This is a genomic window from Streptomyces sp. NPDC059989 (assembly GCF_042736975.1).
GTDB lineage: Bacteria > Actinomycetota > Actinomycetes > Streptomycetales > Streptomycetaceae > Streptomyces.
Genome location: NZ_JBHWUO010000018.1, coordinates 1 through 113,112 on the forward strand (window position 1 = coordinate 1; position 113,112 = coordinate 113,112).

At 70.8% G+C, this 113,112-nt stretch carries 102 protein-coding genes and 1 pseudogene (1 of these 103 only partly in view); 53 read left to right on the forward strand and 50 right to left on the reverse strand.

The features are described from left to right. Positions 1 to 64 precede the first annotated feature (64 nt). Complete coding sequence (locus tag ACFWBN_RS17880) at positions 65 to 574, reverse strand: DUF4245 domain-containing protein (protein WP_385177899.1); 510 nt, start codon at positions 572 to 574, stop codon at positions 65 to 67. Positions 575 to 810: 236 nt separating this feature from the next. On the opposite strand from ACFWBN_RS17880, the gene glpX reads away from it, so the two are divergent. Next, the gene (glpX, locus tag ACFWBN_RS17885; RefSeq protein WP_385177618.1) at positions 811 to 1,842 is read left to right on the forward strand and encodes a class II fructose-bisphosphatase; all 1,032 of its coding nucleotides are present in this window, start codon (positions 811 to 813) and stop codon (positions 1,840 to 1,842) included. A gap of 237 nt (positions 1,843 to 2,079) precedes the next feature. On the opposite strand, the gene ACFWBN_RS17890 is transcribed toward glpX, so the two are convergent. The 3 genes from ACFWBN_RS17890 to ACFWBN_RS17900 all read right to left on the reverse strand — a co-directional run bounded on the left by ACFWBN_RS17890 (position 2,080) and on the right by ACFWBN_RS17900 (position 3,950). Further along, complete coding sequence (locus ACFWBN_RS17890) at positions 2,080 to 2,478, reverse strand: WhiB family transcriptional regulator (protein ID WP_385177620.1); 399 nt, start codon at positions 2,476 to 2,478, stop codon at positions 2,080 to 2,082. A gap of 132 nt (positions 2,479 to 2,610) precedes the next feature. Beyond that, complete coding sequence (locus ACFWBN_RS17895; protein WP_385177622.1) at positions 2,611 to 3,210, reverse strand: TIGR03086 family metal-binding protein; 600 nt, start codon at positions 3,208 to 3,210, stop codon at positions 2,611 to 2,613. 62 nt (positions 3,211 to 3,272) lie between these two features. Next, entirely contained in the window at positions 3,273 to 3,950 is a 678-nt protein-coding gene (locus tag ACFWBN_RS17900) for a DUF1707 domain-containing protein (protein WP_385177625.1), read from the reverse strand. 168 nt (positions 3,951 to 4,118) lie between these two features. Between ACFWBN_RS17900 and ACFWBN_RS17905 the strand changes: the two genes are divergently transcribed. The 3 genes from ACFWBN_RS17905 (at position 4,119) to ACFWBN_RS17915 (ending at position 7,490) form a co-directional block, all read left to right on the forward strand. Beyond that, entirely contained in the window at positions 4,119 to 5,807 is a 1,689-nt protein-coding gene (locus ACFWBN_RS17905; protein ID WP_385177627.1) for a fumarate hydratase, read from the forward strand. A gap of 160 nt (positions 5,808 to 5,967) precedes the next feature. After that, positions 5,968 to 6,591 carry a hypothetical protein gene (locus ACFWBN_RS17910; protein WP_385177629.1) on the forward strand — a complete coding sequence of 208 codons (624 nt, stop codon included), beginning with the start codon at positions 5,968 to 5,970 and terminating at the stop codon, positions 6,589 to 6,591. Between the two features lie 128 nt (positions 6,592 to 6,719). Next, a complete protein-coding gene (locus ACFWBN_RS17915) occupies positions 6,720 to 7,490 on the forward strand; it encodes a glycerophosphodiester phosphodiesterase (RefSeq protein WP_385177631.1) in 771 nt (256 codons plus the stop codon). Between the two features lie 51 nt (positions 7,491 to 7,541). On the opposite strand, the gene ACFWBN_RS17920 is transcribed toward ACFWBN_RS17915, so the two are convergent. Next, the gene (locus ACFWBN_RS17920) at positions 7,542 to 9,080 is read right to left on the reverse strand and encodes a ricin-type beta-trefoil lectin domain protein (protein WP_385177633.1); all 1,539 of its coding nucleotides are present in this window, start codon (positions 9,078 to 9,080) and stop codon (positions 7,542 to 7,544) included. A 108-nt stretch (positions 9,081 to 9,188) separates the two neighbouring features. On the opposite strand from ACFWBN_RS17920, the gene ACFWBN_RS17925 reads away from it, so the two are divergent. The 4 genes and pseudogenes from ACFWBN_RS17925 to ACFWBN_RS17940 all read left to right on the forward strand — a co-directional run bounded on the left by ACFWBN_RS17925 (position 9,189) and on the right by ACFWBN_RS17940 (position 15,775). After that, the gene (locus tag ACFWBN_RS17925) at positions 9,189 to 10,592 is read left to right on the forward strand and encodes a class II fumarate hydratase (protein WP_385177636.1); all 1,404 of its coding nucleotides are present in this window, start codon (positions 9,189 to 9,191) and stop codon (positions 10,590 to 10,592) included. Positions 10,593 to 10,705: 113 nt separating this feature from the next. Next, positions 10,706 to 11,413, forward strand: coding sequence for a DUF402 domain-containing protein (locus tag ACFWBN_RS17930; RefSeq protein WP_385177638.1), 708 nt, complete (start codon positions 10,706 to 10,708; stop codon positions 11,411 to 11,413). A gap of 826 nt (positions 11,414 to 12,239) precedes the next feature. Then, positions 12,240 to 14,273, forward strand: a complete 2,034-nt coding sequence (locus tag ACFWBN_RS17935) for a SpoIIE family protein phosphatase (protein WP_385177901.1) — start codon at positions 12,240 to 12,242, stop codon at positions 14,271 to 14,273. A gap of 50 nt (positions 14,274 to 14,323) precedes the next feature. After that, positions 14,324 to 15,775: pseudogene (locus ACFWBN_RS17940) on the forward strand (catalase). Positions 15,776 to 15,879: 104 nt separating this feature from the next. Here ACFWBN_RS17940 and ACFWBN_RS17945 read toward each other — a convergent pair. Next, positions 15,880 to 18,159: a transglycosylase domain-containing protein gene (locus tag ACFWBN_RS17945; RefSeq protein ID WP_385177640.1), complete on the reverse strand. Its 2,280-nt coding sequence runs from the start codon at positions 18,157 to 18,159 to the stop codon at positions 15,880 to 15,882. Between the two features lie 242 nt (positions 18,160 to 18,401). On the opposite strand from ACFWBN_RS17945, the gene ACFWBN_RS17950 reads away from it, so the two are divergent. Then, complete coding sequence (locus ACFWBN_RS17950; RefSeq protein ID WP_385177642.1) at positions 18,402 to 19,310, forward strand: SPFH domain-containing protein; 909 nt, start codon at positions 18,402 to 18,404, stop codon at positions 19,308 to 19,310. Next, a complete protein-coding gene (locus ACFWBN_RS17955) occupies positions 19,307 to 19,657 on the forward strand; it encodes an AT hook motif protein (protein WP_385177644.1) in 351 nt (116 codons plus the stop codon). Before ACFWBN_RS17950 ends, ACFWBN_RS17955 begins: the two co-directional genes overlap by 4 nt. Positions 19,658 to 20,048: 391 nt before the next feature. Here the strand turns inward: ACFWBN_RS17955 and ACFWBN_RS17960 are convergent, their stop codons facing one another. Continuing rightward, entirely contained in the window at positions 20,049 to 20,996 is a 948-nt protein-coding gene (locus ACFWBN_RS17960) for a hydrogen peroxide-inducible genes activator (RefSeq protein ID WP_385177646.1), read from the reverse strand. A 136-nt stretch (positions 20,997 to 21,132) separates the two neighbouring features. On the opposite strand from ACFWBN_RS17960, the gene ACFWBN_RS17965 reads away from it, so the two are divergent. Beyond that, complete coding sequence (locus ACFWBN_RS17965; RefSeq protein WP_215013368.1) at positions 21,133 to 21,687, forward strand: peroxiredoxin; 555 nt, start codon at positions 21,133 to 21,135, stop codon at positions 21,685 to 21,687. Between the two features lie 3 nt (positions 21,688 to 21,690). After that, complete coding sequence (locus tag ACFWBN_RS17970) at positions 21,691 to 22,230, forward strand: alkyl hydroperoxide reductase (RefSeq protein WP_385177649.1); 540 nt, start codon at positions 21,691 to 21,693, stop codon at positions 22,228 to 22,230. A gap of 108 nt (positions 22,231 to 22,338) precedes the next feature. Here ACFWBN_RS17970 and ACFWBN_RS17975 read toward each other — a convergent pair whose 3' ends face one another. The 5 genes from ACFWBN_RS17975 to ACFWBN_RS17995 form a co-directional block, all read right to left on the reverse strand. Next, positions 22,339 to 23,019 (reverse strand): hypothetical protein, encoded by a 681-nt coding sequence (locus ACFWBN_RS17975; protein WP_385177651.1) that lies wholly within the window; start codon positions 23,017 to 23,019, stop codon positions 22,339 to 22,341. After that, positions 23,009 to 24,400 carry an AI-2E family transporter gene (locus ACFWBN_RS17980; protein WP_385177653.1) on the reverse strand — a complete coding sequence of 464 codons (1,392 nt, stop codon included), beginning with the start codon at positions 24,398 to 24,400 and terminating at the stop codon, positions 23,009 to 23,011. The genes ACFWBN_RS17975 and ACFWBN_RS17980 overlap by 11 nt, the downstream gene beginning before the upstream one ends. Positions 24,401 to 24,516: 116 nt before the next feature. Then, the gene (locus ACFWBN_RS17985; protein WP_385177655.1) at positions 24,517 to 25,224 is read right to left on the reverse strand and encodes a transglycosylase SLT domain-containing protein; all 708 of its coding nucleotides are present in this window, start codon (positions 25,222 to 25,224) and stop codon (positions 24,517 to 24,519) included. Between the two features lie 413 nt (positions 25,225 to 25,637). Next, the gene (locus ACFWBN_RS17990; protein WP_385177657.1) at positions 25,638 to 26,954 is read right to left on the reverse strand and encodes a PhoH family protein; all 1,317 of its coding nucleotides are present in this window, start codon (positions 26,952 to 26,954) and stop codon (positions 25,638 to 25,640) included. Positions 26,955 to 27,278: 324 nt separating this feature from the next. Then, the gene (locus ACFWBN_RS17995) at positions 27,279 to 28,040 is read right to left on the reverse strand and encodes an isoprenyl transferase (RefSeq protein WP_385177659.1); all 762 of its coding nucleotides are present in this window, start codon (positions 28,038 to 28,040) and stop codon (positions 27,279 to 27,281) included. A gap of 128 nt (positions 28,041 to 28,168) precedes the next feature. On the opposite strand from ACFWBN_RS17995, the gene mgrA reads away from it, so the two are divergent. After that, positions 28,169 to 29,206, forward strand: coding sequence for an L-glyceraldehyde 3-phosphate reductase (gene mgrA / locus ACFWBN_RS18000; RefSeq protein WP_385177661.1), 1,038 nt, complete (start codon positions 28,169 to 28,171; stop codon positions 29,204 to 29,206). Positions 29,207 to 29,337: 131 nt separating this feature from the next. On the opposite strand, the gene ACFWBN_RS18005 is transcribed toward mgrA, so the two are convergent. Continuing rightward, complete coding sequence (locus ACFWBN_RS18005) at positions 29,338 to 30,060, reverse strand: prepilin peptidase (protein ID WP_385177663.1); 723 nt, start codon at positions 30,058 to 30,060, stop codon at positions 29,338 to 29,340. A 318-nt stretch (positions 30,061 to 30,378) separates the two neighbouring features. Here ACFWBN_RS18005 and ACFWBN_RS18010 point away from each other — a divergent pair, with 318 nt between their 5' ends. The 3 genes from ACFWBN_RS18010 (at position 30,379) to ACFWBN_RS18020 (ending at position 32,989) form a co-directional block, all read left to right on the forward strand. Continuing rightward, complete coding sequence (locus tag ACFWBN_RS18010; protein WP_385177665.1) at positions 30,379 to 30,750, forward strand: DUF192 domain-containing protein; 372 nt, start codon at positions 30,379 to 30,381, stop codon at positions 30,748 to 30,750. Between the two features lie 59 nt (positions 30,751 to 30,809). Continuing rightward, positions 30,810 to 31,433, forward strand: coding sequence for an SMI1/KNR4 family protein (locus ACFWBN_RS18015; RefSeq protein ID WP_385177667.1), 624 nt, complete (start codon positions 30,810 to 30,812; stop codon positions 31,431 to 31,433). Positions 31,434 to 31,702: 269 nt separating this feature from the next. Then, complete coding sequence (locus tag ACFWBN_RS18020) at positions 31,703 to 32,989, forward strand: extracellular solute-binding protein (RefSeq protein ID WP_385177669.1); 1,287 nt, start codon at positions 31,703 to 31,705, stop codon at positions 32,987 to 32,989. 150 nt (positions 32,990 to 33,139) lie between these two features. Here ACFWBN_RS18020 and ACFWBN_RS18025 read toward each other — a convergent pair whose 3' ends face one another. The 4 genes from ACFWBN_RS18025 to ACFWBN_RS18040 form a co-directional block, all read right to left on the reverse strand. Then, positions 33,140 to 33,763, reverse strand: a complete 624-nt coding sequence (locus ACFWBN_RS18025) for a hypothetical protein (protein WP_385177672.1) — start codon at positions 33,761 to 33,763, stop codon at positions 33,140 to 33,142. A gap of 112 nt (positions 33,764 to 33,875) precedes the next feature. After that, entirely contained in the window at positions 33,876 to 34,205 is a 330-nt protein-coding gene (locus tag ACFWBN_RS18030; RefSeq protein WP_385177674.1) for a nuclear transport factor 2 family protein, read from the reverse strand. Between the two features lie 110 nt (positions 34,206 to 34,315). Next, positions 34,316 to 35,128 (reverse strand): polysaccharide deacetylase family protein, encoded by an 813-nt coding sequence (locus ACFWBN_RS18035; protein ID WP_385177903.1) that lies wholly within the window; start codon positions 35,126 to 35,128, stop codon positions 34,316 to 34,318. 255 nt (positions 35,129 to 35,383) lie between these two features. Further along, positions 35,384 to 37,000, reverse strand: coding sequence for an MDR family MFS transporter (locus tag ACFWBN_RS18040; RefSeq protein ID WP_385177676.1), 1,617 nt, complete (start codon positions 36,998 to 37,000; stop codon positions 35,384 to 35,386). 120 nt (positions 37,001 to 37,120) lie between these two features. On the opposite strand from ACFWBN_RS18040, the gene ACFWBN_RS18045 reads away from it, so the two are divergent. Both ACFWBN_RS18045 and ACFWBN_RS18050 read left to right on the forward strand, forming a co-directional pair. Further along, entirely contained in the window at positions 37,121 to 37,702 is a 582-nt protein-coding gene (locus tag ACFWBN_RS18045; RefSeq protein WP_385177679.1) for a TetR/AcrR family transcriptional regulator, read from the forward strand. Between the two features lie 286 nt (positions 37,703 to 37,988). Beyond that, a complete protein-coding gene (locus tag ACFWBN_RS18050; protein WP_385177681.1) occupies positions 37,989 to 38,504 on the forward strand; it encodes an RDD family protein in 516 nt (171 codons plus the stop codon). Here ACFWBN_RS18050 and ACFWBN_RS18055 read toward each other — a convergent pair. Then, on the reverse strand, positions 38,501 to 38,890 hold the full coding sequence (locus ACFWBN_RS18055; RefSeq protein ID WP_385177683.1) for a hypothetical protein: 390 nt from the start codon (positions 38,888 to 38,890) through the stop codon (positions 38,501 to 38,503). The genes ACFWBN_RS18050 and ACFWBN_RS18055 overlap by 4 nt on opposite strands. Before the next feature lie 282 nt (positions 38,891 to 39,172). On the opposite strand from ACFWBN_RS18055, the gene ACFWBN_RS18060 reads away from it, so the two are divergent. The 5 genes from ACFWBN_RS18060 (at position 39,173) to ACFWBN_RS18080 (ending at position 46,186) form a co-directional block, all read left to right on the forward strand. Beyond that, on the forward strand, positions 39,173 to 39,958 hold the full coding sequence (locus tag ACFWBN_RS18060) for an SMI1/KNR4 family protein (protein ID WP_385177685.1): 786 nt from the start codon (positions 39,173 to 39,175) through the stop codon (positions 39,956 to 39,958). A gap of 190 nt (positions 39,959 to 40,148) precedes the next feature. Continuing rightward, a complete protein-coding gene (locus tag ACFWBN_RS18065; protein ID WP_385177905.1) occupies positions 40,149 to 40,526 on the forward strand; it encodes an SseB family protein in 378 nt (125 codons plus the stop codon). Beyond that, positions 40,523 to 41,170, forward strand: a complete 648-nt coding sequence (locus tag ACFWBN_RS18070) for a hypothetical protein (RefSeq protein WP_385177687.1) — start codon at positions 40,523 to 40,525, stop codon at positions 41,168 to 41,170. Before ACFWBN_RS18065 ends, ACFWBN_RS18070 begins: the two co-directional genes overlap by 4 nt. Then, positions 41,170 to 45,762, forward strand: coding sequence for a putative T7SS-secreted protein (locus ACFWBN_RS18075; protein WP_385177689.1), 4,593 nt, complete (start codon positions 41,170 to 41,172; stop codon positions 45,760 to 45,762). The genes ACFWBN_RS18070 and ACFWBN_RS18075 overlap by 1 nt, the downstream gene beginning before the upstream one ends. Next, entirely contained in the window at positions 45,749 to 46,186 is a 438-nt protein-coding gene (locus tag ACFWBN_RS18080; protein ID WP_385177691.1) for a hypothetical protein, read from the forward strand. Before ACFWBN_RS18075 ends, ACFWBN_RS18080 begins: the two co-directional genes overlap by 14 nt. Here the strand turns inward: ACFWBN_RS18080 and ACFWBN_RS18085 are convergent. Then, positions 46,176 to 46,592, reverse strand: coding sequence for a DUF1348 family protein (locus ACFWBN_RS18085; RefSeq protein WP_385177693.1), 417 nt, complete (start codon positions 46,590 to 46,592; stop codon positions 46,176 to 46,178). The two genes, ACFWBN_RS18080 and ACFWBN_RS18085, sit on opposite strands and share 11 nt — an antisense overlap. A gap of 101 nt (positions 46,593 to 46,693) precedes the next feature. Between ACFWBN_RS18085 and ACFWBN_RS18090 the strand changes: the two genes are divergently transcribed. The 4 genes from ACFWBN_RS18090 (at position 46,694) to ACFWBN_RS18105 (ending at position 49,015) form a co-directional block, all read left to right on the forward strand. Beyond that, complete coding sequence (locus ACFWBN_RS18090; protein WP_385177695.1) at positions 46,694 to 47,242, forward strand: TetR/AcrR family transcriptional regulator; 549 nt, start codon at positions 46,694 to 46,696, stop codon at positions 47,240 to 47,242. A gap of 120 nt (positions 47,243 to 47,362) precedes the next feature. Next, positions 47,363 to 48,025 (forward strand): hypothetical protein, encoded by a 663-nt coding sequence (locus tag ACFWBN_RS18095; protein ID WP_385177697.1) that lies wholly within the window; start codon positions 47,363 to 47,365, stop codon positions 48,023 to 48,025. Positions 48,026 to 48,141: 116 nt separating this feature from the next. Next, entirely contained in the window at positions 48,142 to 48,615 is a 474-nt protein-coding gene (locus tag ACFWBN_RS18100; RefSeq protein WP_385177699.1) for a carboxymuconolactone decarboxylase family protein, read from the forward strand. Positions 48,616 to 48,733: 118 nt separating this feature from the next. Further along, on the forward strand, positions 48,734 to 49,015 hold the full coding sequence (locus tag ACFWBN_RS18105; protein ID WP_385177701.1) for a hypothetical protein: 282 nt from the start codon (positions 48,734 to 48,736) through the stop codon (positions 49,013 to 49,015). 13 nt (positions 49,016 to 49,028) lie between these two features. On the opposite strand, the gene ACFWBN_RS18110 is transcribed toward ACFWBN_RS18105, so the two are convergent. After that, positions 49,029 to 49,526, reverse strand: coding sequence for an ATP-binding protein (locus tag ACFWBN_RS18110; RefSeq protein WP_385177703.1), 498 nt, complete (start codon positions 49,524 to 49,526; stop codon positions 49,029 to 49,031). Between the two features lie 258 nt (positions 49,527 to 49,784). On the opposite strand from ACFWBN_RS18110, the gene ACFWBN_RS18115 reads away from it, so the two are divergent. The 3 genes from ACFWBN_RS18115 to ACFWBN_RS18125 are packed head-to-tail and all read left to right on the forward strand — an operon-like array spanning position 49,785 to position 51,435. Further along, positions 49,785 to 50,636 carry a helix-turn-helix domain-containing protein gene (locus ACFWBN_RS18115; protein ID WP_385177705.1) on the forward strand — a complete coding sequence of 284 codons (852 nt, stop codon included), beginning with the start codon at positions 49,785 to 49,787 and terminating at the stop codon, positions 50,634 to 50,636. Positions 50,637 to 50,646: 10 nt separating this feature from the next. After that, complete coding sequence (locus ACFWBN_RS18120; protein WP_385177707.1) at positions 50,647 to 50,844, forward strand: hypothetical protein; 198 nt, start codon at positions 50,647 to 50,649, stop codon at positions 50,842 to 50,844. Positions 50,845 to 50,886: 42 nt separating this feature from the next. Beyond that, positions 50,887 to 51,435 carry a GNAT family N-acetyltransferase gene (locus tag ACFWBN_RS18125; protein ID WP_385177709.1) on the forward strand — a complete coding sequence of 183 codons (549 nt, stop codon included), beginning with the start codon at positions 50,887 to 50,889 and terminating at the stop codon, positions 51,433 to 51,435. On the opposite strand, the gene ACFWBN_RS18130 is transcribed toward ACFWBN_RS18125, so the two are convergent. The 14 genes from ACFWBN_RS18130 to ACFWBN_RS18195 all read right to left on the reverse strand — a co-directional run bounded on the left by ACFWBN_RS18130 (position 51,436) and on the right by ACFWBN_RS18195 (position 62,786). Further along, a complete protein-coding gene (locus ACFWBN_RS18130; protein WP_385177711.1) occupies positions 51,436 to 52,068 on the reverse strand; it encodes an OmpA family protein in 633 nt (210 codons plus the stop codon). Between the two features lie 4 nt (positions 52,069 to 52,072). Further along, a complete protein-coding gene (locus ACFWBN_RS18135) occupies positions 52,073 to 52,657 on the reverse strand; it encodes a hypothetical protein (RefSeq protein WP_385177713.1) in 585 nt (194 codons plus the stop codon). 30 nt (positions 52,658 to 52,687) lie between these two features. Beyond that, positions 52,688 to 53,344, reverse strand: a complete 657-nt coding sequence (locus tag ACFWBN_RS18140) for a pilus assembly protein TadG-related protein (RefSeq protein ID WP_385177715.1) — start codon at positions 53,342 to 53,344, stop codon at positions 52,688 to 52,690. Beyond that, entirely contained in the window at positions 53,344 to 53,541 is a 198-nt protein-coding gene (locus ACFWBN_RS18145; protein WP_385177717.1) for a hypothetical protein, read from the reverse strand. Before ACFWBN_RS18145 ends, ACFWBN_RS18140 begins: the two co-directional genes overlap by 1 nt. 110 nt (positions 53,542 to 53,651) lie before the next feature. Next, positions 53,652 to 54,344, reverse strand: coding sequence for a response regulator (locus tag ACFWBN_RS18150; RefSeq protein WP_385177719.1), 693 nt, complete (start codon positions 54,342 to 54,344; stop codon positions 53,652 to 53,654). After that, positions 54,344 to 55,465 (reverse strand): sensor histidine kinase, encoded by a 1,122-nt coding sequence (locus ACFWBN_RS18155; RefSeq protein WP_385177721.1) that lies wholly within the window; start codon positions 55,463 to 55,465, stop codon positions 54,344 to 54,346. The genes ACFWBN_RS18150 and ACFWBN_RS18155 overlap by 1 nt, the downstream gene beginning before the upstream one ends. Before the next feature lie 388 nt (positions 55,466 to 55,853). Beyond that, a complete protein-coding gene (locus tag ACFWBN_RS18160) occupies positions 55,854 to 56,744 on the reverse strand; it encodes a DUF5936 domain-containing protein (protein WP_385177907.1) in 891 nt (296 codons plus the stop codon). A 13-nt stretch (positions 56,745 to 56,757) separates the two neighbouring features. Continuing rightward, positions 56,758 to 57,696 carry a type II secretion system F family protein gene (locus ACFWBN_RS18165; protein WP_385177723.1) on the reverse strand — a complete coding sequence of 313 codons (939 nt, stop codon included), beginning with the start codon at positions 57,694 to 57,696 and terminating at the stop codon, positions 56,758 to 56,760. Continuing rightward, positions 57,693 to 59,108 (reverse strand): CpaF family protein, encoded by a 1,416-nt coding sequence (locus tag ACFWBN_RS18170; RefSeq protein ID WP_385177726.1) that lies wholly within the window; start codon positions 59,106 to 59,108, stop codon positions 57,693 to 57,695. Before ACFWBN_RS18170 ends, ACFWBN_RS18165 begins: the two co-directional genes overlap by 4 nt. A 2-nt stretch (positions 59,109 to 59,110) precedes the next feature. After that, a complete protein-coding gene (locus ACFWBN_RS18175; RefSeq protein WP_385177728.1) occupies positions 59,111 to 59,479 on the reverse strand; it encodes a TadE/TadG family type IV pilus assembly protein in 369 nt (122 codons plus the stop codon). A gap of 1 nt (position 59,480) precedes the next feature. Then, complete coding sequence (locus ACFWBN_RS18180) at positions 59,481 to 59,807, reverse strand: TadE family protein (protein WP_385177730.1); 327 nt, start codon at positions 59,805 to 59,807, stop codon at positions 59,481 to 59,483. Between the two features lie 51 nt (positions 59,808 to 59,858). Then, positions 59,859 to 61,127 carry a CpaE family protein gene (locus tag ACFWBN_RS18185; RefSeq protein WP_385177732.1) on the reverse strand — a complete coding sequence of 423 codons (1,269 nt, stop codon included), beginning with the start codon at positions 61,125 to 61,127 and terminating at the stop codon, positions 59,859 to 59,861. Between the two features lie 10 nt (positions 61,128 to 61,137). Continuing rightward, positions 61,138 to 61,839: a Flp pilus assembly protein CpaB gene (gene cpaB / locus ACFWBN_RS18190; protein ID WP_385177735.1), complete on the reverse strand. Its 702-nt coding sequence runs from the start codon at positions 61,837 to 61,839 to the stop codon at positions 61,138 to 61,140. Positions 61,840 to 61,847: 8 nt separating this feature from the next. Continuing rightward, complete coding sequence (locus tag ACFWBN_RS18195) at positions 61,848 to 62,786, reverse strand: hypothetical protein (RefSeq protein WP_385177737.1); 939 nt, start codon at positions 62,784 to 62,786, stop codon at positions 61,848 to 61,850. A gap of 339 nt (positions 62,787 to 63,125) precedes the next feature. On the opposite strand from ACFWBN_RS18195, the gene ACFWBN_RS18200 reads away from it, so the two are divergent. Then, the gene (locus ACFWBN_RS18200) at positions 63,126 to 64,820 is read left to right on the forward strand and encodes a chitinase (RefSeq protein WP_385177739.1); all 1,695 of its coding nucleotides are present in this window, start codon (positions 63,126 to 63,128) and stop codon (positions 64,818 to 64,820) included. 138 nt (positions 64,821 to 64,958) lie between these two features. Beyond that, positions 64,959 to 66,290, forward strand: a complete 1,332-nt coding sequence (locus ACFWBN_RS18205; protein ID WP_385177741.1) for a M14 family metallopeptidase — start codon at positions 64,959 to 64,961, stop codon at positions 66,288 to 66,290. 54 nt (positions 66,291 to 66,344) lie between these two features. Here ACFWBN_RS18205 and ACFWBN_RS18210 read toward each other — a convergent pair whose 3' ends face one another. Both ACFWBN_RS18210 and ACFWBN_RS18215 read right to left on the reverse strand, forming a co-directional pair. Continuing rightward, a complete protein-coding gene (locus ACFWBN_RS18210) occupies positions 66,345 to 66,755 on the reverse strand; it encodes a RidA family protein (RefSeq protein WP_385177744.1) in 411 nt (136 codons plus the stop codon). Further along, positions 66,752 to 67,522, reverse strand: coding sequence for an IclR family transcriptional regulator (locus tag ACFWBN_RS18215; RefSeq protein ID WP_385177746.1), 771 nt, complete (start codon positions 67,520 to 67,522; stop codon positions 66,752 to 66,754). The genes ACFWBN_RS18210 and ACFWBN_RS18215 overlap by 4 nt, the downstream gene beginning before the upstream one ends. Positions 67,523 to 68,131: 609 nt before the next feature. On the opposite strand from ACFWBN_RS18215, the gene ACFWBN_RS18220 reads away from it, so the two are divergent. The 4 genes from ACFWBN_RS18220 (at position 68,132) to ACFWBN_RS18235 (ending at position 71,898) form a co-directional block, all read left to right on the forward strand. After that, positions 68,132 to 69,412 (forward strand): alanine racemase, encoded by a 1,281-nt coding sequence (locus ACFWBN_RS18220; RefSeq protein ID WP_385177748.1) that lies wholly within the window; start codon positions 68,132 to 68,134, stop codon positions 69,410 to 69,412. Beyond that, positions 69,412 to 70,971 (forward strand): amidohydrolase family protein, encoded by a 1,560-nt coding sequence (locus ACFWBN_RS18225; RefSeq protein WP_385177750.1) that lies wholly within the window; start codon positions 69,412 to 69,414, stop codon positions 70,969 to 70,971. The genes ACFWBN_RS18220 and ACFWBN_RS18225 overlap by 1 nt, the downstream gene beginning before the upstream one ends. An 82-nt stretch (positions 70,972 to 71,053) precedes the next feature. Beyond that, the gene (locus tag ACFWBN_RS18230; RefSeq protein ID WP_215013267.1) at positions 71,054 to 71,239 is read left to right on the forward strand and encodes a hypothetical protein; all 186 of its coding nucleotides are present in this window, start codon (positions 71,054 to 71,056) and stop codon (positions 71,237 to 71,239) included. 206 nt (positions 71,240 to 71,445) lie between these two features. Next, on the forward strand, positions 71,446 to 71,898 hold the full coding sequence (locus tag ACFWBN_RS18235) for a nitroreductase family deazaflavin-dependent oxidoreductase (RefSeq protein ID WP_385177753.1): 453 nt from the start codon (positions 71,446 to 71,448) through the stop codon (positions 71,896 to 71,898). On the opposite strand, the gene ACFWBN_RS18240 is transcribed toward ACFWBN_RS18235, so the two are convergent. After that, complete coding sequence (locus ACFWBN_RS18240) at positions 71,895 to 72,317, reverse strand: hypothetical protein (protein WP_385177755.1); 423 nt, start codon at positions 72,315 to 72,317, stop codon at positions 71,895 to 71,897. The genes ACFWBN_RS18235 and ACFWBN_RS18240 overlap by 4 nt on opposite strands. A 206-nt stretch (positions 72,318 to 72,523) precedes the next feature. Between ACFWBN_RS18240 and ACFWBN_RS18245 the strand changes: the two genes are divergently transcribed. Then, positions 72,524 to 73,399, forward strand: coding sequence for an NAD(P)-dependent oxidoreductase (locus ACFWBN_RS18245; RefSeq protein WP_385177757.1), 876 nt, complete (start codon positions 72,524 to 72,526; stop codon positions 73,397 to 73,399). A gap of 227 nt (positions 73,400 to 73,626) precedes the next feature. On the opposite strand, the gene ACFWBN_RS18250 is transcribed toward ACFWBN_RS18245, so the two are convergent. The 3 genes from ACFWBN_RS18250 to ACFWBN_RS18260 are packed head-to-tail and all read right to left on the reverse strand — an operon-like array spanning position 73,627 to position 76,259. Beyond that, positions 73,627 to 73,863 carry a ferredoxin gene (locus ACFWBN_RS18250; RefSeq protein WP_385177759.1) on the reverse strand — a complete coding sequence of 79 codons (237 nt, stop codon included), beginning with the start codon at positions 73,861 to 73,863 and terminating at the stop codon, positions 73,627 to 73,629. A 28-nt stretch (positions 73,864 to 73,891) separates the two neighbouring features. Further along, on the reverse strand, positions 73,892 to 75,109 hold the full coding sequence (locus ACFWBN_RS18255) for a cytochrome P450 (RefSeq protein WP_385177761.1): 1,218 nt from the start codon (positions 75,107 to 75,109) through the stop codon (positions 73,892 to 73,894). A gap of 37 nt (positions 75,110 to 75,146) precedes the next feature. Beyond that, positions 75,147 to 76,259 (reverse strand): acyl-CoA dehydrogenase family protein, encoded by a 1,113-nt coding sequence (locus ACFWBN_RS18260; RefSeq protein ID WP_385177763.1) that lies wholly within the window; start codon positions 76,257 to 76,259, stop codon positions 75,147 to 75,149. Between the two features lie 426 nt (positions 76,260 to 76,685). On the opposite strand from ACFWBN_RS18260, the gene ACFWBN_RS18265 reads away from it, so the two are divergent. Next, positions 76,686 to 78,125, forward strand: coding sequence for a flavin monoamine oxidase family protein (locus ACFWBN_RS18265; RefSeq protein WP_385177765.1), 1,440 nt, complete (start codon positions 76,686 to 76,688; stop codon positions 78,123 to 78,125). A 139-nt stretch (positions 78,126 to 78,264) separates the two neighbouring features. Beyond that, positions 78,265 to 79,605: an NADP-specific glutamate dehydrogenase gene (gene gdhA / locus ACFWBN_RS18270; RefSeq protein ID WP_385177909.1), complete on the forward strand. Its 1,341-nt coding sequence runs from the start codon at positions 78,265 to 78,267 to the stop codon at positions 79,603 to 79,605. Between the two features lie 41 nt (positions 79,606 to 79,646). Here the strand turns inward: gdhA and ACFWBN_RS18275 are convergent, their stop codons facing one another. Next, entirely contained in the window at positions 79,647 to 81,134 is a 1,488-nt protein-coding gene (locus ACFWBN_RS18275) for an MFS transporter (protein ID WP_385177767.1), read from the reverse strand. 303 nt (positions 81,135 to 81,437) lie between these two features. Between ACFWBN_RS18275 and ACFWBN_RS18280 the strand changes: the two genes are divergently transcribed. From ACFWBN_RS18280 to ACFWBN_RS18295, 4 genes are all read left to right on the forward strand, one after another. Beyond that, the gene (locus ACFWBN_RS18280) at positions 81,438 to 84,821 is read left to right on the forward strand and encodes a BTAD domain-containing putative transcriptional regulator (RefSeq protein WP_385177769.1); all 3,384 of its coding nucleotides are present in this window, start codon (positions 81,438 to 81,440) and stop codon (positions 84,819 to 84,821) included. A gap of 93 nt (positions 84,822 to 84,914) precedes the next feature. Beyond that, positions 84,915 to 85,535, forward strand: a complete 621-nt coding sequence (locus ACFWBN_RS18285; RefSeq protein ID WP_385177771.1) for a TetR/AcrR family transcriptional regulator — start codon at positions 84,915 to 84,917, stop codon at positions 85,533 to 85,535. A gap of 222 nt (positions 85,536 to 85,757) precedes the next feature. After that, positions 85,758 to 86,969 (forward strand): pyridoxal phosphate-dependent aminotransferase, encoded by a 1,212-nt coding sequence (locus tag ACFWBN_RS18290; RefSeq protein WP_385177773.1) that lies wholly within the window; start codon positions 85,758 to 85,760, stop codon positions 86,967 to 86,969. A 90-nt stretch (positions 86,970 to 87,059) separates the two neighbouring features. Next, complete coding sequence (locus ACFWBN_RS18295; protein ID WP_385177775.1) at positions 87,060 to 87,488, forward strand: hypothetical protein; 429 nt, start codon at positions 87,060 to 87,062, stop codon at positions 87,486 to 87,488. A gap of 416 nt (positions 87,489 to 87,904) precedes the next feature. Here the strand turns inward: ACFWBN_RS18295 and ACFWBN_RS18300 are convergent, their stop codons facing one another. Further along, positions 87,905 to 88,354, reverse strand: coding sequence for a hypothetical protein (locus ACFWBN_RS18300; RefSeq protein WP_385177777.1), 450 nt, complete (start codon positions 88,352 to 88,354; stop codon positions 87,905 to 87,907). 137 nt (positions 88,355 to 88,491) lie between these two features. Between ACFWBN_RS18300 and ACFWBN_RS18305 the strand changes: the two genes are divergently transcribed. From ACFWBN_RS18305 to ACFWBN_RS18320, 4 genes are all read left to right on the forward strand, one after another. After that, positions 88,492 to 89,586, forward strand: coding sequence for a hypothetical protein (locus ACFWBN_RS18305; RefSeq protein ID WP_385177779.1), 1,095 nt, complete (start codon positions 88,492 to 88,494; stop codon positions 89,584 to 89,586). After that, complete coding sequence (locus tag ACFWBN_RS18310; RefSeq protein WP_385177781.1) at positions 89,583 to 90,770, forward strand: toxic anion resistance protein; 1,188 nt, start codon at positions 89,583 to 89,585, stop codon at positions 90,768 to 90,770. Before ACFWBN_RS18305 ends, ACFWBN_RS18310 begins: the two co-directional genes overlap by 4 nt. Positions 90,771 to 90,859: 89 nt before the next feature. Beyond that, positions 90,860 to 92,440: a substrate-binding domain-containing protein gene (locus tag ACFWBN_RS18315; RefSeq protein WP_385177783.1), complete on the forward strand. Its 1,581-nt coding sequence runs from the start codon at positions 90,860 to 90,862 to the stop codon at positions 92,438 to 92,440. Next, positions 92,427 to 93,050 carry a hypothetical protein gene (locus ACFWBN_RS18320; protein ID WP_385177785.1) on the forward strand — a complete coding sequence of 208 codons (624 nt, stop codon included), beginning with the start codon at positions 92,427 to 92,429 and terminating at the stop codon, positions 93,048 to 93,050. The genes ACFWBN_RS18315 and ACFWBN_RS18320 overlap by 14 nt, the downstream gene beginning before the upstream one ends. 167 nt (positions 93,051 to 93,217) lie before the next feature. Here the strand turns inward: ACFWBN_RS18320 and ACFWBN_RS18325 are convergent, their stop codons facing one another. After that, on the reverse strand, positions 93,218 to 95,044 hold the full coding sequence (locus ACFWBN_RS18325) for a phosphoenolpyruvate carboxykinase (GTP) (RefSeq protein WP_385177787.1): 1,827 nt from the start codon (positions 95,042 to 95,044) through the stop codon (positions 93,218 to 93,220). Between the two features lie 211 nt (positions 95,045 to 95,255). On the opposite strand from ACFWBN_RS18325, the gene ACFWBN_RS18330 reads away from it, so the two are divergent. Then, a complete protein-coding gene (locus ACFWBN_RS18330; RefSeq protein ID WP_385177789.1) occupies positions 95,256 to 95,933 on the forward strand; it encodes a hemolysin III family protein in 678 nt (225 codons plus the stop codon). A 103-nt stretch (positions 95,934 to 96,036) separates the two neighbouring features. Here ACFWBN_RS18330 and ACFWBN_RS18335 read toward each other — a convergent pair whose 3' ends face one another. From ACFWBN_RS18335 to ACFWBN_RS18355, 5 genes are all read right to left on the reverse strand, one after another. Next, entirely contained in the window at positions 96,037 to 98,397 is a 2,361-nt protein-coding gene (locus tag ACFWBN_RS18335) for a galactose oxidase-like domain-containing protein (RefSeq protein ID WP_385177911.1), read from the reverse strand. A gap of 50 nt (positions 98,398 to 98,447) precedes the next feature. Further along, entirely contained in the window at positions 98,448 to 99,617 is a 1,170-nt protein-coding gene (locus ACFWBN_RS18340) for a glycosyltransferase (RefSeq protein ID WP_385177791.1), read from the reverse strand. 6 nt (positions 99,618 to 99,623) lie between these two features. Further along, the gene (locus ACFWBN_RS18345; RefSeq protein WP_385177793.1) at positions 99,624 to 101,372 is read right to left on the reverse strand and encodes an ArnT family glycosyltransferase; all 1,749 of its coding nucleotides are present in this window, start codon (positions 101,370 to 101,372) and stop codon (positions 99,624 to 99,626) included. Further along, positions 101,369 to 102,679 (reverse strand): glycosyltransferase, encoded by a 1,311-nt coding sequence (locus ACFWBN_RS18350; protein ID WP_385177795.1) that lies wholly within the window; start codon positions 102,677 to 102,679, stop codon positions 101,369 to 101,371. The genes ACFWBN_RS18345 and ACFWBN_RS18350 overlap by 4 nt, the downstream gene beginning before the upstream one ends. Before the next feature lie 244 nt (positions 102,680 to 102,923). Next, positions 102,924 to 104,978 carry a thioredoxin domain-containing protein gene (locus ACFWBN_RS18355; protein ID WP_385177913.1) on the reverse strand — a complete coding sequence of 685 codons (2,055 nt, stop codon included), beginning with the start codon at positions 104,976 to 104,978 and terminating at the stop codon, positions 102,924 to 102,926. Positions 104,979 to 105,186: 208 nt separating this feature from the next. On the opposite strand from ACFWBN_RS18355, the gene ACFWBN_RS18360 reads away from it, so the two are divergent. From ACFWBN_RS18360 to ACFWBN_RS18375, 4 genes are read left to right on the forward strand one after another with little or no spacing between them, the layout of a single operon-like run. Beyond that, positions 105,187 to 105,930: an NUDIX domain-containing protein gene (locus tag ACFWBN_RS18360; RefSeq protein WP_385177797.1), complete on the forward strand. Its 744-nt coding sequence runs from the start codon at positions 105,187 to 105,189 to the stop codon at positions 105,928 to 105,930. Continuing rightward, positions 105,931 to 107,094, forward strand: coding sequence for a purine phosphorylase (locus tag ACFWBN_RS18365; RefSeq protein ID WP_385177799.1), 1,164 nt, complete (start codon positions 105,931 to 105,933; stop codon positions 107,092 to 107,094). After that, positions 107,091 to 109,073 carry a hypothetical protein gene (locus ACFWBN_RS18370; RefSeq protein ID WP_385177801.1) on the forward strand — a complete coding sequence of 661 codons (1,983 nt, stop codon included), beginning with the start codon at positions 107,091 to 107,093 and terminating at the stop codon, positions 109,071 to 109,073. Before ACFWBN_RS18365 ends, ACFWBN_RS18370 begins: the two co-directional genes overlap by 4 nt. A 24-nt stretch (positions 109,074 to 109,097) precedes the next feature. Then, positions 109,098 to 109,637, forward strand: a complete 540-nt coding sequence (locus tag ACFWBN_RS18375; RefSeq protein ID WP_385177803.1) for a hypothetical protein — start codon at positions 109,098 to 109,100, stop codon at positions 109,635 to 109,637. A 70-nt stretch (positions 109,638 to 109,707) separates the two neighbouring features. Here ACFWBN_RS18375 and ACFWBN_RS18380 read toward each other — a convergent pair whose 3' ends face one another. After that, positions 109,708 to 110,544, reverse strand: coding sequence for a helix-turn-helix transcriptional regulator (locus ACFWBN_RS18380; RefSeq protein WP_385177805.1), 837 nt, complete (start codon positions 110,542 to 110,544; stop codon positions 109,708 to 109,710). Positions 110,545 to 110,666: 122 nt separating this feature from the next. On the opposite strand from ACFWBN_RS18380, the gene ACFWBN_RS18385 reads away from it, so the two are divergent. Then, positions 110,667 to 111,905, forward strand: coding sequence for an MFS transporter (locus ACFWBN_RS18385; protein WP_385177915.1), 1,239 nt, complete (start codon positions 110,667 to 110,669; stop codon positions 111,903 to 111,905). Between the two features lie 260 nt (positions 111,906 to 112,165). Here ACFWBN_RS18385 and trpD read toward each other — a convergent pair whose 3' ends face one another. Next, positions 112,166 to 113,112, reverse strand: the 3' portion of a protein-coding gene (gene trpD, locus ACFWBN_RS18390) for an anthranilate phosphoribosyltransferase (protein ID WP_385177807.1). 142 nt of this gene lie beyond the right edge of the window; 947 of the gene's 1,089 nt are visible here — the last part of the coding sequence; the start codon falls outside the window, past its right edge; its stop codon occupies positions 112,166 to 112,168.

A 113,112-nucleotide genomic window follows, 5' to 3' on the forward strand; every position in this document is an offset into this window, starting at 1 on the left:
CCCCTTGGGGGTGCGCGGCCTCTCCGCGTTGCCGTACATGCCGGCCCTACCGGCTCTACTTGCCCTACTTGAACTCCAGCGCCGCCGCCATCGTGCCGAGCTGCTCGAAGGAGGCCGTCCCGGTGACCACCGTGACGTGGCCCTGCTCCTGCCGGACGAGGGCGTCGTACTTCTCCCCGTCCCAGCGCTCCCACGCCACGTCGCCGACCTGTTGGGTCTGCCCGGTGGGCTGCGCCTGCTGGGTGACCTTGCCGACGTACTTGGCGGAGGCGTCCGTGGACTGCTCCACCGCCACGTACTGCTTGCCCGGGTCGAGGAAGCCCAGGTGCCAGGAGTTGGCGTTCTTGCGCTCGTACGTCACCGAGGTCGCCCGCCACTCCTCCGGGAGCCCCACGGGGGCCGCCACCGGGTACGGGGCCGCGCGCCGGGCCGTGATCGTCTCCACCCGGTAGTCGACCGTGTGCGTCGGATCGGCCTGGTCGTCATGCGGGATGAAGAGGTAGATCCCCGCGACGACGATGCCGATCACTCCCAGCGACCGGACCATGTCCCAGATCGTCTGCTTGCCTTTCATACCTGCCACGGGACCATCGTCCCGCATCGCCGGGAGCGATCACCGCCGGGGTCACCCCGGGAGTCGGCGCGGCGTGCACGGGATGGGCACGGAAGGGCCGCAAGATGTCCGCTCAGGACATTCGCATGACCGATATACCGCTCATACGTGACCCGCCCTGCTCAATATGTCGACGTACCGATAGAGTTCCAGCACCCTCACTTCCCGGCCGTCGCCGTACAGAAAGGTGCGCTCCGATGACCGAGCACAACCTGCCGCCCCAGCTCGAAGTCTCTCCGGAGGCCCCCGACCGCAACCTCGCCCTGGAACTCGTCCGGGTCACCGAGGCTGCCGCCATGGCCGCGGGCCGGTGGGTCGGCCGCGGTGACAAGCTCGGCGCGGACGGCGCCGCGGTCAACGCGATGCGGACGCTGATCTCCACCGTCTCGATGAACGGCGTCGTCGTCATCGGCGAGGGGGAGAAGGACGAAGCCCCCATGCTCTTCAACGGCGAGCGGGTCGGCGACGGCACCGGTGCCGAGGTCGACATCGCCGTGGACCCGATCGACGGCACCACCCTGAACGCCAAGGGCATGCCGAACGCCATCGCCGTCCTGGCCGCCGCCGACCGCGGCACCATGTTCGACCCGTCCGCGGTGTTCTACATGGAGAAGCTGGTCACGGGCCCTGAGGCCGCCGACTTCGTCGACATCAACGCCCCCGTCTCGGTGAACATCCGCCGCGTCGCCAAGGCCAAGGGGATGGCCCCCGAGGACGTCACCGTGGTCATCCTGGACCGCCCCCGCCACGAGGGCATCGTCAAGGAGATCCGCGAGACCGGCGCCCGGATCAAGTTCATCTCGGACGGCGACGTCGCGGGCTCGGTCATGGCGGTGCGCGAGGGCACCGGCGTGGACCTGCTCCTCGGCATCGGCGGCACCCCCGAGGGCATCATCTCGGCCTGCGCCATAAAGTGCCTCGGCGGCACGATCCAGGGCAAGCTGTGGCCCAAGGACGAGGCCGAGCGCCAGAAGGCCATCGACGCGGGCCACGACCTGGACCGCGTCCTGCACACGAACGACCTGGTATCCGGCGAGAACGTCTTCTTCGTCGCCACCGGCATCACGGACGGCGAGCTGCTGCGCGGCGTCCACTACCGCGCGGCGACCGCGACGACGTCCTCGCTGGTCATGCGCTCGAAGTCCGGCACGATCCGGCAGATCGACTCGACGCACCGGCTGTCGAAGCTGCGGGCTTACAGCGCGATCGACTTCGACCGAGCGCTGTAGCCTGCGGCTCGCTCGGCAGGGAGGGGCGGTTCCCGTGTGCGGCGGGACCGCCCCTCCGGCATGTCCGCGTACGTCGCGCGCCGCGGCAGTGCTACGGGGCTTCGCGCAAGCCGGTGCGTGCGGCCCGTCGCGCCCGCGCGGCTCAAAGACCTGGGGCTCCGCCCCAGACCCCGCGCCTCAAACTCCCCCAGCTACCGCTGGGAGGGGCCCCCAGGCGGGGCTGGATATCCCGACCCGTCAGCCCGCGGCCGCGATGGGGCCGGGCCCCGGGGTCTGGCGCAGTTCGGCGGACCTGCGTCGCATCCTGGCCAGTACCACCCGCCGCTCGGCGGCGGTGAGGCCGCCCCAGACCCCGTACGGCTCGGGCTGGAGCAGTGCGTGCTCCCGGCAGGCGACCATCACCGGGCAGCGGGCGCAGACGCGCTTGGCGGCCTCCTCGCGGGAGAGGCGGGCCGCGGTGGGCTCCTTGGAGGGGGCGAAGAAGAGCCCCGCCTCGTCGCGGCGGCAGACCGCCTCCGCGTGCCATGGGCCGTCCTCTTCCCTCGCCGGCACCCGCGGCCTCGGCACGGCGGCCGGACGCGCCTGAAGACTCTTTACGGCGGCAACCTGCAGGGACTGATGCGGCGGATGCGGCACGGTCTACTCCTGACGACGGATACGCGAGCGAGAGACGATGCACCTGTCCCTACCCGCTGTGCGTGGCCCTATGCACTGTGTGCCACCGGCCCGCAAGGGTTCGTCCGAAACGTGCCCCTCCCCCGCACCCCGTCAGACCGCGGGCGGCGCCCACTGGGAATCCCGGCCCAGGAAGGCCAGCAGGGCGTCCGCCGGACCGCTCGCCTCGCCCGCCGGGGGCGCGAGTTCCGGGCCGTAGGCGAAGCCGCGCAGCGGCTCTACGAGGGCGTCGGCGGCCGGGCGCAGGGCGGAGGCCAGGGCGTCCGTCAGCGGCGATGCCTGACCGGTGGCGACGGAGATGTCCCAGGCGTGCACGGCGGCGTCGAGGGCGGCCGCGCCGACGGCCGTCTCGACGGACACGGTGAACGGGGGCAGCGGGACCTCGACCTCGGCGGTCCCGGGCGCGAGTCCGGCGAAGGCCTCGGCCGCGGCGGCGAGCGCCGGCTCCAGCAGCTGCGCCGGGGGGCCCGCCAGGGTGCCGGACGGCTCGAAGGGATCCTCGGCGGGACCGGAGCCGCCGGTGAGGCGGGCGGCGTAGGCGAGCTGGTCGCCGGCCGCGTGCTGGAACACCTGGGTGACGTTCCACTTCTCGGACGGCGTCGGGCGGTCCCAGGCGTCGGCGGGTACGCCGATGACGGCGATGCGCAGGGCTTCGTGTGCGCGGTCGAGCAGGTCCCACTTGGATGCGGTCATGATCCGGATCCTAGAAGCACTTCGGCCAAATACCGCCGGAGCGGGGCCGTTTGGTACGGCGGTCAGCCGTCCAGGCGCTTGCGCAGCTTGAGGGCCAGATCGACCAGGCGGGCTCCGAGCTTGGGCCGGGCCTCGATGTTGCCGAGCAGCGCGAAGCCGCGGACGATCACCACCGGGGCCTGCGGGTCGGTCTCGCCCCGGCCCTCGCCGCGCACCTCGAAGTTGCCGAGGACTCCGCTGCCGTAGCCGCGTAGCGTGACGTTCTCCGGGACCAGGACCTCGACGTTCCCGAGGACGCAGGTCACGTTGATCTCGGTGACCTGCTGCTCGAAGACCGCCTCGGTGAGGTCGATGGTGATGTCGCCCATGACCGAGACCGCGCGGGTCTGCGCGCCGGGGCGCCAGCGGCCCTTGCGGGCGGAGCTGCTGCACACGGCGACGACGCTCTCGACGGGGCCGCCGGGGCCGGGCGTCGCGTACGCGGGCGGGGTGCGGCCGCTGCCCGGCGCGGGCAGGTCCCGTACGAGGACTTCCAGCTCGCCCACCGTCTTGAGGGCGTACAGCGAGTCCAGGCGCTCGGAGTGCTCCTCGGCGGTCAGCCGGCCCTCGGCGACGGCGTCGGCCAGGATCTGGGCGATCCGGTCCCGGTCGGCGTCGGAGGCGCGCAGCTCGGCGGGGGCCGGGGCGGAGGCCGGCGTCGGGGCCGGCGCGGGGGCGGCGGGGTGCTTTTCCAGGTCCACGGCACTCAGCATAGCGAGACACGATAGATCGCGATACTGCCGAGTGGAGTGGAGCGCGCGCCGAGTGAGCCTTACCTCACAACCACGGGCACGGCAGGACGTTCTACGCTGGATGACTGCGCTGCCAATTGGTCGTCAGCGCCGTCTGTCGAGTGAGGAATGCCCCCAATGTCCCTTAGCTCCCGCCCCCCCGGCCCAGCGTTCGCGTACACCGACCTGCTGCCCCTGGGCGAGGACACCACCCCCTACCGGCTGGTGACCGCCGAGGGCGTGTCCACCTTCGAGGCGGACGGCCGTACGTTCCTCAAGGTCGAGCCGGAGGCGCTGCGCAAGCTCGCCGAAGAGGCCATCCACGACATCCAGCACTTCCTGCGCCCCGCGCACCTCGCGCAGCTGCGCCGCATCATCGACGACCCCGAGGCCTCCTCGAACGACAAGTTCGTCGCGCTCGACCTCCTCAAGAACGCGAACATCGCGGCGGCCGGCGTCCTGCCGATGTGCCAGGACACGGGCACGGCGATCGTGATGGGCAAGCGCGGCCAGAACGTCCTCACCGAGGGCGGCGACGAGGCGGCCCTCTCGCGCGGCATCTACGACGCCTACACGCGCCTGAACCTGCGCTACTCGCAGATGGCCCCGATCACCATGTGGGAGGAGAAGAACACCGGCTCGAACCTGCCCGCGCAGATCGAGCTGTACGCGACCGACGGCGGCGCGTACAAGTTCCTCTTCATGGCCAAGGGCGGCGGCTCCGCCAACAAGTCCTTCCTCTACCAGGAGACCAAGGCGGTCCTCAACGAGGCCTCCATGATGAAGTTCCTGGAGGAGAAGATCCGCTCGCTCGGTACGGCGGCCTGCCCGCCCTACCACCTGGCGATCGTGGTCGGCGGCACCTCGGCCGAGCACGCGCTGAAGACCGCGAAGTACGCCTCCGCGCACTACCTGGACGAGCTGCCGCGCGAGGGTTCCGCCCTGGGCCACGGCTTCCGCGACGAAGCCCTGGAACAGCAGGTCTTCGAACTCACCCAGAAGATCGGCATCGGCGCGCAGTTCGGCGGCAAGTACTTCTGCCACGACGTCCGCGTGGTGCGCCTGCCGCGCCACGGCGCGTCCCTGCCGGTCGCGATCGCCGTGTCCTGCTCGGCGGACCGCCAGGCCACCGCGAAGATCACCGCCGAGGGCGTCTTCCTGGAGCAGCTGGAGACGGACCCGGCGCGCTTCCTGCCGGAGACGACGGAGTCGCACCTGGACGAGTCCTCGGACGTCGTGTCCATCGACCTGAACCAGCCGATGGACGAGATCCTGGCGACCCTGACCAAGCACCCGGTCAAGACCCGGCTCTCGCTGACCGGCCCGCTGGTCGTGGCGCGCGACATCGCGCACGCCAAGATCAAGGAGCTGCTGGACTCGGGCGCGGAGATGCCGCAGTACCTGAAGGACCACCCGGTCTACTACGCCGGCCCCGCGAAGACCCCCGAGGGCTACGCGTCGGGCTCCTTCGGCCCGACCACGGCCGGCCGCATGGACTCGTACGTGGAGCAGTTCCAGGCGGCGGGCGGCTCCAAGGTCATGCTGGCCAAGGGCAACCGTTCCCAGCAGGTGACGGACGCGTGCGGCACGCACGGCGGCTTCTACCTGGGCTCGATCGGCGGCCCGGCGGCGCGGCTGGCCCAGGACTGCATCAAGAAGGTCGAGGTCCTGGAGTACGAGGAGCTCGGCATGGAGGCGGTCTGGAAGATCGAGGTCGAGGACTTCCCGGCCTTCATCGTGGTCGACGACAAGGGCAACGACTTCTTCCAGAACCCGGCCCCGGAGCCGACGTTCACCCACATCCCGGTGCGCGGTCCGGGCCTGTAACGCGACCCCCGAGGGGCCCTCTGCCGACCGGCGGAGGGCCCCTCCCCCGTTCGGGGGAGAGGCCCTCGGACATGTCCGCCGATCGGCAGATGAATCACCGGCGGGCTCCCGGCGAAGCTGTTCCCGTACCCAAACGGGCCACTCGCAACGGGAGTTCACGATGAAGAACCGCACGCGCACCCTCGCCCTCACCGGATCCGCCGCCCTGGTGGCGACCCTGATCGGGGCGGCTCCGGCGCCGGCCGCGCCGGCTGCACCTGCCGCACCTGCCGCGCCGAAGCTCGCCGCGGTGCACGGCGGCGGGACGGTGGTCTTCCCCTACGCGCCCAAGGCGGACGACATCCGCTTCACCGTCGATGCCGACGCGAAGCCGTGGAGCAGGCCCTTCCCGGGTGCCGAGCAGGGGCTGCCGACCGATGCCCGCGGCCGGGTGACCGTCTACCACCACTTCTCCGAGACGGGCTTCACCGGCGTCGCCGAAGCGGAGGTGGACTGCCTGGTCACCGGAGGCCGAACGGCCACGGTGACAGCGGTGGTCACGTCCTCGAACGTCGGGTGGGAGGGCCGCCGGATCGGCATCAGCGTCCAGGACGGCGAACGCGGCGGACCCGACCGCCTGGGCTTCTCGTGGGCCATCGTCAACGTCGATGTGAAGCCGGACGGTTCGGTGGCCGAGCCCACGGTGGGCACCTGCATGGCCCCGGCCCCCTTCACGGAGGTCACGAAGGGCGGCTTCAAGGTCACCCCGGCGCCGCTGCCCCCTCAGCCCGCGGCCAAGCCCTAGCGGGTGTCCTGCCCGGCCCCGGCCGGGGAAACCACCGAGCCCCCGGCCGGGGAAGGGGAGGGATCCGGTTAACGTCTGCGACACAGGCCCGCACCTGGCCGTTCACCCCGGTTTGCAAGGATTTCCGAATGACTGCGACGTCTCCCCTCCGTCCCGCCCGCGCCGTCCGGGTGGTCGCCCACCGCGGGGCGTCCCACGCGCACCCCGAGCACACTCTCGCCGCCTACCGGCAGGCCATCGCCGACGGCGCGGACGCGCTGGAGTGCGATGTGCGGCTCACCGCCGACCGGCGGCTGGTCTGTGTGCACGACCGGCGCGTCGACCGGACCTCCGACGGGCGGGGGGTCGTCTCCGAGATGACCTACGAGGAGCTGTCCGCCCTCGACTTCGGCGGGTGGAAGGGCGAGGCGCACCGCGGAGCGCAGGTGCTGCTCTTCGAGGACCTGCTCAAGGAGGCGCTGTCCGCCGGCCGCCCCGTCGGGCTCGCCGTCGAGACCAAGCACCCGACGCGTGCGGGCGGCCGCCTGGAGGCCGAGCTGGTGCGGACGCTCGCGGACCACGGGCTCGCCGACGGCTCCTCGGGCCTCGTCGAGGTGATGAGCTTCTCCCGCAACGCGCTGACCCGGATGCACCGGCTCGCGCCCGGGCTGCCCACCGTGTTCCTCATCGAGCGCAAGGTCCGCCCGGTGCGGCCCCCGTACACGACCCACGCGGGCCCTGGCATCGACCTCGTACGGAAGGATCCGGGGCTGGTGGGCCGGCTGAAGGCCAAGGGGCTGGCCGTACGGGTGTGGACCGTCGACGAGCCCGAGGACGTGGAGCTGTGCCTGCGGCTCGGGGTGGACACGATCATCACCAACCGGCCGCGCGAGGTGCGGGAGCACCTGGAGGGACGGTGACACCCGGCCGGGGTGCGCCGGCCGGGTGTGGGGGGAATCAGGGAGCGGCGGTCAGACGAAGCGCTGGCTCGCCGAGCCGTTGCAGGCCTGGAGGCGGGCCGGCTCGTGGGCGGCGGACACCGTCAGGCACATGCCCGGGGCGGCCGCGGGGCGCAGGGTGGCGCCGTCGCGGACGAACTGCTGGTTCGCGCCGCCGTGGCAGTTCCAGATGATCAGGCCTGTGCCCGCGCCGTAGTTGGCGCCGGGGGCGTCGAGGCAGCGGTCGTGGGTGAGCTCGACGTGGACCGACTTGCGCGCCGCGTCGTACCACCAGCCCTGGTTGCGGCCGCCGTGGCAGTCCCAGCCCAGGACCGCCGTCTCATTGGCGCTGGAGCCGCCCTTCGCGTCGAGGCAGTTGCCGGTCGCCTCGTTCTTGAGGGGTGCGTAGAGGGAGTCCCAGGCTCCGGCCTGGAGGACCGGGGTGCCCGTGCCGGCCGGGTCGGCGCAGGAGGCCTCGCGCAGCCCCGAGTTGTACAGCTGGGTCAGGCAGGACGCGAACGCGCCGTGGCCCCGGTAGTTGGGGTGGAAGGACTGGCGGGCGGTGTTCTCGTCCCACGGGAAGTGGTCCCCGAGGTCCAGGTAGAGGCCCCGGGCCCAGGTGTCCTCCATGCAGACCTCGTGGCCGTGGAAGAGCCGGGAGTTGTCGAGGTAGACGGCGCCGGAGTTGCGCGCGGCCTCCCGCATGCCCTTCTCGAAGGTGGGCACCGCGTAGTTGCGGCCCCAGGTGGCGTCGGAGTCGTAGCCCGCGCAGCCGCCGGGCAGCTTGCCGGGGAAGCCGGGGTTGTCGTTGAAGTCGGGGCCGATGGGGCTGGGGTAGCCCATCACGACCAGCTTGTAGTCGGAGTCGGCGTAGCCGGCGTCCCGCATGACGGTCTTGAGGTCCGCGACCGTCGCCTCGACCTTCGGCTTGAGGCCGTCGACGCGCCCCTGCCAGCCGGGCCCGTACTTGGGCTCGCAGGTGCCCTGGCTGAGCACCCAGCGGGTCACGCAGTCGGTCATGACCGGGCCGAACTGGAGGTCGTCGTTGGCCCCGGCGACCAGCAGCACCATCTTGATCTTCGTGTTGCGTGCTTTGATGGCGAGGTTGTCGCTCTGCACCAGCTCGTCGGCGTACTGCTTGCTGCCGCCGATCCTGATGTTGCCGGTGTAGCCGCCGGAGCAGGAGACGTTGAAGGTGAGGTCGGCCGGGATGCCGGTGCGGTGGATCGCCGAGTCGGGCGACCGGTGGCACTGGTTGGACGGCGTGTTGGTCGCGGGGTCGTAGTTGCCGACGCCCTCGCCCGATATCTCGCTGTCGCCCAGCGAGATCAGGCCGGTCTTGCGCTCGTTCAGCGGGCGGACGGCCGCGTCGCCGTAGATCTTGACGGCCTCCGCGGCGCGGATCGCCTCCAGCTCGGGCGAGAGGGGGGTCACCGCCCCGGCGGTGGTGGCCGCGGGGGTCGCCGCCTGGGCCATGGGGGTGATGGCGGTGACGCCCCCGAGGGCGGCCGCGATCGCCGCGACTGCGGCGAAGGTAGATCTGAGCCTGGGTTTCGTACGAGCACGTGCCATGAACGCCTCCCCGGATGTCAGTGTTACCCACGGTATTTACTGGCCGGTAGGGGAGTTGGGAACACTTCGAACAAGACAATTGCTCAACTTTTTGAGGAGGCCACGAAAATGACACAGGATCAGCAGGCCGATGCGTTCCGGATCGAGCACGACTCCATGGGCGACGTACGGGTGCCCGCACACGCCAAGTGGCGCGCCCAGACCCAGCGCGCGGTGGAGAACTTCCCCATCTCCGGACAGCGGTTGGAGCGCGCCCACATCGAGGCGCTCGCCCGCATCAAGGCCGCCGCGGCCGCGGTGAACGCCAAACTGGGGGTGGTGGACGAGGACATCGCCGGGGCGATCCGCTCCGCCGCCGCCGAGGTCGCGGACGGCCGCTGGGACGAGCACTTCCCGGTGGACGTCTTCCAGACCGGCTCGGGGACCTCGTCCAACATGAACGCCAACGAGGTGATCGCCACCCTGGCCACCGAGCGGCTCGGCCGGGAGGTCCACCCCAACGACCACGTCAACGCCTCGCAGAGCTCCAACGACGTCTTCCCGTCCTCCATCCACATCGCCGCGACGGCCGCCGTCACCCGCGACCTGATCCCGGCCCTGGAGCACCTCGCCGCCACGCTGGAGTTCAAGGCGGAGGAGTTCTCGCAGGTCGTCAAGGCCGGCCGGACGCACCTGATGGACGCCACCCCGGTCACCCTGGGCCAGGAGTTCGGCGGCTACGCGGTCCAGCTCCGCTACGGCGTCGAACGGCTGCGCGCGGCGCTGCCCCGGCTCGCCGAGCTGCCGCTGGGCGGCACCGCCGTGGGCACCGGGATCAACACCCCTCCCGGGTTCTCCGCCGCCGTGATCGACGAGGTGGCCTCGGCCACCGGGCTGCCGCTGACCGAGGCCCGCAACCACTTCGAGGCCCAGGGCGCCCGGGACGCGCTGGTGGAGACCTCCGGCATGCTCCGTACGATCGCCGTCTCGCTCACCAAGATCTCCAACGACCTGCGCTGGATGGCTTCCGGGCCGCGCACGGGATTGGCCGAAATCAATCTCCCGGATCTCCAGCCGGGGTCCTCGATCATGCCCGGAAAGGTCAATCCGGTCGTCCCGGAGGCCGTCCTCATGGTCGCCGCGCAGGTGATGGGGAACGACACCGCCGTCGCCGTGGCGGGCGCGGCCGGCAACTTCGAGCTCAATGTGATGCTCCCGGTGATGGCCAGGAACCTCCTCGAATCCATCCGGCTGCTGGGCAATTCGAGCCGGCTGCTGGCCGACCGCACGGTCGCCGGGATCACCGCCAACACGGCCCGGGCCAGGGAGTACGCCGAGTCCTCGCCCTCCGTCGTCACCCCGCTCAACCGGTACATCGGCTACGAGGAGGCGGCCAAGGTCGCCAAGAAGTCCCTCGCCGAGCGGAAGACGATCAGGGAGGTCGTGCTGGAGTCCGGCTACGTCGAGCGCGGCGCCCTCACCCTGGAGCAGCTGGACGAGGCCCTGGACGTCCTGCGCATGACACACCCCTGACGGGCCCCGCCGGGGCCCCCGGGCGGGGGCCGGATTCGGTCGTTTCCCTTCCCTTCACACCTCCGTGACCTGCACCGCAGCGGGCGTACGGGCCCCCGCCCTAAGATCTGCGCATGACAGGTACCTTCCGGCCCGGGGGCAGCGCGGCACAGAGCGGCGCGCAGGGCATGCGCTGGGCGCCCGGGGAGCAGATCCTCTGGCGCTACCGCGACCACGCCCCGGGGCTGAAGGGCCCGGTCCACATCTGCCGCCCGGTGACCGTGGTGCAGGACACCGACGAGCTGCTGGCCGTCTGGATGGCCCCCGGCACCGAATGCGTCAAGCCGGTCCTCGCCGACGGCACCCCCGTCCACGAGGAGCCGCTCGCCACCCGCTACACCGCGCCGCGCACCACCGTTCGGGCGCGCTGGTTCGGTGCGGGGGTGCTCAAGCTGGCCCGGCCGGGGGACCCGTGGTCGGTGTGGCTGTTCTGGGAGCACGGCTGGCGGTTCAAGAGCTGGTACGTGAACCTCGAGGAGCCGCGGTCGCGGTGGTCGGGCGGGGTCGACTCCGTGGACCACTTCCTCGACATCTCCGTCTACCCCGACCGCAGCTGGAAGTGGCGGGACGAGGACGAGTTCGCGCAGGCCCAGCGGTCCGGGCTGATGGACCGCGACCAGGCGCGGCAGGTGCAGGCCGCGGGGCGTGCGGCGGTCGACCTGATCAAGGCGTGGGGTACGCCGTTCTCCGACGACTGGCAGGACTGGCGGCCCGATCCGACATGGCCGGTTCCGGTTCTGCCGAAGGACTGGGACCGCACTCCGGCGCATATGACCTCATGAGACCCTTGATGCGCCCCGGGGGTTCAAACGTAGGATCGTCCTCCGCAAGGTCGCGCGCGCGGGGCCGTGCACACGGGCCGTCCCTCCGCAAGTATCGCGCCGTACGCGGGACTTGACCGGAGGCCGCACAGAGCGAGAGGTAACGAGGGGGACGCGGAAACCCGGGGTGATGGTGCCCGGGCCGCTGAGCGGGTATACCGCGACTGACCGAGTTGAGTGCAGCGCACATCGAGCGCAAACGGACGGAATTGCACGCGTGACGGAGTACCCCACCTCTCAGGAGGGCCCGCAGCCCGTCGCCTCCGGCGGAGGTACGGACGAGGCCGGCCACGGCAAGGCGCCCATCGCCGCCGCCGAGGCCGTACGCACGCATGCCGTGGAGCCTGGCGGCGGCCCCGCGGACGGCCCGGGCGGCGCGGCCCCGGCGGCCCCCGACACCCGCGCGGCCCGCTCCGCGGCGGGTGCGGCCGCCGGACTCCCGCGACCCCGCGGCAAGGCCGCGGCCGCCTCGGCCGACGTACCGGCCGCCGCCTCCGGCGCCGGCGAGGGCCGGACCACCGCCCGCACCCGGGACGGCGCGGCCGCACGCAACGCGGCAGGCGGCGCCGCCGGAGTCCCCCGGCGCCACGGCAAGGCGCCGGGGGACTCCGGCGATGTCCCGGCCCAGGCCGACACCGTCCAGGGCAGCGCCCGCTCGCGGGACGGCGGCCCCTCCGAGGAAGCGCCGCGCAACGCCGCGGCGGGCCCGGGCGCGGCCCGGCACGGCGGCGGCCCGGCCCGCGGCCGTCGCGGCGTCGGGACCCCGCGCGGCGGGGAGGCCGGCGCCGTGGACGCCGAGGCCGCGCACACCGCACAGGACACCCCGGGGCAGGGCTCCGCCCACCCCGCCACCGGCGAGCCCGCGCGCAGCGCGCAAGGCACCCCCGGACAAGGACCCGCCCACCCCACCACCGCCGGCGAGCCCGCGCGCAGCGCGCAGGACGCCGCCGGGCAGGACACCGCGTACCTCGCCGGAGGCGACCGGCACGGGGGCGGCGGCAGCGTGATACCGGCAGGTGCGGGAGAGGCGGGCGCGGCGCGCCGCGAGGGCGACCGGCTGCGCTTCGTAGGCGCCGCCACCCGGCGGATCGCCCGCGGCATCGACCTCGACGAGATCGTGCTGGGCCTGTGCCGCGCCACGGTGCCGACCTTCTCGGACGCGATCCTCGTCTACCTGCGCGACCCGCTCCCGGTCGGGGACGAGCGCCCCGTCGGCCCGGTCGTTTTAAGGCTCCGGCGCACCGACCGGCTCCGGCCGATCGACGACCTCACCGATGCCGGCTCGACCGGCACCATCGGCGCGGGGCTGGACCTCGCCGGGGCCGCGGGGGCCGCCGGCGAGCTCGACTTCAGCCAGCTGCCGCTGGTCGGCCCGCAGGGTGACCTGCCCGCGGCCGAGCTGTGCGAGATCCGGCCCGGCGGCGCGCTCGCCGAGGTGCTGCGCGGCGTACGGCCCGTCTTCGGGTCATCCGCCGCCGCCAAGGCCGCCCTGCCCGAGCTGCTCGGCGCGGACCATCCGCTGCCGCGCGGCAACCGGGCCGTCCTCGCGCCGCTGCGCGGGCGCCGCCGGGTGATCGGCGCCGCCGTCTTCCTGCGCAGCCCCGAGCGGCCCGCCTTCGAGCAGAACGACCTCCTGGTCGCCGCCCAGCTGGCCACCCACACCGCGCTCGGCATCGACAAGGCGGTCCTGTACGGCCGCGAGGCGTACATCGCCGACGAGCTCCAGCGCACCATGCTGCCCGACAGCCTGCCCCAGCCCACCGGGGTGCGGCTGGCCTCCCGCTACCTGCCCGCCGCCGAGACGGCGCGGGTCGGCGGCGACTGGTACGACGCCATACCGCTGCCCGGCAGCCGGGTCGCGCTCGTCGTCGGCGACGTCATGGGCCACTCCATGACCTCCGCCGCGATCATGGGCCAGCTCCGCACGACCGCGCAGACCCTCGCACAGCTGGACCTGCCGCCCGCCGAGGTCCTGCACCACCTGGACGAGCAGGCGCAGCGCCTGGGCTCCGACCGCATGGCGACCTGCCTGTACTGCGTCTACGACCCCGTCGCGCACCGGATCACCATCGCCAACGCCGGCCACCCGCCGCCGGTGCTGCTGCACCTGGGCGGCCGCGCCGAGGTGCTCCGCGTACCGCCCGGCGCCCCCATCGGCGTCGGCGGCGTGGACTTCGAGGCCGTGGAGCTGGACGCGCCCGCCGGGGCCACCCTGCTGCTGTACACCGATGGCTTGGTGGAGTCCCGGCTGCGGGACGTGTGGACCGGCATCGAGCAGCTCCGCGAGCGCCTGGCGACCACCGCCCAGCTGACGGGCCTGGACCACCCGCCGCCGCTGGAGGCCCTGTGCGACGACGTGCTGGACATGCTCGGCCCGGGCGACCGGGACGACGACATCGCGCTGCTCGCGGCCCGGTTCGACGGGATCGCGCCCAGTGACGTCGCGTACTGGTTCCTGGACCCGGAGGAGACCGCTCCGGGCCGAGCCCGCCGGTTCGCCCGCCGCGCGCTGACCCGCTGGGGCCTGGAGGAGCTGAGCGACTCGCTGGAACTGCTGGTCAGCGAGGTGGTCACCAATGCCGTCCGGTACGCGGAGCGGCCGGTGACCCTGCGCCTGCTGCGTACGGACGTCCTGCGCTGCGAGGTCGGCGACGACTCCCCGCAGCTGCCGCGCCAGCGCCGGGCCCGGGACACCGACGAGGGCGGCCGCGGCCTGTTCCTGGTGAACCGGATGGCCCGCCGCTGGGGCGCCACCCGGCTGAGCAGCGGAAAGGTGGTCTGGTTCGAGCTCCCGTTGCCGGGGGCGCACGAGCGGCGTTGACTGACAGGTGACCGTGGCGACCCCACCCCGACCCCCGCGGGAGGACGCTCGTGACCCAGGACGCGCAGAAGATCCCGTACACGACGACGAACGCCGGGATACCGGTGGAGAGCGACGAGCACTCGCTCACCGTCGGTCCCGACGGCCCGATCCTGCTCCAGGACCACTACCTCATCGAGAAGATGGCCCAGTTCAACCGAATGGGGTCTCCCCTGCTCGAACGTAGTTGAGAGCTTGGGGAAGGGTCCCGGAGCGGGTGGTTCACGCCAAGGGCGCGGGCGCGTACGGCGTCTTCCAGGTGACGAACGACGTCAGCCAGTTCACCAAGGCCGACCTCTTCCAGCCGGGGCGCAGGACGGAGATGCTGGCCCGCTTCTCGACGGTCGCGGGAGAGCAGGGCTCTCCCGACACCTGGCGGGACCCGCGCGGTTTCGCCCTGAAGTTCTACACCGAGCACGGCAATTACGACCTGGTCGGCAACAACACCCCGGTCTTCTTCGTGCGCGACCCGAGCAAGTTCCAGGACTTCATCCGCTCGCAGAAGCGCCGTCCCGACAACGGGCTGCGCGACCACGACATGCAGTGGGACTTCTGGACCCTGTCGCCCGAGTCCGCGCACATGGTGACGTGGCTGATGGGCGACCGGGGCATCCCCAAGACCTACCGGTTCATGAACGGCTACGGCTCGCACACCTACCTGTGGGTCAACGGCGGCGGCGAGCGGTTCTGGGTCAAGTACCACATGAAGACGGACCAGGGCATCGACTTCCTGACGCAGGCCGACGCCGACCGGATCGCGGGCGAGGACCCCGACTACCACCGGCGCGACCTCTTCGACTCGATCGCGGGCGGCGAGCCGCCGAGCTGGACCCTGCACGTGCAGGTCATGCCCTTCGAGGACGCGGCGGGCTACCGCTTCAACCCCTTCGACCTCACCAAGGTGTGGCCGCACGGCGATTACCCGCTGATCGAGGTCGGCCGGATGACCCTGGACAAGAATCCGCCGGACTACTTCATCCACATCGAGCAGGCCGCCTTCGAGCCCTCGAACCTGGTGCCGGGGATCGGCCCGTCGCAGGACAAGATGCTGCTCGGCCGGCTGTTCTCGTACCCGGACACGCTCGCTGGTGTCCTCGTACGCCAAGGACGGAGCGATGCGGTTCGAGGCGTCCAACGCGGCGCGCCCGTACGCGCCGAACTCCTACGGCGGCCCCGTGGCCGACGTGTCCCGCTTCGGCGAGCCGGCGGGCTGGGCCACGGCGGGCGAGATGGTCCGCGAGGCGTACTCGCTGCACGCCCAGGACGACGACTGGGGCCAGCCCGGCACGATGGTCCGCCAGGTCCTCGACGACGCTGCGCGCGACCGGCTCGTCTCGAACGTCGCCGGGCACCTGAAGGACGGGGTCAGCGGGCCGGTGCTGGAGCGTGCCTTCCAGTACTGGCGCACCATCGACAAGTCCGTCGGCGACCGGATCGCGGCGGCGGTCCCGGGCGGCGGCTGACGAGGGCCGCCGACGACAGACCGCCGCCCCGCGAGCCGTGAAGGCTGCGGGGCGGCGGTGTGCCTGCGACGCCCGGGGCTGCTGCCCGGGTCTGGTGCCCGGGTCTAGCGCTCGGGGAACAACGGCGGGTCCGGCGGCTTCGGACCGCCGGTCTTGGTCGCGGTCGGCGTCGGGGTCGGCGTCGGCGTGGGCGTCGGAGTCGGCGGCTTCGTACCGGTCTTGGTCGGCGTCGGCGTCGGCTCCTGCGTGTTCGGCGGCGCGCTGCTGGTCGCCGGAGCGCTGGAGGACTGGCTCGCGGAGGGCGACGGGGAGGTGCTGCGGGACGGCGCCTGCGCGGCTCCCATCTCGGCCTCCTTCAGATCGAACGAGTCGGTCTCCGTGCCCTTGAGGGCGGCGAGGGTGTACGCCTTCCAGATCGAGGCGGGGAAGCTGGAACCGCCCGCGCGCCCCAGGCCGGCGGTGCCGGTCAGGGTGACCTGCGTGTGGGTGCCCGGCTCCTCGCCGAACATCGCGACGACGGTGACCAGCTCCGGCGTGTAGCCGGTGAACCAGCCGGAGAAGTTCGACTCGCTGGTACCGGTCTTGCCGGCCGCCTCGTAGGCGCTGCTCCTGACCTTGTTGCCGGAGCCGCCTTCGTCGTTGACCACGCCCGTGAGCACCTTGGTGACGGTGTCGGCGGTCTTGCGGCTGATGGCCTGGCCGCCGATGGCCTGCTGGGGCGCGAACTCGCGGTCCTTGTGCTCGGCGCTCTTGATGATGGTCGGCGTGACCTTCTTGCCGTGGTTGTCGAAGGTGGCGTAGACGCCGGCCATCTCCACGGTGCTGGCGGTCATGGTGCCCAGCGCCATGGCCGGCTTGTCGTCTTCCCAGCCCTTGCGGTCCTTCATGCCGAGTTCCAGGGCCGTCTTCTTCACGGCCTGCGGCTTTACGTCCACGATCATCTGCGCGTAGACGGAGTTCACCGAGAAGTTGGTCGCGTCCTGGACCGTCATCATCGGATCGCCGAAGTTCCGGTTGTCCTGGTTCTGCGGGTTGAACGGGATCTTGCTGCCGACGACCTGGCGCTTGCTGGTGCCGTCGTAGAGCGCGTTCGGGGTGATCGGCTTGCCGTCCTGGGTCTTGGCGCCGTTCTCCAGGGCGGAGGCGAGCACGACCGGCTTGAAGGTCGAGCCCGGCTGGTAGTCGGTGCGCAGGGCGTTGCTCTCGGACTTCTCGGCCAGGCCCTGACCGCCGTACATCGCGACGATCGCTCCGCTCTTCGCGTCCACGGAGGTCGCGCCGGCCTGGACGCTCTGGTCCTGGGGCCTGCCCGCGGTGTCCTTGCGGTCGAGCTTGGACTCCAGCTCGTCCTCGACGGCCTTCTCCAGCGCCGCCTGCTTCGCCTTGTCGACGTTGAGCGTGATGTTCCAGCCGCCGGCCGCGATCTGGGCGTCGTTGATGTTCTGCTTGTTCAGCTCGTCGTTGGCTGCCTGGACCAGGTAGCCCTTCTGGCCGTCCATGCCCGGGCGGGGCTTGGGCTTGATCGGCGGCGGGAGGGTCATGGTCTTGCGCTTGGCCGGGTCCAGCTTGCCCATCTCGACCATGTTGTCGAGGACGGCGTTGAAGCGGATGTTGACCAGCCTCGTGCCGTTCGGGCCGGCCGTCGCCAGGTCGTACTGGCTGGGGGCCTGGATGACGGCCGCGAGGTAGGCGCCCTGCTCCAGCGTGAGCTTGTCGGAGTCGACCCCGTAGAAGGCCTGGGCCGCGGCCTGGATGCCGTACGCGTTGCGGCCGTAGAAGTTGGTGTTCAGGTAGCCGACGAGGATGTCGTCCTTCTCCATGCGCCGGTCGACCTTGAGGGAGATCACCAGCTCCCGGAGCTTGCGCGTCGCCGACTGGTCCTGCGTCAGGTAGTAGTTCTTGACGTACTGCTGGGTGATCGTCGAACCGCCGGCCTTGCCCTTGCCGGTGACCGTGTTGAACAGGCCCCGGCCCACGCCCATCACGTCGATGCCGCGGTCCTTGTAGAAGGACTTGTTCTCGATGGCGATGAAGGCGGTGCGGACGTCCTCGGGGATCTTGTCGATCGGCACGAGCTCGCGGTTCATCTCACCGGTGCGGGCCATGATCGAGCCGTCGGAGTACCGGTAGGTGTTGCTCTGGAGCGTGGCCTGCTTGTTCGGGTCGGTGGGTTCGTCCACCGAGAAGTACAGGATGATCGCCGCGGCCATGAGGACCAGGATCCCCCCGAGGAAGGTCCCGAGGATCTTCTTCCAGGTGAAGAACCGGCGTATGCCGGAGCGTTTGCCCGAGCCCGCCTTGCCCTCGGCGCCCTTGGTGCGTCCGCTCGGCGCCCGCCGCGCACCGCGCTGCTGCTGCGCCTTACGTGCTTCTGCTCGGCCCATCGCTCCCGCTCCGCTCGATTTCCCCCGACGTCAGCTCAGAAAGCTAACACCGCATGCTGTGACAAAGGCTGGCCAACCTTGGCCAATACCGGTCAATTCGGACGTGAGAATCAGCACCCGCGCCACAGGAACCGACGCACGTGAAGGCCGAAGGGTTGCCGTACGTACCGCACGGAGCGAAAAAGTGATATCACTTTGCTAAGCGACCCGACCGGTCGCGACCACAAGAAACGGGGCACACCATGACGAACACCTTCGCCACGCCGGGTGGGGTACGCGAGTTCACCGCGCGCAGCGTGGGCGGCGGACTGGCGCTGCTGCTCGGACTGGCGGGCATCGCGGCGGGGGCCGGTCTGATCGCGACCGGTGCGGTGCTGACGGCCGTCGCCGCCAAGGCCTCGCTGATAGCGGGCGGCATCCTGCTGATCCTCGCCTCCGTCATCGCGATGAGCGGGCTCAACACGGTGGCGCCTGGCGAGGCCCGGGTGGTCCAGCTGTTCGGTCGGTACCGGGGGACGATCCGCACGGACGGGCTGCGTTGGGTCAACCCGCTGACCTCGCGGGAGAAGATCTCGACCCGGGTCCGCAACCACGAGACGGCCGTCCTGAAGGTCAACGACGCCTACGGCAACCCGATCGAGCTGGCGGCGGTCGTGGTGTGGCGGGTCGAGGACACGGCGCGGGCGGTGTTCGAGGTCGAGGACTTCACGGAGTTCGTGGAGACGCAGACGGAGGCGGCGGTCCGTCACATCGCGATCGAGTACCCGTACGACGCCCACGAGGAGGGCGGCCTGTCGCTGCGCGGCAACGCCGAGGAGATCACCGAGAAGCTCGCCGTCGAACTGCACGCGCGGGTGGAGGCGGCCGGGGTGCACATCATCGAGTCCCGCTTCACGCACCTCGCGTACGCTCCGGAGATCGCCTCCGCGATGCTCCAGCGCCAGCAGGCGGGCGCGGTCGTGGCGGCCCGCAAGCAGATCGTGGAGGGTGCGGTGGGCATGGTCGAACTGGCCCTGACCCGCCTGGCGGAGGAGGAGATCGTGGACCTGGACCCGGAGCGCAAGGCCGCCATGGTCTCGAACCTGATGGTGGTCCTCTGCGGGGACCGCGCCGCGCAGCCGGTGCTCAACACGGGCACGCTCTACCAGTGACCTCCGGCGGCGGCACGCCCCCGACCCCCGACCCGGACCCGGGGCCCGACCGTGGCCCCGCCCCCGACTCCGGGTCGGGCTCCGGGTTCCGCCCCGGGCCCGGCCCCGGGGCGGAACCCGGGCCCGAACGCCCCGCCCGGGCACGGGCGCAGGCGCGCAAGCAGGTGCTCCTGCGGCTCGACCCCCAGGTCTACGACGCGCTGGCCCGCTGGGCGGGCGAGGAGCTGCGCAGCGCGAACGCGCAGATCGAGTTCCTGCTCCGCCGCGCCCTCTCCGAGGCGGGCCGCCTCCCCTCCTCCCCCGCCCCGATCCCCCGCCGCGGCCGCCCTCCCAAACCGACGGACTGACCGGGGCCGGGGGGAGCGTCCGCACGTGCGGCACCGCTGCTGGGGCTCCGCCCCAGACCCCGCGCCTCAAACGCCGGCGAGGCTGGATTTGGCCGGCGTAAGCCTGGAAGTGCGGTAGCCCAACCCCGGGCTGGCTGGGGCTGGATTGCCCGCAGGGCAATTTCAGCCCCGCCGGCGATTGAGGCGCGGGGGCCCGGGGGCTGGCCCCCGGCAACGGCGCCGCACCTGCGGGACGGCGGGGGCACATCAAGCCCCGCCGGCGTTTGAGGCGCGGGGTCTGGGGCGGAGCCCCAGGAAGCGGCGCCGCACCTGCGGGACTACGGGGGCACATCCAGCCCCGCCGGCGATTGAGGCGCGGGGGTGCGGGGGCGGAGCCCGGCGCCGTGGCCCGTCAGTCCGTGGGCCACACCGGCAGCGGCCGCACCGCCTCGCGCAGCGCAGCGGCAACCGCCCGGAACTCCTCCTGCCGCGCCGTCCCCGTCCGCATCGCCAGCGCGATCCGCCGCGACGGCACCGGCTCGGCGAAGTACCCCGTGGCCAAGTGCTCGTTGCGCGCGGTCTCCAGCCGCAGCGCGGTCCGCGGCAGCAGCGTGACCCCCAGCCCCCCGGCGACCAGCTGGACCAGCGTGGACAGCCCGGCCGCGGTCGTCGTGACGTCCGCTCCGGCGGTGCGCCCCGCATCGCGGCAGATGTCCAGGGCCTGGTCCCGCAGGCAGTGCCCCTCGTCGAGCAACAGCAGCTGCAGTCCCCGCAGTTCCTCCCGCGGAATGTCCCGCCGCCCCGCCAGCGGATGCTCCCGCGGGGCGAGCAGCACGAAGTCCTCGTCGAAGACCGGCAGTTCGGTGACCCCCGGCACCCCCAACGGCACCGCGAGCAGCAGCAGGTCCAGCCGCCCGCCGGCCAGCCCCTCCAGCAGGGAGGCGGTCTGCTCCTCGTGCACCTGGAGGTCCATCCGCGGGTAGCGCCGGTGGAACAGCCCCAGCACGGTCGGCAGCAGGTAGGGGGCCACCGTGGGGATCACCCCGAGCCGCAGCACCCCGGTGAAGGGGGCCCGTACCGCCTCGGCTTCCTCCAGCAGCCCGCCCACGGCGTCGAGCACCACCCGCGCCCGCGCCGCGATCCGTTCCCCCGCCGGGGAGAGCAGCACCTTGCGGGTCGTGCGCTCCAGCAGCTGCACGCCGAGCGCCTCCTCCAGCGCGGAGACCGCCCCGGAGAGCGCGGGCTGGCTCATGCCGATGGCCGCGGCGGCGTCCCGGAAGTGCAGGTGCTCGGCCACGGCCGCGAAGGCGCGCAGCTGGGCGAGGGTGGGTTGCTTCGCTCCCCTGTTACCGACAGCCACTGATAGGTACCTCCGATCACCTGCCTCAAGACTAGCTATTTCTGTAATCAATGCAGGTGTGCCAGCATGTGAGATACGTCCAACCCTCTCGGAAAGCCCCCAAAAGGGTCGCTTTCCATTTCCGCAAGGAGAGCACGTGCTCACTGTCGGCGACACGTTCCCCACTTACGATCTGACCGCCTGCGTCTCGCTCGAAGCGGGCAGCGAGTTCGCTCAGATCGACCACAAGACCTACGAGGGCAAGTGGCGCGTGGTGTTCTTCTGGCCGGCCGACTTCACCTTCGTCTGCCCGACCGAGATCGCCGCCTTCGGCAAGCTGAACGAGGAGTTCGCCGACCGCGACGCGCAGATCCTCGGCGTCTCCGGCGACTCCGAGTACGTCCACCACGCCTGGCGCAAGGACCACGCCGACCTGCGTGACCTGCCCTTCCCGATGCTGGCCGACTCCAAGCACGAGCTCATGCGCGACTGCGGCATCCAGGGTGCCGACGGCTTCGCCCAGCGCGCCGTCTTCATCGTGGACCCGAACAACGAGATCCAGTTCTCGATGGTGACCGCCGGTTCCGTGGGCCGTAACCCCAAGGAGGTCCTGCGGGTCCTCGACGCCCTGCAGACCGACGAGCTGTGCCCCTGCAACTGGAACAAGGGCGAGAACACCCTCGACGCCGGCGCCCTGCTGGCCGGTGAGTGACGGATGTCCCTCGACTCCCTCAAGTCGGCCATACCGGACTTCGCCAAGGACCTGAAGCTGAACCTCGGTTCGGTCATCGGGAACCAGGACACCCTCTCGCAGCAGCAGCTGTGGGGCACCGTCCTGTCCTGCGCGATCGCCGCCCGCTCCCCGCGCGTCCTGCGTGAGCTGGAGCCGGAGGCGAAGGCGGCCCTGACGCCGGAGGCGTACAACGCCGCCAAGTCCGCCGCGGCCATCATGGCGATGAACAACGTCTTCTACCGCACGCGGCACCTGCTCTCCGACCCGGAGTACGGCACCCTGCGCGCGGGCCTGCGGATGAACGTCATCGGCAACCCGGGCGTGGAGAAGGTCGACTTCGAGCTGTGGTCGCTCGCGGTCTCCGCGATCAACGGCTGCGGCCAGTGCCTGGACTCGCACGAGCAGGTCCTGCGCAAGGCGGGCGTGGACCGCGAGACGGTCCAGGAGGCCTTCAAGATCGCCTCGGTGATCCAGGCCGTCGCCGTCACCCTCGACGCGGAAGCGGCGCTCGCCGCCGAGTAGTCACCCGTACGAAGACCAGGGCCCCGCAGCCGTTCCCGGCGGCGGGGCCCTGCGCGTTCCGTTCAGCCGTGCGTGCGTTCAGCCGTGCGTGCGTTCAGCCGTGCGCGTTCAGCCCTTCTTCAGCGCTGTCATCACAGCCCGCGCGTCCTCGATCATCGCCGCCGCGACCGCGTCCTTGTCGGCCTCGCCGTCCGAGCCGACCGGGCCCTGCCCGGTCCATTGGACGGTGAGCGTGAAGACCGTCCCGCCGTCGAGCACCTGGAGCCGGCTCGCCGACATGTATCCGTGGAGCAGCGCGCGCTCCCCCAGCCCCGGGACCTGCTGCACCTCGTCGATCTCCGGGCCGATGAACGCGTCGAGCCCGAGCCCGGCCCCGAACTCCGGCCCGGGGTCGGTCTTCCTGTGCAGCTGGACCTCGACCTTGCCGTAGTAGCCGAGCCCCTCGTCCGGCCACTCCCCGTTGAAGTCGCAGGTCGCCCACTCCAGGGCGGGGCGCCGCTCCTGCCGGGCCACCCGCTGGTCCAAGGGCCCGGTCACGCCGACGAGCGCCTTCATCGGGGCGATCTTGCACAGTTCCTCGGTGTGCCGGTACGAGATCCTCGGCCCATCGGCGAATCGATTCTGCGCCGTCAGGACCCCCGCCCACACCGCCGAGGCCAGCACGGCCCCGCCCAGCGCCCAGAGCCACGGCCGGAGCGGTGGCCGCCCCGCCTTCTTGTCCCCCGACCCGGCCACATCGGCCGGCCGCTCCGACTCCCATTCCCCGTCGAGCTCGGGTTCAGTGATCACCGGCACCCGCCTCACGCGTCGCCGAGCCGAGGGCGGTCGCCCCGTGCGGCGCGGGTCCCACCGACCCGGCCCCGTGGTGGCGCTGGTCGCGCGAGTACGCCTTCAGGTAGGCCACCACGGTGTTGGTGACGGCGACCAGCGGTACGGCGACCACCGCGCCGCCGATGCCCGCGACCATGCCGCCCGCGGCCACCGAGAGAACCACCGCGAGCGGGTGCACCCGTACCGCCCGGCCCAGGATGAAGGGCTGGAGCACGTGCCCCTCGATCTGCTGCACCGCCAGCACCACCAGCAGCACCATCAGCGCGCTGAACACGCCCTGGGTCACGAGGGCGACGACCACCGCGAGGGCGCCCGAGACCACCGCGCCGACGAGCGGGATGAAGGCGAACAGGAAGATGAAGACGGCGAGCGGCACGGCCATCGGCACGTCGAGGAAGTAGATGCCGAGGCCGATGAAGATGGCGTCGATGAGCGCGACCAGCACGGTGCCCCGTACGTACGCGGTCAGCGTGCGCCAGGCGCGCGGTCCGGCACCCGCGACACCGGGGCGGGCCGCGGCCGGGACGAGGCCGAGCGTCCAGGTCCAGATGCGCTTGCCGTCGTAGAGCAGGAAGAGCGTCGAGAACATCGCGAGCAGAATGCCCGTCAGCACCTCGACGAGGACCGTCACGCCCTGCAGGCCGGCGGAGGTGATCTGCTCGGTGTTGGTGCCGATGGTCTCGCTGAGGTTCTTCGCGATGTCGTTGATCTGCTTCTCGGTCACGTGGAACGGACTGTCCAGTGCCCAGAGTTTGAGTTCGTTGATGCCGTCGCGGACCCGGTCGGAGAGGTCGTCGAGGTTCTCCATGACCTGCCAGACCACGAACCAGCCGACGAGTCCGATGACGACGAAGCCGAGGATCGCGGTGACGGCGGTGGCCAGCCCGCGCGGCAGGCCGAGCCGGCGCAGCCGGACCACGAAGGGCTGGAGCAGCGCGGTCACGAGCAGGGCGGCGGCGAAGGCGAGGACGACCAGGCGGACTTCGCTGATCACCTTCATCAGCACCCAGAGCATCCCGGCGAGGAGCAGCAGCCGCCAGCTGGCCTCGGCGGCGACCCGCATGCCCCAGGGGACCACGCTGACCGGGTCGGGGCGCTCGGGGAGGACCACGACGGCGGCCGGCGGAGCCGCGCCCGCCGACCCGGCGCCCGCGACCGCCCCCGCGTCGGCGGCCGCTCCCGGGGCCGGGGCGGCCGCGTCGGAGTGCGGAAGTCCGCCGGGCGCGGGCAGGTCGCCCCTGGCCTCGGCCTCGACTTCGGCGCGCCGCTCGTGGAGGCGCGCCTCCATGCGGTTCAGCCTGTTCCCGAGCCGGCCGAGCCAGCCTGCCCTCTTCACCATGTCGTTCCCTTCCCCCCGCCCACTGGTCACACCTCGAAAGACCGTACACGCGAGGAGCCCCGCACCGTAGGACGGTGCGGGGCTCTCGGGGGTTGAGCGGGGTGCGGCGGCGGTGTCTAGTACCAGCCGTTGGCCTGGTGGAAGCTCCAGGCTCCGCACGGGCTGCCGTAGCGGTCTTCCATGTAGTTCAGGCCCCACTTGATCTGCGTGGCGGGGTTGGTGCGCCAGTCGGCACCGGCCGAGGCCATCTTCGAGCCCGGGAGCGCCTGGACGAGACCGTACGCACCCGAGGAGGAGTTGACGGCCTTGTAGTTCCAGGTGGATTCCTGGTTGATGATGTTGGAGAAGCACTGGAACTGGCCGGCCGGGACCATCTGCTGGGCGATGGCCTTGACCTGGGCGACCGTGTAGGAGCCCTGGACCGCGAAGTCACCGGCGTCGCGGGCGGCGGAGCGGCTGGCGGCCTGCTCCTTCTCCTCGCGTTCCTTCTTCTCCTTGGCGTCGGCCTCCGCCTTCGCCTTCTCCGCTTCCGCCTTCTTGGACTTGGCGGTCTCGGCGGCCTGGAGGCGGGCGGTCTCCTCCGCCGAGCGCTTGGCGTCGGCGTCGGCGGCGTGGACGATGGCGTCGGCCTGCTGCGTCAGGGACGCGCTCTGGACCTGCGCCTGGTCGCCGACCGGGATGTCAGTGAGGAGCGTCGCGCCGGACGCGGTCGTCTCGAGATCGTTCGAGGAGGGGTCGCCAGTGGCGACACCCACGACTGCACCGACGGTGGTGACCGCCGTGGCCGAAGCCACCGCGAACCCCCGGACCGAGATCCGGCTCACATGATGTCCTTCCAGCAGCGTCCGCAGTGACCGCGCGGGCGCAAAAGTGCCCCTCGACACTGGCCTCCGTGGTTCTACGGTCACTGGAGGCGCGGGCCCGTGGGCAACTCCCTTGCGGGGGCTGCCGCGTGAAACTCCGGGCGGCATACGGCAATCGACTGTGGAGTTGTGGTGGTGCTGTACCTCACGGGAGATACACGTGTTCCGTATGCGGGGCCTGACGGAAACCAGACTCTGCCGGAACGCGACGCCGCAAGGCAATTCTCCGTTGCGTGTGAAAGGTCACACCTGGCATGTCGCCGTCGATTTCACCAAAGGGCTGTGCAGCACGACGCCGCCCGGCTAGGCTCTCGGGCCTTTGCCGGGCGGCGCCAACTCACCTTCCCGCTATGGGCGTTTTGCCCCTGTGGCCGTTACAGGGATTCCAGCATCTCGGTGACCAGCGCGGCGATCGGGGAGCGCTCGGACCGCGTCAGCGTGACGTGGGCGAAGAGGGGATGCCCCTTCAACTTCTCGACCACGGCGACGACTCCGTCGTACCGGCCGACCCGCAGGTTGTCCCGCTGGGCGACATCGTGGGTCAGAACGACCCGCGAATTAGCGCCAATCCGGGACAGAACGGTCAGCAGGACGTTCCGCTCCAGCGACTGCGCCTCGTCCACGATCACGAAGGCGTCGTGCAGCGAGCGGCCGCGGATGTGCGTGAGCGGCAGGACCTCCAGCATCCCGCGGTTCAGCACCTCCTCGATGACCTCGCGCCCGGCCACCGCCGAGAGGGTGTCGAAGACCGCCTGCGCCCAGGGGCTCATCTTCTCGGACGCGTCCCCGGGCAGGTAGCCGAGGTCCTGGCCGCCCACCGCGTACAGCGGCCGGAAGACCATCACCTTCTGATGCTGCCTCCGCTCCAGCACCGCCTCCAGGCCCGCGCACAGCGCGAGCGCCGACTTGCCGGTGCCGGCCCGGCCGCCCATCGAGATGATCCCGATCTCGGGGTCGAGGAGGAGGTCCAGGGCGATGCGCTGCTCGGCGCTGCGGCCGTGCAGCCCGAAGGCCTCGCGGTCGCCCCGTACGAGCTTCACGTTGCCGTCCGCCGTGACGCGGCCCAGCGCCTTGCCGCGCTCGGACTGGAGGACCAGTCCGGTGTGCACGGGCAGCTCGGCGGCCTCCGGAACGTACAGCCGCTCCTCCGAGTAGAGGAGGTCCACCTGCTCCCCGGAGAGGGCGATCTCGCCCATGCCCGTCCAGCCGGCATCGGTGATCGCGAGCTCGGCACGGTACTCCTCGGCGATCAACCCCACGGAGGAGGCCTTGATGCGCAGTGGGAGATCCTTCGAGACCACCGTGACGTCGTAGCCCTCCGCCTGCAGATTGCGGGCGACCGCGAGGATCCGCGAGTCGTTGTCCCCCAATCGGAAGCCGGCGGGCAGCACGCCCGGGTCGGAGTGGTTGAGCTCGACACGCAGGGTGCCGCCCAGATCGCCCAACGGGATGGGGGCGTCGAGGCGTCCGTACCGGACCCGGAAGTCGTCGAGCAGGCGCAGGGCCTGGCGCGCGAAGTAGCCGAGTTCGGGATGGTGCCTCTTTGCCTCCAGCTCGGTGATCACCACGATCGGGAGCACGACCTCGTGCTCGTCGAAGCGGGAGATCGCGTTGGGGTCTGCCAGCAGGACGCTGGTGTCGAGGACGTAGGTCCGCCTGTCGGGCAGGCGGCGCTTTGTGCTGGTCACCACGGAAGGACGTACCCCCTCGGAAGAGGTCGGGCCATGAAGACCGGACCGGTCATCGGCACCCATGCCAGGGCCGATTTCCGGCCCTCCACGTCGTCCGTGCGAACCGCACGTGCGTCCTGGTGCAAAGGGCCTCCCGGGCGGACGACCCCATGCCGTCCGCTGAGACTCGACACCCGTGGATCGGGCATCGACCTGAAAGGGATATTCCCCGATCAGGCCAGGCCATGCCTTGGCATATGACGGACGCTCGGTGAATCCCTGGTGAAGGGTTCGAGGGGAGGGCGCGCCGGGACCGAAGGGGCATCAGAAGCCCCCCGGCACCTCTCAGGTGCCGTACCGCCGGTGGCGGGCCGCGTAGTCGCGCAGCGCCCGCAGGAAGTCGACCTTGCGGAAGGCCGGCCAGAAGACCTCGCAGAAGTAGTACTCCGAGTGGGCGCTCTGCCAGAGCATGAATCCGGACAGCCGCTGCTCGCCGCTGGTGCGGATCACGAGGTCCGGGTCGGGCTGGCCGCGCGTGTAGAGGTGCTCCGCGATGTGGTCGATGTCGAGGATCTCGGCGAGCTCCTCGAAGGAGGTGCCCTTCTGCGCGTGCTCCAGCAGGAGCGAGCGGACCGCGTCGGCGATCTCCTGGCGGCCGCCGTAGCCGACGGCGACGTTGACGAGTATCCCGTCGACGTCGTGCGTGGCCTGCTCGGCCTCCTTCAGCACGGTCTGGGTCTGCGCGGGCAGGATGTCGAGGTTGCCGACGTGGTGGACGCGCCAGCGGCCGTCCGCGGCGAGGCCCCGCACCGTGTTCTCGATGATGTTGAGCAGCGGACGGAGCTCGACCTCCGGCCGGTCCAGGTTGTCGGTGGAGAGCATCCACAGGGTGACGACCTCGACGTCCGTCTCGGTGCACCATCCGAGCATCTCGGAGATCTTGTCGGCGCCGGCCTGATGGCCCTGCACCGTGGAACTCCCCGAGGCCTTGGCCCAGCGCCTGTTCCCGTCCAGGATGACGCCGATGTGCTTGGGCGCCGCGTCATGGTCGAGGCGGCCTTCCACCCGGCGTGCGTAGAGCCTGTACACCAGGTCGCGCAGCTTCACGATCTTCCAGCCCCTCCGTGCAGTGCCCCCGTGCGAAATGCGGTCCTCCCCCGAGGCCGCCACATTACTGCGCGGCGGGATGGGGTACCCAACTCGGTCTGTCACAACTCCGTGATAGGGAGGACATCGTGACTGATACCAATCCCTATCGGGCAGAGCCCTCGCGCTACGACTCCATGGAGTACCGGCGCACGGGCCACAGCGGCCTCAAGCTCCCCGCCATCTCCCTCGGCCTCTGGCACAACTTCGGTGACGACAAGTCCCTCGAGTCCCAGCGGGCGATCCTGCGCCGGGCCTTCGACCTGGGCATCACCCACTTCGACCTGGCGAACAACTACGGTCCGCCGCCCGGCTCGGCCGAGCTCAACTTCGGCAAGATCTTTTCGCAGGACTTCGCGTCCTACCGCGACGAGCTGATCCTCTCCACCAAGGCCGGCTACCTGATGCACCCCGGCCCGTACGGCGAGTGGGGCAGCCGCAAGTACCTCATGAGCTCGCTCGACGCCTCGCTGAAGCGGATGGGCGTGGACTACGTCGACATCTTCTACTCGCACCGCTTCGACCCGGAGACCCCGCTGGAGGAGACCATGGGCGCCCTCGCGTCCGCGGTCCAGCAGGGCAAGGCGCTGTACGTCGGCGTCTCCTCGTACACGGCGGAGCAGACGGCCGAGGCCGTGCGGATCCTGCGGGGCATGGGCGTGCGCCCCCTCATCCACCAGCCCTCGTACTCCATGATCAACCGCTGGACGGAGGAGGACGGCCTGCTGGACACCCTGGAGGAGTCCGGCATGGGCTGCATCTCCTTCGCGCCGCTCGCGCAGGGGCTGCTGACCGGCAAGTACCTGAAGGAGATCCCGGAGGGCTCGCGGGCCACCCAGGGCAAGTCCCTGAACCCGAACCTGCTGTCGGAGGACGTCGTCCGCCGGCTGAACGGGCTGAACGAGATCGCGGTCCGCCGGGGCCAGTCCCTGGCCCAGCTGGCGCTGCGGTGGGTGCTGCGCGACGACCGGATGACGTCCGCGCTGATCGGCGCGTCGAGCGTGCGGCAGCTGGAGGAGAACGTGGCCGCCCTGGCCGGGGCTCCGCTGTCGGAGCAGGAGCTGAAGGAGATCGACTCCTTCGCGGTTTCCACCCCCGGCACCAACATCTGGGCCCAGCGGGGCTGACCTGCGGGAACGCCGATGGGGGCGGTGGAACAAAAAACGGGCCGGTCCGTGGGGGGGATACGGACCGGCCCGAGGGGGGGGTTCCACCATAACCCTTCGTAAAGCGTGATGCGTGCATTGGCGCGACACGATTACGCTCCGAAACCGCCCAGCAGCACTCCGGTGAGTGCGCCGGCGGCCATGAAGGGGCCGAAGGCGAAGCCCTGCTTCCGGGTCGCGGAGCCCCGCAGCACAAGGGAGAGCCCGTACAGGGCCCCGTAGAGGAAGCCGAGGAAGGCCCCCGCGGCCCATACCCCCCACCCGTACCACCCAAGAGCGACCCCCAGGGAGAGCGCCAGCTTGACGTCGCCGAGCCCGAGGCCGGCGGGGTTGACGAGGTGGAGGACGAGGTACGCCGCTCCGAGCGCTGCCCCGCCGAGCAGGGCCGCCCGCCATGAGCCTGCGGCGCCGGGCAGGAGGGCGGCTGCGCCGAGGCCGGCGGCGGCCGCGGCGGCGAGCGGGAGGGTGAGCACGTCGGGCAGCCGGTGCACGGCGCGGTCGACGAGCGCGAGGAGCAGGAGCGCCGGCGCGAGGCCGACGTACGCGACCCCCTCGGGCCGCACCCCGACGGCCCACGCCAGCGCGGCACACACCGCCCCGCCGAGCGCGGCGGCCGGCCGCCCGTACCGATGGGGCTCCGCCCCCTCGCCCCGGCAGCGGGCGGGCCCGAGCCATCCGCTGACGCGGTGCCCGTCGGGGCAGAGGTCGCGCCAGGGCTCGCCGGGCTCGACGGCCAGCCGGTAGCGCGCCCGCGGCATGAGCCACCCGGCCGCCGCCCCGTACGCGGCCCCGATCACGATCCACAGGACACCCATCCCGCCGACGGTAGCGCCCGGACTCCGGTGCGACTCAAAAACCTGGGGCTCCGCCCCAGACCCCGCTCCTCAAACGCCGGAGGGGCTGATTTTTGCCCCCGCCGCCGGTCAGGTGCGGCTGAATCGCCGCGCGTGCGGGACGGCGGGAGCCAAATCCAGCCCCTCCGGCGTTTGAGGAGCGGGGGGTCCGGGGGCTGGCCCCCGGCAGCGGCGCCGCACCTGTGAGGCGGCGGGGCACATCCAGCCCCGCCGGCGATTGAGGCGCGGGGTCCGGGGCGGAGCCCCAGGGGGCCACCGGGGACGCCTACGCTGAGCCGCATGGCGACATGGCAGGACGGCCCCGGCACCCTCCGCATAGGCGCACGGCACCGCGTCCCCCTGGAGGTCGCCGCCTCCTACTCCGCCCGCACCCGCGGCCTCCTCCGCCGCGACGGGATCGACGGAGCCATGCTCCTCACCCCCGCGGCGAGCGTGCACACCTTCCGGATGCGGTTCGCCATCGACGTGGCCTACCTGGACCGGGACCTCCGCGTGCTCGCCGTCGTCACGATGCGCCCGGGCCGCCTGGGCCGCCCCCGCCTCCGCTCCCGGCACGTCCTGGAGGCCGAGGCCGGAGCCATGGCCGCCTGGGGCCTGCGCCCCGGGACCACCGTGAACGTGGACGTACCCGGGCGTCTCACGCGCGGCTAGGCGACGCTCCGCCCCGGCGGTAGGTTGGGGCGGTTGAGCTGGGGTGGCAGGGGAGCGGCATGACGGAGAACGCGCACATCAAGGCGCTGGAGCAGATCATGCCGGCGACGCACGGCGCCGACGAGGACATCGACTGGCAGGCGGCCGAGACCGCCTGGGGCACCCGGTTCCCGGCGGACTTCATCGCCTTCATGGGCCGCTTCGGCGCCGGCTCCATCAACGGCGAGGCCAGCATCCTGCTCCCGCTGCCCAAGCCCGGCCTCCAGTGGGACCCCGCCGAGATGGCGGAGGAGACGGACAACGCCCGCCAGGTCTGGGAGGCGGAAGGCGGCCGGTCCGCCTTCGACGTGGACCCGGAGGCCATCATCGCCTGGGGCGTCACCGGCGGCTCCGACATCCTGTGCTGGCTCACCTCCGACCCCGACCCGGACCGCTGGCCCGTCCTGGTGTGCGGGCGGCACACGGCCGACTCCTTCGCCGTGTATCCGTACGGCATGGCCGAGTTCCTCTACCGGCTCTGCTCCGACGAGTTCGACGTGAGCCCCGTCAGCATCACCTTCTGGGACGGCGGCCACCTCAGCTTCGTGCACTGGCGCAAGGCCCAGCGCCGCTGGCAGGAGGGCCGCAACCCCGAGACGGGCGAGCCCGACCCGTACGCGGGCGAATTCTCCGACTCCGACTGACCGACAACCCCCGCACCGCGAAAATCCCGTTCCCGAGCCGGAAACGGGCTTTTCGGCATGTCTACGCGCGTCCACTTTGTGGATCACATATCGGAAAACACCAGCCGGAAAAGCCCGCGTTGGAGCATTGCCCACAAGTGCGGCCCCAATGGAACCAACCGCCCTCCTTCAGGAGAGAATTCCGGCCAACGGGCCATGGAGGGACACCCCCGCCCGGAGTGACTCATAAGTAATAACGGGATCCAAAAGAAATTCAGGGGAATCCATCCGTGCGACGAAGAATCTTCGGCACCTCCGCCACCACGGTCGTGCTCGGTCTGCTGATACCTCTGGCCGGATGTGGTGGCTCCGGCGAGGGCGCAGGTGGCAGCGGCACGCTGCACCTCGTGGCCGCCGAATACGGCGACACTCCTGCCACCAGCTCAAAGGCCTTTTGGGACAAGGTGACCGGCGATTTCACCGCCGCCCACCCCGGTATCAAGGTCGAGGTCAAGCTCCTGCCGTGGGCCGACATCGACCGCGAGGTCTCCCGTATGGTCAAGGCCGGCAAGGCGCCGGACATGGCCCTCATGGGCTCCTACTCGGACTTCGCGGCGCAGGGCAAGCTCTATTCCGCGGAGGAACTCCTCTCCATCAGCGCCGAGGCGAACTTCCTCGCGCCACTCGCCGAAGCCGGTTCCGTCGGCAACACCCTCTACGGGCTGCCCTGGGTGGCGAGCAGCCGCCTCCTCTTCTACAACCAGGCGCTGTTCGAGAAGGCCGGCATCAAGGACGCGCCCAAGACCTGGACCGACCTGAAGTCCGACGCCAAGTCGCTCAAGGACAAGGGCGTGAAGTTCCCGTACGCCCTGCCCCTGGGTCCGGAGGAGGCGCACGCCGAGGCGATGATCTGGGAGCTGAGCAACGGCGGCGGCTACGCCGACAGCGCCGGCAACTACAGCCTGGCCTCCGACCAGAACATCCAGACCTGGAAGTGGGTCAAGTCCGAGCTGGTCGCCCCGGGTCTCGTCGGGCCCACCCCGCCGTCCCAGCTGAACCGGGCCGACGCCTTCGCCGCGTTCCTGCGGGGCGAGGTCGGCATGCTCAACGGCTACCCCTCGCTCGCGCACGAGGCGCGCGCCAAGGGCATCGACGTCCGTACCGTCGCGATGCCGGTCTCGGAGAACCTCGGCGCCGGGGAGATCCCGCCGGCGGTGGGCGTGGCCGACTGGATGATGGCCTTCAAGCAGAACGGCAAGCGCGCCGAGATCGGCAAGTTCCTGGACTTCGTCTACCAGGACAAGAACCTGACGGACTTCGCCGGCCGCTACCACCTGCTGCCGTCCACCGTCTCCGCCTCGCGCACCCCGGCGGGCGGCGGCCTCGACAACAACGACACGCAGTTCCTGACCGCGCTGCGCGGCGCCCAGCTCTACCCGGTCAACGACCCGGCCTGGGTGACCGTCAGCGACACGATCAAGCGCAACATCGGACGCGCCGTGGAGCCGACCGGCGACCCGAAGGCCGTCCTGGAAGACATCGCGTCCAAGGCCAACGAGGCGTCCAAGAAGCACTGAAGCGTACTGAAGTACCCACGTGACACGGGACCTTCGCCTCCTGCCGCAGCCCACCCCGTGCGGCACAATGGTCACTGCGGCTCTTGATCCAAGGCCGTCGGCCCAGTCGCCCGCCGAGCACTCACGAGGTGCGCGGGGCGGCCGGCCTCCTCACCCCTTCGCGTGGTCCGAGGCGAACGCCGTGCGGTACTGCTCGCAGCTGGAGTCCCAGCCCAGGGTGCCGGTGAGCGTTCCGTAGCCGGACCGGGTCACCGACCACTCCACCGTGTACTTTCCGGTGTCACACGCGATGCGCTTGCCGCCCGCGACCTTCTCGCGCCCCGTCGCCGGCTTACCGGTGAGCTCCCGGCGCACCTCCCCCACCTTCGCGCCGTCCGCGGTGCGCAGCACGGCGTGTACGACGATCGGGTGCTCGCCCTTGTTGCCCGGCAGCACCTTCTTCACCAGCGCCGTGTCCGACACCGCCCAGGCGAACTCGTACGACGGCTGCCACGCCAGGGTCTTGGGGTCGGGGAACTGCCGCTCGCCGTCCGGCGCTTCCGGGGCGTTGCGGCGGGTGACCGTCTTGTACTGGACTCCGGGATGGAAGCGGAGCTGCCCCTCCACCTTGTGCTTCTTGTCCCCGCTCCGCATCGACTTCATGGCCTTCTCGTCGCCGGCCGGGTCCTGGAAGTACGCCGTCCCCTCCGCGGCGGTGGCCGGCTGGACGAGGGCGGGGGCGAGGGCGGCCGCGGCGGTGGCCAGGGCGAAAGCGGTGATTCGGGTGCGTTTCATGCCCGGTCCAACGGGGGCCCGCGGCGGGCCGGAACGACGCCGGGCGCGCTTTCACCCGTACGGGAGCGGCGCCCGGCGCGGCGGGTGCGTGCGGCGGGTGCCTGCGGCGCGGTCAGGCCTGGCCGGTCTCGAAGCGGCTGATCTTCCCGCCGCCGGGGGCGATGGTGAAGTACCAGCGCGTGCGCATCTCGCCCCAGGTGTCGTTGCGGTAGTTGACGTTGAGGGCTTGGCCGTTGGCCGACTCGGACTGGACGTCCATGTGGCCGCCGGAGTCGAAGATCTCCTTGTCGATCCACTCCTGGAGGTCGCGGTCCGCGCCGTCGTCGGCCATGGTCGCGTCGGCGGTCAGGACGGCGAGGAAGGCTTCCTTGTCGTGCGCGTTGACGGCGGCCACGAAGGCGGCGACGACGGGGTCGGAGAGTTTGGCGGGGCTGATGGTCACGGGGGCCTCCTGGCCGGGCGGGCCCGTACGGGCGTACGGCTGCCCGACCAGGGAACACCTCGGAGTGCGCCGGAGCGCCGACCCTCACCCGTTCGCCGCCCGACGGCGTGTCAGGAGGAGGGTGCGGTGCGGACGGGGAAGCCGGTGGGGCGGCCCTGTTCCTTCAGCCAGGCCAGCACCTGGTCGAGGGCGTCGACGCTCTGGGCGCGGTTGCCGCCGCCGTCGTGGAAGAGGACGGTCGGGCCGTTGCCGATCTCCTTCTTCACCGCGTCCACGATCGCGGCGACGCCGGGCTTGCCGAAGTCCTTGGTGTCGACGTTCCAGCCCAGGGGGCGCATCCCGTTCGCGGCGGCGATCCGCCTGCTGTCGGGGGTGAACGCGCCGCCGGGGGCGCGGTAGTACTCGACCTTCGCGCCGCCGCCCGCGGCTTCCTCGATCAGCCGCTTCGCGTCCAGGATCTGCTGCTCCTGGTAGGCGACGGGCTTGGTGGCCATGGTGGTGTCGTGGTCCATGGTGTGGTCGCAGAGCCGGTGCCCGGCCGCGACCACCTTCTTGACGAGGTCGGGGTGGGCCTTGGCCTGGGGGCCGATCATGCAGAAGGTCGCCTTCACGTCGTGCTTGGCGAGGACGTCGAGCACCTTCGGGGTCCATCGGGGGTCGGGGCCGTCGTCGATGGTGATGTTGACGGCGTTGCCGCCGCTCTCGGAGTCGTGGGCTATGCCCTGGGGTATCTGCTGTTGCCCCTGCTGACCCGGCGCCTGGTTGTCGCCGCCGCTGCCGGCCGCGTCCCGCTCGCGTGCCACGTTCTCGCGCGGGGGCGCGTGCCCCGATTCGACGAGGGCCGTCACGCCCCAGACCGTCGCCGCCACGGCGACGGCCGAGGCCGCGACGGCGGCGCGGGCCCGGATGCCCTTGATCTGCATGCTGTCCACTCCCCTATCCGCCTTGTGAGCGTGTCGGAGATCAGGACGTTCACGGCGACAGGGAGGTTCCAGCCAATTGGCCCATAAATTCCAGTTAATGGGACAGATGGGACTCGTGGGACCTCGGTCATGGGCCTTTGGTCCTGACGGAGCGACAGGGGCGGGAGATACGGAAAAGGCCCGGCCCCAGGGGATCCGTTCATCCCCTGGAGCCGGGCCTACCGGTGCGGCCGTTCGATGCTGCGTTCGTTCAGGTCAGTGCGCGAGGGACTCCTGCGGAGCAGGGGCACCCTTCTCGTCCTTCGCGTCCTTCGCGTCCTTCTCGCCGTCCGCGCCGTCGGCCGGGGCCGGGCCCGCGCCCCGGAGCGGGACCTCCTTGACGAACCAGGCGGCCGCGAAGCCCAGGAGGGCGATCGCCGCGCCGAGCAGGAACGCGGAGTGCGTACCGGCGGCCACCGCGTGCTGGTAGGCGTCGCGTACGGACTCCGGCAGCTTGGCCAGGCTCGCCGCGTCCAGCTGGGCGGAGCCGGCGGCGTTGGCCGCCTGCGGGCCCAGGCGGTCGGACATGGTCTGCGTGACCTGGCTGGTGAAGAGGGAGCCCATCAGCGCCACGCCGAACGAGCCGCCGAGCGTGCGGAAGAGGGTCGCCGAGGAGGACGCGACGCCCATGTCCTTCATCTCGACGCTGTTCTGCGCGACCAGCATGGTGATCTGCATCAGGAAGCCGAGCCCGGCGCCGAGGACGGCCATGTACACGCCGGAGACCAGGCGCGAGGTGCCGGTGTCCATCGTCGCGAGCAGGAAGAGCCCGACGACCATGAGCGCGCCGCCGACGATCGGGAAGATCTTGTACTTGCCGCTGCTGGTGGTGATGCGGCCCGCGATCAGCGAGACGACCATCATCGAGAGCAGCATGGGCAGCAGGAGCAGGCCCGAGTTGGTGGCGGAGGCGCCCTGGACCGACTGCTGGAACAGCGGGAGGTAGAGCACGCCGCCGAACATCGCGAAGCCGACGAGGAAGCCGATCACCGACATGAGGGTGAAGTTGCGGCTGCGGAAGATGTGCAGCGGCATGACCGGCTCGGCGGCCTTGGTCTCGGCGTAGAGGAACGCGGCGGTGGAGACGATGCCGACGAGGATCAGGCCGATGATCTGGCCCGAACCCCAGGCGTACTCGGTGCCGCCCCAGGTGGTGACGAGGACCGTGGAGGTGATGGCGACGGTCAGCAGGGCCGCGCCGAGGTAGTCGATCTTCGGCCGGTGCCCGTCCGTCTTCTTGGGGAGGTGCAGGACGGCGGTGACCATGGCGAGGGCGACCGCGCCGAGCGGCAGGTTGATGTAGAAGGACCAGCGCCAGCCCATGTGGTCGGTGATGGTGCCGCCGACCAGCGGGCCGCCGATCATGGCGAGGGCCATCACGCCGGCCATCATGCCCTGGTACTTGCCGCGCTCGCGGGGCGGAATGAGGTCGCCGATGATCGCCATGACGCCGACCATCAGACCGCCGGCGCCGAGGCCCTGGATCGCGCGGAAGCCGATCAGCTGGCCCATGTCCTGGGCCATGCCGCTGAGCACGGAGCCGGTCAGGAAGATGACGATCGAGGTGAGGAAGGAGCCCTTCCGCCCGTACATGTCGCCGATCTTGCCCCAGATGGGGGTGGAGGCCGCGGTGGCCAGCGTGTAGGCGGTGACCACCCAGGAGAGGTGCTCCAGGCCGCCGAGTTCGCCGACGATGGTCGGCATCGCGGTACCGATGATCATGTTGTCGAGCATGGCCAGCAGCATCGCGATCATGAGTGCCATGAGCACCACGCGCACGCTGCGCGGCTTCACCTCCTTCGAGGTGTCCACCGTCTTGACTGTCTCGCCCATGTCCACTCCCCTGGCACTTCTCGCGCACCGGCACTTACTTGCCGCCCGGCTAGTTCACTACACTGGGGAAGGTAGACCCGTAACTAGCCGGGCGTCAAGTAAGTAAGTGTGGGGAGAGCCATGTCCAGCAGCAGTCCGCAGCAGCGCCGCGGCAACACGCGGCAGCGCATCCAGGACGTCGCACTGGAGCTCTTCGTCGAGCAGGGGTACGAGAAGACGTCGCTGCGCGAGATCGCGGAGCGGCTGGAGGTCACGAAGGCGGCGCTGTACTACCACTTCAAGACCAAGGAAGACATCATCATCAGCCTCTTCGAGGACCTGACGCGGCCGATCGACGAGCTGATCGAGTGGGCCGAGAAGCAGCCGGGCACCCTGGAGACCAAGCGGGAGGTGCTGCGGCGCTACAGCGAGGCGATGGCGGCCGGCGCCTCGCTGTACCGCTTCATGCAGGAGAACCAGGCGACGACGCGGGAGCTGAGCATCGGCGAGACCGTGAAGAAGCGGCTCTTCCGGCTGGTGGAGCTGCTGCGCACGGAGGAGGGTCCGCTGACGGACCAAGTGCGCTGCGTCAGCGCCCTGTTCACGCTGCACGCGGGGATGATGTTCCTCCAGCACGTGGAGGGCGACCCGGAGGAGACCCGCCAGGCGGCCCTGGAGGTCGCCATCGACCTCATCACGCAGGCCCACCACCAGGCGCCCTGACCCTCCCCGGGGGGGCGGCCACCCGAGTCCCTGGAGGCCCGGTCCCGGCCCCGGCGCGGGCCCGGGGCAGGCCCGGCGCGGGCCCGGGGCAGGCCCGGCGCGGGCCCGGAGCGGGCCCGGGGCAGGCCCGCGGGTCGGTCCGGCGCGGGCCCGCGGGTCGGTCCGGGGGCACCGCGGACCGACCCGCAGGGGCCGTGCATACTGCTCCAGCGGAATCACAGATTCCGCTCTCGTGGCCGCAGGCCCGGCCGCAAGATCGAGAGCAAGCGCGAAGGCAAGAGCGACGATGTTCGGATCCCTGTCCGCCGGAAACGACCTCGGCGCCTTCCCTCCCGCAGGACGGCCCTCGCAGGGCGCCCGCCCCGGCTCGCCGGCGAGCATCGTGCGCCGCGGCGCCGCCACCGCCGTCGATCTGGCCATCGCCATCGCGGTGATCCTCGGTCCGCTCGTCGCGCTCGACCGGATACTCGGCGCCCTGGCGGTCCCCGACGCCGACGCCGGCCCCCTCTGGCGCGCGACCGCCGCGGTCTGGGTGCTCGCCTTCCTCCTCCTCTACTCCCCGCTGGCCGTCTCCCGCTGGGGAGCGACGCCCGGCAAGCGGACGCTCGGCCTGGAAGTGGTCACCCTCAAGGACGGCGAACGCCTCGGCTACGGCGCGGCCGTCGTCCGCCACGCCGCCAACCTCGTCGTGACCGGCATTCCCGTGCTCTGCATCGCCAACGCCTCGTCGATCGCCCTCAGCCCGAACGGCAGCGGCCTCCACGACAAGGCCGTCGGCAGCACGGTGATCCACCGCCGCTAGCCGGCCGCGCCCGGGCCGATGGTCGGGGGGCCGGAGGGGAGGCGGGGGGCGACTTCGCACTTAAGCTGCTGGGCGAGGTAGCGCGCGGCGTCGGCGACGAGTTCGGCCATCAGGGCGGGGTCGCGCTCACGGTCGACTTCGAGTTTGGCATCGGGCTTGACACCACCCGGATCCCTATATCGCGTCATGGAGACCTCAAGCCAGGGACTCTCCACGGCCGTAGGGGCGTAGCAGGACAGGAAGAGCGCCGCCTCCCGGGGATTCGTGTAGCCGGGTGCCTCACCCAGCCGCATGGGGGTGCCCATCTTGTCCATGAACTCGGGCGAGGCAACTGTCGAGGTAGTCCACGCGTAGCCGGCCACGATGGACTGGTCACTGGCCCTCATGGAGCACCAGCTGTCCGACTTCTGCTTCGCGGGGTCGAATACGGGCTGAGAGAACCTGTCTTCATACTCTCCGCCCTCCTTCGGCAGTATCACCGAGACCGGATTCCCAGAGATCGCGCCACCGCAGACCCGATCCGGTACATGGACTGCGGGAACTCTGTTCACCCACCACCAGGTCGCACCCGTGATGAGGACTGCCATTGCTCCGACGGCCGCGACAAGGCAAGCACCTGGTAACCGTACGGAGAGTAGTTGGCGCCGCGGGACGGGTAGACGTCGATCGTGCTCGCGCCAGCCTTCCGCAAGTCGGTCTGCCACATCGACGCGCTCCTTCGGCTCTGCCCGCCGCCCCCGCCCGGCTCCCCGACCCCCGTCGACTGGGATGCGGTGGAGGCCGCCCTCGGCATGCGGCTTCCGGCGGACTACCAGCGACTCGCCGACGCCTACGGCCCGGGGGGCTACTTCGGCTACCTGTGCGTCTACCACCCCGCCGCCGTCGGCGAGTTCACGGAGCTCACCGGCCCCATGCCCGCCCGGATCCGCGCGCACCTCCAACGCGACTGGGACGACGGCAGGCATCCGGTCCCGTACGACCCCCGGCACCTCTTCGCCATCGGCGTCACCGACAACGGCGAGTACCTCTTCTGGATCACCGACTCCCAGGACGCGCCCGACACCTGGCGCATCGCCGTGAACGAGGCCCGCGGGCCCCGCTGGTTCACCTACGACGGCACCCTGACCGAGTTCCTCGCTGGTGTCCGCAGCGGGCGGACGACCGTGCCCCAGTTCCCCGGCGACCTCCCGGACGGGGACACCGGCTTCACCCCCTCCGAGCCCCTGCCCTACCGGCCCGCACAGATCCCGACCGGCCCCATGGACACCGACCACATCCGGGAATGGGCCCGCACCCACGGCTACGAGGTCCCCGGGGACTCCCCGGCCACCGCCGAGGACCACGAATGGGGCGTCGGCGTCGACTGCCTCTTCACCGAGGCCGGGCTGGCCGTCTGGCGCAGCGGGTGGGGCGGCGCCTGGGCCGGCCGCCTCCACTTCGACTGCCCCCTGTAGCCCGGGTGCCACGTTGCTTTCGGAAAGTCCGTCGTGTCAGCATCGGTCCGTGAGTGACAACGGGGATGACATAGCGAGGCCTGAACGCGTCTCAAGACTTTCAGAGTTGGCCGACCTGCCTGCGGTGGACCGGTCAACCGCACCTCAGGCACTCGAACCCGCGGGGCAGCCGTTCGACGCATCCGGCGCCATCGGCCCGGGTGACGCGTTGGCGACTGCGAGACATCGATTTGCCCGCCTACTGGGCGAATTCCGGCGTACGGCGGTGCTCGTGCCGTTCGACGCGTACGGAAGCCTGTGGACGTCCGACTGGAGCGGCGTGCGCTGGATCTGCGCGTTCTCCGACGAGGAGGCGCTGGCCCGGTTCGCCCGTACTCAGGGAGACGCCGAGCGGGAGTGGACCTACCGCACGATTCTCGGTGCGCGGCTGCTGGACGTCATGGTTCCGATGCTGCCGGGCCCCGCTGGTGTGGCGCTGGACGCGGGCAGTGCTGACGGCATGGTTTTCCCGCCGGTCGAGGGCGTCGTGCCCGACGCGGCGGTAGTGGATCTCGGGGGGAAGCAGTGAGCGGGAACAATGCGGACCTGGAAGCGCCGGCATGGGCCATGGTCGAGATCGCGCGGGGCATCAACAAGGCGCACGCCGAACTGAAGGAACTCGGCACGTTCAGTGAGGCGTCCGTCGGACGCGGTTTCTCCGGCCTCGCCCTGACGGGCATGGAGCTAGGGCACGGCGGCCTGACTGCCGAGTTCGAGATGTTCTGCAACCGGTGGGGGTGGGGCGTTCGGGCGCTCACGCTGCGCGGTAACGCCTTCGCGCAGGGCGTGGGTCTGTCGGCTGGCTCGTTCTCCGAGCAGGACCTATACATCAAGGACTCGTTCAAGATCGGCGTGAACTCCCTCGACGGCAACCCGCACCTGTCGGAGGACGAGGTCAAGGAGATGGACTGGAGCACGGTCCGCGACCAGCACATGTGGGACAACGCCGACTGGAGCGGCAAGTCGTTCTCCGAGGCGCACGCCGAGGTCAAGCAGACCTGGAAGGACACGGGTTACGACGTCATGGATGCGCAGCTGGACTCCATGGAGCGCTCCGGCTTCATCGACCCGGCTGTCCGGGACCGGATGGACGAACAGCTGAAGGAGGACCTCGATCCCTCCCAGGACACGATCGAGCAGGCTGAAGAGCCGCGTTGGGGGGAGAACCTCTGATGGTGGACTGGGGTGGGCTGGCCGACAGGTTCGTCGACAAGGTCGACAGCGGGATCGACAAGGGCAAGCAGCTGGTCGGGGAGGGCGTCGACTGGACCACCGACAGGGTCGGCGAGGTCCTGGAGACGGTCGGCGCGGACGACTGGGCGGACGCGGTCGAGGACTGGGGCGACGAGACCGCCTCCTCCCTCGGGGCCGAGGTGGGGGAGCAACAGCTCGGGCAGACCGAGGAGGCCGATGAGCTGATCCACGGGAACCCGGAAAAGATCGCCACCACGGTGAAGCACCTCCAGGACTTCCAGAAGGCGTTCGACCTGGTCGGCAGCGGCATGAAGAAACTCGATGCGGCCAACTGGAAGGGCCAGGCCGCCGACGCCTTCCGCGAGAAGTTCCAGACCCTGCCGACGGACTGGATGAGGGCGGCGGACGCGTGCGAGGACGCCGCCAAGGCCCTGGAGGCGTACTCCAAGGCGATCACCACGGCCCAGGGGAAGGCCAGGGAGGCCATCGCTCTGTACAAGGAGGGTGACGGCGACTCCAGGAAGGCCGCGGAGGCCCACAACACGAAGGTCAAGGCCTACAACGCCGCCCGCACCAGCGACCATCCGCTGCCCGACCCCGGCGACTTCGATGACCCGGGCAAGTCCAAGCGTGCCCGCGCCCGGGAGATCCTGGCAGACGCCCGGCGGGCGCGCAACGAGTCGGCCGAGACCGCGAAGAGCGCCGTCACGGCGGCGATGGCCTTCGCGCCGAAGGAGCCCGCCGGCCGCGAAAGGCTCATGAACGAGTTCGTCGACCAGAACCTGATGATGGGCGTGCAGGGCCTGCACCTGGCCGGCGGCATCATCAAGGGAGGCGCCGGACTGGTCAACTTCGTCCGCTCGGTCAACCCCCTTGACCCCTACAATCTGACTCACCCGGCAGAGTGGTACAAGGGCATCAACACCACGCTCGCCGGGCTGGCCTCCACCGCCGCCAACCCCGACCGCGCGCTGAAGAACGCCTGGGAAGCCGCCAAGGGCGACCCTGCAGAGTTCATCGGACGCCTCATCCCGGAGATCATCGGAAGCAAGGGCACCGGCCTCCTGCGCGGCGGCCTGCGCGCTGGCATACGCACGCCCCGCCACCTGCCCGATGGGGAGAAGCCGTCCCGTTCGCGTGGCGACCACGAGCGGAACCCGGATGGCAACGGGCAGCGGTGCAGCGACACGGTATGCAAGAAGGACCCGATCGACATCGCGACGGGCCGCATGCTCCTGCCCCAGACCGACATCGCCCTTCCGGGCTCCCTACCCCTGACGTTCCGACGGACGTTCGATTCCTCCCGCCGGTCCGGTCGCTGGTTCGGCCCGGCGTGGTCGTCCACCGTCGACCAACGCCTGGACATCGACTCCGAGGGAGTCGTCTTCAGTTGTGACGAGGGCAGCCTCCTCGCCTACCCCCACCCCGCAGCCGGTGTTCCGGTCATGCCCACCCACGGACGGCAATGGCCCCTCGACCGGGTCGACGACGGCTACACGGTCACCGACCCCGATACGGGCAGGGTCTGGCACTTCGCCGACCTCAGTTCCGAGCTCGCGCTCCTGACGCAGATCGACGATCGCAACGGCCGCTGGATCGTCTTCGAGTACGACGAGTCCGGCGCACCGACATCGATCATCCACCACGGCCGCTACCGGCTCGACCTCACGACCGCCGAGGGCAGGGTCACCGCCCTCCGTCTGGCCGGCGCGGCCCCCGACGGCACCGACCTGGCCATCCAGCACTACGGATACGCCGACGGACACCTCAACGAGGTCTGCGATGCCACCGGCCGCTCGCTGCGCTTCGGCTGCGACGAGCACGGCCGCATCACCTCGTGGACCGACACCAACGGCTGTCGCTTCGACTACGCGTACGACGCCCAGGACCGCTGCACGTACCAGTCGGGCGGAAACGGCCACCTCGAAACCCGTTTCACCTGGGACGACACCGACCCCGCCACCGGGCTTCGCGTAACTTCGCTCACCGACGGCATGGGCAACACCGAGCGCCACCTCGTCAACGACCACTCCCAGGTTGTCGCCGAGATCGACGCCCTGGGAGCGGTAACCCGCTTCACGTACGATCGGCGCCACCGCCTGCTTTCACGCACCGATCCGCTGGGCCACGTCAGCCGCTACACCTACGACGAGCACGGCCGGCTGACCACGGCGGAACGACCGGACGGACGCCTCTCGCGTGCCGAGTACAACGAGCTCGGCCTTCCCGTACGCATCATCGGTACGGACGGCAACGCCACCCGCCAGACCTACGACGCGCGCGGCAACCGCACGTCCCTCACCGATCCGTCGGGGGTGACGACCCACTTCGGATACGACGGGGCCGGCCACCTCGTCACGATCACGGACGCCCTCGGCCAGCGCACGAACGTGCGGCGCGACAAGGCCGGGCTCCCCGTCACCGTCACCGATCCACTGGGCGCGACCACGCGTTACGAACGCGACGCCTTCGGCCGCCCGATCGCGATAACCGACGCGCTGGGAGCGGTCGTCCGCCTGGGATGGAGCGCGGAAGGCAAGCTCGCGCACCGCATGGAAGCCGACGGAGCCGTGGAGTCGTGGGTGTACGACGGCGAGGGCAACTGCGTCGGCCATACGGACGCGATGGGAGGCGCAACGGCCTACGAGCACACGGACTTCGACCTCGTGACCGCGCGCACCGGGCCGGACGGCGTGCGCTACGAGTTCCGCCACGACACCAACCTCAGGCTCACCCAGGTCACCGACCCGCAGGGGCTGACGTGGGAGTACACCTACGACCCGGTGGGCCGGCTCACCTCTGAGAAGGACTTCGACGGTCGCATCATCGTCTACTCCTACGACGCCGCTGGCCGTCTCGTCACCCGGACGACCGGGCTCGGCCAGCGCGTCCGGTACGAGTACAACGAGCTCGGCCAGATCATCCGCAAGGATGCTGCGGGGGCGGTCACCACCTTCGAGTACGACATCTTCGATTCACTGGCCGAGGCTGCGGCCCCCGATGCCACCGTGACGCAGTTGCGCGACCGCTTCGGGCGCCTCGTGTCCGAGACGGTGAACGACCGCACGCTCGCCTTCACCCATGACGCGCTGGGCCGTCGAACCGGCAGGACGACCCCCAGCGGGGCGCTCAGCACCTGGGCGTACGACGCGGCCGGCCGGCGGACGGAACTCACCACGTCCGGGCGCACCCTCACGTTCGATCACGACGCCGTGGGCCGCGAGCTGGCTCGCCACATCGGCGAGACCGTCACCCTCCGACACGAGTTCGACGCCAGAGGACGTCTCACCGATCAGCAGGTCAGCGGCCGGGACGGTCTGCTGCAACGCCGCGGGTACACCTACCGCTCGGACGGCCACCTCCTCGCCGTGGACGACCACCTCTCGGGCAGCCGCAGCTTCGACCTCGATGCGGCAGGGCGCGTCACCGCGGTGCACGCGGCGAACTGGACCGAGCGCTACGCCTACGACGAGGCGGGAAACCAGACCGAGGCCTCCTGGCCCCGGGTCCACCCCGCCCAGGAGGCCACCGGTAGCCGCTCCTACGTCGGCACTCGCATCACGCGGGCAGGAAACGTGCGTTACGAGCACGATGCACAGGGACGGGTCGTGGTGCGCCGGAAGACCCGGCTGTCACGCAAGCCCGACACCTGGCGTTACGCGTGGGACGCCGAGGACAGGCTCGTCCGGGTGACTACACCGGACGGTGCGGTATGGCGCTACCTGTACGACGCGCTGGGCCGCCGCATCGCCAAGCAGCGCTTCGCCGTCGGCGGCCGGGCCGTTCTGGAACAGGTGACGTTCACCTGGGACTCCGCCGTCCTGTGCGAGCAGACGACCGAGTCGGAACACCTGCCGCATGCCGTGACCCTCACCTGGGACCACCGCGGCCTGCGGCCGCTGGCCCAGACGGAACGCATCCTTCCGGCCGATGCCCGGCAGAGCGCCATCGACGAGCGCTTCTTCGCGATCGTCACCGATCTCGTCGGCGCGCCGAGCGAGCTCATCGACGAGTCGGGCGCCCTGGCGTGGCGCGCCCGCAGCACGCTGTGGGGGACGACGACCTGGGCGGCATCGAGCAAGACCTACACCCCCCTGCGCTTCCCCGGCCAGTACTTCGATCCGGAGACCGGCCTCCACTACAACTTCCACCGCCACTACGACCCGGAAGCCTGCCGCTATCTCAGCATCGACCCGCTCGGCCTGGGTCCGGCACCCAATCCCACCGCCTATGTCCACAACCCGCTGACCTGGGCCGACCCGCTGGGGCTTTCTCCCTGTCCCCAAGTCGACCCCATATCTCAGAACATCGCGGATCATTCACGAAAGCGCGCCCAGGATCCGGCCGGATTCGAGCACTATGTGAAGGACGTCAGCCCGAACGCACTGGAATACTACGTGGACGGCGTCATCAACGGAGATGTTCCCACCGTGCTGCAGCCGAGATTCCTGGAACGGGGCCGCGTAGCGTATTGGGACACCGACAAGAATGTCGTGGTCATCGAGGACGGCAACGGGGGTACTGTCTTCACGCCAAAGGAAGGGAAGACCTATTACGATGAACTGGAATGACGACGTTCCCAGCGCGGTGATGACCGCACAGCAGTTCAAGACCGCTTTCCAGGTAACGAAGGAACTTCACAGCGTCCCCGAAGAGCAGTTTTCCGCAGCGGGAATCCCATCGGGCTACCCCGTCGAGATCCTAGGGCTCGCGCGCGATATCCGGAGAGCCCTCGCCACCGGCGGGGTAGAGGTTCATTTCACCTCCCGGGATCCTTCAGGCAGTCGGACCCTTCACATCTCGGAGCTACCGGAAGTCCACGGATCCGGCGGGACGTCCAGGGAATTCCCGTCGGAAACCGCACAGCACTGGAAGGCCTTGATCGACGTAACGGCGGAATGTCTGGGCACGGACGAACTGAGGTTCAGGACGGGCTATAGCAAGGAGGAGGTCGACTCCGCCTCCTCCTTGCTCGGCGGCCTGTTCACCGATTGAACAGGCGGCGTTCCGATTCCTCGATCGGGACGTCGTTGATGCTGGCCTCGCGGCGCCGCATCAGGCCGTCGTCGGCGAACTCCCACTGCTCGTTGCCGTGGCTGCGCCACCACTGGCCGGCGGCGTCGTGCCACTCGTACTCGAAGCGGACCGAGATGCGGTTGCCGGTGTACGCCCAGAGTTCCTTGCGGAGCCGGTAGTCCAGCTCGCGCTCCCACTTGTCGGCGAGGAACGCGCGGATCTCGGCGCGGACGGTGAGGAAGCGGTCGCGGTTCCGCCAGGCCGAGTCCTCGGTGTACGCGAGGGCCACGCGCTCGGGATCGCGGCTGTTCCAGGCGTCCTCGGCGGCCTGCACCTTGGCGCGGGCGGACTCCTCGGTGAAGGGCGGCAGGGGCGGACGGGTCATGGGGGTTCCTTCCGAGCGGCGGAGTCGATCGAGAACGGTCGTTCTCCACGCTACGAGAACGATCGTTCTCAGCGCAAGCGAAAACCGGCTACCCTGCCGCCATGGACGACGAAGAGGCACGCACCCGGCTGCTCGACGCCGCGGAGGAGCTGTTCTACCGGCACGGCATCCAGGCCGTCGGCATGGACCGCATCCGCGCGGCCTCGGGGGTCCCACTCAAGCGCCTGTACCGGCTCTTCCCGGCGAAGGAGTCGCTGCTCACGGCCTACCTGGAGCGCCGCGACCGCCGCTGGCTGGGCTCCCTGCGCACGGCCGCCCTCGCCCCGGCGGACCCCGCCGCCCGCGTCCTGGCGGCGTTCGACTGGCTCGCGGACTGGTTCGCCGAGCCCGACTTCCGGGGCTGCGCGTTCCTCAACACGTACGGCGAACTCGGCGCGGCCGCCCCGGAGATCGTCCGCACCCACAAGACGCAACTCCGCGCCCTGCTGGCCGACCTGACCCCCGACCGGCCGCCGACCCTCGCCGACCAGCTCCTGATGCTCGTCGAGGGCGCGACGGCGGTGGCCTCCCTCAACCCGGGCTCGGACCCGGCCCACCGGGCGCGCGAGGTCGCGGAGCTGCTGCTCGACGCCTCACGGCCGACCGGCTGACCGGCTGACCGGCTGGGGCGATCGGGTGAAGCGGTCAGGCACCCCGTGATCCGGCCGCGCGCGGGGCGTTGCCGTAGCGCCAGGCAGCCCGCGTGAACACCCGACAGGGAGCAACTCACCATGTCCATGCAAACGTTGAGGCGACGGGCATCGGCCCTCGCGGCCGTCCTCGGACTGGGCGTCGTCCTGCCGTTCACCATCGGGGCCACCCCGGCATCCGCCCAGCCCCGCATCAGCGTCACGAAGACCCACGAGGGGAATTTCACCCGTGGCGGGCAGGGGATCTACCACATCACGGTCCGGAACACCGGCAACGAGCCGACCCTCGGTTTGGTGCGCATCACGGACCTCTACCCGCAGGGACTCACCGAGGCGCAGCTCAACGTGCAAGCCAACGACGTCATCCCGACCCCGGGCCAGGGCTGCACGAGCAGCGAGACGGGGATCCTCTGCGACTGGCGACTCGACACCATCAGCACCGTAACGATCGACGTCACCCTCGATGTCGCTCCTGACGCCCCCTGCGGCGTCGCCACCAACACGGTCACCGCCAGCGAGCTCGAGGATGGAATCCTGACGTCGGCGAGTGACGCCGTCACCATCACCGGCAGCGGCTGCCCCAGCGGCGACGGAGGAGGAGGCGGCGGCGGCGGCGGGTCGATCCTCCCCATCAATCTCAGCGGGGTCGTCACGCTGTTCAACAACATCAGCACGAACAACAACATCCTCAGCCCCGAGGGCAAGAACACGACCAACCAGAACCTCGGGATCAACGCGCCGTAGCCGAAGGCGCCCCACCGTGACGCGGGTCAGGCCGATCCGCGTCGGCGTCCTGTCACATTCGCCCGGGCCCATGCGTCAGTGCTGTGTAACCGTCGACACGGCAAGGAGAAACCACCATGGAAGCCCGCCTCAACTACTACGCCAACCCCGTCGCCGCCAAGTTCGCCAAGTACATCAACTCCGCGGGCAAGGCCGTCACCGACTCGACCCTCCCGGCCGCCACGCAGGAGCTGGTGAAGATCCGGGCCAGCCAGATCAACGGCTGCGGCTTCTGCACGGACATGCACACCAAAGACGCCACCCACGCCGGGGAGACCGCGGTGCGCCTGAACCTGGTCGCGGTGTGGCGCGAGGCCAAGGTGTTCACCGAGGCCGAGCGTGCGGCCCTGGAGCTGACGGAGCAGGGCACGCGCATAGCCGACGCGGCCGGCGGTGTCTCGGACGAGGCTTGGGCGAACGCGGCCAAGCACTTCGACGAGGAGCAGCTGGCCGCCCTGGTGTCCCTCATCGCCCTGATCAACGCCTACAACCGCATGAACGTGATCATCCAGCAGCCGGCCGGCGACTACCAGCCGGGCCAGTTCGGCTGACGCGCCGTTCCGGCAGACGGCGTAGGGCGGGCCGCCACGGCTCGCCCGGGCCCGTCCGCGGTCGTAGCGTCGCAGGTGGAACCCCCTCCCCCATGGCGCACGGAAACGAGGAACCGAGATGGCCGTTCTGGTCTACAACCGGGGCGCGGACTGGACCCAGGAGATCTACCAGGCGGTCCACGACCGGGTGCTCCCGGACCCCGGGAACCCGCCCGCCGGGCTGCTCGCCCATGTCGCGGCGCCCAGCGAGAGGGGCGGCTGGCAGGTCGTCGACGTATGGGAGTCGGAAGCCGACTACCGGCGCTTCGTGGAGGAGAAGGTCGTTCCCGCCGCGCAGGAGGTTGGCGCGCCGCCGTTCGACACGAAGGTGGTCGAGACCTTCTACCACCTGATCCCGTAGCCGGGCCGGCCGGTCATCCGCCGAGGTAGCCGGCGGCCCCGCGCCGGGGCAGGCTGGCCCAGGTTCGGGTACCGCCGCCCGGCTCTCGGGACTCCCCGAAGCCCCAGGCCCCGCCGCACTCCCGGACCACCGCGGACGCCAGCCGCAGCGCCGCCCGCCGCCGGGCCTCGCAGTGGGCGGCGAGTCGGGGGCGCGCGTGGGCGGCGTGGCCGTCGTAGACGGTCAGCCGGAGTGCGTCGTCCCGGTAGCGGACGGACAGGTACAGGCTCCGCCCCGGGTCCAAATGCCAGGCCGCCGCGACCAGTTCCCCGGTGACCTGGGTGGCGGCGGGCGCGAGCGGGTCGAGCCGGTACGCGTGCAGGACGGACCGTACGGCGGCCCGCGCGATCTGGGCGCTGAGCGGTTCGCCGGGCATGGTGAGGCTGCACGTGAGCGTGTCGAGCGCGGGCGGCTCGTTCCCGACGGTCGCGGGCGGCGACGAGGGGCAGGCGGTGAAGGGGTGGGTGGACATCGCGGACTCCCTGAGGTCGAAGGTGACTACGGCGAGTTCGGCGCGCACGGATGGCTGACGCGGGCGGGGAGCGTGGCTCGTCGCCGAGGCCCGAGGCATGCTGCGGCGATGCACTTCAACTCCCCTACGTGAGCGGTGCGTTACCTACCGTAGCGTGCCGGTGCACATTTTTACACCTCGCGGGAAATATCCCGGCTCGGTGGCCACGGCGGTGCCCCGCGGGGCAGACTGCGAAGGCATAGCCCGAGGGAGGATGACGTGGGGGCCAGAACATCGCCGACCGAGCGGCAGCGCCGACTGGGCACGGAACTGAAGCGGATGCGACTGGCGGCGGACGTCCCCGCGGAGACGGCGGCCGGGCTGCTCAGGGTCGACCGGTCCCGCCTCTCGCAGATCGAGCAGGGCTACCGCGCCATCAGCGTCGACCGGCTGCGCACCCTGGCCTGCAATTGCGACTGCGCCGACGAGGCGTACATCGACGCCCTCGTCGCGATGGCTGAGCCCAGCCAACGGGCCTGGTGGGACCGTTATCGGGGCTGCCTGCCTGCCCAACTGCTCGACATCGCCGAGCTGGAGGCCCATTCGCCACACCTGCGCACCGCCCTCGCGGTGCACATCCCCGGGCTACTCCAGACCTTCGACCACGCCCTCGCCATTTTCGGGGTTGCCGTGCCACAACTGCCGGAGCACGAGCTCGCGCTCCGGCTGGAGTTCCGACTGGAACGCCAGCAGGTACTCGAAGGGGCCGACCCAGTCCGGTACACCGGCATCGTGCACGAAGCTGCCCTGCGGATGCAGTTCGGCGGACCGCAGGTGGCGAAGGCGCAACTGGAACACCTGCTGCGCAAGTCCGAGCAAGACAACATCACCCTGCTCGCCATCCCGTTCAGCGCGGGCGCCTTCCCAGGCTCTGGACAGACGCTGACCTACGCCGAGGGACCGGTCCCCCAGTTGGACACCGTCCAGGTCGACAGCACGCATGGGCCCGAATACGTGCACGCTGAGGCACAGTTGAGCAAGTACCGGGCACACCTGGACTGGATGGAGAAGATCACGCTGTCCCCGAAGGGCACGCGGGACCTCATCCGCTCCATCGCGCAGGGACTTTAGGGGAGCAGCCATGCCGGACATCACCTGGGAAGAGCCGTACTGCGCAGAAGGAAGCGCCTGCTACCGAATCGGGGTGGACGGGGGCGGGAACAGCTACATCGCCATCGCCGGCCGGGAGGACACGTACCTCACCGACACCACGGACGCCCTGCGCCAACTGATCCGGGACATCAAGGCGGGCAAGGCCGACCACCTCCTGGCCGACTAAACGCGGTGGACAGCCCTGCGGCGTTGGGCGAGCATCTCCGCGATGAACAACGAACCTCACCCCACCCCCAAGCGCATCCGCTTCGTCGAGCTCAACGCAAAGGCCCTGCGGGCGCTCGCCGACGGCGACCTCGCCGGCGGCAGCGCCGAGGCCGGGGTCACCCTTGACGAACACTTCGTCTGCGACCGGGCCCGCTCGATCTTCGAGTACCGCGCCAACCAGCTCGCCGAAGACCCGTCCGCCGCACCCTGGACCACGCGGGCCGCGGTGTCCGAGCCGGACGGGATCGTCGTCGGGGACGCCGGGTTCCACGGGCCGCCGGACGAGGCCGGCATGGTCGAGGTCGGCTTCTCCGTCGTGCCCGCGTACCGCCGCCAGGGCTATGCCCGCGCCATGCTGAGGGCACTGCTCGTCAGGGCCGCCGCCGAACCCGGTGTCAGGACCGTCCGGGCCCGCATCAGGTCCGACAACAGCGCCTCCCTGGCCACCATCGCGGGCTTCGGTTTCACGCGCGTCGGCGAGCAGGGGAACGAGCGCGACGGAATCGCGTTCGTCTTCGAGGTCCCGGCAGACGCGATCCAGACCGCGTAGCTAGCCGCCCGCGCCGCGCGGGAAGGTGATCTCGACGCGGCGGTTCTTCTTGCGGCCCTCCTCCGTGGTGTTGTCGGCGATCGGGTAGTCCTCGCTGTAGCCGCGGACGTCGAACACGACGCTGGGGTTGGTGACCGTCTTGGCCAGCTCCGCCTGCACGGCGTCGGCCCGCTTCTTCGACAGCTCCTTGCCGTGCTCGTAGCTGCCCTGGTCGTCGGTGAACCCGAAGACCCGGATACGGGTCGCCTTCGCCTGGTTGATCTCGTTGGCGATGGCCTGGATCCGGGCCGCCGCCTGCGCGTTGAACACGGCACTGTCCTCGGGGAACAGCACCTCGGACTGGAGCGCCATCATGACGGTCTGGTTGGTCTCCTGGCGACGCTCCTCGCCCCCGATGTCTTCGACGACCTCGACCATGTCAAGGACCTTCGGCGGGGCGAGCGTGCCGCCCTGCGGGAGCTTGAGCCGTGGGGAGTCGGGCTTTACGGGTGTGGGGGCCGAGGCGGACGGCTCCGTGCCCGGTGGTACGGAGGGCTCATCGGCGTGGGCGCTGGTCGCGCCTATGAAGTGGACGCCGGCGATCACGAGACCGACGACGGCCGAGGCAGCGGTGGTGCGATGGCGTGTGGTCATGGGGTCACCCGGAGATTTTGATGGGGGCCGCGGCAAAGGTCGGCAGGCCGAAGACGACCTCGGTCGTGGTGGCGGGTGGTGCGGGGAACTGCGCGAAGAACGGGATGCTCTCCCCGCTCTTGACGATACTCAGTCCAGTCGTGCAGGCACACCTGCCCTCGGTGTCCCGCAGCACGAGGTATCGCTTCTTGCCGACAGCGTCAACCAGGGTGGCGCCCGCAACCGATGCAGGGCTGGCGTTCTTCTCATCGCCACGCAAGGCGGCAATCTGCGTGAACGGCGCGGTACCGGCGTTCTTGATCTGGCCGCTGACAGTGACGTATCCGTCTTGGTCACGCACGGCTGAATTGATCTCCAGTACGACCCCGGCCGGCCCCTGGCTCGTCGCGATCACCTCAACCGGGGCAGCGCTACTGCCCGTCGCCGGCGCGGACTTCTGGGGCGTGCTCCCCTGGCTCTGTGGAGTCGAGGACTTCGCCGCCTCCTTCGGCTTCTCATCGCCGCCGCATCCGGCCAACGTGAGGGCCAAGACCGCCGCAACCGCAACGGCCGCTCCCCCGCGGACCTTCACCTTCTGCCGAATGCTCATGTACGCCGTTTCCTTGTCTCTAGTTCTCTGTCAGTCGGTCAGTCGCACGATGAAGAGCTGCCTCGCCAGCTTGGTCAACGGGTCCGAACTCGCAGGGTTCCACGTGACCACGGCACCACCCTTGCATCGGAAGACGAAGCTGGCGGGCGGTCCCGGGGTACCTCCGCTTGGCGAAGGCGTCGGGCTTGCCGTCGGGCTTGGTGTCGGGGTGGGCGTCGGCGTTGGCCCGGCTTTCAAAGTGCAGCGAGGTTCGATCACGGCCTTCGCCGTAGCGTTGCCCTTCACGCTCTCACTGCCCGGGATCACCGACTTTCCGACCGCATCGTTGGTGGTGGCCGTGACCGTGAACTCCGGGATGTTCGCCTCGCAGGTCGCAGAGGCGTCGTTCAGCTCCGCGAAGGCAAGGGCCTTCCCGCACCCCCCCTGCGCACCCAGACGATCACCGTCGAGAATCTCCTCCCAATCGCCCTCCGTGAGAGCGAGGAGATCCATGCCCCGGAAGGCGTTGTCCCTTACTTCACGGGCAGCCGCCAGCGCCGCCGCATCGGCGGCTCCCTGCGCCTCGCTGCGGGTAGCACCGGCCATGCCCACAACGACGAAGGCGAAAGCGGCAAAGAGCAGGCCCGTCACCACCACGATGTAGATGGGGAAGGCCTGCCCTCTGTCGTGCGATGGCGCCTCGGCCATCAGTTGGCCGTGATCTCGCCCAAGGCAGCCGTGATGGCGTTCGCGATGGTGTTGGCGAGCCCCGACCCCACGATCGCCCCAATGATCAAGACGATGATCACGATGATCCCCAGGTACTCGAAGACCGTCTGACCCTTGTCCCCGCCTCGCCGGTTCTGCCGTTCGACGATCGCCTTGAGCAGCTTGGGCTTCTGCATGGTGGTCCCCTCCAGGGCCGGCGCCGTAGTCGATTCGCGGACGGTACGACCGAACACCAGCAGTTGCAAAGGGTCCCGGGACCCAATTACGGACCCACTGCGCACTCCGTCTACCCATGACCGGTCACCCCTGGACGGGTGGTTCCCAGCCAACGCGCTATCGCCTCGCTCCGCGTCGCGCTCTGGAGCTTGGCGAAGATGCGGTTGATGTGGTTCTTGACCGTCTTCTCACTGATGAAGCAGGTGGCCGCGATCTGCTGGTTGCTCATCCCGGTCGCGATGAGATCCATGACCTCCTCCTCACGCGAACTCAGCCCGAATTCAATGCGGTTGGGACGGTAGCGCTCTGAAGACTGTGCCACAGTTCGTTGCGGATGCGAAGAGGCCCGGAGTTCCGCGAGCAAGGCGCTCGCCGCCGTCGGGCTGAAATGTGCCCGTCCCGCACGTACGTCACGAACGGCCGCCAGGAGATGGTCTGGCGTGAATTCGCCGTGGACCAGGTAGCCGCCCGCGCCCAGCAGCAGGGCCTCGCGCACGATCTCCGATTCCTGGCTGTACGTCAGCATCAGGACGGGAGCCAGCTGTACGAGGTGCGGCAGCGCCGAGATGCCGTCCACGCCCGGCATGCGGACGTCCAGCAGGATCACGTCGGGGCTGTGGAGCCGCGTCAGGTGGAGGGCCTCGCCGCCGTCCGACGCGCAGGCGGCCACCTCTATGTCGGGGGTGGTGGTCAGGAGGGCCGCCAGGCCCGCCCGGACGACCGGGTTGTCGTCGGCGATCAGGACGCGGAGCGGCGGCGCCATCAGCGGGCCCCTTCCGCGAGGGCCGCCAGGGGGAGGGTCAGACGGACCCGGGTGCCGGTGGCGCCGTCGGCGCGCGGGCCGATGTGGAGGGTGGCGCCGATCGCGGCGGCGCGTTCCCTCATGCCGAGGAGGCCGAAGTGGCCGGCGCCGGGAGGGTCCGCGGGTGGGCCGCAGCCGTCGTCTTCGACCGTCATGTGGAGGTGAGTGGCGTCGACCTTTGTCTCCACCGTGATGTGTGCGCCGGCCCCCGCATGCCGGTGGGCGTTTTCCAGGGCTTCCGAGGCCACCGCGAGGAGGTGGTGCGCCAGTGGGGTGGGCAGCGGGGGCAGGGGGCCTGACACTCGTAGCTCGGCGGAGCCGGACGAGGGCGAGGACGAGGCGATCCGGGCGCGGAGTTCCGCGGCCAGGGAGACGCCCGGCGCGTCCGGGGCCAGGTCTCGGCGGAGGTCCGTCAGGAGCTCGCGGGATTCCGTCGCCGCGCGGCGGGCCGCGCCCGCGATCAGGTCGGCGTTGCGGCGGATCGCCTCCGGGTCGGTGGTGCGGGACAGGGCGTCGGCCGCCAGCGCCAGGCCGTGCAGGGTCTTGGACACCGAGTCGTGCATCTCGCGGGCCAGGTGGTCGCGTTCCGCCCGTACCGCCTCGGCCACCGCCAGCCGGGCCCTGGCCGCGCCGAAGCGGAGCAGGAGGTCCCGCAGGCAGGATCCGGCCGCGCCCGCCAGCAGGCAGAGCAGGGCCAGCATCAGGCTGGTCGCGGTGGCGGCGCCGGCACCCGTCGCGGCGGACACCGTGCCGAGCGCCGCCACGGCGCAGGCCTGCACGGCCGCGTAGACCGCCGAGCCGCGCCACCCGTAGACCAGGCCGGCGAGCAGTGGCGTGCAGACGGCGACGAAGCCGAGCGGGGAGGCGGGGGTGGCCGTGATCAGGAGCAGGCCGCTGACCGTCATGTCCACTGCCAGGATCCAGCGGTGGCGCAGCAGTAGCGGCCCGAAGCGGGGCCAGTCGCGGACTGGTACGTACGAGAACATGAAGGTGAGGACGATGGCGCCGGCGACGAGGTACGTCGGGAAGCCGGGGGCTGTGCGGGCGAGGGCCAGGGGGGTGCCGAGGGCGATCATCGCCATCCGGAAGATGCAGACCTGGCGGCACAGGGCCTGTAAGGCGTTCGCCTGCAGCCGGAGTGTTGCGGAGGCGCCCTGCGGGCTGCGCCCTGGCTCTGCCCGGACCCGCGCCTCAAACGCCGGCGAGGCTGATTGCGCCCCGTCTGAGTGCCCCAGTGCGGGTACAGGACTGGGGCTCCGCCCCAAACCCCGCGCCTCAAACGCCGGCGAGGCTGATTGTGCCCCGTCTGAGTCCGCAGGTGCGGCTACAAGACCGGGGCTCCGCCCCGAACCCCGCGCCTCAAACGCCGGCGGGGCTGGGTTTGGCTCGCCTGAGTGCCCCCGCGCGGGTGCAAGACCAGGGGAAGGGGAGCCCAGCCAGGCCGTGCCCCCCGCAGTGGTGGCGGCCATGTCACCCGCCCCCGAGCATCGCGCCGAAGTCGACGTTCGCGCCGTACACGAACCCGCCGATCAGCAGGATCATCGTGCCCGGCAGCATGAACATCGTGACGGCCAGCGTCGCCCTCGGGACGGCGCGGGCGGCGCGGCGGCGGGCGTTCTGGGCGTCCGTGCGGCGCATGTCCTCGGCGATCGCGATCAGCGTCTCGACGATGGGCGAGCCGAGTTCCTCGCCCTGCTGGAGCGCGGTGACGAACTGCGCGACCTGTTCGCTGTCGTTGCGCCGCCGCAGTTCGTCGAAGGCCTGGCGGCGGCTGACTCCCATCGCCATCTGCTGGAGGGTGATGCGGATCTCGTCGGACCAGGGGCCCTGGTACTTGTCCGCCACTCGTTCCAGCGCCGGGCGGAAGCCCAGCCCGGCGCTCACCACGACCGCCAGCACGTCGAGGAAGTCCGGCAGGGTCCGCTCGATGTGGTCGCGGCGGATCCGGATGGCCGACCACAGACCGACCTCGATCCAGAAGAAGCCGAAGGCGACCATCAGGAGGGCCAGGACCAGTTGGCCGTTGAGCAGCATCGAGAAGGCGCCCAGCCCGCCCAGGGCTGCGTAGACGGCGCGGCGCGCCGCGTAGCGGTCGATGGTCAGGCCGGACGGGTTGCCGGCGGTGTCGATCTGGCGGCGCTTGCGGGCCACCCGGTCGGGGCCCATGAGGCGCAGTATCAGCGGGGCGTAGCGGATGCCCGCGCGGTCGACGAGCGAGCCGACGACGGTGGTGCGGGTGGCGCCGACCTCCAGGGCCAGCGCCAGGTCGGTCGGGAGTTTGACCTCGGCGCGGTAGAGGCGGATGCCGTGGAAGGCGCCGAGGACCGAGAGGGCCACGGCCAGGGCAAGGAGCAGAGCGATCATCCCCGCCTCCTCATACGTCGATCTTGGACAGGCGGCGGATGAAGACGAAGCCGAGCGCGAAGAGGCCGAGGGCCACCAGGACGGCGGTCTGGCCGATGACGGAGCCGGTCATACGGTCCAGGGCGCCCGGCATCATCGTGTCGACGAGGAGGAGGGAGCCGACGCCCATGACCGGCACCAGGTAGGCCGTTACCGTCACCTGGGACAGCTGGGTGCGGATCTCGCGGCGGGTTTCCTTGCGTTGTTCGAGGGTGACGGTGAGGTTGCGCAGGCTGCCTACGATCGCGCCGCCCGCGCGGGAGGACAGCACGAGGGTGGTGACCAGTACGACCAGTTCCCGCGAGGGGAGCCGTTCGGCGATCTCGCCCAGCGCCTCCTCGATGGAGTGCCCGACGGCGAGCCGGTCCGCGACGCGGGCCAGCTCCTCCCCCGCGGGCGCCTCCAGCTCCTCCGCCGCCATGCCGATGGCCGTACGGAGGGCCAGCCCGGCCTGGGTGGCGTTGGCGAGGATGCGGGCGAGGTCGGGGAGCTGGTTGATGAACCGCTCGGTGCGCCGGGCCCGCTGCCAGTTGAGGAAGGCGTTCGCCGCCCACAGGCCGAGGAGGCCGGCGACCGGGCCGAAGAAGGGCGCCAGGAAGGAGGCGGCGATCAGCCATATCCCGGCGACGGCCGCCAGCATGTAGACGAAGAACTCGCCGACGGTCAGGTCCAGGCCGGTCACGGCGAGCTTGATCTCGATGCGGCGGCCCAGGGTGGTCTTGCGCAGGCGCCGGTCGATCTCCCGGAAGCGGCGCACCCGGCCCGGGGGTTCGGGGACTCCGCTCGCCGAGAGGCGTTCGATGAGGGCGGCGCGCTGGGCGCGGCCGGCCACGTACGCCTGGAGGCCGACGACCACGAACACGCAGGCCAGCAGGGTGGCGCCGAGGGTGAGGAGGATCAATGGGTTCACAGGGCGGTCCGGGTGATGCGGGCGGCGAGGGGGTCGGAGGGCAGGGGGCCGGCGGGGAGGGGCCCGGTGAGGGGGTCGGTGAGGGGGTCGGTGGTCAGGGAGCCGTCCGGCGGGGCGACACCGAAGGCCTGCGGGATCGGCTGGTTGTTCATGTAGAGGCGCTCGGCGATGGTGCGCGGCAGCGGGTAGTAGGCGAAGTAGCCGTGGACCCGGCCGTCCCCGCCCATGGGCTGCGCGACGAAGCGGCAGACCGTCGTGATGCGGAAGGGCTCGCGGCCGTGCGATTCGAGGACGGAGATCTCCGTGATGCGGCGCGAGCCGTCGCCGAAGCGGGTGAGCTGGACGATGACGTTGACGGCGCTGTTGATCTGGTCCTGGAGCGCCTCGAAGGGGATCTCGACCTCCGACATGGAGGCGAGGGTCTGCAGGCGCATCAGGGCGTCCGAGGAGCTGTTGGCGTGGACGGTGGCGAGGGAGCCGTCGTGGCCGGTGGACATCGCCTGGAGCATGTCGAGGGTCTCCCCGCCGCGGACCTCGCCGACGATGATGCGGTCGGGGCGCATGCGCAGGGAGTTGCGTACGAGGTCGCGGATGGTGATCTGGCCCTTGCCCTCGACGTTCGCGGGGCGGGATTCGAGGCGGATGACGTGCGCCTGCTGGAGCTGGAGTTCGGCGGAGTCCTCGATGGTGATGATGCGCTCGCCCTCCGGGATCAGGCCGGAGAGGGCGTTGAGGAGGGTGGTCTTGCCGGTGCCGGTGGCGCCGGAGACGATCAGGTTCATCTTCGCGGCGACCAGCCCGGACAGCAGCAGGAGCATCTGCTCGTCCAGTGAGCCGAGGGTGATCATCTCGTGCAGGGTGAAGGCGCGCGGGAAGCGGCGGATGGTGAGCGTGGCGCCGGTCAGGGAGAGCGGCGGGATGATGACGTTGACGCGCTCGCCGCTGGGCAGGCGGGCGTCGACCATCGGATTGGCCTCGTCCACGCGGCGGTTGACGGTGGAGACGATGCGCTCGATGGTCTGCATCAGCTGCTCGTGCGAGGCGAAGCGCAGCGGGAGCTGCTCCACGCGGCCGGCCCGCTCGACGAAGATCTGGTCGGGGCCGTTGACCATGATCTCGGAGATGGAGGCGTCTTCGAGGAGCGGTTCGAGGACGCCGAGGCCGAGGGCCTCGTCGACGACGCGGCGGATCAGCTGGGCGCGCTCGACGGTGGACAGGACGGGGCCCTCGCGGCTGATGATGTGGCCTAGTACGCGCTCAAGGCGGGCCCGGCGCTCGGCGGGCGCGAGCGCGGACATCTCGGCGAGGTCGATCTCCTCCAGCAGCTTGGCGCGGTAGGAGGAGACGAGGCGGCCGTCCTCGCGGGGGCCGTGGGGGTCGTCCGGGGTGTTGACCCGGGAACGCAGGCTCATGGTCAGGGTCCCTTCGGGTCGGGGTCGTCGTTGGGCATGGTGGCGCTGCGCGTGACGGTCCTGTCGTCCACGCCGGGCACGATGGATTTGATCGGAATGGTGACGGTCGCCGTGATCGCGTCCCCGGGCGTGATCTGTATCTGCGTGGCCGCGCGCAGGCTCTCCTTGATCGCGAGCTTGCCCGCCTCGGCCCCCTCCCCCGGCTTGCGGGCCTCTACGCGCGCCGCCGTACGAGCGGCGGTCTGCGCCTGCTGCACGACGTACGCCGCCCAGCCCAGCTGGATCCCGCAGAGCGCGACGAGGAGCAGGATGGGGATGAAGCCGACGTACTCCAGGACCGCCTGGCCCCGGTCCTTCCGCTGCCGGTCCATGTCACTCCGTCTCCTTCGAGGAGCCGCCGTTGCCTTCGATGGGGACGCCGATGTCGAGGCCCGGGAAGAGGATGGGGAGGTTGAGGCGGACCGTGGCCTTGTAGACCTCGCCGTCCAGGCCGCACAGCGGCTCCTGCATGTTCCAGGCGCCGACGTGCTTCTTCGCAGCCGTCACGCACGCCGCCTGCCCGCTCACCGCTCCCACCCGCGCCGCCTCGTCCGCCGCGTTCCCGGCCAGGGAGAAGGCGTAGCCGATCAGTACGCACTCCCACACCGCCGCCACGAGCAGCAGGATCAGCGGGACCGTGCCGACGAACTCGATGGCCACCTGACCCCGGTCCCGGTCCCGATCCCGCTTCCGGCCGACGCGGCGCATCCGTCAGCCCTCCCGGCCGCGCCGCAGCCGGGCCACCGGGCCCGGAGCGCGCACTGCGAGGGCCGCGCCCGCGCCCGCCGGCGCCGCGTCCTCCGCGGCGGCGAGGAGGCCGAGTTCGCCGGCGAGGGTCCACAGGGCCTGCTTGACCGTCGAGCGGTTGTCCAGGTCCTGGACCCGGCCCGCGTCGACCACCCCCTGGAGCTCCTTGAAGGCCGCCGGGACCGGGGTCCGGGTGGCGCGGGTCTTGGTGATCTTCTCGATCAGGGCGGGCTGTATCTCGGTGTGCTTGCTCCAGCGGTTGACGACCATCGCGGTGTCCTCCGCCTTGCGCACCTGGAGCCGCTCCCACATCCGGACCATCCGCTTCGCGGCCCGCACCGCGACCACGTCGGGCGTCGTGACCAGCACCGCCACGTCCGCCATCTCCACGGTGGCGGCGGTCGCGCCCGTCACCTGGGTCCCGCAGTCGACGACGACGATCTCGTAGCGGCTGCGCAGGGCGCCGACGATGTGCCGGGCGGCCCGGTCGTCGACCTCCTCGCCCCGCTCGCCGTCCGCCGGGGCCAGCAGCAGCGCCAGCCCGGTGCGGTCCTCGTACACCGCGTCCTGCAGGACCCGCGGGGAGATGTCCTGGATCCCGGCGAGGTCGGCGATCGAGCGCCGGAACTGCACGTCGAGGTACGAGCCCACGTCGCCCGCCTGGAGGTCCATGTCGACCAGCGCGGTACGCCGTCCCGAGGCGGCCGCGGCCAGCGCGAACTGGACGGCGGTGAAGGTGGTGCCCACGCCGCCCTTGGCCCCGGTGACGGTGACCACCCGGCCGCCGGGCCCGGTGAAGACGTCGGCCGCCGCGCCCCGCCCGAGGTGCCGGCGTACGCCCACGGACCACTGGGCGGCGGCCTGCACCCGCGCGGCGAGCTCCTCGTAGGAGAGCGGCAGGCCGATCAGGCCGCGCGCGCCGGAGTCCATCGCGGCGGAGAAGAGCGCGGGGCCGGCGTCCGAGGAGACGAGGACGACGCCCACGGCCGGGAAGCGCAGGGCGACCTCGCGGATGAGCTCCAGGGCCGGCACCGGGCCGATCCGCTCGTGGACGAGGACGACCTCGGGGAGCTCGTCGATCGACTCCGCGGCCAGCCGGGCCAGGGTGTCCAGCAAGGACGTGGAGTCGGGGACCGGGGCGGCCGGTTCGACGGACGGGAGCTGGCCGATGAGGGTCGCGATGTGGCGTGCGGCGTCCGGGTCGCCGGCCGCGGGGAGGATTCGGGTGGTCATCCGGGCGGCCTCACTTGTCGCCGTCGAGGGTGTACGTACGGTCGCCCGCGCTGGGCGCCGAGTCGGTGCCGGGGGCCACCAGGGCCAGGCGTACGTGCTCCGCGAAGGACTCGGCGTACGCGACGCGCTGGGTGTCCTTGGTGTTCAGGGCGAAGGTGATCGGGACGGCCTCGGCGGGGCCCTTCTTGTCGCTGTCCTTGTCGAGGGAGGTGAGCTTGCCGACGCCGAGCACGCGGGCGTTGGCCACGATGATCACGGAGCGCGAGGGGTCGGTGTCCTTGGCGCCCTTGAAGGTGGCGATGATGTTGACCTTGGCGCCGGAGGTGATCTTGCCCGCCACGCCGGTCGCCGCGTCGATCATGATGGCGATCTCCTGCTCCCCGGGCTGGAGCTGCGGCCGGTCGACGAACATGTCCGCCTGGAGCAGCGAGCCCTTCTTCAGGGTGGTCAGCGCGATCTTGTCCTTGAGCGCGCCGAGATCGGTGACGGCGGTCGCGGACAGCCAGCGCTTGGGGATCCTGACCTCCTCGAACTGTCCCGCCGCGAGCGGGCTGTACGGGGCGATGTCGCCCTTCGCCCGGTAGGCGACGACCTCGGACCCGACCTTGGAGTTGACGTCGCCTATGACCACGAGCACTCCGGCGAAGGCCCCGAGGGCGCACAGGACCGACAGGAGCAGCAGGATGACGCCGCGGCGCTGGCGTGAGTTCATGGTCCGTACTACCTCGCCGTTCTTCGTTCGGTCGTTGCGGTCAGGGTCGGGCTCTGGCTGGGGCTCTGGCTCTGGAGCGGCGCGGCGCAGAAGCCGCAGCGGTCGCCGATGAGTTCGAAGCCGCACCAGCGGCACTCCTCGCGGCGGACCGAGGCGACGAGCTGGTAGAGGACGGACAGGTCCGGGATGGCGGCGGCGAATTCGACGAGTTTCGGGGTGCCCCACCAGCCCGGGGAGTCGGCGGGCAGCGGGTTCTCCATGACGCCCTGCACCTGCCAGGCGGGGGCGAGTTCGGCCGTCACCCAGTCCGAGGTGAGCTGGCCGCGGGCGAAGGTGAGGTGCGTGGCGAAGCCCGGACCGGCCGGGATCACGCCCGTGCCCTGGGCGCCCTGGGATCCCCGGGCCGCCGCGGCCTTCCCGGCGCCCTGAGCCCCCGAGGCGCCCAGCCGGGCCAGGTGCGGTGTCGGGTGGGCCAGTACGGCGAACTGCGCGCTCGGCGACCAGGACCTGGCGTGCGCCTTCAGCCCGACCGGGATCCGGTCGAGTTTGGCGACCGAGCCCAGCAGGGCGCCCGCGTAGATGTAGTGGGAGAGCAGCCGGGCCGCGGAGGCAAGGATTCCGGGGCTGAAGTCGCAGACGCTGAGCTGGCGCAGCTGACGTACCAGCAGGGCCAGTCCCAGGGGCGGCAGATCGATGCCGAGGAGCGCGATCCGGTCGGTTTCGAGGATGGCCCGTACGGTGTGCAGGCGCCGGACGGTGGCCGTGGGCAGCCAGGGCGGTACGAGGGCGACGACATGCCCGTGGCGCTCCAGCAGGGCGGCGGCCTCGGCGAGCGCGCCCTCCAGGTCGAGCTGCTCGGGCGGGTGCAGGACGGCGGCCCCGGGCGTGTGCCGGTCAGGGGCCGGAAGGACCAGGTCTGCGCTGGTGACAGCGATGGCGGTCGGCACGCGAATCCCCCTGTTCACCCCGTACACCGCGGTTGTTCGCGTCGTGGCCGCGTACGCGCACAGAGTGCGCGACCGCAAACGATCGGCGCACTTTCCCCGCACTTCCCCCCTTGCTCCAGCACCATATCCGCGTCACCCCTGGCGGGGCAGGGGCTTGGGAATTCCCGTGCCGTGAGCACATGTCACAGGTAGCCGGAAACCCGGACAACAAGGATCCGACAGTCGCGCATTTCAAGCCACATTGCAAAGACTCTTGACACGAGGATTGGTCTGGACCAACTTGGCCCACGGGCACCCCACTTGCCCTCACCCTTCCGTCCTCCCCCCACCGGAGCCCACGTGAACCGCATACGCTCCCTCGCCCTGCTGGGCGCCGCCACCCTCGCCGCCGGCGGCCTGACCGCCCTCGCCACCGGCACCGCGCAGGCCGCCGACATCAACGTCGCCCGTAACGGAGGCTTCGAGTCCGGCCTCGCCAACTGGTCCTGTACGGGAGGCAGCGGCGCCGTCGTCTCCTCGCCCGTCTACGCGGGGGCCGGCGCCCTCAAGGGCACCCCGGCCGGCTCCGACAACGCCCGCTGCAGCCAGACCGTCACGGTCAAGCCGAACTCGACCTACACGCTGAGCACGCAGGTCCAGGGCAGTTACGTGTACCTCGGCGCGACCGGGACCGGCACCCAGGACGTCTCCACCTGGACCCCCGGCTCGGGCGGCGGCTGGCAGAAGCTCTCCACCACCTTCACCACCGGCCCGAGCACCACCCAGGTCACCGTCTACACCCACGGCTGGTACGGTCAGCCGGCCTACGTCGTCGACGAGTTCAGCGTCTTCGGCCCGGACGGCGGCGGGGGCACCGACCCCGGCCCGAGCGTCCCCGGCGCCCCGGCCGGGACCGCCGTTTCCGGCCAGAGCGCGAGCGGGCTCACCCTTTCGTGGAACGCGGTCAGCGGGGCGAGCGGCTATTACGTGTATCAGGACGGCGTCCGCGTCCAGACCGTGACCGGCGCCTCCGCCCAGATCACCGGACTCACCGCGTCCACCTCGTACTCCTTCCAGGTGAGCGCGTACAACGCGGCGGGCGAGGGCCCGAAGTCCGCCCCGGTGACGGGGACGACGACCGGCGGCGGCAATCCGAACCCGAACCCGGGCGTCCCCAAGCACGCGCTGACCGGCTACTGGCAGAACTTCAACAACGGCGCGACCGTCCAGAAGATCTCCGACGTGTCGGCCCAGTACGACATCATCGCCGTCTCCTTCGCCGACGCCACGACCACGCCCGGCGCCATCGCCTTCAACCTCGACTCGGCCGGACTCGGCGGCTACACCGTCGCGCAGTTCAAGGCGGACATCGCCGCGAAGAAGGCCGCCGGCAAGTCGGTCATCCTCTCCATCGGCGGCGAGAAGGGCACCATCTCGGTCAACGACTCCGCCTCCGCGACCAACCTCGCGAACTCGGCGTACGCGCTGATGCAGGAGTACGGCTTCTCCGGCATCGACATCGACCTGGAGAACGGCCTCAACCCGACCTACATGACGCAGGCGCTGCGCGCGCTGTCGGCGAAGGCGGGCGCCTCGCTCGTCATCACGATGGCCCCGCAGACCATCGACATGCAGTCCACTCAGGGCGGCTACTTCAAGACGGCGCTGAACATCAAGGACATCCTCACCGTCGTCAACATGCAGTACTACAACAGCGGCTCGATGAACGGCTGCGACGGCAAGGTCTACTCCCAGGGCTCGGTGGACTTCCTCACCGCGCTCGCCTGCATCCAGCTGGAGGGCGGCCTCGACCCCTCCCAGGTGGGCATCGGCGTCCCGGCCTCCCCCAGCGGCGCGGGCAGCGGCTACGTCTCCCCGACCATCGTCAACAACGCGCTGGACTGCCTGGCCCGGGGCACGAACTGCGGGTCCTTCAAGCCGTCGAAGACCTACCCGGGGCTGCGCGGTGCGATGACCTGGTCGACGAACTGGGACGCCAAGGCGGGTAATGCCTGGTCCAACGCGGTGGGTCCCAAGGTCCACGGGCTCCCGTAGGCGGTAGGTGTGGGGGTGGCTGACCGCGTGGCTGATTCGGGTCCGAGGAACACAGCGGGTTCTTGACCGGAACATGCCATGAGAGCACGCTGTGCGCGTCCGCACGGCTACCCCCACACTCCCCACCCAGGAGAACGCATGCGGCTACACACCCGCCGGAGGGCCGCCGTCACGGCGGCCCTGCTGGCGCTCGCGCTCGGCGCACCCGCCTACGGCATGAGCGCCACGGCATCACCACCGCCCACCCCGTCCACCGCCACCCAGGACGAGGCGATCGTCCAGTACGAGATCCAGGGCCCGTCCACACCGGCCGAACGCACCGCCCTGCTGCGCACCGGCGCCTCGATCGACGAGGTCGACGCCCGCTCGGTGGTCGTCAGCGCCGACACCATGCAGGCCAAGAACCTGCGCGCGCTCGGCTACACGCTCACCCCGCTGCCCGGACCCCCGGACCGCTCCCTGCCGGGCATCGCCGCCGGCCCGATGGACTTCCCCTCGGCGGACTCGAAGTACCACAACTTCGCCGAGATGAACGCGGAGATCGACCAGCGCATCGCCCAGTACCCCTCGATCATGAGCAAGAAGGTGATCGGGAAGTCGTACCAGGGCCGGGACCTCATCGCCATCAAGATCAGCGACAACGTCGCGACGGACGAGGCCGAACCCGAGGTGCTCTTCACCCACCACCAGCACGCCCGCGAGCACCTGACCGTCGAGATGGCCCTCTACCTGCTCAAGGAGTTCGGCTCCAAGTACGGCACCGACTCCCGGGTGACCAACGCCGTCAACGGCCGCGAGATCTGGATCATCCCGGACCTCAACCCCGACGGCGGCGAGTACGACATCGCCACCGGCTCCTACCGCTCCTGGCGCAAGAACCGCCAGCCCAACAGCGGATCCTCGTACGTCGGCACGGACGAGAACCGCAACTGGAACTACAAGTGGGGCTGCTGCGGCGGCTCCAGCGGCAGCAAGAGCTCCGAGACGTACCGCGGCGCGGCCGCCGAGTCGGCGCCCGAGGTCAAGGTGGTCTCGGACTTCGTCCGCAGCCGCGTCGTCGGCGGCAAGCAGCAGATCACGGCCGCGATCGACTTCCACACGTACAGCGAACTGGTCCTGTGGCCCTTCGGCTGGACCTACAACGACACCGCGCCCGGCCTGACCGCCGACGACCTCGCCGTGTACAAGAAGATCGGCACCAGCATGGCGGCGAGCAACGGCTACACCCCGGAGCAGTCGAGCGACCTGTACATCACCGACGGCACGATCGACGACTGGCTGTGGGGCAACCAGAAGATCTTCGCGTACACCTTCGAGATGTACCCGGAGAGCGGCGGCGGCGGCTTCTACCCGCCGGACGAGGTCATCGACCGCGAGACCGCCCGCAACAAGGACGCCGTGCTCCAGCTGCTGGAGAACGCGGACTGCATGTACCGCTCGATCGGCAAGGAAGCCCAGTACTGCGCGTAGGCGCGGGCTCGGCCGGGGCGCCCCACCGCCAGGGGGGCGCCCCTCCCGCGTGCGCTATCCGAGGACCGCGAGGGCGTCGATCTCGATGAGCAGCCCGTCGGGCAGGCCCACGTAGACGGTGGTGCGGGCGGCGGGGGCCTCCTTGAGGCCCTGCTCCTCGAAGTAGGCGTTGTAGAGGTCGTTCATCTCGGCGAAGTGCCCGGTGTCCGTCAGGTAGACGCGGATCATCATCACGTCGTCCCAGCCCGCGCCGCCGGCCTCCAGCACGGAGCGGACGTTCTCCAGCGTCTGGAGGGTCTGCTCGCGCAGGGTCGGTCCGGCGGGGGTGGGCGGCTGCCCGTCCACGTGCGGGAGGAAGCCGACCTGGCCGGCGACCTGGAGGATGTTCCCCTTGCGGACGCCGTGCGAGAACCGCGCGGGCGGGGTGGTGTGGGTGTCGGGGGTGATGGCGGTCTTGTCGCTCACGTTCTCTCCTGTGTCCCCGTTCGGGGTCCGGTTCCGGAATAGTCCTGGCTGATGTCGTCGGCGGTGCGCAGCACGAGGGGGAGCAGTTCGAGGAGCCCCTCGGCGGTGACGACCACACTGGGCGCGGAGACGGACAGCGCGGCGACGACCCGCCCGTCGGGCCCGTGCACGGGCGCGCCGAGGCAGTTGATGGACTCCTCGTGCCCCCCGAGGTCGGTGGCCCAGCCCTGATCCCTTACGAGTTCCAGCTCGCGGAGGAACGCGGCGGCGTCCGGGGTGGAGCGGGCGGTGTAGCGGGGGTACTCGATCCGCTCGGCGAGGCTCCTGCGCTCGCCCTCCGGGAGGTCGGCGAGGAGCAGCTTGGCCACGGCGGCGACGGTGAGGGGGACGGGCTTGCCGATGCGGGAGTACATGCGGACCGGGTAGCGGCTGTCGACCTTGTCGATGTACACGACCTCGTCGTCCTGGTGGAGGGCGAGGTGCACGGTGTGGCCGGTGGCCTGGTTCAGCGCGACGAGGTGCGGGTGCGCGACCTCGCGGACGTCGAGGTTCTCGATGGCCTCGGCGGCCAGGGCGAACAGGGTCGCCCCGAGCCGGTACCGGCCGTCGGCTTGCCGGTAGACGAGGCCGTGGTCGTGCAGCGTGCGGAGGAGTCGGAGGGCGGTGCTCTTGTGCACGCCGAGCGTGTCGGCTACCGCGCCGAGCCCGGCCGGGCCCTTCGCGAGCGCGGGCAGGATCCGGAGCGCCCGCTCCACGGACTGGCTCATCCCTCGTCCTCTCGTCCCGTCACAACAGAACCGGCTCCGCCGGCCCCTGGCTCCGCCCGGACCCGCGCCTCAATCTCCCCCAGCTACCGCTGGGAGGGGCCCCCGGGCGAGGCTTGATTTCCCCCTGCGGCGCCGCTGCTGGGGCTCCGCCCCAGACCCCGCGCCTCAAACGCCGGCGAGGCTGGAATTGCCTCCGGCGGGGCTGATTTTGCCCGCCGGTGGGCCAGAAGTGCGCGCAGCAATGGTTGCCCGTCGGGCTCATCGCTGCGCGGTGCGCACTTTCAGGCCTACGGCGGCCAAATCCAGCCCCGCCGGCGATTGAGGCGCCGCCGGAGGCACATCCAGCCCCGCCTGGGGCCCCTCCCAGCGGTAGCTGGGGGAGTTTGAGGCGCCGCCGGAGGCACATCCAGCCCCGCCGGCGTTTGAGGCGCGGGGTGCGGGGCGGAGCCCCGGATCCCTGAGCCGCACCGGCGCGGCCGGCCGCACGACATCCAGCCCCGCCGGGGGCAGCGGCGGCGTTGACCCTTCGTCACCCCGGATGTTAGACAGCATGCAGCGGCACACGCAACGACCGTTGCACCTCACGCAACAGAGCCCGGAGGCACCCTCATGGCCAGCGACCCCGTCAAGGACCTCGCCGACGAACCGGTCGACCACCGGTTCAAGGGGCTCCCCCCGGACGCCCAGACCGCCGGCCTGACCGTCGGGCAGCTCGCCGACCAGCGCCGCGACTTGTACGCCGGCGGGTTCACCACCCCCGTCCTGACCCTCGACGCCGACGCGCTGGAGCACAACCTCACCGCCCTCGGCGAGTACGCCGCCCGGCACTCCCTCGCCTTCGCCCCGCACGGCAAGACCTGCATGGCCCCCCAGCTGTTCCGCCGCCAGCTCGACCACGGCGCCTGGGGCATCACCGCCGCGGTCCCCCACCAGGCCCGCGTCTACCGCGCCTTCGGCATCCAGCGGATCTTCCTCGCCAACGAGCTCGTCGATCCCGCCGCCCTGCGCTGGGTCGCCGCCGAGCTCGCCTCCGACCCCGGCTTCCGCTTCGTCTGCTACGTCGACTCCGTGCGCGGCGTGCACCTCATGGACCGCGCCCTGCGCGACGCGCCCGCCGTCATCGACGTCGTCGTCGAGCTCGGCGCCGGCGCGGGCGCCCGTACCGGCGCCCGCAGCGACGAGGACTGCCGCGCCGTCGCCGACGCCGTGGCCGACGCCGCGACGCTCCGCCTCGTCGGCATCGCCGGCTACGAGGCCGAGGTCCCCGAGGCCGACCCGGCCCGCGTCCACGCGTACCTGCGCCGCCTCACCTCCCTCGCCGTCGAGTTCGACAAGGCCGGCCGGTTCGCCCCCGACCTGGAGGAGATCGTCGTCAGCGCCGGCGGCTCCGCCTGGTTCGACGCCGTCGCCGACGTCTTCGCCGAGATCCCCGCGCTCTCCCGCCCCGTCCTCAAGCTGCTCCGCTCCGGCGCGTACGTCTCCCACGACCACGGCTGGTACACCCGCCTCACCCCCTTCAACCGCCACCCCGACGAGGGCGGCCTGCGCCCCGCCTTCCGCCTCTGGACCCAGGTCGTCTCCCGTCCCTCCCCCACCCAGGCCTTCGTCAACGCCGGCAAGCGCGACATCGCCTACGACCTCGGCCTGCCCGAGGCCGAGCTGGTCCGCGACGCGCTCACCGGGGAGGAGCGGCCCGCCGCCGGGGTCCGCGTGGTCAGGCTCTCCGACCAGCACGCCTGGCTGGAGACCGATTCCCCCGACGACGTGCAGGTCGGCGACTGGGTGGCCCTCGGCATGTCCCACCCCTGCACGATCTTCGAGAAGTGGCCGCTGATCCCGGTGGTGGAGGCCGACGGCACCGTCACCGACTACGTGCGCACCTTCTTCTGATGGACCTGGTCGTCCGCGGGGCCCGCGTCGTCGACGGCACGGGCGGGCCCTCGTACACGGCGGACGTCGGCGTGCACGAGGGCCGGATCGCCGAGATCGGCCGCATCCGGGGCGGGGGCCGCCGGACGCTCGACGCGCACGGCCTGGCCCTGGCCCCCGGCTTCGTCGACATGCACGCGCACAGCGACCTGGCCCTGCTCCGCGACCCGGACCACAGCGCGAAGGCCGCGCAGGGCGTGACCCTCGAAGTCCTGGGCCAGGACGGCCTGTCGTACGCGCCCGCCGACGACCGCACCCTCGGCGAGGTGCGGGCCGCCATCGCCGGATGGAACGGCTCGGGGGAGGACATCGACTTCGACTGGCGCACGGTCGGCGAGTACCTCGACCGCCTGGACCGGGGCGTCGCGCTGAACGCCGCCTACCTCGTGCCCCAGGGCACGGTCCGCGCGTACGCCCTCGGCTGGGACGACCGCCCCGCGACGCCCGCCGAGCTCGACCGGATGCGGCAGCTGGTCGCCGACGGCCTCGCGCAGGGCGCCGTCGGCCTGTCCTCCGGCCTCACCTACACCCCCGGCATGTACGCCTCCGGCGCCGAACTGGCCGAGCTGTGCCGGGTGGTGGCCTCGTACGGCGGCTACTACTGCCCCCACCACCGCTCGTACGGCCGTGGCGCGCTGCCCGCCTACGCCGAGATGATCGGGCTCGCCCGGGAGGCCGGCTGCGCCCTGCACCTCGCGCACGCCACCATGAACTTCGCCGAGAACGAGGGCCGCGCCCCCGAGCTGCTGGCCCTGCTGGACGCGGCGCTCGCCGAGGGCTGCGACATCACCCTCGACAGCTACCCGTACACCCCCGGCTGCACCACCCTCGTCGCCCTCCTCCCCAGCTGGGCGAACGAGGGCGGGCCCGAGGCGGTCCTCGCCCGCCTGCGCGACGACGCCGAGGCGGAGCGGATCCGGTACGCGCTGGAGGTGACCGGGGCCGACGGCTGCCACGGGGTCCCCGTCGACTGGTCGACGATCGAGATCTCGGGGACCGCGGACCCGGCCTTCTCCGCCTGCGTCGGCACGCGACTGGACGGCTGGGACACCGCCCGGCGGCTGCTGCTCGGCGACCGGCTCGCCCCGACGATCCTCCAGCACGTCGGCCACGAGGAGAACGTCCGCGCGATCATGCGCCACCCCGTGCACACCGGCGGCTCGGACGGCATCCTGCGGGGCGCGAAGCCGCACCCGCGCGCCTACGGCACCTTCCCGCACTACCTCGGCCACTACGTCCGCGAGCTGGGCGTGCTGTCCCTGGAGGAGTGCGTGGCGCACCTGTCCGGCCGCCCGGCGGCGCGGCTGCGCCTGCCCGACCGGGGGCTGGTCCGCGCGGGCCACCGCGCCGACCTGGTCCTCTTCGATCCGGACACGGTCGCGGCCGGGTCCACGTACGAGAACCCGCGCACCCTGCCCACCGGCATTCCGCACGTGCTGATCGACGGGCGGTTCGTCATGCGGGACGGGCGGCGCACGGACGTCCTGGCGGGGCGCTCGATCCGGCGCACTCCCCTCTGAGCTCCCCTGGGAAAAGGGCCGAGGTGCGTTCATGGGGCCGCCGCCGGAGGATGGGGCCAGGGGGAACCGGAGGAGGTACGCGATGGACAGTGAATCGGACGAGCAGCCGACCCGGTCGGACCAGCTGCACACGGGCGGGGACCGGCCGTACGACCCCGAGGACCTCGTGATGGCGACCGGACACGACCCGACTCCGGAGCGGGTCGAGAAGGCACGCCAGCTGATCGCGAAGGAGGGCCCGCAGGTCATCGAGCGCTACCTTCCGTAACGCTCCGCAAGGATGCCGCCGACGCCCCGCCCCGGCCCCCTGGGTACGCCCCGGGGGCCGGGGCTTTTGCGAACCGAGCCGAACCGACCCCTAACCGACCCGAACCGATGAGCGCGCCGCGTGCGCGACGCGCCGACCACATCCACAATCGATGAATGCTCGTTAGCCGCCAGGGGGCCGAAACCCGAAGGACAGGTAACAGGTAGATGCACGCACTCGACGTCGACTGGGACCACCCCACCGACCCCCTGCCCGGCCCGAGACGCGACCACGTCCGCGCGTACGTGGCCACGGCCGGCGCCGACGGGCACCTCTGGCACGGAGTCCGCACCCTCCTCCTGACCACGGTCGACCGTGCGACGGGCCGCACCGTCCGCACTCCCCTCATCTACGGGGAGGACACCGACACGGGCCGCCTCATCGTCGTCGCCGCGGCTTACGGCGCCCCGGACCACCCCGCCTGGTACCGCAACCTCGAGGCCCACCCGGAGGTCCGCCTGCAGGTCGGCGCCGCCTCCTTCAAGGCGACGGCACGCACGGCCACGCCCGTGGAGCGGGAGACGTACTGGGAGGCGATGACGGCCCTCTGGCCCGACTACGACGACTTCCAGCTGGCGGCCGCACCGCGCGAGCTCCCGCTGGTGATCCTGGAGCGCTAGCTCCTGGGCGTACGGGCCCGGCGGCCCTCCAGCAGCCGGACCAGCAGGTGGGTCACGACGACGGCGGGCACGAGCACCCCCGTCATCCACAGCACCCGGTCCCGGAAGACGGGCCAGGTCAGGACGGACCACCCGTTGTGGGGCGCCCCCACGATCACCCCGGTGACCAGCAGGCAGAGTCCCAGGGACCACACCAGGCCGGCGGCCCCGTACCGGACCCACTCCGGGAACGGGAGCCGCTGCCAGCGCCGGGTCCGCGCGAGCGCGAACGAAGGCACCACGCACGCCGCGCTCGCGTACAGGGCGACGACCGGAAGCAGCAGCACACCACTGAGCCCTGCCACCACCCACACGGGCACGAGCAGGACGCTCAGCACCGCGCCCCCGGTCAGCACCACGCGCAGGAAGATGCGGTTCACGCCTGCCCGCCCCCCTCCCTGATCCCCCGTCAAGTGGCGCAAGTGTCCACCGGGGGCCGCCTCCACGGAACCGCCCAAGCGGTAACGCTTCGGCCCGTTCCACCAATTAGAGCGTTCGCCCTAGAGCTGTGCTAAGTTTTGAGCGCGCGCTAGATAGAACGATCCTTCTAGTTACGAAGCACAAAGACCACGGAGGTCTTCCGCTCATGAGCAGCAAGCAGTCCGTCACAGTCATCGGGCTCGGCCCCATGGGGCAGGCAATGGTCGAGGCCTTCCTCGCCCAGGGCCATCAGGTCACCTTGTGGAACCGCACCGCCTCCCGGGCCGACGCCCTGGTCGCCAAGGGCGCGGTGCTCGCGAACAGCGTCGAAGAGGCCGTCCAGGCGAACGAGCTGCTGATCCTCAGCCTGACCGACTACGACGTCATGTACGGCGTGCTGGACCCCGCCTCGGGCGTCCTCGCCGGCCGTGTCGTGGTCAACCTCAGCTCCGACACCCCGGAGAAGACCCGCGCGGGCTCGCGCTGGATCACCGAGCGCGGCGCCGTCCACATCACCGGTGGTGTCACGGTCCCGCCGTCGGGCATCGGCCACGCCGAGTCCAAGACCTTCTACAGCGGGCCGCTCGCGGCCTTCGAGAAGCACAAGGCCACCCTTGAGGTTCTGACCAGCACGGACTTCCGTGGTGAAGAGCCCGGCCTGGCCGCCCTCATGTACCAGATCGGCATGGCCATGTTCTGGCCGTCCATGGTCAGCTTCTGGCAGGCCATCGCCCTCGCCGAGGCGAACGGCCTCAAGGCGGCCGACATCCTGTCGCACGCCAACGACACCTTTGCGGCCATGCCGAACTTCCTCGGCTTCTACGCCTCGCGCATCGACGCCGGCAACCACGAGGGCGACGTCGACCGTCTGGCCATGGGCCTGGCCAGCGTCGAGCACGTCAAGCACACCATCGGTGACGCGGGCGTCGACACGTCCTTCCAGGCCGCTGTCGTGGAGCTCTTCCGTCGCGGCATCGAGGCCGGGCACGAGAACGACAGCTTCTCCAGCCTCCTGGAGATCCTGAAGAAGCCGGCGGCCTAAGGCTCCCGGACTCCCGCTGCGCACTTCGCCGGTGTCGCCGGTCGCCGGTCTGGTCAGGGTCGGCCCGGCCCGGCCCGGCGAAGTACGCACGGAGGAACGCGCGAACGAACGCGCAGAAGAACGCGAATGGGGCGCCCCCCGCCGGATGAAGTCCGGACCGCACCGGGGGGCGCCCCATTTGCCATCTCCGTTCGGGGGGCGCCGGCTCGGCGCCCCCCGAACGTCTTTCACGCCTGCCCGTCTCCGTCACCGGCACGGGCGCCGGCCAGGGCGACCCGGATGGCTTCCGTCGGGCAGACGTCGACCACACTGCTCGCGGCCTCGATGTCCGCGGGGTCGACCAGTTCCCTCTTGAGCGCCACGGCGTAGCCCTCGGCGCCCACTTTGAACAGCTGCGGGTGCATCGCCTCGCAGGTTCCCGCGCCGGTGCACACCGTCGTGTCGATGGTCAGGATCTCGCTCATACGGTCACTTCCCTCTCGGCCGGCCCGATCACAGCAGCACGGGCAGGGACGGAAGGCTGCGCAGCAGCCAGTTCTCCTCGAAGAGGATCTCCTCACGGGGCACCGCGAGGCGCATGTTCGGGAACCGCTTGAGCAGGGCGGGGACGGCGGCGCCGGTCTCCAGGCGGGCCAGGGCCGCGCCCATGCAGTTGTGCAGCCCGTGTCCCAGCGCCAGATGGCGCGTCCCGGTGCGGGTGATGTCCAGCCGCCGCGGGTCCGTGAACTTCTCCGGGTCGTGGTTGCCCGACTGCAGTCCGGCGACCACGGGAGTGCCGGCGGGGATGTGCACCCCGCGGAAGTCCAGGTCCTCCTTGGCCAGGCGGAACAGGCCGATGCAGAACGCGCCGTCGTAGCGGAGGAACTCCTCCACCGCGGTGGGGGTGTGCTCGGGCTTCTCCACCAGGAGCCGGCGCTGGTCCGGGTGGTCCAGCAGGGCGAGCACGGCGGAGCCGATCAGGTTCCTGGTGGTGTCGATGCCGGCCATGATCATCAGCGCGACCATGGAGACGAGCTCGTCCTCGGTGAGCTGGTCCTCGCCGTCCCGCGCCTGGATGAAGACCGAGGTCAGGTCGTCACTGGGGTTGCGCCGCTTCTCGACGATGAGCTCGCGACCGTAGATCACGATCTCCTCGAACGCCGCGGCGACCTCCGCCTCGTTGTTCGGGTTGGACGGGTCCGCGTGGAAGGCCCGCTCGATGGCGTGGAGCATGTCACCGAAACGCTCCAGCGGGAATCCCAGGATCTCGCCCGTGACATCGGCCGGAATCTTGCTCGCGAAGTCCATGACATCGGGGCTGTCCGACTTCGCCAGCCGGTCGAGGGCCTCCTCCACGATGCGCTCCACCGGCTCCTTCCAGGTGGCGGCGCGACGCGGGGTGAAGGCTCCCATCGCCAGCTTGCGCACCCGGGTGTGGTCCGGCGGATCGAGCACGGTGAGAATGCGGCCGATCAGGGTGTCCGCGCCGAATATCATTCCGGACTTCTTGAAGGCCTCGCTGCCCCAGGCCTCCCCGTCATTGCTGAACCGCTGGTCGCTCAGCAATTCCTTGACGTCGTCGTAACGCGAAAGGAAGACCATGGGAACATCGCCGACGGGGAAACGGAACTGGTGGACCGGGTCATTCACCCGGAGCCAGTCGTACACCGTATACGGGTCCTGATAGTAGGCGGAGTCGAAAAGCGTGGGCGCCTGCTGGGCTGTGGTCATGACGAAAGCTCCTCGTATGCGGCAGGTACGGGGTCGGCTAGATGTAGTCGGTGCCGGGCTCGAGACCGAGCAGCACGCGGCCGTGCGCCTCCAGGGAGCTGACCGGCGTCAGCAGGCCGTGCAGCGAGAGCGCGGCGATGTCGCGGTAGGCGCGCTGGAAGTGGTTGCTGCGCAGGATGGTCGACGCGGAGCTGATGTTGTACAGCGTCTCCACCGCCTCCTTGGTCGACTGCACCACGTAGCCGACCTGGCCGCGGATGGCCGCCTTCTCCTCCACCGTCAGCTTCTCGCCCAGGTCCTCACGTCCCTGGATGACCTTCAGCCACTCCTGCGAGAGCGCCTCACAGGCGGCGATCTTGTTCGCCGCGTGCGCCACCTGGACCTGCGTGTAGGGGTGTTCGCTCTGCTCGGTCCAGGACGTGTAGGTGATGGCCTTGCCGGGCAGCCGCTGGATGAAGAGCTCCAGCGCGGCCTTGGCGATGCCCAGGTAGACGGGGGCGCAGGTCGCCAGGATGTAGCTGGTCAGGTTGTAGTTGCGGCCGTTCAGGTCGGCGTTCCAGCGGTCGCGCGTGGAGGCGTCGAACACCCCCGCGTCGACGACCCGGTGGGCCGGCACGAACACGTCCTTCACGGTCGAGGTGCAGCTGCCGGTGGCGGCGGCGCCGAAGACGTCCCAGTCGTCGGCGATGGTGACGTCCTCGATGGGGACCATGGCGAAGAGCTCCTCGTGCTGGCCGTCGGGGCCCTCGACGAGCGCCGCGTGCACGTTCCACTGGGAGCCCCGCACGCCCGTGTTGAAGCGCCAGGTGCCGTTGAGGATGTAGCCGCCTTCGACGGGAACGAGGGTGCCGGACGGCGTGAACCCGCCGGAGATGCGGACGGAGCCGTTGGCGAAGACCTCCTCCTGGGCCCGGTCGGGGTACAGGGTGGCGATCCAGGCGGTGGACACCCACACCATCGAGACCCAACCGGTGGACCCGCAACCGCGGGCGATCTCGGCCAGGATCTCCGCCTGCTCGTTCACGGGGAGATCAAGACCGCCGAAGCGCGCGGGAACCGCGGTGCGGAATACGCCCGCCTTCTCCATGAGTTCGATGTTCTCGTCGAGAAGCCAGCGCTGACTTTCGTTGGCGAGACCATTGTTGCGCAATGTGGGAATCGCTTCCCTGACCGCATCCAGAACGTTCAGGGTTTCAGCACCGAGCGGGGCCATTTTTCCTCCGGAGTAGTCTTTCTTATTCATGCAGCCCACTGCGGCTACCGTGGGACGCCTGCCACGGTAGAGACGGGGGCGTAATCCCTCATCCATCGGCTGTCACCGGGTCGAGATTGCGCCGAACTAGACGTCGTATGCCGACTCACCGGCCGGTCACTGCATGTCCATCGGACGGCGGCACGGACCGGTCAACGGCCCAATGGGAACGGCCGCTTCCCCGGGAAGAGTCGAAGTAAACCTTCCAATTACTCATCGGTGACCCGTTTTCGATGGTGTCCGGCTAGCTTGCCGTTGGCGAAAACAGGCCACTCAACCTGATCACAGACGCGGTCTCCAACGACCAACGGAAAAGGTGCTCCGATGAGTTCTCGTCCCACCACCGAACGCCGGCAGCCGGCCCGTCAGTACGGACGCCGCTCGATCCTCAAGGCCACCGGTGCGACCGCACTGGCCGGCATGGCCGGCGCGACCGTACTGGGTGCGGGCGAGGCCGCCGCCACCGACGAGATCCTGACGGACGTGATCGTCGTCGGTGCGGGCTACGCCGGCGGCACGGCCGCGCGCGAGCTCACCGCCAAGGGACTGGACGTCGTCGTCCTGGAGGCGCGGGACCGCATCGGCGGCCGTATCTGGACCGACACGTTCGCCGGTGAGCGCATCGAGCTCGGCGGCGGTTGGCTGAGCCCCGACCACCACCTCGTCGCCAAGGAGTTCCAGCGCTACGGCCTGACGAACGTGGCCGACGTGATGCCGACCAAGTCGGTCATGCCCGGCGTGAACGGCCTCGACGCCCTCTCCCCCGCGGACGCCAACGCACGGCTGGCCAAGCTGTTCGAGCAGTTCTTCGCCGGGTCCGAGCAGTACTTCGAGCGTCCCAACGAGCCGCTCTTCCGCAAGGACCTCCTGGCCAAGGTCGACCCGCTCTCCTTCGCCGACCGGATCGCCCAGCTGCCGGGGCTCAGCGACGTGGACCGCAAGTGGCTCGAAGGGTACTTCGTGGCCTACACGGGCGGCGACAACACCAGCCGCTCGATGACGTCCATGGCGCAGTGGTGGGCCCTCGGCGGCTGGACCATGGAGGGCTGGGAGAAGCAGACGGCCTACAAGCCCGCCGACGGCATGACCGCGCTGCTCCAGAAGATGCTGACGGAGTCCCGGGCCAGGGTGATGCTCAAGTCCCCGGTCGCCTCGGTCACCAGCACGGCGACGGGTGTCCAGGTGCGGCTCACGAGCGGCCGGCTCTTCAAGGCCTCTGCGGTCGTCATGGCGATCCCGGTCAACATGTGGAAGACGATCCAGTTCAACCCCGGTCTGCCGGCGGTGCACGCCGCCGCGACCGCCGAGGGCGTGGGCGTCGGCCTCGCGACCAAGATGTGGATCCACCTCAGCGGGAACGTCGAGGCCGTCTACGGCATGGGCACCCAGACCTCCGCGCTGCCGCTGGTGATCCCCCAGAAGGCGCTGCCGGGCGGTGGGCGGCTCATGGTCGGCTTCGCCGGTTCCTCCCTCGACGTGAAGAACCAGGCCGCCGTTCAGGACGCGATCCGCGCCTACGTTCCCGGCGCCACCGTCGTGTCGTACAAGGTGCAGGAGTGGGGCCGCGACCCGTACGCGCGCGGTGGATGGGGTCTGCGTCGCCCGGGCCAGCTGCTGAAGCAGCTTCCCGCCATCCAGCAGCCGCACGGCCGCATCGTCTTCGCGGGCGGCGACATCGCCTCCGGCTGGAACGGTGCCTTCATCGAAGGCGCCGTCGAGACGGGATTCCGGGCCGCGGAGCAGGCAGCCGCCATAGCCTGGTAGTTCGGGGCACCGTGTGATCCAGTAGTCCCGTGATCCAGTGATCACACGGTGCGTCAGATCCACCGGAAGCCACAGATCCACAGATTCGCAGAAAAGAGAATCCATGTCGTCGCTGCCTGCCCAGCCGACCCACCGGACCATGCCGGCGTTACTCCAGCCGCTGCACGCGGAGGTGCTGCGGCGCAATCCCGGCGAGCCCGAGTTCCATCAGGCCCTCGGTGAGGTCCTGGAGACGTTGGAGCCGGTACTCACCGCCCGCCCCGAGCTCCTCGAGGCACGGCTGCTGGAGCGGATCGTCGAGCCCGAGCGCCAGATCATCTTCCGGGTGCCCTGGCAGGACGACCAGGGCCGCATCCACGTCAACCGCGGCATGCGCGTGGAGTTCAACAGCGCCCTCGGACCGTACAAGGGCGGTCTGCGGTTCCACCCCTCGGTGAACCTGGGCATCGTGAAGTTCCTCGGGTTCGAGCAGATCTTCAAGAACGCGCTCACCGGGCTGGGCATCGGCGGCGGCAAGGGCGGCAGCGACTTCGACCCGCGGGGGCGCTCCGACGCCGAAGTGATGCGGTTCTGCCAGTCGTTCATGACCGAACTGCACCGCCACCTCGGCGAGCACACCGACGTGCCGGCCGGTGACATCGGGGTCGGCGGCCGCGAGATCGGCTACCTCTTCGGCCAGTACCGGCGCATCACCAACCGCTGGGAGGCGGGCGTCCTCACCGGCAAGGGGCTCGGCTGGGGAGGCTCTCTGGCCCGCGCGGAGGCGACCGGCTACGGCAACGTCCTGTTCGCCGCCGAAATGCTGAAGACCCGGGGCGCGGACCTGGCGGGCCAGCGGGTCACCGTCTCCGGCTCCGGCAACGTGGCCCTCTACTCCATCCAGAAGGCCCAGGCGCTGGGCGCCCACGCGGTGACCGCGTCGGACTCCGCGGGCTACGTGGTGGACGAGAAGGGCATCGACCTCGAACTCCTCCAGCAGATCAAGGAGGTCGAGCGCGGCCGCGTCAGCGACTACGCCGAGCGGCGCGGGCCCTCGGCGCGCTACGTGCCCGGCGGCAGCGTCTGGGACGTGCCGACCGATGTGGCGCTGCCCTCGGCGACCCAGAACGAGCTGGACGCCGACGCCGCCCGGACCCTCGTGCGCAACGGGGTGAAGGCGGTGTCCGAGGGGGCGAACATGCCCACCACTCCCGAGGCGGTGCGCGTACTGCGCGAGGCCGGGGTGCTCTTCGGCCCGGGCAAGGCCGCCAACGCGGGCGGGGTGGCGACCAGTGCGCTGGAGATGCAGCAGAACGCGGGCCGGGAGGCCTGGAGCTTCTCCGAGGTCGAGGACCGGCTCGCCTTCATCATGCGCGACATCCACGCGACCGTTCGCGACACGGCGGAGCGCTACGGCGCCCCCGGTGACTACGTCCTGGGCGCCAACATCGCCGGCTTCGAGCGGGTCGCCGACGCGATGAACGCGCAGGGGCTCATCTGACCGACCGGTTGCGCCGCGCACCGCGGGCGGGTGACGATCCGTCATCTGCCCGCGGTGCGGCGGCGGTACAGCACCGCGATGGCCAGCGCGGCGAGGGCGAGCACCGCCAGGGCCGCGCGGAAGGCGGTGAGCCAGGCCGGCGCGCCCGCCTCGGGCGCGGCCGACCCGCCGGGCACGAGCAGCCCGAAGAAGACCAGCCCCGTGAACGCGATCCCGAGGACGCCCGCGGTCTCCTGCGCCGTGCCCAGCACACCGGCCGCCGTTCCGGTCAGCCGTGAGCGGACCCCGGCCAGGGCCGAGGCGGTCAGCGGCGCCATCAGCAGGCCCATGCCGGCGCCCGCCGCCGCGAGCCCGACGACCAGGCCCGTCGGCACCCCGCCGGAGCCGACGGCGGAGGCCGACCAGCCGGTCAGCAGCAGCCCCGTGGCCAGCACCGCCCCTCCCAGGACCGGGAGGCGCTGCCCGAGCCGGCTCGTCAGCCGCGCCGTGCACGTCGAGGCCACCAGGAAGGCCGCGTTGAGCGCGGTACAGACCGCGCCCGCCGCGACCGGCGGCATCCCGCGCCCCTCCTGAAGGAACAGGGACAGGACGAAGGTCAGCCCCGAGGAGACCCCGAACAACAGCCCTATGGACCCCAGCCCCCTGGCGAACCCGGGGTCGCGGAAGACCGCCGGGTCCAGGAGCGGGCTGCGTCCCGAGGTGACCCGGTGGCGCTGGTGCGCGAGGAAGCCCGTCAGCAGCGGCACCGAGAGCAGCAGGCTCACCCACGTCCACAGCGGCCACCCGTACTCGCGGCCCACCACCAGGGGCAGCACCAGGGCGACGAGGCCCGTCGCGGACAGCACCGTCCCGGTGGGATCGAGCCCCCGCCCGGCCCGCTCCGGTCCGACCCGCGCCGCGCGGCGGCCGGCCGGCAGCAGCCGGGTCAGTGCCAGGGCCGCGACGCCGAGCGGGACGTTGACGAGGAAGCAGGTGCGCCAGCCCAGGCCCGCCGGATCCATCGCGAGCAACAGCCCGCCGACCGCCTGACCGCTCGTCCCCGCCACCCCCACGGCCGCCCCGTACCAGGCGAACGCCCGGGCCCGGTCCGCACCCCGGTACAACAGGCCGAGCAGGGCGAGTACTTGAGGGCCCATCAGGGCGGCGGCAATGCCCTGCGCGATGCGTGCGGCGATCAGGACCTCCACGCCCGGCGCCGCACCGCAGGCCGCGGACGCCGCGGTGAACAGGGCCAGGCCCACGATGAACACCCGGCGGGGGCCGAACAGGTCGCCGAGCCGTCCGGCGGTGATCAGGCCGATGGCGTACGCGAGTCCGTAACCGATCAGGACGAACTGCAGGGCGCTCTGCCCGGCGCCGAGATCGTGGCGGGCGGCGGGTGCCACCGCGTTCACGATGAAGAAGTCGAGCGTGGTCATGAACACCGCGGAGAGCAGCACGGGCAGGGCCCACCAGCGCCTGCGCGGTACGGCCTCGGTCGCGGTCGGGGTCGCGGTCCGTTGGGATACGGGGCTGAGAAGCGTCGACATGCGGTCTTCCTGACAGGGGGTGCCGCCGTACCGCGCGCACGGCCCGGGAAGGACTCAGGGGTCGCGGGACGCGGGTTCGGGAGGACGCCTCGCGTCCCGGATTCCCGTCGCGGTGCGGCGCTTCGGGCGGCTTTACGGAGGCCACGCTGGCCCCCGCCCCTCTCGGCCTCCTCACGGTGCGCTCTCGAACTCGCCTCGGCCGCTCACGAGCCCCTGGCGGGGCGGTCCGGGCAGCAGGCCGGACAGCCGCCCGGCGGCCTGCCCCGCCCGTCCCCACCAGGCAATTGGGCTAATGTGCGAACCATGCGTTTCGGGGTACTGGGTCCGCTCGAGGTATGGACCGATGACGGCCGACCGGTCCCCGTCCGGGAGCCGAAGGTGCGCGCCCTCCTCGCCGACCTCCTGATCCACGCGGGGCGCCCCGTGTCGACGGACCGGCTGCTGGACGACATGTGGAGCCAGGACCTGCCGGGCAAGCCCGCGGCGGCGCTGCAGACCAAGGTGTGGCACCTGCGCCGCGCGCTGGAGGACGCCGAGCAGGGCGGGCGCTCGCTCGTCGTCTCACAGGCCCCCGGCTACCTCCTCGACGTCGGCCCCGACGCGGTGGACGCCCGGCGCTTCGAGTCGCTGACGGCGAGGGCGCGCGCGGCCTCCGGGCCCGCGGCCAGGACCGCGCTGCTGACGGAGGCGCTCGCCCTGTGGCGCGGGCCCGCCTACGCCGAATTCGCCGACGCGGGCTTCGCCGGCCCCGCGGTCCGCCGCCTGGAGGAGCAGCGCGTCTCCGCGCTCGAGGAGCAGGCCGACGCACGGCTCCGGCTCGGCGAGCACCGGCTGCTCGCGGACGAGCTCGTCGGCCTCGCGGCCGCGCACCCGCTGCGCGAACGGCTGCACGCCATCCATCTGCGCGCCCTGTACCGCGCGGGCCGGCAGGGCGACGCCCTGGAGGGGTACGCCCGCCTGCGCACCCGGCTGCGCGACGAACTGGGCCTGGACCCCGGACCGGAGCTCACCGCCCTGTACCAGGCGATCCTCCAGCAGGACCCCGCCCTCGACGCCGATGCCGCGTCCGCATCCGCATCCGTGTCCGCTTCCGTGTCGGGATCCGCTTCCGCATCCGTATCCGTACGCGGCTCCGGACCCGATCCCGCGTCGGACGGCGGCGGGCCCGCGGCCCCCCGGCCGCGCAGCAATCTCCCCGCCGCCCTCGCCGAACTGGTCGGCCGCGGCGACGATCTCGCCACGCTGCGCAGGCTGCTCGCCGAGGCGGCCGCCCCCCGGCCGCGCCTGGTCACCCTCACCGGGCCGGGTGGCGTGGGCAAGACCCGGCTCGCCCTGGAAGCGGCCACGCAGTCCCTCGACGCGTTCCCGGACGGCGTGTGGTTGGTCGAGATGAGCGGACTCGACCGGTCCGCGCACCCGGACGCGCGGGTCCGCCCGCCCGAGATCGCCCATGTGATCGCCGCCGCGCTCGGCATGCGCGACGACACCGCCCCGGACCCCTCCGACCCGCGACCCGCCGGACCGGCCGAGCGGCTGGCCGACGCCCTGTGGGCGAAACGGGCGCTGCTCCTGCTGGACAACTGCGAGCACGTCGTCGAGCCGGTCGCCGAGCTGTCCGGAGTGCTGCTGGCCCGCGCACCCCACCTGCGCATCCTCGCCACCAGCCAGGAACCGCTCGGCATATCCGGCGAGGTCCTGCACCCCGTACGGCCGCTCGGCCTGCCGCCCGCCACCGAGACCGGCCCCGACGCCCTGTTGCAGGCCGCCGCCGTACGGCTGTTCGTGACCCGGGCCCAGGCCGCCGCACCCGGGTTCGCGCTCGACGCCGACAACGCCGCCACGGTCGCCGCCCTCTGCCGGAGGTTGGACGGCCTCCCGCTGGCCCTCGAACTCGCCGCCACCCGGGTCCGCACGCTCGGGGTGCGCGAGCTCGCCGCCCGGCTCGACGACCGCTTCCGCGTCCTGGCCGCGGGCAAGCGCGACGCCCCGGCACGGCAGCGCACGCTGCGCGCGGTGATCGACTGGAGTTGGGAGCTGCTCACCGGCGCCGAACGCGCCGTGCTGCGACGCCTCGCCGTGCACTCCGAAGGCTGCGCGCTGCGGGCGGCCGAGGCCGTCTGCGCGGGCGAGGGCGTCCCGGAGGCCGACGTCGTCGACCTGCTCGCGCGGCTGGTGGACCGCTCCCTGGTCGCCGTCGCCGAAACACCCGGAGGCGTCCGCTACCGGCTCCTGGAATCCGTGGCCGCGTACTGCGTGGAGCGCCTCGACGACGCGGACGAGACCGCCGCCGTACGCCTGCGGCACGCCGACCACTACCTTGCCCTCGCCGAGACGGCCGCACCGCTGCTGCACGGCCGCGATCAGCGCGAGTGGCTGGAACGCCTGGACGCCGAATCCGCCAACCTGCGCAGCGCCTTGGAGACCCTGGTGCGCCGCGGCGCCGCCCACGACGCACTGCGCCTGGTCATCGCACTGTCCTGGTACTGGTTCCTGCGCGGCCGGCTCGGCGAGGCGCTGCGCTCCTTCGACACCGCCCTGTCCGTACCCGCCGACGGCACCGGGGAGTGTCGCACCCACCGTGCCGACGCCACGGTGCGGCGGGCCGCGTTCGCCCTGCACTCCGGCGCGGCCGAAGGGCCGTCGTCGGTCGCGAAGGCCCTGGCCGTGCTCGACGACATCGCCGATCCGTACGACCGGGCCCGGGCACGGTGGCTGCTCGCCTTCACCCTCTACGGCTCCGGGGACCTGGCCGCCAACCAGGACCGGGTCGCCGCCGCGCTGGCCGTCTTCGAAGACCTGGGCGACACCTGGGGCAGGGCCGCGGCGCTGGCCCTGCGCGCCGGTCACGCCTTCATCCGCGGCGACTTCCCCGCGGCCGCCCTCGACGCGGGGGTCAGTCTGAACCTCTTCCTCGAACTGGGCGACCGCTGGGGGCAGCTGAAGGCAGGCGACACCCTGGCCTCGCTCGCCGAGATCAACGAGGACTACGAGCGGGCCGCCCGGCTGCACCGCGACGGCCTGCGCAGGGCCGAGGAGATCGGGCTGTGGACCGACGCCTCCTACAAGTGGTCGGGGCTCGGCCGGATCGCCCTGCTCACCGGCGACTACGCGGACGCGCGGGAGTTCCACGAACGCGGTCGGCGCCTGGCCGCCGAGCAGTCCCACAAGCGCGGCGAGCAGTTCGCCGAGACCGGCTTGGCCCTGGTGGCCCGCCGCGAAGGCCGCCTGGACGACGCGGAAGGCCATCTGAACAAGTGGCTCGACTGGCTCCGCGCCGTCTACGGGGACCTCGGCACCGCTCTGGTCATGGCCGAACTCGGCTTCATCGCCGAGCAGCGCGGCGACGCCGAAACGGCCCTCGAACGCCATCTCGCGGGCTACGCGGCGGCCCGCGAGACCGGCGACCCGCGCGCCCTCGCCCTCGCCCTGGAGGGACTGGCCGGCACCCACGCCCTCGCCGGCCGCCACGCCCTGGCCGCCCGGCTCCTCGGCGGCGCCGCCGAGGCTCGCGCGTCCGTGGGCCGCCCCCTGGCCAAGGCCGAGAGCGGCGACGTCGAGCGCATCGCCGCGGCCGCCCGGAGCGCCCTGGGAGGGACGCGGTACGCCGTCGAGTTCGCCGCCGGACGGACCGCCTGCCCCGATGCCCTGTCGGGAGCCGGCCCGGCGGGGAGCGGTACGGCCCGGTGATCGCGGGGCCGGCCGTCCGGCCGCCCCACCGTGCGCACCCCCGAGTTCCGCCGAATCCAGTGGAAAGAACGCTCTACTGGTAACCTCGGGCGGGTGAAGAAGACGCCCGCGACCGATGCGAAGCAATCGGCAGCCGCCCAGGACCCCGTCCTCGCCACCCGCGAGCGGATCGTCCGGGCAGCCTCACGCCTGATGCAACGACAGGGCTACGCCGGCACCGGGATCAAGCAGATCTCCCTGGAAGCCCAGGCCACGCTGGGCTCCGTCTACCACTTCTTCCCCGGCGGAAAACAGGAACTGGCCGTCGCGGCGATCCGGCACGGCGACCTGGAGTTCGCCGAGGAGCTGCGGACCGCGCTCGGCAGCGAGACCGACCCCGCCGATGCCGTCCTCGCCTTCACCCGCCACCTCGCGACGGGCCTGCGCACCTCCGACTGGATCGACGGCTGCCCCATCACCACCACGGCACTCGGCACCGCCGGCAGCAGCCCCGACATCCAGTCGGCCGCTGCCGAGGCCTTCGCGCGCTGGCGCGAGATCGTCTTCGACAAGCTCCGGGAAACCGGAATTGCCGAAACCGACGCCCACGACCTCGCCCACACGGTGATCAGCACGCTCGAAGGCGCCGAACTCGCCGCCCAGGTGTCCAGGAGCAGCGAACCGCTCGACATCGCGGGCAAGCACCTGGCCCGATTGATCACCGCTTACCTGTAGGCCGTCGAGGCCGCGGCCCGCCCGAAGGTGACGAGCGCAACACCACCGGGCGGGCACTCCCCCGGCCCCACCCATTCCGCAGGCCGGAACGGCGGCCCGGCCCCCGTTTCCAAGGGCACAGCGCGCCGCCACCCTCCCATCGCGCGAAACGGGACATATCGCTCCCCCGCCACCCGCCGCAATACCTCGGCGAGCAGGCACCCGGGCCCGTAAGCTCCCGTCATGCAGGTGATCCAGTCAACGAAACTCGCCAATGTCTGCTACGAGATCCGCGGCCCCGTGCTCGAAGAGGCGATGCGGCTCGAAGCAGCAGGTCATCGCATCCTCAAGCTCAACACCGGCAACCCCGCGGCCTTCGGCTTCGAGTGCCCGCCGGAGATCCTTGAGGACATGCTCCGCAACCTGGGCAACGCGCACGGGTACGGGGACGCGAAGGGGCTGCTCTCCGCGCGCCGCGCGGTCATGCAGCACTACCAGACCAAGGGCATCGACCTGGACGTCGAGGACATCTACCTCGGCAACGGCGTCTCCGAGCTGATCCAGATGTCGATGCAGGCGCTGCTCGACGACGGCGACGAGGTGCTGGTCCCGGCGCCGGACTACCCGCTGTGGACCGCCTCGGTCTCCCTCGCGGGCGGCACGGCCGTGCACTACCGCTGCGACGAGCAGTCGGACTGGATGCCGGACCTCGCCGACATCGAGCGCAAGGTCACCGACCGCACCCGCGCGATCGTGATCATCAACCCGAACAACCCGACCGGCGCCGTCTACGACGACGAGATGCTGCGCGGGCTGACCGACATCGCCCGGCGGCACAATCTCGTCGTCTGCTCGGACGAGATCTACGACCGGATCCTCTACGACGGCGCCACGCACACGAACACCGCCGCCATCGCTCCGGACCTGCTCACCCTCACCTTCAACGGGCTGTCCAAGAACTACCGCGTCGCCGGCTACCGCGCGGGCTGGATGGCGGTCTGCGGCCCGAAGAAGAACGCCTCGTCGTACATCGAGGGCCTGACGATCCTGGCCAACATGCGACTGTGCGCCAACGTGCCCTCGCAGCACGCGATCGCCACCGCGCTGGGCGGCCGCCAGTCGATCACCGACCTCGTGCTTCCGGGCGGGCGGCTGCTGGAGCAGCGCGACACGGCGTACGAGCTGCTGACGCAGATCCCCGGCATCACCTGCGTGAAGCCGAAGGGTGCGCTGTACCTCTTCCCGAAGCTCGACCCCTCGGTCTACAAGATCAAGGACGACCGGCAGATGGTCCTCGACCTGCTGCGGGCCGAGAAGATCATGGTCGTGCACGGTACGGGCTTCAACTGGCCCGAGCCCGACCACTTCCGGATCGTGACGCTGCCGAACGCCAAGGATCTGGGCGACGCGGTGACGCGGATCGGGAACTTCCTGGACGGGTACAGCCAGCCGTGACGGGCGCGCCGCAAGGCGCGTATCGATCAAACTCAACTTTAGAACGGATCCAATGTAGGATGGTCTCCTGACCACGCAGGAGGCCACCTCATGTACGAGCCGATCCGCCCCAAGTCGGTCGTCCACCGCATGGGTGGCAGCCCGACCGAGCACGACTACCCGCACCGCAGCCGCGGCGAGGCGCTGGACATCCAGCTCGCCGGGCACCTGGCGGCCCTGCTCGCCGTGACCGACGAGCTCGGGCCCGGGTTCGAAGAGGGCGCCGCAGACATCGCCGCCCAGGTCACACGGCTGCGGGGGGCCCAGCCGGCCCGTGCGCCGCAGCAGGACCCTGCCGCCGCCGGGGACCGTGCCGTCGCCGCCCTGCACCAGCGGGCGCACGACCTCGCCGCCCGCGCGCTGCTCGTCGCCGCGTCGCGCGCCGACACCACCGTTGCGATCCTCGCCGCCGAGCGGATGAACGTCCACGCCGCCGCCCTCGCGTCCCTGGACTCCCGGGACCTGGCCGGCGCCCACTGACGGCCCCGGTCCGGGGCCGCGGAGGCTCCGGACCGGGTGCCACACCCCTGCGGGGGGCTCGGCGGACTCCCTCGGGGTTCCCCGATCCCACCTGCGCGCCACCCCTCCTGGGGCTCCGCCCCAGACCCTCCCCCAGACTCCGTCCGGGGGGACCCCCACGCCTCAAACGCCGGCGAGGCTTGATCTGCCTCCGGCGGCGCCTCAAACGCCGGCGGGGCTGAAGATGCCGCGCAGCGGCACATTCAGCCCGCCCGGCGTTTGAGGGCACGGGCGCGGAGCGCACGTACGGGTCCGGGGCGGAGCCCCGATCTTGTGCCCGCACACACGAACCCAGGCGGGGCAAATCCAGCCTCGCCGGCGTTTGAGGCGCGGGGGTCCGGGGGTAGCGCCCCCGGCAGCGGCGCCGCACCCGCGGGTCAGCTCCCGGGGACTGCCGTCAACGCGAAGGTCGCGCCGGCGACTCCGCACCAGGGGGTCGTCCCCGCCGGCCAGACCGGCCCGATGGCCTCCGCGTGTTCCGTCGCGGCCGACGCCACTCCGGGGATCTTCACCAGGGACTGGGCCGCGCGGCCGGCCGGGTCCGGTGGGGAGGAGTCGCGGAATTCCACCGTCACGATGTACTCGCCCGGGCCCTCCGGGCGGCCCGCCGCCTCCACCGGGGCCACCACGCGCCGGCTCGCCGGATCGATTCGGCAGCCGGTGACCCGTACGTATTCCGCCGCCGCCCGCGGCTCGGCCGCGACCGGGCCGCCGCCGCCGCTGGCCCACACGTACAGCCCCAGCGGGGCGAACACCAGCAGTCCGGCCAGTGTCACCAGACCCACCAGCCAGCCCTGCCACTTCAACGCGCTCGTGCTCACGCCCATGGCACGATCCTCCCGGGCTGCCGCCCCACCCACCAGCACCCGCGGGTTCATACAGCATTTCGAAGTGGGACCGCCTGGACACCTGACGTTCATTCAACTCGCCGGGGAATGTGGGTTTCCGCGAGCAGTCTGCACCTGTGAGACGCAACCTAGGAATCGTCCTGGGCCTCCTCCTGATAGGCGGCGTCATCTTCGTCGCCTTCTTCAAGGGGCAGGAAAACCCAGAACCGCCGGCAACGAAGACCGTGCGTGGCGTCATCGGCTCGGAGAAGTCCGAATTCTTCCACGACCCCGACGTCGTCAAGGCCCTTGCCGCCAAGGGCTACACCGTGAAGACGGAGACCTCGGGCTCCTGGGCGATGGACCACCTCGCCCTCAAGGAGTTCGACTTCGCCTTCCCCAGCAGCAGTGAACCCGCCAAGGAGGTGGAAGCGGCCGCCGGGGTCAAGGGCGCCCAGGAGACCAAGCCCTTCTACTCCCCGCTCGTCGTCATCGCCCGCTCCAACGCCGCCAAGGTCCTCGCCGACAGCAACCTCGCGAAGATGGGCGGCAAGAACTCCGGGACCCTCCTCATGGGCCCCTTCCTCAAGGCCGCCGCCGAGGACCGCACCTGGCAGCAGCTGCCCGGGTCCGCCGCGCACCCCGAGCTGACCGGCACCGTGTTCATCAAGACCACCGACCCGGCCACCTCCAACTCCGGCGCCCTCTTCCTCGCCGCCACCTCCAACGTGGCGAACGGCAACAACATCGTCTCCGACGACGCCGGCATCGCGCGGACCGCGCCCCTGCTGCGCAAGCTGATCTCCGTCCAGGGCGCCCTGGAGCCCAGCACCGACGACCCCTTCCGGGCCTTCATCAGCGGCAGCGGCGAACCGCTGATCCTGGTGTACGAGTCCCAGGTGGCCGCCCTGCTGCTGCAGAAGCAGGATCCCGGCGACATGGTGGTGCTCTACCCGGACACCACCGTCAACACGGCGCACACCTTCGTCCCGCTCGGCGACAAGGCCAAGGAACTCGGCACCCTCCTCGCCACCGACCCGAAGCTGCGCGAGCTGGCCCTGCGCCACGGGTTCCGCCCGCAGGACGGCGTGCCCGAGTTCACCGCCGCGACCGCCCCGCACGCCGCGTACCTCAACCCCGCGCTGACCGGCATCCGGCAGGTCGGCACACCCACCGTCAAGATCCTGATGGCGCTGGCCGGCCGCGCCAAGGGCCAGGGGGACACACCGTGACACTGACACCTCCGGAGGACAGCCCGCTCGTCCTCACGGCTCCCGAGCCCGTCGCCCCCGTACGCCGGGAGCAGGCGGCTGGGCTCGTCCCGCTCCAGGACGGGGTACGGGACGAAATGGCCCGCCGGGCCGGGGAGTACGTCGGCACGCTCGCCGGGATCGACAGCCGCTCCCCCGAGTTCGCTCAGCGCATCGGCGAGATCGCCGGGCTCGGCGGCGCCGACATCCGCTCCGCCGCCCAGCAGTCCAACCGGATGCTGGAGCGGGCCGTACGCTCCCTCGGCTCCGACGGCGGCGGCGACGCCCAGGCCCGGGTCGCCGGCTCGCTCGTCGAACTGCGGCGCACGGTGGAGGACCTGGATCCGCGCGATACGCCCGCGAAGGGGTTCGGCAAGCTGCTCGCGAAGCTGCCGGGCGGCAACAGGTTCCGCGACCACGTGGCGAAGTACGCCTCCTCGCAGGCGACCCTGAACAAGATCGTCGGCGCGCTGCGCAGCGGGCAGGACGAACTGCGCCGCGACAACGCCGCCCTGCACACCGAGCGGGCCCGCCTGTGGGAGACCATGGGCAAGCTCCAGGAGTACGCGGTCCTCACCGAAGCCCTGGACACCGCCGTCGAGCAGCGGATCGCCGAGGTGGAGTACGCCGATCCGCAGGCCGCCGACGCGATGCGGGCGGACGTGCTCTTCCCGGTGCGGCAGAAGCACCAGGACCTGCTCACGCAGTTGGCCGTCTGCGCGCAGGGGTACCTGGCGATGGACGTGGTGCGGAGGAACAACGACGAGCTGATCAAGGGCGTCGACCGGGCGGCCACGACGACCGTCTCCGCGCTGCGGATCGCCGTGATGCTGGCCTCGGCGCTGGACAACCAGCGCAAGGTGATCGAGCAGGTGAACGCGCTGAAGGGCACGACGGAGGAGCTGATCCGGGGGAACGCGGAGATGCTGTCCACGCAGAGCGGGGAGATCCAGCGGATCGCGGCCGATCCGGCGGTGGGGGCGGAGACCTTGCGGTCGGCGTTCGCGGAGATCTACCGGACGCTGGATGCGATCGACACGTTCAAGGTGCAGGCCACGGAGAACATGGCGGCGACCGTGGAGTCCCTGACCGGGGAGTTGCAGACCGCCTCGGCCTATCTGGCGCGGACGCGGACCGTCTCGGCGCTGGAAGGCGGTGCCCAGTGAGCGAGCCGCTGCGCGGGGCCATTCCCCACCCCGCCCCTTCCCGAACTGGGGCTCCGCCCCAGACCCCGCTCCTCAATCGCCGGAGGGGCTTGATTGGTGCTCTGCTCGCCGTTGTCGCGCTCGCGACCGCGTGCACCAACACCGACAAGCACTCCGACCCCAAGCCGACCGCCTACAAGGAGGGCACGCTGCGGGTGCTGGCTTCCAGTGAGCTGGCCGACATGCAGCCGGTGCTGGAGCAGGCCAAGAAGGCCACCGGGGTCACCGTCAACCTGACCTGGTCGGGGACGCTGGACGCCGCCGAGCAGGTGGCGTCCGGGAAGGCGGACGGGAAGTACGACGCGATCTGGCTCTCCTCCAACGACTACCTGCGGCTGCGGCCCGAGGCCGTCGGGAAGCTCGCCAACGAGACCCCGGTGATGTCTTCGCCGGTGGCGCTGGGAGTGAAGTCCGAGGCGCTGGCCCGGCTCGGGTGGAAGCCCGAGGACGTGACCTGGTCGGCGGTGCACCAGGCCGTCTCCGCCGGGAAGCTGACGTACGGGATGACCGATCCGGTGCGGTCCAACTCCGGCTTCTCCGCGCTCGTTTCGGTCGCCTCCGGGTTGTCGGGGGCGCAGGCCGCGCTCACCGATGCCGATGTGAAGACCGCCGCGCCCCGGCTCAAGGAGTTCTTCGCCGGGCAGAAGCTGACCTCCGGTTCCTCCGGCTGGCTGGCGACCGCGTACGGCAAGCGCGGGGACGTGGACGCGCTGGTCAACTACGAGTCCGTGCTGCTGTCCATGAACCGGGACGCGAAGACGGGGCTGACGGTGATCCGGCCGAAGGACGGCGTCGTCACCGCCCACTACCCGCTGACCCTGCTGACCTCGGCCCCGGCCGGGGCCCGCGAGTCGGGACGGGCGCTGACGGAGTACCTGCGCGGGGCCGAGGCGCAGAAGGCGATCACCGCGCAGACCTTCCGCCGGCCGGTGGCCGCCGGGGTGACGCCAGCCGCCGGGCTGGACGCGGAGAAGCGGCGCGAGCTGCCGTTCCCGGGTTCGCGGTCGGTCGCCGACGGGCTGCTGGCCTCGTACGAGAACGAGCTGCGCCGGCCCTCGCGGACGGTGTACGTCCTGGACACCTCGGGCTCGATGGCCGACGAGGGCCGGATCGGGCGGTTGAAGACCGCGCTCACCGAGCTGACCGGGACCGGGAGTTCGGGGACCGGGGAGCGGTTCCGGGACCGCGAGGAGGTGACGCTGCTGCCCTTCGGCGACAAGGTGAAGCAGGTGCTGACGCACGTCGTCGAGCCCGGCAATCCGGGGCCGGCCCTGGACGCGGTCCGGGGTGACGTGAAGTCGCTCGAGCCGGAGGGGGGTACGGCCATCTACAGCAGCCTGGAGGCGGCCTACCAGCACCTGGGGCAGGGCAACGCGGACGCGTTCACCTCGATCGTGCTGATGACGGACGGGCAGAACACGGCGGGCTCGGGGGCCAAGCACTTCGACTCCTTCTACGCGGCGCTGCCCGAGGCGCAGAAGCACACCCCGGTCTTCGCGGTGCTGTTCGGCGACTCGGACCGCAAGGAGCTCACCCACATCACCGAACTGACCGGCGGGCGGCTCTTCGACGCCACCGACGGGAACGGTTCGCTCGACGGAGCCTTCGAGGAGATCCGTGGCTACCAGTAGAGCCGCCGGGGCGCGCAAGCTGCTCGGGTACCTGGAGTCGAAGAAGAACCTGGCCGGCTCCGCCTGCGGCGTGGCCGGCCTGGGCCTCAGCTTCGCCGGGGTCGCCGGGACGTACTGGCCGGTGGTGGTCGCCGGGCTGTACGGGGCGGGCGCGCTGATCGCCCCGCCGGACGTGGCGGAGAAGCCCGAGCCGCCGGACCTGCGCGAGGAGCTCGGCGTCCTGCGCGAGGACTTCGCTCGGCTGCAGGAGTACCTCGACGCGGTGGAGCTGCCACCGGCGGCGGGCGGCAAGCTGAGCGAGCTGCTGGAGCTGTACGGTGCGGTGCTCGATCCCGGCTGGGTCGCCGATGTCCTGGCGGGCGACGCCGAGTCGGTGCACGTGCTGTCGCGGGCGATCCGGCAGGACCTGCCGGACTGCGTGGACGCCTACAACCGGGCGCGCTGGTGGAACCGGCTGACGCCGGGGACGGAATCGCCCGAGCGGCACCTGGAGCGCCAGTTGTCGGTGCTGTACGACGAGGCGGAGCGGCTGACGGCGGCCCTGCGCGATGCGGACACCCGCCGGCAGCAGACGCACACGACCTATCTGGAGGACCGGGGCCGGTCCTGACCGGCTCTCCCGCCCATGAGAAGCACCTCATGGGAAACGCCCCATGAGAAACGCCCGGCAGGGGACATCCCGCCGGGCGTTCTCGTGTTCCCGGCCCGGGTGTTCGTGCACCCGGGCCCGGAGGTTCCCCAGCCCGGGTGTTCGTGCACCCGGACCGGAGGTCTTTGTCAGCCCAGGCGCTCGACGAGCGCGTGGTACTGGTCCCACAGCTCCTTGGGAGTGTGGTCGCCGTAGGTGTTCAGGTGCTCGGGGACCAGGGCGGCCTCCTCGCGCCAGACCTCCTTGTCGACGGTGAGGAGGAAGTCGAGGTCCTCGGCCGGGATGTCCAGGCCGTCGGTGTCGAGGGAGTCCACGGTCGGCAGGATGCCGATGGGGGTCTCGACGCCTTCGGCGGTGCCCTCGAGGCGGCCGACGATCCACTTCAGGACGCGGCTGTTCTCGCCGAAGCCGGGCCACACGAACTTGCCCGCGTCGTTCTTGCGGAACCAGTTCACGTAGTAGATCTTCGGGAGCTTGGCCTGGTCCTTGTCGGCCGCGACCTTGACCCAGTGGGCCATGTAGTCGCCCATGTTGTAGCCGCAGAACGGCAGCATGGCGAAGGGGTCGCGGCGCAGCTCGCCGACCTTGCCCTCGGCGGCGGCGGTCTTCTCGGAGGCGATGTTCGAGCCGATGAAGACGCCGTGGTTCCAGTCGAAGGACTCGGTGACCAGCGGCACGGCGGAGGCGCGGCGGCCGCCGAAGAGGATCGCGGAGATCGGGACGCCCTTGGGGTCCTCCCACTCGGGGGCGATCGTCGGGCACTGGGAGGCCGGGACGGCGAAGCGGGCGTTGGGGTGGGCGGCGGGGGTCTCCGAGTCCGGAGTCCAGTCGTTGCCCTTCCAGTCGATGAGGTGCTTGGGCGCCTCTTCGGTCATGCCCTCCCACCACACGTCGCCGTCGTCGGTGAGCGCGACGTTGGTGAAGACGGTGTTCGCGAACATGGTCTTCATGGCGTTGGCGTTGGTGTGCTCGCCGGTGCCGGGGGCGACGCCGAAGAAGCCGGCCTCGGGGTTGATCGCGTACAGGCGACCGTCCTCGCCGAAGCGCATCCAGGCGATGTCGTCGCCGATCGTCTCGACGGTCCAGCCGGGGATCGTGGGCTCCAGCATGGCCAGGTTGGTCTTGCCGCAGGCGCTCGGGAACGCCGCCGCGACGTACTTCGCCTCGCCCTGCGGCGGGGTGAGCTTGAGGATCAGCATGTGCTCGGCGAGCCAGCCCTCGTCGCGCGCCATGACGGAGGCGATGCGCAGCGCGTAGCACTTCTTGCCGAGCAGGGCGTTGCCGCCGTAGCCGGAGCCGAAGGACCAGATCTCGCGGGTCTCGGGGAAGTGCGAGATGTACTTGGTGGTGTTGCACGGCCACGGGACGTCGGCCTGGCCCTCGGCGAGCGGAGCGCCGAGGGTGTGGACGGCCTTGACGAAGAAGCCGTCGGTGCCGAGCTCGTCCAGGACGGGCTTGCCCATGCGGGTCATGGTGCGCATGGCGACCGCGACGTAGGCGGAGTCGGTGATCTCGACGCCGATCGCGGAGAGCTCGGAGCCCAGGGGGCCCATGCAGAAGGGGACGACGTACATCGTCCGGCCCTTCATGGAGCCGCGGAAGATTCCTTCCTGCCCGGCGAAGATCTCCTTCATTTCCGAAGGAGCCTTCCAGTGGTTCGTGGGGCCCGCGTCCTCTTCCTTCTCGGAGCAGATGAAGGTCCGGTCCTCGACGCGCGCGACGTCGGACGGGTCGGAGGCGGCGTAGTACGAGTTCGGGCGCTTGGCCGGGTCGAGCTTCTTGAAGGTGCCCTTCGCGACGAGCTCCTCGCAGAGCAGCTCGTACTCGGCCTCGGAGCCGTCGCACCAGACGACGCGGTCCGGCTGGGTGAGGGCTGCGATCTCGTCTACCCAGGAGATCAACTCCTGGTGCTTCGTCGGGACGGAAGTGGTGGGAGCCGCGTTGTCGCGCGCCACGATTGCTCCTTGTTGAGGGGTTTGTTTGGTGTATGCCCCGTGGGGGCCGCGACCCGGACGCTTCGCGCTCCGCTCATCCGGTGTCGACCGCACTCATCTGATCATCCGGTGCATGTGCGCATATGTCCAGGGGGCCTCTCACGTGAGCATCGCCACGTCCGTCAATCTTCCGTAAAGAGGACTAACCGAAACCTACGGACCCGTAGGTAGCATGTGGACCATGACTTCTGACCCCGCCGCCTTGCCGGCCGAGCCGGAGGCCAAGCCGCTGATGCGCGGCTGGCTGCACACCGGGATGTTCCCCGCCGTGGTGGTCGCGGGCCTGGTGTTGATGGCCTTCACCGACTCGACCCGGGCGCGCGTGGCCTGCGGGGTCTACGTCCTCACGGCGTGCCTGCTCTTCGGCGTCAGCGCGGTCTACCACCGCGGCACCTGGGGCCCGCGCGGCGAGGCCATCCTGCGGCGCCTCGACCACGCCAACATCTTCCTGATCATCGCGGGTACGTACACCCCGCTGACCGTCCTGCTGCTCCCGCCCTCCACCGGGCGGACCCTGCTGTGGGCGGTGTGGATCGCGGCCGCCGCCGGCATCGCCTTCCGCGTCTTCTGGGTCGGCGCCCCCCGCTGGCTCTACACCCCCTGCTACATCGCCATGGGCTGGGCGGCGGTCTTCTTCCTGCCCGACTTCATGCGGACCGGCGGCATCGCCGTCCTGGTCCTGGTGATCGTCGGCGGCCTGCTGTACAGCGTGGGAGGGGTCATCTACGGAATGAAGCGACCCAACCCCTCCCCGCGCTTCTTCGGCTTCCACGAGGTCTTCCACTCGCTGACCCTCGCGGCCTTCGTCGCGCACTACGTCGGCATCTCGCTCGCCGCGTACTCGCACTAGCGGCTCAGCCGCGTCGGCCGACCTCCCGACGGCGGCCCGCCACCGACAGGCGGTGGCGGGGCCGTCGAACGGGTGCTCTTCCCGGGCGGTCGGAATCCTGCGATCAGCAGGCGTACCCGTCCCGGTCGGCGTCGAGGCGCAGCGGGTCACTGCCGTTGACCTTCATGCGCTTCGGGTACTGGTGGGCGGCCAGCCAGTCGCAGCGGGCCTTCGTCGTCTCCTTCACCTCCGCCGGGAAGCGGGTCGGCACGCACAGGTTGACCGTGCCGTAGTGGCGGTCGCAGCCCGCCACGCTGGGCGCGACCGGGACCGAGTCCCGCTTGCCCGGGTTCGCCTTGGCGGGACCCAGCTTGTCCGCGAAGGTGTGCTGGTGCGCCGAGGGCTGCTCCTCGGCGGCCGCCAGGGCCGGGGCCCCGCCCACGTGCACCCACTGCGCGATCGACGGGACGCCGTTCGCGTCGACCGCGAAGAGCATGTACCAGCCGGGCGGCGCCAGGTTCGGGTTGCTGGTGACGTTGAGGTCGATGGTGGTGCCGTTGACGACCGTCATCGGCAGGTCCACGAACCGCTGGTTCGGGTCCGAGGAGTGGGTGACCGCCGCCGGCCGGATCAGCTCCGCCTTGGCGACCGGCCGGTTGACGGTGATCCGCTGCGTGTCCCCGTACACCCACTGCGTGTCGATCACCGAAGTGATCTGCGGGCGGGCGCCCTTGAAGAGGTAGGGCGGGGTGTAGATCGACACGTTGTGGTTGTAGGTGCCGTTGCCCGGGTTGTCGCCGACCGACATGACCCGGCCGTCCGGCATCAGGAACGACGCCGAGTGGTAGGTGCGCGGGATCGGGTCGGCGGCCAGGCCCGCCTGGTAGGTGTTGGTCACCGGGTCGAAGAACGAGGCCTCGAAGACCGGGTCGGCCCGGTCGTGCAGCCCGCCGCCGGTCTCCAGCACCTTGCCGTCCGGCAGCAGTACGGCGGACACGTACATCTTGCCCTCGGCCCCGGTCTGCGGCCGCTTGCCCGCGCCCGTGTCGACGAGGCCCTGCGGGAGGTCCGGGCCGGCCGTGTAGGCGGGGCTCGGCTTCTTCAGGTCGATGATGTCGGTGATCCGGTTCGCGGCCGGGTTGGTCTCGTTGTTGCCGCCGCCGATGGTCAGGACCCGCTGGTCCTGCGCCGGGGGCAGCAGCACGCTCGCGGACTCGTCGCGCTGGTCCTTGTTCCGCAGGCCCGGCACGTCGGTGACGGTGTTGGCGTCGTAGTTGTAGACGGAGGCGCCGGTGCCCGGGGTGCCGTTGCCGAAGGTGTGGCTGCCCGAGTAGAAGAGCCGCCCGTCCTGCATGAGGATCATCGACGGGTACAGGCCCCAGTAGGACCAGGTCTGGTTGACCTCGTTCATCGGCAGCCACTTGTTCTGCGCCGCCGAGAACTTCTCCGCGGTCACGTTGCCCGTGGAGTCCTCCTTCAGCCCGCCGAAGGAGATCACGTCACCGTTGCCGAGGACCGTCGCCGACGGGTACCAGTGCCCGCCGTTCATGTCGTTGGTCTTCGTGTACGCCTCGGTCGCCGGGTCGAAGACGTACGAGTCCTTCAGCCCCTGGTAGCCGATCTTGCCGTCGGCGGACGGATAGCCCTTGTTGCCGCTCATCACCAGCACCCGGCCGTCGGCCAGCTGCACGTGGCCCGAGCAGAACATGTCCACCGGCGTCGGGACCGTCTTGAAGGACCCGTTCGCCGGGTCGTAGACGGCCGAGGTGAAGGTGCCCGCGTTGAACTGGGCGATGTCGTTGCCCGAGCCGGCGATCAGCAGCACCTTGCCGTTCTTCAGGACGACGGCGTGCATCGAACGCACCGGGTTCTTGGCGGGGATCACCTCCCACTTGCCCTTCGCGCACTCCTCCGCCGTACCCGAACAGGTGGGCTGCGGCGGGACCGCGCCCACCTCCTCCAGCGCGTAGTCGTCGGTGGTGAGCGTGCCCACCCCGTAGACCGACAGCCCCCACGCGATCTTGTCGGTGTTGGGCGGGACCGCCGGCGTACGGACCTCCGTGCGCGCCCATCCGGCACTGACCGGCGGATTCTGCAGGTCGGTCCAGTACTGCCAGGCCCCGGTCGTGGCCTCCCGCCGGAACACCGTCACCGAGACGTCCGGGGTGTTCGACTTGTACCAGGCGGAGAGGTCGTACTGCTTCCCCGGCGTGACGGACGGGGCGCAGGCGGTGTTCTCGGTGACCAGCGCCTTGCGGTCGCCGTTCACGCGGCGGGTGAGCGAGACCTTCATCGCCTTGGTGCCGCTGTGCGCGTCGGCGACGGTGGCGAAGGTGAAGTCGTTGTCGCCCCAGCCCGATTTGGACCAGCAGGACGGCATGTCGGCGCCGGGCGCGCCGGCGGTCTCGAAGCCGGCATTGGTGAGCAGATTGGGCGGTCCGGCCGTGGCCTGCTGCGGTGCGGTGAGCAGCGCCCCGCCGGTCATGGCGCCGATGGCCAGCAGGCCGGCCCATTTCCTCCGTACACGTTTCATGATCATCCCCTTTGGCGAGTGCGGCGCGGCAGGTAGACGAGGGCCTCCGTGGCGGCGAACCGCAGCACGAAGGTGGTGACCAGCGCGAGCGCGGTGGCGGGCAGCACCGCCATGCCGAACCGGGCGACGAACAGCGCGATGAGCGGGATCCGCAGCAGCAGGTCGGCATTGGCCAGGAGGGCGAAGCGCCCGACCCGGTCCGCCCAGTGGCGGTGGCGGCGCCGGTCACGGAAGAGCAGGGTCTCGATGAGGAGGAAGTTCCAGACCACCCCGGCCTGGTTGGCGACGATCTCGGCCGGGAGGTAGTGCATCCCGGCGTGCGTGAGCAGCCAGAGCGCGGCCAGGTTCGGCACGAACCCGGAGAGCCCGATCAGCCCGAAGCCGATCATCCGGGCCAGCGGGGTCGCGGAGCGCAGCGACGCGAGGTGGGACAGGAAGCGCAGGCCTTCCCTGGCGGTGGACTTGGACTCCCCCGCGAACCGCTCCTGGAAGACGAACGGCACCTCGGCGACCTTCGCCGGGCGGCAGCGCACCGCCAGCTCCAGCAGGATCTTGTAGCCGAGGGGCCTCAGGGCTTCCGCGGTGACGGCCGAGCGGCGCATGGCGAAGAAGCCGCTCATCGGGTCGCTGATGCCGCGCAGGGCGCGCGGGAAGAGCCCCTTGGTCAGCCAGGTCGCGCCGCGCGAGACGGCGATCCGGTAGCTCCCGGCGAGGCCGGCCCGGCTGCCGCCGCTGATGTAGCGGGAGGCGACGACGAGGTCCGCGCCGGTGCGCTCGCCCTCGCCGACGAGCTCGGGCACCAGGTGGGGCGGGTGCTGGAGGTCGGCGTCCATGACGACGATCCAGTCGCCGTCCGCCCGCTTCAGCCCTTCGACGACCGCTCCGCCGAGGCCGCCCTCGGCCGCCTCCCGGTGCAGGACCGCCACCGGAAAGGGGTGCTCCAGGGCCGCCTTCTCGATGACGGCCGGGGTGTCGTCCGTGGAGTCGTCCACGAACAGCACCGCGCAGGGCAGGTCGTCGGGGAGCGCGTCACCGAGCCTGCGCAGCAACTCGCCGATGTTCCCCGCCTCGTTGAAGGTCGGGATGATGAGGGTGACGCTGCCGGTCAGAGACTTCGGAGTGGTCAGTTCCGTATCGATCGGGGCAGGGAGGGACCACAGGTCCTCGCTCATGGCGGCTCAGCTCCCACTCTCGCGGTCGGTCCGGCGTATCTCGATGCGGTCCTCGCCCGAGCCGAAGACGGCGACGACCGTCGAATGCTCCAGCGCGGCCTTCACGTTCGGCAGGTCCACCGCGTCGCGGCGCACCGTGGGCGAGGAGACCACGTAGTCGATGTCCCGCCAGCCGCCCGGCAGGGTCTTGGTGACGGCGGGGTCGAGATCGGCCTTGTAGAACCAGATGGCGCCGAGCCCGGGCTCGAAGCCGCGGTGGACGGCGTCCAGCCACAGCGCGTCGTCGAGCAGGACGCGGGTCTTCGCCGGATCGGCGACCTCGCTCCCGAGCCAGGCCGCGGCCTGCCGGTACGGGGCGTTCGCGTCGACCGTGAGCGCGGTGCGGTTGCCGTCGTACCAGCGCGGCAGGACGTACACCGCGGCGGACACGGCGAGTACGCCGACCAGGACCCGGCGCGCCCACACCAGCTGCCTGCGCTCCCCGGCCGAACGGCGGCGGCGCAGTACGGCGTGCGTGATGCTGGCCGCGCCGCCCGCGAGGACCAGGGCCAGGAACGGCAGCGCCTGGATCACGTACATCGCCGGGAGGTAGCCGGAGGGCCGCATCGCGACGAGGCCGAGGATCACGGCGGCCAGCGCGGGCCCGGCGAGCGCGCGGGCGGTGACGGACCAGCGCAGGGTGGCCAGCAGGAGGACGGCTCCGGCCAGGCCGCCGAGCGGCAGGACCGTGTCGTAGTAGAGCCAGGACCGCAGGACGCCATTCGAACCGGAGCCGGCGGTGAGGATGAAGCCGGAGCCCGGCCGGCTCATCTGGTAGGTGATGCCGTCGACGAGCGAGACGTGGCCGGAGCCGGGCAGCAGCTCGCTGTTGAGCAGGGCGAACAGCGGGTACGCCAGCCCGATCAGCGCGCAGGCGGTGATGGCTCCGGTGACCGCGAACTTGCGGGTGTCGCGGTGGCTGTGGCGCCACATCGTCACCAGCAGCGCCGGGAGCACCACCAGCATCGTCTCCTTGGTCAGGACGGCGGTGGCGGCCGCCAGTCCGGACCCGAAGTGGTGCCAGAGGTGGCGGCTGGGCGACGCGGCGAGGCAGAAGGCCAGCAGCATCCACATCACGGCGAGGTTGTCGAGGAAGATCTCCCGCTGGAGCACGACGGAGAGCGGGGAGAGCCCGAAGAGGGCCATCGCGAGCCCGGCGGCCCAGCGCGGCAGCCACAGCCGGCGTGCGAGGACGTAGATCAGGACGGAGCTCGCGGCGGAGACCGCGAGCATCGAGAACCGCATCGGCGCGACGGTCATCCAGTCGGGCACGAAGAGGGACGGCAGGTAGGTCAGGCCCGCGATCTGGATCCAGCCCAGCGGCGGGTGGTCGTACCAGTACGTGTAGTGGGCGAGGCCATCACCCTGCTGGACCGCCCACGCCTGGGCGAGGTAGGTGCCCTCGTCGTCGCTGAGGGTGGGGAAGTTGGTGATGTTCCAGCCCTGGACGAGGACGATCACGAGCAGCAGGGCCCCGCACAGGAGCAGGTCGGGGCGGGAGCTGCGGAAGCGCACGAGCGGTCTGGCCGGCGCGGGCGGGCGGACGCCGAGTCCGCCGGTGCCGGGGCCGCCGCGCTGGGCGGGGACGCGGGGTTCGGTGGCGGTGGCCGTCGCCGCGGCCGCTGCCGTGGCGGTCGCCGTCGCCGTCGCCGGGGCGGTGGTCGTGGTGGCGGTCGGAGACTGGGGATCAGTGGCCGTGGGCAGGGTGGCGGTCACTGGTGGCTGTCCTCTCGGATCGCGGTGGAAGCGCCGGAGGCGCCGGACGTCGTCGCCCCGTCGAGGTGGGCGCCGGTGTGGCTGGTCAGTTCCCATTCGTTGCGGCCGCGCTGCTCGCGCCAGACCGCGCGGATCGCCGCGCCGGCGAGCATCACCTGGTAGAAGGGCCCGCCGACCACGAGCTTGACGTAGTGCGCGAAGCGGACGCGCAGCCCGTACTGGCGGCCGAAGTCGTGCAGGCCGACGATCTCGAAGACGAAGGTCACCATCGCCGTGATCATGGGGAGGAAGGTGATGATCGCGATGCCGACCGGGACGTCGAGGAAGACCGCGACGGCGAAGTTGACCGGGATGATCACCCCGGAGGCGGCCTGCATGAACGGGGTCATCAGCGTGTAGCGGGCCAGCCAGCGCTGCCCGCGGCCGGGCAGCTGCTGCCAGTCCTTCTTCCGGTAGACCTGGAGGAAGCCCTGGTTCCAGCGGGTCCGCTGCTTGAGCAGGCTCATCAGCGAGCCCGGGGTCTCCTCGCGCGTGACCATGTCGGAGTCGTAGGCGACGACGACCTTCTTGCCGACCGACGACAGCCGCACCCCCAGGTCGCAGTCCTCGGCGAGGCAGTTCTGGTCCCAGCCGCCCGCCTCGCGCAGCACCTCGGTGCGCACGAAGACGGTGTTGCCGCCGAGCGGGATGAAGCCCTTCTCGGCGTGCAGGTGCAGCCGGGAGCGGAACCAGAAGAAGTACTCCAGGCAGTTGCGCAGGCTGTACCAGCTGGAGTGGAAGTTGATGAGCTGGACCCCGCCCTGGACCACGTCGGCGCCGGTGGAGCGGAAGGCGTGGTCGACGTGGGCGAGGAGCTCGGGGTGGACCTGGTCCTCGGCGTCGAAGACCCCGACGATGTCGCCCCGGCAGTGCGGCAGGGCGGTGTTGAGGGCCTTCGGCTTGTTCTTGGTCTCGTGGTGGTCGACGACGACGCGGACGAGCCCCGGCGCCCGTTCGGCGGCCCGCGCGGCCGCGCGCTCGGCGACGGCGGCGGTCTCGGGGTCGTCGTGCCCGACGATCACGATGATCTCGTAGTCGTGGTGGCTCGACTCCAGCAGCCGGTCGATGGTGTGCTCCAGGACCGCCTGTTCGTGGCGGGCCGGCAGCAGCAGCGAGAAGGCCAGCCGGCTGCCCCCGTCGGGACGGTCGAAGCGGGTGGAGGCGAGCGTCTCGGGCGTCCGCCAGGCGTGCATCTGCCACCAGAGCGTGAACGCGGCAATCCCGAAGAGCGCGAGCGATATAACGGAAATGAACACAGACGTGTACAAACTGTCCCCCCACAGACTGCCGCAACCCCGAGCGGCGAACCGTGAAACCCCCCGGAGGCTCACGGCGGGCCCCCCGGCCCGCCGCCTCCGCTTCCCCCTGCGCGCACCCCCCAGTGCGCCGTCTCGGTGAGTACCGAACGACACGAGACTAGGCAGCGGAAATGAAAGTCAGGAGCCGTCCAGATAAAAACAACGTTTCTGAACAACCATGCGAGCAACCGGAATTGACGGTACTCCGGTCATTTCAGGGACGAACCGTACCCAACTGCTCCGCCAGTTCGACCGGATCCGTCGTAGGCCGCGCGCAGACGAAATGTCGACACACATACGCCGTCGGAAGGTCGCGTACGAGTGTGCGCTCGGCCAGGAGGGGGAACTCCGCCCCGCCGCCCTCCGCCGCATCCGGCAGCCCCGCGGCCACGACGGCCCCGGGAGCCGTCCCCAGCAACGCCGTTCGGTGCAGCAGGGCCCGCGCCGGATCCTCCGGATGGCCGACCACCGCGACCTCGCGGGGGCCGTCGAGGAGCGCCTCCGCGACCGCCAGCCCGTGCCCGATGAAGCGCGGGGCGCGCGGCCCGAGGGCGTGCACCACCCCGAGCGCCCTCTCGGCCGCCGTGCGGTGCGCCTCCGAGCCGGTGTGCGCGGCGTACGAGAGCAGCGCGCCGGCGGCGGCGGTCCAGCCGGAGGGCGCGGCGGTGTCGGTGGGGTCCTGGGGCCGCCTGATCAGCTTCTCGGCATCGTGCGCGGTGTCGTAGAGGGACCCGTCCTCGGCGGTGAACCGGTCGAGGACGAGGTCGACGAGGAAGCCGGCGAACTCCAGCCACACCCCTTCGCCGGTGACGGAGGCGAGGGCCAGGAACCCCTCGGCGACGTCACCGTAGTCCTCCAACACTCCGGCGTTGGCGCCCACTTGCCCGTCCCTGCTGGTCCGCGCCAGCCGGGCCCGCCCGTCCATGTGCACGCGGACGAGCAGATCGGCGGCCTCGGTGGCCCGCTCGACGAGGTCCGGCCGCTCGAAGAAGGCCCCGCACTCGGCGAGGGCGGCGATGGCCAGCCCGTTCCAGGCTGCGACGATCTTGTCGTCCCGCCCGGGCGCGGGCCGCGCCTCCCGCGCGGCGAGCAGCCGCGCCCGGATCGACGCGATCCGCTCCGCGTCCGCCGTCGGCCCGTCCTGGGGCAGCTGGAGCACGGACTTGCCGTGCTCGAAGGTCCCCTCCTCGGTCACCCCGAAGTAGGCGACGGCCAGGTCCCCGTCGTCCTCCCCCAGCACCTCCCGCAGCTGCGCGGGGGTCCACGCGTAGTACGCCCCCTCGACGTGCTTGCCGCTCAGCGGGTCCTCGCTGTCGGCGTCGAGCGCGGAGGCGAAGCCGCCCTGCTCGGTCCGCAGCTCGCGCACCATGAAGTCGGCGGTCTCCAGCGCCACGCGGCGGGCGAGATCCGATCCGGTGGTCCGCCACAGGTGCGCGTACACCCGGCACAGCAGCGCGTTGTCGTACAGCATCTTCTCGAAGTGCGGCACGACCCACTCCCGGTCCACGGAGTACCGCGCGAACCCGCCCCCGAGCTGGTCGTAGATCCCGCCCCGGGCCATGGCCTCGCACGTGTCGGCGGCCATCTGCAGCGCCCCCTCGGACCCGGTCCGGGCGTGGTGGCGCAGCAGGAACTCCAGCACCATCGACGGCGGGAACTTCGGCGCCCCGCCGAAGCCGCCCCGCGTGGCGTCGTACTCCCGCGTGAGCCCGAGCAGTGCCTGCGCCAGCTCCTCGGGCCCGGGCGTGCCGGCCTTCCCGTAGTCCAGCTGCCGCCCGGCCAGGTCCCGTACGATCCGCTGCGCCACCTCGGCGACCTCTTCGGGCCGCCCCACCCACGCGGTCCGCACGCCTTCGAGCACCTGCATGAAGGAGGGCATGCCGTGCCGGGGCTCGGGCGGGAAGTAGGTCCCGAAGTAGAAGGGCTCCGCGTCGGCCGTCAGGAAGACGGTCATCGGCCACCCGCCCTGCCCGGTGGCGGCCTGTACGGCCTCCATGTAGACGGCGTCGACGTCGGGGCGCTCTTCGCGGTCCACCTTGATGTTGACGAAGTGTTCGTTCATGTAGGCGGCGGACAGCTCGTCCTCGAAGGACTCGTGTGCCATCACATGACACCAGTGGCAGCTGCTGTACCCGACGCTGAGCATCACGGGCACCCCCCGCTCCCGCGCCGCCTCGAAGGCCTCCGGCGACCAGGGCCACCAGTCGACGGGATTGTCCGCGTGCTGCAGCAGATACGGCGAGGTCTCATGGGCGAGGCGGTTCGACATGGGCCCATCCTCGCGCACGAGGGCGACGGGTCCTGCCTGCGGCACAACGGTCCAGGCGACCAGACGAGGCTGCGGGCGGTGGGCGCGGGCCGGCTCCAGCAGGACGCGCACGCGGTTGACCACTCGGAGCACCTTCGCAATGCGGCAGCAGAGGTCGCATCAGCACCCTTCTTGTGCGAGTGACAATAACTGAAGTACCGTACAAGACATGCAAGCTGACGCATGGTCACCGACATCTGTGCTGTTGACGGTCGATCTCGTGATCCTGACGCTGCGCGAGGGCCGACTGTGCGTCCTCCTCGTAGAGCGGGGCGAAGATCCTTTTCGGGGCATGCGGGCCCTGCCCGGCGGATTCCTGAATCACGACGGTGAGGAGATCCTGGGCGCCGCCCACCGCGAGCTGAGCGAGGAGACCGCCCTGACCGCCGGCCGTGTGCATCTTGAACAGTTGGCCACCTACGGAGACTCAGGCCGCGATCCACGGGGCCGGGTCGTTTCCGTGGCCCACTTGGCGATCGCCCCGGAACTCCCCGATCCGGTCGCGGGAACGGATGCCACCGATGCCGCGTGGGTTCCCGCGGAAGCCATCCTGTCCGGCGAAGTGGAACTGGCCTTCGACCACCGCCGGATCGCGACGGACGGCATCGAACGGGCACGTACCAAGCTCGAATTCTCGGCATTGGCCACAGCGTTCTGTAGAGAAACTTTCTCCGTAGCAGAGTTGCAGCAGGTGTACGAGGCAGTTTGGGGTACCGAACTCGACACCCGCAATTTCTACCGAAAAGTCCAAGCGGCGAAGGGATTCATCATCCCTGCCGGCTCGGGCCGCAGGGCCACGGGAGGACGGCCCGCGCGACTGTACCGGGCCGGACCGAAGACCGTGTTGTTCCCACCGCTGATCCGACCTGCGCCATCCACGACGGAAGAGACAACAAGAGGGGAAGAGGAATAGATGTCGAAAGACCTGGTGGTGATTCTCACCGCCCTCAATCTCGAATACCAGGCCGTGCGCCGGAGAATGGCCAGTCCGCGATTACACCTTCATGAGCGTGGGACGCGGTTCGAGGTGGGAACCGTGCAGGGCACCTCATGCCGTATCGCGCTCGCTCTGACGAACAAGGGGAATCATTCCGCCGCAGTGATCGCTGAGCGCGCGGTTCAGGAGTTCTCGCCGGTGGCGGTGCTGTTCGTCGGCGTCGCCGGCGCCCTGTGGGAAACCGCCAGGCTGGGCGACGTGGTGATGGCGACACACGTGTACGCCTACCACGGCGGGACCAGCGAGGACGATGGACTCAAGGCCCGCCCCCGGGTATGGGAGGCGCCGCACGCCATCAGCCAGCTCGGCTCGCACCTCGCTCGCGTGAACGACTGGGCCGACGACGCACCCGGCCATGGGCACGCCCCGCAGGTGCGCTTCGGTGCGATCGCCGCCGGCGAGGTCGTACAGAACTCGAAGATCTCGGCCGAGGCGCAGTGGATCCGGCAGCACTACAACGACGCCCTCGCGATCGAGATGGAGGCCGCCGGTGTGGCACAGGCCGGTCATCTCAACGGGGCGCCGGTGGCGATCATCCGGGGAATCAGCGACCGAGCGGACGGCACGAAGAGCAGCGCGAAGGACCGTAGCCGGCAGCCGCGGGCCGCGGCGAACGCGGCGGCATTCGCCACACGGCTGGCCGTGGAACTAGTGGGGGAACAGATGCAGATCGCCATGCCCCGAGCAGACGGGGCCCATTCGGCCGACCGACGCGAAGAGCACGTCAGCAACACCGCCCATGGCAGCACCGTTGGCATCATGGCCGGCTCTGTCAAGGACAGCAACGTCTACTTGAACACGGACCCGAAGGTGACCGGCCCGAAGGACCTGGTCGCGGAACTGGACGGCTTTCGCCTGCACCTGATGCGTCACCACGCCGAGGGCGCTCTCGACGACGACACCTGCCGAGAGGCACTGGCCGATCTGGACTCTGCCCGCCGGGCTGCAAGGGAGAACACTCCCGAATCGTCCAAGCGGGCGGCCATGACACTCAAGAGGTTACGTGGCCTGGTCGCAGAGTGCCCCGTGCTGGTGGCCAAGCTGGCACCCCTGGTTGTTGCGGCGGGTGGCTCGGCATGAACGGCAGCAGTTTCACGCACAACTCGGCCGCATACGACTCCACCGTCGGAATCCAGGCCGAGACCGTACACAACTCCAATGTCTACTTCGTCCATCCGGATGCCTCTCCTCAGGAAAAGTACAAGGTGGGTGTGCGGCTCCTGGAGGATGGCATCTCCAGCCGCGCTCGCGAAATGATCACTGATGCGATCGCCCACGGACACGACAACGCAGAGGTCCGTTTCCACTGGGTGCTCGCCATGCTCAGTGGGCGCGCCTACCACGACCTCAACGCCGAAGAAGTCCAGCGGCTGCACCATGCCTCCCGGCTCGTACGGACCTACGCCGAGGGAGAGTGGAAAGACGCCCTGCGCATCACTTTCGAACTGCTGGCGATGCTCAGCACCGCGGACGGCGACACAGGGCTCGTACTGGAGCGGTTGCGAGCCCTGTCGCCTCACCAGCGCGAGGCGATCCTCCGCCACCTCGACCTCGTACTCGCCGGAGGGCTGAAGGACAGCCTGTGGGCGGAGAATCGCGAGCGGGCGGAGACAGATCGCTTCGGCAACGACCGGGTCCACCGGATCTGGGCCTACTTCGAGCCCGACCCCATTGGGCCACGGGCCCTGCAGCCCCGTCCGAGCACCGCTGCCGCCGCCCAGGCGGCCTTCCCGGTCCGAGCGGTCCTTTTCGTCATCAGCAGCGCGTTCCTCTGGATCACGGCGCTGGTCGCAGATCCCGCTGTGGCAGTCGTCGAATTGCTGGTGGCGCTCGGCGCGGGCCTGACTGCGACCCGCTTCGGCCGCCAATGGTGGTACCAGGACCGCGGACCGAACGCCATGACCGAGCCCCAGATCCCGCACATGAGCGATCCCGCCTCCCCCGGGGACGGGTTCACCGACCGCGTCCGTCACTCGTTCGATCACTATTTCGCGATCCGTGCGCCCCACGGATTCGCCCCGCACGAATGGCTCGGGTACACCGTCCACGTCCGCAACAGCCTCGCCGCCGAGATCGCGCTCCTCTACCGCGAGAGCCGAATCAGTGTGGACCGGGTCAACTGGTTGATCCGCCACCTCGCCGAGGACGCCCGAGACCGCCACAACAGCGGCACCCTGTTCGATCAGCGCCGCCAGAACCAGACTCCGATTGTGGCGAAAGCCCTGTCCGTGATCGCCCTCATCGCTCTCGGCATCACGGCTCTTACCGTGCTCGGAACAGCGGTCTCAGGTGACGGCGCATCGGGAGCTCTGCCGGCCGTCTTGGCCGCAGTCGGTGTGGTCTGGTCCGGACGCGCGGCTGCTTCCTCATGGCTGGAGGCCCGGCGCGAAGACCATCGACTGGTCAGGGAAACCCAGGAATGCCACGAGCGGCTGACCGCACGACAGATCGCGTACCAGAACTGGAAGTCGTTCCTGGACACCACGCGACCCAGTGAGCTGGAAATGGAGACCTGGCTCACCTGCGACAAGACGCTGTTCATCGACGAAGCGCTTCGGCACTACCAGCTCACCTGGCGCGACCTGATCACCCACACCATCCTGATGACACCCGCACGCCCCTACAAGCGGGGGCGCGCGAGGCGCGGTCCTTGGCGATACTCGCGCTACAGCTTCCGCCTGTTCCTGGTCACCCAGGATGGCGTTCGTGAAATCAGCTCGGAAATCGATTTCACCGACGGGAAGCGCGGCGGAAACGAGCAGCGCAGCAACTACCGGTTCGAGGCGTTGTCCTCCGTACAAGTGACGGAAAACGCCCAGATCGGCTACGACTTGGAACTCGTCCTCACCAACGGGCCGGCCAGGAATATTCGCGTCAAGGACGCCGACACCCATCAACTGGCGCCGGACGAAAATGCCCAGGAAATCGCTGAAATCAATCTCAATTCAGCTGGCTTCATTCACACCTTCCGCCTCCTGGAAGGAATCGCGGCGGACGGAAAAGGATGGATCGAACGAAACAACCCCAACAACCTGCCGTCCTTCCGTACTGCCGATTGAGTGCTCCGGACCCGAGCTTAGGAATTGGCCGTGACCACCACAGACGACGTCACCGAGAGCAAACTCCTGCTGGCCGAATACGACTGCATCAAGGAAGAGCAGAAGACCCGGATAGGGTTCCGTGACAATCTGCTCTACTTCACGCTCGCCGCAGCCACCGCGGCCGTGGCGATCACCGTCCAGAGCGGGCAGCCTCAACTGCTGCTCGCCGTCCCCGTGATCTGCCTGGTTCTGGGCTGGACCTACCTGGTCAACGACGAGAAGATCTCGTCGATCGGCTGCTACATCCGCGACCAGCTGGGACCGCGGCTGGGCGAGCTCACCGCCGCCCGCAGCGCAGTGTTCGGCTGGGAGATCTACCATCGCGACGATGCGAGCCGCACCACGCGCAAGCGACTTCAGACCGCTGTGGATCTGTTGACGTACCTGGCCTTGCCGATGATCTGCGTGACCGCATTCTGGCTCTCTCCCGCCGCTCAGACCCCATTTGTGATCGTCTCCCTCGCGCAGACGCTTGCCCTGGCCGTACTGGGCTGGCAGTTCCTGCGCTACGCGGAGCGGTAGCACCCCCTCTGACGCGATCCAGGACGTCCTTCGCGGCCTCGCCGACGTCGGTCCACACGACGTCGGCGAGTCACGAAATGGACCGCAGCCGGCCGTGGGACTGGCGCTGGAGTTGGTCGATGGCCCGGGCCGTTTGGTCGCACTCGGGAAGGAAGATGACGAGCTGCTGGTCATCCATGGGCAGTTCGAGCGTCTCGCGGAGCAGTCGTAGCTGCTGCCCGTCCGGGTGGTTGAGTCTGAGGACGCCGCGGCGCGGCACCACATGGCGGCCGAGGCGGTTGCTGAACTCGGGTCCGGCGGTGGGGATGAGCTCGGAGATGAGCCATTCGAGGTTCTCGAGGGACGGCGCCTGCCACAGGTCGAAGGCGTGTTCGTCCGCGATGTCGTCCCAGTCGGCGAAGAACGTCCGGGCGCGGGGGTCGGTGAACAAGTAGCGGTTCAGGTTCGGCTCGGCGCCGTCGAGCAGACCGGTGCCGCTGGTGATCGCGTGGTAGCCCGTGGTGTGGGCGAGGATGTCGCCGAGCCGGTTGGTCACGACGGCGACGCCGGGTTCGAGAAGGCAGAGTGTCTGCAGGACGGAAGGCCGCACGCGTCGGGGCGGTGGCACGGGCCTGATCTGGACCGAGCAATCGTCTCCGGCGATCTTCGCGAGGTAGCGCAGGTGGTTGCGCTCCGAGGTGTCGAGGCAGAGTGCGTCCGCGAGCGAGTTGATGACCGTGGGCGATGGGTTGCGGTCGCGCCCTTGCTCGATACGGGCCAGGTATTCGACGCTGATACCGGCCCGGGTGGCGAGGTCCAGGCGGCGGAGCCCGGGTGATCGGCTGCGGCCGTGTCTCTGCAGGCCGAGGAATTCCGGCTGGATGCTGTCGCGCTTGGCTCGAATGAACTTCCCCAACGGCGTGCCCATACCGCCAGGTTACCGGTGTCGGCGGGTGAGTCGAGGAGGCGTGCGGCGCCGAGGGTGGCCCTGCGGGGGCTAGCCTCAGTACGGCCTGGTTAGCGCCACCGTGAGACTTGATGATGACGGTCATGGAGACTAAAACGACACGTCGTTCCGGACAGGTGTTACTGGTGTGGGGGTTGCTCGTGGCAGCAGCCAACCTCCGGGCGAGTTTGACCGGTGTCGGGCCGTTGCTGGATCGCGTACAGGCCGAACTGGGGTTGGCCCCGGTCGCCCTCGGCCTGCTGAACACACTGCCCTTGCTGGCGTTCGCGGCACTCTCCCCGATGGTGCCCCGGCTTGCCGCGCGGTGGGGACAGGAGCGGCTCCTGGGCGGTGCGCTCGTCGTGCTGACGCTGGGGATCGCGGTGCGGTGGCTGCCCACGGCGGTCGGCCTGTTCGCGGGAACCGTGCTGATCGGGGCGGGCATCGCCGTGGGCAACGTCCTGCTGCCGAGCCTCATCAAGCGCGACTTCCCCAACAAGGTGGGGCTGCTGACCAGCGCCTACGCGACGGTGATGGGTGGTGTCGCCGCGGTTGCGTCCGGGGTGGCGGTGCCGATCAGCGAGATCGCTCCGGGTGGCTGGTCCACCGCCTTGGGGTGCTGGGTCCTGATCGCGCTGGTGGCCGTGGTGCTGTGGCTTCCTCAGATGCGCACTGCGCCGCCCGCCGCGCAGGCGGCGCGCGGGCAGCACCGGCTGCCCTGGGGGTCCGGCCTCGCGTGGGCGGTCACGGCGTTCATGGGGCTGCAGTCCTTCGGCTTCTACGTGGTCGTGACGTGGCTTCCCCAGATCTTCCAGGACAACGGCATCAGCGCGGCCACGGCCGGATGGCTGCTGTTCCTGTTCCAGGCGGTCGCGGTGCTGACCAGCCTGGCCGTGCCGGGCGCGCTGCGCTGGGCACGTGACCAGCGCGCCCTGGCGACGATCTGTTCGGCCATCCTGCTCCTCGGCTACCTGGGGCTCCTGGTGGCCCCGGACTTGGCGCTGCTGTGGAGCGTCGTCCTCGGCCTGGGCGGCGGGGCCTGTCTCGTGCTCGCGCTGGCGTTCCTCGGCATGCGCGCCCAGGACGCGGCCGGGGCCGGCGCGCTGTCGGCGATGGCGCAGTCCATCGGCTATCTCCTTGCCGCCGCCGGACCGGTGGTCATCGGGCTGCTGCACAGCGTCAGTTCCGGCTGGCAGGCGCCGCTGGTGCTGGTGTGCGTGGCCGCGGCCGCCCAGACGGTGGTCGCGCTGGTGGCCGGGCGGGGCACGGTGCGGCCTGCCGAGGTTCAGGAGCCCGGTCGGGTACCTGCGGCGCCGGAGCGCGCCTCGTCGCCCGGGCACTGATCGTCCGGAAGTCGCGGTATCCCATGCACCACAAACGGGGGAGGATTTGTCAGATGATCACGCTGACCGAAATCGTGGTGGAACCGCACACCGGGGAAGAGGCGGGCGGCGCGTCGGCCGCCCGCGCCCCCGGGAGGGCCTGACGTGACCGGGCGCGCGGTCGGCCGGCCCGGGGTGGCCGCCGCCTTGGCGGACGGACTACCGGGCCACGCCGACCACTTCGGTCCACCCCGGCGGCCGCGGGGCCGCCGGCGGTCCGTCTACCCGGCCGAGGATGCCGCGCTCTCGGCCAGCTTGGCCGTCACCCTGGCCCACCGGTCGAGGAGTTCCGCGGCATCGCCGCTGTCGACGGCGCGGGCGGCCCGCGGCATGGCGGCCCCCAGCCGCTCCGTGAGCGGCGCGGTGTCGGGGGTCGCCGCGGCGAGCCCCGCCGCGGCGGACAGCAGGATGGCGTCGCGGACCGGGCCGCGTGTGCCTGCGAGCACCCTCCGGGTGATCTCCGCGTTGTGTGCCGGGCTGCCGCCGCGCAGGGCATCCAGCGATGCCCGCGGGATGTCGAGGTCCTTCGGGTCGAAGGTCTCCTGGCGTGCGGTCCCCTCGTGCACCGCCCACACCTGGGACGTGGTGGTGACCGTCAGCTCGTCGAGCCCGTCGTCGCCGCGGAAGACGAGCGCTGAGCGGTTACGGCGGGCCAGCACTCCGGCGACGAGGGGAGCCATCCGGGCGTCGGCGACGCCGATGGCGGCCGCGTCGGGCGCCGCGGGGTTCGTCAGGGGGCCCAGCACGTTGAAGGCCGTCGGCACACCGAGTTGCCTGCGGACCACGGCAGCGTGGCGCATCGCGGGATGGAACACCGGGGCGAAGCAGAAGGCGATGCCCACTTCGGCGAGCACCCGCGGCACCGTCACCGGCGGCAGGTCGATGACCACGCCCAGTTCTTCGAGCAGGTCCGCCGAGCCGCAGGCCGAGGACGCGGACCGGTTGCCGTGCTTGACGATGCGCGCACCGGCCGCCGCAGCCACGATCGCCGAGACGGTGGAGATGTTCACCGTACGGGCCATGTCTCCGCCGGTGCCGACGATGTCCAGGAGCGGCCCGTCGGCCCGGACCCTGACCGCGTGCGCGTCCATGGCACGGACAAGGCCGTCGAGCTCCGCGACGGATTCTCCCTTGGTCCGCAGGCCCACCAGCAGGCCGCCGAGTCTGG

What these genes read in the sequence shown, in the direction of transcription:
- ACFWBN_RS18300 (WP_385177777.1), bottom strand. Translation starts at nt 88,354, where the DNA reads ATGGGCGTGAGCACGAGCGCGTTGAAGTGGCAGGGCTGGCTGGTGGGT.
- ACFWBN_RS18100 (WP_385177699.1), top strand. Translation starts at nt 48,142, where the DNA reads ATGGAAGCCCGCCTCAACTACTACGCCAACCCCGTCGCCGCCAAGTTC.
- ACFWBN_RS18175 (WP_385177728.1), bottom strand. Translation starts at nt 59,479, where the DNA reads ATGGACCGGCAGCGGAAGGACCGGGGCCAGGCGGTCCTGGAGTACGTC.
- ACFWBN_RS18075 (WP_385177689.1), top strand. Translation starts at nt 41,170, where the DNA reads ATGGTGGACTGGGGTGGGCTGGCCGACAGGTTCGTCGACAAGGTCGAC.
- ACFWBN_RS17950 (WP_385177642.1), top strand. Translation starts at nt 18,402, where the DNA reads ATGACGAACACCTTCGCCACGCCGGGTGGGGTACGCGAGTTCACCGCG.
- ACFWBN_RS17925 (WP_385177636.1), top strand. Translation starts at nt 9,189, where the DNA reads ATGACACAGGATCAGCAGGCCGATGCGTTCCGGATCGAGCACGACTCC.
- ACFWBN_RS18205 (WP_385177741.1), top strand. Translation starts at nt 64,959, where the DNA reads ATGCGGCTACACACCCGCCGGAGGGCCGCCGTCACGGCGGCCCTGCTG.
- cpaB (WP_385177735.1), bottom strand. Translation starts at nt 61,839, where the DNA reads ATGAACTCACGCCAGCGCCGCGGCGTCATCCTGCTGCTCCTGTCGGTC.
- ACFWBN_RS17970 (WP_385177649.1), top strand. Translation starts at nt 21,691, where the DNA reads ATGTCCCTCGACTCCCTCAAGTCGGCCATACCGGACTTCGCCAAGGAC.
- ACFWBN_RS18005 (WP_385177663.1), bottom strand. Translation starts at nt 30,060, where the DNA reads ATGGGTGTCCTGTGGATCGTGATCGGGGCCGCGTACGGGGCGGCGGCC.
- gdhA (WP_385177909.1), top strand. Translation starts at nt 78,265, where the DNA reads ATGCCGGCGTTACTCCAGCCGCTGCACGCGGAGGTGCTGCGGCGCAAT.
- ACFWBN_RS17910 (WP_385177629.1), top strand. Translation starts at nt 5,968, where the DNA reads ATGAAGAACCGCACGCGCACCCTCGCCCTCACCGGATCCGCCGCCCTG.
- ACFWBN_RS18010 (WP_385177665.1), top strand. Translation starts at nt 30,379, where the DNA reads ATGGCGACATGGCAGGACGGCCCCGGCACCCTCCGCATAGGCGCACGG.
- ACFWBN_RS18145 (WP_385177717.1), bottom strand. Translation starts at nt 53,541, where the DNA reads ATGCAGAAGCCCAAGCTGCTCAAGGCGATCGTCGAACGGCAGAACCGG.
- ACFWBN_RS18330 (WP_385177789.1), top strand. Translation starts at nt 95,256, where the DNA reads ATGTGGACCATGACTTCTGACCCCGCCGCCTTGCCGGCCGAGCCGGAG.
- ACFWBN_RS18055 (WP_385177683.1), bottom strand. Translation starts at nt 38,890, where the DNA reads ATGAGGGCCAGTGACCAGTCCATCGTGGCCGGCTACGCGTGGACTACC.
- ACFWBN_RS18370 (WP_385177801.1), top strand. Translation starts at nt 107,091, where the DNA reads ATGAACGGCAGCAGTTTCACGCACAACTCGGCCGCATACGACTCCACC.
- ACFWBN_RS18380 (WP_385177805.1), bottom strand. Translation starts at nt 110,544, where the DNA reads ATGGGCACGCCGTTGGGGAAGTTCATTCGAGCCAAGCGCGACAGCATC.
- ACFWBN_RS18135 (WP_385177713.1), bottom strand. Translation starts at nt 52,657, where the DNA reads ATGAGCATTCGGCAGAAGGTGAAGGTCCGCGGGGGAGCGGCCGTTGCG.
- ACFWBN_RS18265 (WP_385177765.1), top strand. Translation starts at nt 76,686, where the DNA reads ATGAGTTCTCGTCCCACCACCGAACGCCGGCAGCCGGCCCGTCAGTAC.
- ACFWBN_RS18360 (WP_385177797.1), top strand. Translation starts at nt 105,187, where the DNA reads ATGCAAGCTGACGCATGGTCACCGACATCTGTGCTGTTGACGGTCGAT.
- ACFWBN_RS17895 (WP_385177622.1), bottom strand. Translation starts at nt 3,210, where the DNA reads ATGACCGCATCCAAGTGGGACCTGCTCGACCGCGCACACGAAGCCCTG.
- ACFWBN_RS17945 (WP_385177640.1), bottom strand. Translation starts at nt 18,159, where the DNA reads ATGGGCCGAGCAGAAGCACGTAAGGCGCAGCAGCAGCGCGGTGCGCGG.
- ACFWBN_RS18335 (WP_385177911.1), bottom strand. Translation starts at nt 98,397, where the DNA reads ATGACCGGCGGGGCGCTGCTCACCGCACCGCAGCAGGCCACGGCCGGA.
- ACFWBN_RS17980 (WP_385177653.1), bottom strand. Translation starts at nt 24,400, where the DNA reads ATGGTGAAGAGGGCAGGCTGGCTCGGCCGGCTCGGGAACAGGCTGAAC.
- ACFWBN_RS18235 (WP_385177753.1), top strand. Translation starts at nt 71,446, where the DNA reads ATGCACGCACTCGACGTCGACTGGGACCACCCCACCGACCCCCTGCCC.
- ACFWBN_RS18035 (WP_385177903.1), bottom strand. Translation starts at nt 35,128, where the DNA reads ATGCAGATCAAGGGCATCCGGGCCCGCGCCGCCGTCGCGGCCTCGGCC.
- glpX (WP_385177618.1), top strand. Translation starts at nt 811, where the DNA reads ATGACCGAGCACAACCTGCCGCCCCAGCTCGAAGTCTCTCCGGAGGCC.
- ACFWBN_RS18090 (WP_385177695.1), top strand. Translation starts at nt 46,694, where the DNA reads ATGGACGACGAAGAGGCACGCACCCGGCTGCTCGACGCCGCGGAGGAG.
- ACFWBN_RS18185 (WP_385177732.1), bottom strand. Translation starts at nt 61,127, where the DNA reads ATGACCACCCGAATCCTCCCCGCGGCCGGCGACCCGGACGCCGCACGC.
- ACFWBN_RS18040 (WP_385177676.1), bottom strand. Translation starts at nt 37,000, where the DNA reads ATGGGCGAGACAGTCAAGACGGTGGACACCTCGAAGGAGGTGAAGCCG.
- ACFWBN_RS18245 (WP_385177757.1), top strand. Translation starts at nt 72,524, where the DNA reads ATGAGCAGCAAGCAGTCCGTCACAGTCATCGGGCTCGGCCCCATGGGG.
- ACFWBN_RS18140 (WP_385177715.1), bottom strand. Translation starts at nt 53,344, where the DNA reads ATGGCCGAGGCGCCATCGCACGACAGAGGGCAGGCCTTCCCCATCTAC.
- ACFWBN_RS18080 (WP_385177691.1), top strand. Translation starts at nt 45,749, where the DNA reads ATGAACTGGAATGACGACGTTCCCAGCGCGGTGATGACCGCACAGCAG.
- ACFWBN_RS18110 (WP_385177703.1), bottom strand. Translation starts at nt 49,526, where the DNA reads ATGTCCACCCACCCCTTCACCGCCTGCCCCTCGTCGCCGCCCGCGACC.
- ACFWBN_RS18155 (WP_385177721.1), bottom strand. Translation starts at nt 55,465, where the DNA reads ATGGCGATGATCGCCCTCGGCACCCCCCTGGCCCTCGCCCGCACAGCC.
- ACFWBN_RS18085 (WP_385177693.1), bottom strand. Translation starts at nt 46,592, where the DNA reads ATGACCCGTCCGCCCCTGCCGCCCTTCACCGAGGAGTCCGCCCGCGCC.
- ACFWBN_RS18340 (WP_385177791.1), bottom strand. Translation starts at nt 99,617, where the DNA reads ATGAGCGAGGACCTGTGGTCCCTCCCTGCCCCGATCGATACGGAACTG.
- ACFWBN_RS18295 (WP_385177775.1), top strand. Translation starts at nt 87,060, where the DNA reads ATGTACGAGCCGATCCGCCCCAAGTCGGTCGTCCACCGCATGGGTGGC.
- ACFWBN_RS18215 (WP_385177746.1), bottom strand. Translation starts at nt 67,522, where the DNA reads ATGAGCCAGTCCGTGGAGCGGGCGCTCCGGATCCTGCCCGCGCTCGCG.
- ACFWBN_RS18095 (WP_385177697.1), top strand. Translation starts at nt 47,363, where the DNA reads ATGTCCATGCAAACGTTGAGGCGACGGGCATCGGCCCTCGCGGCCGTC.
- ACFWBN_RS18220 (WP_385177748.1), top strand. Translation starts at nt 68,132, where the DNA reads ATGGCCAGCGACCCCGTCAAGGACCTCGCCGACGAACCGGTCGACCAC.
- ACFWBN_RS18050 (WP_385177681.1), top strand. Translation starts at nt 37,989, where the DNA reads ATGTTCGGATCCCTGTCCGCCGGAAACGACCTCGGCGCCTTCCCTCCC.
- ACFWBN_RS18355 (WP_385177913.1), bottom strand. Translation starts at nt 104,978, where the DNA reads ATGTCGAACCGCCTCGCCCATGAGACCTCGCCGTATCTGCTGCAGCAC.
- ACFWBN_RS18170 (WP_385177726.1), bottom strand. Translation starts at nt 59,108, where the DNA reads ATGAGCCTGCGTTCCCGGGTCAACACCCCGGACGACCCCCACGGCCCC.
- ACFWBN_RS18230 (WP_215013267.1), top strand. Translation starts at nt 71,054, where the DNA reads ATGGACAGTGAATCGGACGAGCAGCCGACCCGGTCGGACCAGCTGCAC.
- ACFWBN_RS18125 (WP_385177709.1), top strand. Translation starts at nt 50,887, where the DNA reads ATGAACAACGAACCTCACCCCACCCCCAAGCGCATCCGCTTCGTCGAG.
- ACFWBN_RS18280 (WP_385177769.1), top strand. Translation starts at nt 81,438, where the DNA reads ATGCGTTTCGGGGTACTGGGTCCGCTCGAGGTATGGACCGATGACGGC.
- ACFWBN_RS18275 (WP_385177767.1), bottom strand. Translation starts at nt 81,134, where the DNA reads ATGTCGACGCTTCTCAGCCCCGTATCCCAACGGACCGCGACCCCGACC.
- ACFWBN_RS18105 (WP_385177701.1), top strand. Translation starts at nt 48,734, where the DNA reads ATGGCCGTTCTGGTCTACAACCGGGGCGCGGACTGGACCCAGGAGATC.
- ACFWBN_RS18385 (WP_385177915.1), top strand. Translation starts at nt 110,667, where the DNA reads ATGGAGACTAAAACGACACGTCGTTCCGGACAGGTGTTACTGGTGTGG.
- ACFWBN_RS18290 (WP_385177773.1), top strand. Translation starts at nt 85,758, where the DNA reads ATGCAGGTGATCCAGTCAACGAAACTCGCCAATGTCTGCTACGAGATC.
- ACFWBN_RS18025 (WP_385177672.1), bottom strand. Translation starts at nt 33,763, where the DNA reads ATGAAACGCACCCGAATCACCGCTTTCGCCCTGGCCACCGCCGCGGCC.
- ACFWBN_RS17880 (WP_385177899.1), bottom strand. Translation starts at nt 574, where the DNA reads ATGAAAGGCAAGCAGACGATCTGGGACATGGTCCGGTCGCTGGGAGTG.
- ACFWBN_RS17930 (WP_385177638.1), top strand. Translation starts at nt 10,706, where the DNA reads ATGACAGGTACCTTCCGGCCCGGGGGCAGCGCGGCACAGAGCGGCGCG.
- ACFWBN_RS18045 (WP_385177679.1), top strand. Translation starts at nt 37,121, where the DNA reads ATGTCCAGCAGCAGTCCGCAGCAGCGCCGCGGCAACACGCGGCAGCGC.
- ACFWBN_RS18150 (WP_385177719.1), bottom strand. Translation starts at nt 54,344, where the DNA reads ATGGCGCCGCCGCTCCGCGTCCTGATCGCCGACGACAACCCGGTCGTC.
- ACFWBN_RS18255 (WP_385177761.1), bottom strand. Translation starts at nt 75,109, where the DNA reads ATGACCACAGCCCAGCAGGCGCCCACGCTTTTCGACTCCGCCTACTAT.
- ACFWBN_RS18250 (WP_385177759.1), bottom strand. Translation starts at nt 73,863, where the DNA reads ATGAGCGAGATCCTGACCATCGACACGACGGTGTGCACCGGCGCGGGA.
- ACFWBN_RS17920 (WP_385177633.1), bottom strand. Translation starts at nt 9,080, where the DNA reads ATGGCACGTGCTCGTACGAAACCCAGGCTCAGATCTACCTTCGCCGCA.
- ACFWBN_RS17915 (WP_385177631.1), top strand. Translation starts at nt 6,720, where the DNA reads ATGACTGCGACGTCTCCCCTCCGTCCCGCCCGCGCCGTCCGGGTGGTC.
- ACFWBN_RS18130 (WP_385177711.1), bottom strand. Translation starts at nt 52,068, where the DNA reads ATGACCACACGCCATCGCACCACCGCTGCCTCGGCCGTCGTCGGTCTC.
- ACFWBN_RS18225 (WP_385177750.1), top strand. Translation starts at nt 69,412, where the DNA reads ATGGACCTGGTCGTCCGCGGGGCCCGCGTCGTCGACGGCACGGGCGGG.
- ACFWBN_RS18015 (WP_385177667.1), top strand. Translation starts at nt 30,810, where the DNA reads ATGACGGAGAACGCGCACATCAAGGCGCTGGAGCAGATCATGCCGGCG.
- ACFWBN_RS18365 (WP_385177799.1), top strand. Translation starts at nt 105,931, where the DNA reads ATGTCGAAAGACCTGGTGGTGATTCTCACCGCCCTCAATCTCGAATAC.
- ACFWBN_RS18120 (WP_385177707.1), top strand. Translation starts at nt 50,647, where the DNA reads ATGCCGGACATCACCTGGGAAGAGCCGTACTGCGCAGAAGGAAGCGCC.
- ACFWBN_RS17905 (WP_385177627.1), top strand. Translation starts at nt 4,119, where the DNA reads ATGTCCCTTAGCTCCCGCCCCCCCGGCCCAGCGTTCGCGTACACCGAC.